The 110,048-nt window shown below is 45.8% G+C and carries 112 protein-coding genes and 3 pseudogenes; 41 read left to right on the top strand and 74 right to left on the bottom strand.

Annotated features, from left to right (window positions below):
* From DXB58_RS10880 to DXB58_RS10845, 8 genes and pseudogenes are all read right to left on the bottom strand, one after another.
* Nucleotides 1-223: pseudogene (locus tag DXB58_RS10880) on the bottom strand (hypothetical protein); the annotation flags it as partial.
* 48 nt (nucleotides 224-271) lie between these two features.
* Nucleotides 272-2,152, bottom strand: a complete 1,881-nt coding sequence (locus DXB58_RS10875) for a P-loop NTPase fold protein (RefSeq protein ID WP_117913041.1) — start codon at nucleotides 2,150-2,152, stop codon at nucleotides 272-274.
* Nucleotides 2,153-2,248: 96 nt separating this feature from the next.
* Entirely contained in the window at nucleotides 2,249-2,797 is a 549-nt protein-coding gene (locus DXB58_RS10870) for a hypothetical protein (protein WP_009041193.1), read from the bottom strand.
* Between the two features lie 73 nt (nucleotides 2,798-2,870).
* On the bottom strand, nucleotides 2,871-3,875 hold the full coding sequence (locus DXB58_RS10865; RefSeq protein ID WP_117971482.1) for a hypothetical protein: 1,005 nt from the start codon (nucleotides 3,873-3,875) through the stop codon (nucleotides 2,871-2,873).
* Complete coding sequence (locus DXB58_RS10860; protein ID WP_117971479.1) at nucleotides 3,872-4,285, bottom strand: SMI1/KNR4 family protein; 414 nt, start codon at nucleotides 4,283-4,285, stop codon at nucleotides 3,872-3,874. Before DXB58_RS10860 ends, DXB58_RS10865 begins: the two co-directional genes overlap by 4 nt.
* Before the next feature lie 90 nt (nucleotides 4,286-4,375).
* On the bottom strand, nucleotides 4,376-5,065 hold the full coding sequence (locus tag DXB58_RS10855) for a hypothetical protein (RefSeq protein WP_008620113.1): 690 nt from the start codon (nucleotides 5,063-5,065) through the stop codon (nucleotides 4,376-4,378).
* A gap of 54 nt (nucleotides 5,066-5,119) precedes the next feature.
* Nucleotides 5,120-5,746: an SMI1/KNR4 family protein gene (locus tag DXB58_RS10850; protein ID WP_233527276.1), complete on the bottom strand. Its 627-nt coding sequence runs from the start codon at nucleotides 5,744-5,746 to the stop codon at nucleotides 5,120-5,122.
* Nucleotides 5,747-5,849: 103 nt separating this feature from the next.
* Nucleotides 5,850-6,290: a hypothetical protein gene (locus tag DXB58_RS10845; protein WP_117913028.1), complete on the bottom strand. Its 441-nt coding sequence runs from the start codon at nucleotides 6,288-6,290 to the stop codon at nucleotides 5,850-5,852.
* 237 nt (nucleotides 6,291-6,527) lie between these two features.
* Here DXB58_RS10845 and DXB58_RS10840 point away from each other — a divergent pair, with 237 nt between their 5' ends.
* The 7 genes from DXB58_RS10840 (at nucleotide 6,528) to DXB58_RS10800 (ending at nucleotide 12,649) form a co-directional block, all read left to right on the top strand.
* On the top strand, nucleotides 6,528-7,502 hold the full coding sequence (locus tag DXB58_RS10840; protein WP_117971476.1) for an ArdC family protein: 975 nt from the start codon (nucleotides 6,528-6,530) through the stop codon (nucleotides 7,500-7,502).
* Between the two features lie 70 nt (nucleotides 7,503-7,572).
* Entirely contained in the window at nucleotides 7,573-8,223 is a 651-nt protein-coding gene (locus tag DXB58_RS10835; protein ID WP_117913024.1) for a hypothetical protein, read from the top strand.
* A gap of 263 nt (nucleotides 8,224-8,486) precedes the next feature.
* Nucleotides 8,487-9,035 (top strand): SLOG family protein, encoded by a 549-nt coding sequence (locus tag DXB58_RS10825; protein ID WP_032581444.1) that lies wholly within the window; start codon nucleotides 8,487-8,489, stop codon nucleotides 9,033-9,035.
* 149 nt (nucleotides 9,036-9,184) lie between these two features.
* The gene (locus DXB58_RS10820) at nucleotides 9,185-10,897 is read left to right on the top strand and encodes a ParB/RepB/Spo0J family partition protein (RefSeq protein ID WP_117913022.1); all 1,713 of its coding nucleotides are present in this window, start codon (nucleotides 9,185-9,187) and stop codon (nucleotides 10,895-10,897) included.
* A gap of 109 nt (nucleotides 10,898-11,006) precedes the next feature.
* Nucleotides 11,007-11,609 (top strand): hypothetical protein, encoded by a 603-nt coding sequence (locus tag DXB58_RS10815; protein WP_118032922.1) that lies wholly within the window; start codon nucleotides 11,007-11,009, stop codon nucleotides 11,607-11,609.
* Nucleotides 11,606-11,827, top strand: a complete 222-nt coding sequence (locus tag DXB58_RS10810; RefSeq protein WP_118032923.1) for a hypothetical protein — start codon at nucleotides 11,606-11,608, stop codon at nucleotides 11,825-11,827. The genes DXB58_RS10815 and DXB58_RS10810 overlap by 4 nt, the downstream gene beginning before the upstream one ends.
* A gap of 378 nt (nucleotides 11,828-12,205) precedes the next feature.
* Nucleotides 12,206-12,649, top strand: coding sequence for a RadC family protein (locus tag DXB58_RS10800; RefSeq protein ID WP_004326124.1), 444 nt, complete (start codon nucleotides 12,206-12,208; stop codon nucleotides 12,647-12,649).
* A gap of 158 nt (nucleotides 12,650-12,807) precedes the next feature.
* Here DXB58_RS10800 and DXB58_RS10795 read toward each other — a convergent pair whose 3' ends face one another.
* From DXB58_RS10795 to DXB58_RS10710, 18 genes are all read right to left on the bottom strand, one after another.
* Nucleotides 12,808-13,656: a hypothetical protein gene (locus tag DXB58_RS10795; protein WP_117873692.1), complete on the bottom strand. Its 849-nt coding sequence runs from the start codon at nucleotides 13,654-13,656 to the stop codon at nucleotides 12,808-12,810.
* A gap of 31 nt (nucleotides 13,657-13,687) precedes the next feature.
* A complete protein-coding gene (locus DXB58_RS10790; protein WP_117913015.1) occupies nucleotides 13,688-14,344 on the bottom strand; it encodes a hypothetical protein in 657 nt (218 codons plus the stop codon).
* A complete protein-coding gene (locus DXB58_RS10785) occupies nucleotides 14,331-14,780 on the bottom strand; it encodes a DUF3872 domain-containing protein (protein WP_117873658.1) in 450 nt (149 codons plus the stop codon). Before DXB58_RS10785 ends, DXB58_RS10790 begins: the two co-directional genes overlap by 14 nt.
* A gap of 22 nt (nucleotides 14,781-14,802) precedes the next feature.
* A complete protein-coding gene (locus DXB58_RS10780; RefSeq protein WP_117913013.1) occupies nucleotides 14,803-15,384 on the bottom strand; it encodes a conjugal transfer protein TraO in 582 nt (193 codons plus the stop codon).
* Nucleotides 15,385-15,387: 3 nt separating this feature from the next.
* Nucleotides 15,388-16,326: a conjugative transposon protein TraN gene (traN, locus tag DXB58_RS10775; protein WP_117913011.1), complete on the bottom strand. Its 939-nt coding sequence runs from the start codon at nucleotides 16,324-16,326 to the stop codon at nucleotides 15,388-15,390.
* 36 nt (nucleotides 16,327-16,362) lie between these two features.
* Nucleotides 16,363-17,754: a conjugative transposon protein TraM gene (gene traM / locus DXB58_RS10770; protein ID WP_117913009.1), complete on the bottom strand. Its 1,392-nt coding sequence runs from the start codon at nucleotides 17,752-17,754 to the stop codon at nucleotides 16,363-16,365.
* Nucleotides 17,755-17,774: 20 nt separating this feature from the next.
* Nucleotides 17,775-18,941, bottom strand: coding sequence for a hypothetical protein (locus DXB58_RS10765; protein WP_117913007.1), 1,167 nt, complete (start codon nucleotides 18,939-18,941; stop codon nucleotides 17,775-17,777).
* Nucleotides 18,916-19,200: a TraL conjugative transposon family protein gene (locus tag DXB58_RS10760; protein ID WP_117913005.1), complete on the bottom strand. Its 285-nt coding sequence runs from the start codon at nucleotides 19,198-19,200 to the stop codon at nucleotides 18,916-18,918. Before DXB58_RS10760 ends, DXB58_RS10765 begins: the two co-directional genes overlap by 26 nt.
* 5 nt (nucleotides 19,201-19,205) lie before the next feature.
* Nucleotides 19,206-19,829 (bottom strand): conjugative transposon protein TraK, encoded by a 624-nt coding sequence (gene traK / locus DXB58_RS10755; RefSeq protein WP_009017677.1) that lies wholly within the window; start codon nucleotides 19,827-19,829, stop codon nucleotides 19,206-19,208.
* A 49-nt stretch (nucleotides 19,830-19,878) separates the two neighbouring features.
* Nucleotides 19,879-20,883, bottom strand: coding sequence for a conjugative transposon protein TraJ (gene traJ / locus DXB58_RS10750; protein WP_057097673.1), 1,005 nt, complete (start codon nucleotides 20,881-20,883; stop codon nucleotides 19,879-19,881).
* Nucleotides 20,884-20,935: 52 nt separating this feature from the next.
* Nucleotides 20,936-21,565, bottom strand: coding sequence for a DUF4141 domain-containing protein (locus DXB58_RS10745; protein ID WP_004327366.1), 630 nt, complete (start codon nucleotides 21,563-21,565; stop codon nucleotides 20,936-20,938).
* A 4-nt stretch (nucleotides 21,566-21,569) separates the two neighbouring features.
* Nucleotides 21,570-21,932 carry a DUF3876 domain-containing protein gene (locus DXB58_RS10740; RefSeq protein WP_010992658.1) on the bottom strand — a complete coding sequence of 121 codons (363 nt, stop codon included), beginning with the start codon at nucleotides 21,930-21,932 and terminating at the stop codon, nucleotides 21,570-21,572.
* Between the two features lie 202 nt (nucleotides 21,933-22,134).
* Nucleotides 22,135-24,636 carry a TraG family conjugative transposon ATPase gene (locus DXB58_RS10735; RefSeq protein WP_118032924.1) on the bottom strand — a complete coding sequence of 834 codons (2,502 nt, stop codon included), beginning with the start codon at nucleotides 24,634-24,636 and terminating at the stop codon, nucleotides 22,135-22,137.
* Nucleotides 24,633-24,956 carry a DUF4133 domain-containing protein gene (locus DXB58_RS10730; protein WP_118032925.1) on the bottom strand — a complete coding sequence of 108 codons (324 nt, stop codon included), beginning with the start codon at nucleotides 24,954-24,956 and terminating at the stop codon, nucleotides 24,633-24,635. The genes DXB58_RS10735 and DXB58_RS10730 overlap by 4 nt, the downstream gene beginning before the upstream one ends.
* A gap of 11 nt (nucleotides 24,957-24,967) precedes the next feature.
* A complete protein-coding gene (locus DXB58_RS10725; RefSeq protein ID WP_004327362.1) occupies nucleotides 24,968-25,267 on the bottom strand; it encodes a DUF4134 domain-containing protein in 300 nt (99 codons plus the stop codon).
* Nucleotides 25,268-25,285: 18 nt separating this feature from the next.
* A complete protein-coding gene (locus DXB58_RS10720; RefSeq protein ID WP_118032926.1) occupies nucleotides 25,286-25,873 on the bottom strand; it encodes a DUF4122 family protein in 588 nt (195 codons plus the stop codon).
* A gap of 19 nt (nucleotides 25,874-25,892) precedes the next feature.
* Nucleotides 25,893-26,297: a DUF3408 domain-containing protein gene (locus DXB58_RS10715; RefSeq protein ID WP_118032927.1), complete on the bottom strand. Its 405-nt coding sequence runs from the start codon at nucleotides 26,295-26,297 to the stop codon at nucleotides 25,893-25,895.
* On the bottom strand, nucleotides 26,278-27,057 hold the full coding sequence (locus DXB58_RS10710) for a ParA family protein (RefSeq protein WP_009017669.1): 780 nt from the start codon (nucleotides 27,055-27,057) through the stop codon (nucleotides 26,278-26,280). The genes DXB58_RS10715 and DXB58_RS10710 overlap by 20 nt, the downstream gene beginning before the upstream one ends.
* A 12-nt stretch (nucleotides 27,058-27,069) precedes the next feature.
* Here DXB58_RS10710 and DXB58_RS10705 point away from each other — a divergent pair, with 12 nt between their 5' ends.
* A complete protein-coding gene (locus tag DXB58_RS10705; RefSeq protein ID WP_155272538.1) occupies nucleotides 27,070-27,249 on the top strand; it encodes a hypothetical protein in 180 nt (59 codons plus the stop codon).
* A gap of 104 nt (nucleotides 27,250-27,353) precedes the next feature.
* Here the strand turns inward: DXB58_RS10705 and DXB58_RS27725 are convergent, their stop codons facing one another.
* On the bottom strand, nucleotides 27,354-27,500 hold the full coding sequence (locus DXB58_RS27725) for a hypothetical protein (RefSeq protein ID WP_155144538.1): 147 nt from the start codon (nucleotides 27,498-27,500) through the stop codon (nucleotides 27,354-27,356).
* 324 nt (nucleotides 27,501-27,824) lie between these two features.
* Between DXB58_RS27725 and mobA the strand changes: the two genes are divergently transcribed.
* The 4 genes from mobA to DXB58_RS10675 all read left to right on the top strand — a co-directional run bounded on the left by mobA (nucleotide 27,825) and on the right by DXB58_RS10675 (nucleotide 32,299).
* Nucleotides 27,825-28,253, top strand: a complete 429-nt coding sequence (gene mobA / locus DXB58_RS10695) for a conjugal transfer protein MobA (protein ID WP_004327358.1) — start codon at nucleotides 27,825-27,827, stop codon at nucleotides 28,251-28,253.
* Entirely contained in the window at nucleotides 28,250-29,524 is a 1,275-nt protein-coding gene (mobB, locus tag DXB58_RS10690) for a conjugal transfer protein MobB (RefSeq protein ID WP_118032929.1), read from the top strand. Before mobA ends, mobB begins: the two co-directional genes overlap by 4 nt.
* 257 nt (nucleotides 29,525-29,781) lie before the next feature.
* Nucleotides 29,782-31,788, top strand: coding sequence for a conjugal transfer protein MobC (gene mobC / locus DXB58_RS10680; RefSeq protein WP_118032931.1), 2,007 nt, complete (start codon nucleotides 29,782-29,784; stop codon nucleotides 31,786-31,788).
* Between the two features lie 115 nt (nucleotides 31,789-31,903).
* Complete coding sequence (locus DXB58_RS10675) at nucleotides 31,904-32,299, top strand: hypothetical protein (protein ID WP_118032932.1); 396 nt, start codon at nucleotides 31,904-31,906, stop codon at nucleotides 32,297-32,299.
* A gap of 458 nt (nucleotides 32,300-32,757) precedes the next feature.
* On the opposite strand, the gene DXB58_RS10665 is transcribed toward DXB58_RS10675, so the two are convergent.
* The 17 genes from DXB58_RS10665 to DXB58_RS10585 all read right to left on the bottom strand — a co-directional run bounded on the left by DXB58_RS10665 (nucleotide 32,758) and on the right by DXB58_RS10585 (nucleotide 43,070).
* Nucleotides 32,758-33,726, bottom strand: a complete 969-nt coding sequence (locus DXB58_RS10665; RefSeq protein WP_118032933.1) for a hypothetical protein — start codon at nucleotides 33,724-33,726, stop codon at nucleotides 32,758-32,760.
* Between the two features lie 44 nt (nucleotides 33,727-33,770).
* A complete protein-coding gene (locus tag DXB58_RS10660; RefSeq protein WP_118032934.1) occupies nucleotides 33,771-34,199 on the bottom strand; it encodes a hypothetical protein in 429 nt (142 codons plus the stop codon).
* A 100-nt stretch (nucleotides 34,200-34,299) separates the two neighbouring features.
* Entirely contained in the window at nucleotides 34,300-34,524 is a 225-nt protein-coding gene (locus DXB58_RS10655; protein ID WP_029427360.1) for a hypothetical protein, read from the bottom strand.
* 57 nt (nucleotides 34,525-34,581) lie between these two features.
* On the bottom strand, nucleotides 34,582-34,884 hold the full coding sequence (locus DXB58_RS10650) for a hypothetical protein (RefSeq protein WP_118032936.1): 303 nt from the start codon (nucleotides 34,882-34,884) through the stop codon (nucleotides 34,582-34,584).
* Nucleotides 34,885-34,960: 76 nt separating this feature from the next.
* Nucleotides 34,961-35,248, bottom strand: a complete 288-nt coding sequence (locus DXB58_RS10645; RefSeq protein WP_233527273.1) for a hypothetical protein — start codon at nucleotides 35,246-35,248, stop codon at nucleotides 34,961-34,963.
* 56 nt (nucleotides 35,249-35,304) lie between these two features.
* Nucleotides 35,305-35,829 (bottom strand): hypothetical protein, encoded by a 525-nt coding sequence (locus tag DXB58_RS10640; RefSeq protein WP_118032937.1) that lies wholly within the window; start codon nucleotides 35,827-35,829, stop codon nucleotides 35,305-35,307.
* Between the two features lie 71 nt (nucleotides 35,830-35,900).
* The gene (locus DXB58_RS10635) at nucleotides 35,901-36,257 is read right to left on the bottom strand and encodes a hypothetical protein (protein ID WP_133303576.1); all 357 of its coding nucleotides are present in this window, start codon (nucleotides 36,255-36,257) and stop codon (nucleotides 35,901-35,903) included.
* Nucleotides 36,258-36,308: 51 nt separating this feature from the next.
* A complete protein-coding gene (locus DXB58_RS10630) occupies nucleotides 36,309-36,821 on the bottom strand; it encodes an ankyrin repeat domain-containing protein (RefSeq protein WP_007558978.1) in 513 nt (170 codons plus the stop codon).
* Nucleotides 36,822-36,904: 83 nt separating this feature from the next.
* Nucleotides 36,905-37,360 (bottom strand): macro domain-containing protein, encoded by a 456-nt coding sequence (locus DXB58_RS10625; RefSeq protein WP_029427323.1) that lies wholly within the window; start codon nucleotides 37,358-37,360, stop codon nucleotides 36,905-36,907.
* An 80-nt stretch (nucleotides 37,361-37,440) separates the two neighbouring features.
* Nucleotides 37,441-38,055: a hypothetical protein gene (locus DXB58_RS10620; protein WP_118033024.1), complete on the bottom strand. Its 615-nt coding sequence runs from the start codon at nucleotides 38,053-38,055 to the stop codon at nucleotides 37,441-37,443.
* 53 nt (nucleotides 38,056-38,108) lie between these two features.
* On the bottom strand, nucleotides 38,109-38,510 hold the full coding sequence (locus DXB58_RS10615; protein WP_009126119.1) for a hypothetical protein: 402 nt from the start codon (nucleotides 38,508-38,510) through the stop codon (nucleotides 38,109-38,111).
* Between the two features lie 70 nt (nucleotides 38,511-38,580).
* Nucleotides 38,581-39,219 (bottom strand): pentapeptide repeat-containing protein, encoded by a 639-nt coding sequence (locus DXB58_RS10610; RefSeq protein WP_199487941.1) that lies wholly within the window; start codon nucleotides 39,217-39,219, stop codon nucleotides 38,581-38,583.
* 44 nt (nucleotides 39,220-39,263) lie between these two features.
* Nucleotides 39,264-39,557, bottom strand: a complete 294-nt coding sequence (locus DXB58_RS10605) for a hypothetical protein (RefSeq protein WP_008620111.1) — start codon at nucleotides 39,555-39,557, stop codon at nucleotides 39,264-39,266.
* Nucleotides 39,558-39,622: 65 nt separating this feature from the next.
* Nucleotides 39,623-40,687 (bottom strand): ankyrin repeat domain-containing protein, encoded by a 1,065-nt coding sequence (locus tag DXB58_RS10600; RefSeq protein ID WP_032581399.1) that lies wholly within the window; start codon nucleotides 40,685-40,687, stop codon nucleotides 39,623-39,625.
* Between the two features lie 66 nt (nucleotides 40,688-40,753).
* On the bottom strand, nucleotides 40,754-41,248 hold the full coding sequence (locus DXB58_RS10595) for an SMI1/KNR4 family protein (RefSeq protein ID WP_118032882.1): 495 nt from the start codon (nucleotides 41,246-41,248) through the stop codon (nucleotides 40,754-40,756).
* Nucleotides 41,249-41,325: 77 nt separating this feature from the next.
* Complete coding sequence (locus DXB58_RS10590; RefSeq protein WP_117588479.1) at nucleotides 41,326-41,877, bottom strand: hypothetical protein; 552 nt, start codon at nucleotides 41,875-41,877, stop codon at nucleotides 41,326-41,328.
* Nucleotides 41,878-41,939: 62 nt separating this feature from the next.
* Nucleotides 41,940-43,070, bottom strand: coding sequence for a tyrosine-type recombinase/integrase (locus DXB58_RS10585; RefSeq protein WP_181979621.1), 1,131 nt, complete (start codon nucleotides 43,068-43,070; stop codon nucleotides 41,940-41,942).
* A 277-nt stretch (nucleotides 43,071-43,347) separates the two neighbouring features.
* On the opposite strand from DXB58_RS10585, the gene DXB58_RS10580 reads away from it, so the two are divergent.
* The 3 genes from DXB58_RS10580 to DXB58_RS10570 all read left to right on the top strand — a co-directional run bounded on the left by DXB58_RS10580 (nucleotide 43,348) and on the right by DXB58_RS10570 (nucleotide 47,510).
* A complete protein-coding gene (locus DXB58_RS10580) occupies nucleotides 43,348-44,868 on the top strand; it encodes a DUF4099 domain-containing protein (protein ID WP_118032881.1) in 1,521 nt (506 codons plus the stop codon).
* Nucleotides 44,869-44,955: 87 nt separating this feature from the next.
* Nucleotides 44,956-47,058, top strand: a complete 2,103-nt coding sequence (locus tag DXB58_RS10575; protein ID WP_118032880.1) for a type IA DNA topoisomerase — start codon at nucleotides 44,956-44,958, stop codon at nucleotides 47,056-47,058.
* Entirely contained in the window at nucleotides 47,055-47,510 is a 456-nt protein-coding gene (locus DXB58_RS10570) for a DNA-binding protein (protein ID WP_118032879.1), read from the top strand. Before DXB58_RS10575 ends, DXB58_RS10570 begins: the two co-directional genes overlap by 4 nt.
* Here the strand turns inward: DXB58_RS10570 and DXB58_RS28150 are convergent.
* Nucleotides 47,493-47,636: pseudogene (locus DXB58_RS28150) on the bottom strand (DNA methylase); the annotation flags it as partial. The gene DXB58_RS10570 and the pseudogene DXB58_RS28150 sit on opposite strands and share 18 nt — an antisense overlap.
* Nucleotides 47,615-49,288: a group II intron reverse transcriptase/maturase gene (gene ltrA / locus DXB58_RS10560; protein ID WP_118032878.1), complete on the bottom strand. Its 1,674-nt coding sequence runs from the start codon at nucleotides 49,286-49,288 to the stop codon at nucleotides 47,615-47,617. The gene ltrA and the pseudogene DXB58_RS28150, both read right to left, overlap by 22 nt.
* A 939-nt stretch (nucleotides 49,289-50,227) precedes the next feature.
* Between ltrA and DXB58_RS10550 the strand changes: the two genes are divergently transcribed.
* A complete protein-coding gene (locus DXB58_RS10550; RefSeq protein ID WP_004327332.1) occupies nucleotides 50,228-51,277 on the top strand; it encodes a type II toxin-antitoxin system RnlA family toxin in 1,050 nt (349 codons plus the stop codon).
* Nucleotides 51,278-51,281: 4 nt separating this feature from the next.
* On the top strand, nucleotides 51,282-51,668 hold the full coding sequence (locus DXB58_RS10545; protein WP_004327330.1) for a type II toxin-antitoxin system RnlB family antitoxin: 387 nt from the start codon (nucleotides 51,282-51,284) through the stop codon (nucleotides 51,666-51,668).
* A 248-nt stretch (nucleotides 51,669-51,916) separates the two neighbouring features.
* Here the strand turns inward: DXB58_RS10545 and DXB58_RS10540 are convergent, their stop codons facing one another.
* The 5 genes from DXB58_RS10540 to DXB58_RS10515 all read right to left on the bottom strand — a co-directional run bounded on the left by DXB58_RS10540 (nucleotide 51,917) and on the right by DXB58_RS10515 (nucleotide 56,709).
* Nucleotides 51,917-52,408, bottom strand: coding sequence for a dihydrofolate reductase family protein (locus DXB58_RS10540; protein ID WP_117912760.1), 492 nt, complete (start codon nucleotides 52,406-52,408; stop codon nucleotides 51,917-51,919).
* 410 nt (nucleotides 52,409-52,818) lie between these two features.
* On the bottom strand, nucleotides 52,819-53,178 hold the full coding sequence (locus tag DXB58_RS10530; protein ID WP_117912754.1) for a helix-turn-helix domain-containing protein: 360 nt from the start codon (nucleotides 53,176-53,178) through the stop codon (nucleotides 52,819-52,821).
* A complete protein-coding gene (locus DXB58_RS10525; protein WP_117912752.1) occupies nucleotides 53,153-55,252 on the bottom strand; it encodes a bifunctional DNA primase/helicase in 2,100 nt (699 codons plus the stop codon). Before DXB58_RS10525 ends, DXB58_RS10530 begins: the two co-directional genes overlap by 26 nt.
* Nucleotides 55,215-55,643 carry a helix-turn-helix domain-containing protein gene (locus tag DXB58_RS10520; RefSeq protein ID WP_028728041.1) on the bottom strand — a complete coding sequence of 143 codons (429 nt, stop codon included), beginning with the start codon at nucleotides 55,641-55,643 and terminating at the stop codon, nucleotides 55,215-55,217. Before DXB58_RS10520 ends, DXB58_RS10525 begins: the two co-directional genes overlap by 38 nt.
* A 229-nt stretch (nucleotides 55,644-55,872) precedes the next feature.
* Nucleotides 55,873-56,709, bottom strand: a complete 837-nt coding sequence (locus DXB58_RS10515) for an RteC domain-containing protein (protein WP_117912750.1) — start codon at nucleotides 56,707-56,709, stop codon at nucleotides 55,873-55,875.
* Between the two features lie 7 nt (nucleotides 56,710-56,716).
* Here DXB58_RS10515 and DXB58_RS27720 point away from each other — a divergent pair, with 7 nt between their 5' ends.
* Nucleotides 56,717-56,860, top strand: coding sequence for a hypothetical protein (locus tag DXB58_RS27720; RefSeq protein WP_158571563.1), 144 nt, complete (start codon nucleotides 56,717-56,719; stop codon nucleotides 56,858-56,860).
* Here the strand turns inward: DXB58_RS27720 and DXB58_RS28430 are convergent.
* The 3 genes from DXB58_RS28430 to DXB58_RS10495 all read right to left on the bottom strand — a co-directional run bounded on the left by DXB58_RS28430 (nucleotide 56,857) and on the right by DXB58_RS10495 (nucleotide 58,776).
* A complete protein-coding gene (locus DXB58_RS28430) occupies nucleotides 56,857-57,702 on the bottom strand; it encodes an AraC family transcriptional regulator (RefSeq protein ID WP_117543734.1) in 846 nt (281 codons plus the stop codon). The genes DXB58_RS27720 and DXB58_RS28430 overlap by 4 nt on opposite strands.
* Before the next feature lie 222 nt (nucleotides 57,703-57,924).
* Nucleotides 57,925-58,443 carry a hypothetical protein gene (locus tag DXB58_RS10500; RefSeq protein ID WP_117543738.1) on the bottom strand — a complete coding sequence of 173 codons (519 nt, stop codon included), beginning with the start codon at nucleotides 58,441-58,443 and terminating at the stop codon, nucleotides 57,925-57,927.
* A 30-nt stretch (nucleotides 58,444-58,473) separates the two neighbouring features.
* A complete protein-coding gene (locus DXB58_RS10495; protein ID WP_081356590.1) occupies nucleotides 58,474-58,776 on the bottom strand; it encodes an immunity 17 family protein in 303 nt (100 codons plus the stop codon).
* 130 nt (nucleotides 58,777-58,906) lie between these two features.
* On the opposite strand from DXB58_RS10495, the gene DXB58_RS10490 reads away from it, so the two are divergent.
* From DXB58_RS10490 to DXB58_RS10435, 11 genes are all read left to right on the top strand, one after another.
* Nucleotides 58,907-59,662 carry a WG repeat-containing protein gene (locus DXB58_RS10490; RefSeq protein WP_117912747.1) on the top strand — a complete coding sequence of 252 codons (756 nt, stop codon included), beginning with the start codon at nucleotides 58,907-58,909 and terminating at the stop codon, nucleotides 59,660-59,662.
* Between the two features lie 641 nt (nucleotides 59,663-60,303).
* A complete protein-coding gene (locus DXB58_RS10480; RefSeq protein ID WP_122136724.1) occupies nucleotides 60,304-61,155 on the top strand; it encodes an AraC family transcriptional regulator in 852 nt (283 codons plus the stop codon).
* A 172-nt stretch (nucleotides 61,156-61,327) separates the two neighbouring features.
* Nucleotides 61,328-61,630: a hypothetical protein gene (locus DXB58_RS10475; protein ID WP_122136723.1), complete on the top strand. Its 303-nt coding sequence runs from the start codon at nucleotides 61,328-61,330 to the stop codon at nucleotides 61,628-61,630.
* Between the two features lie 20 nt (nucleotides 61,631-61,650).
* The gene (locus DXB58_RS10470; RefSeq protein WP_122136722.1) at nucleotides 61,651-62,514 is read left to right on the top strand and encodes an AraC family transcriptional regulator; all 864 of its coding nucleotides are present in this window, start codon (nucleotides 61,651-61,653) and stop codon (nucleotides 62,512-62,514) included.
* 25 nt (nucleotides 62,515-62,539) lie between these two features.
* A complete protein-coding gene (locus tag DXB58_RS10465) occupies nucleotides 62,540-63,124 on the top strand; it encodes a DUF3575 domain-containing protein (protein ID WP_122136721.1) in 585 nt (194 codons plus the stop codon).
* 8 nt (nucleotides 63,125-63,132) lie between these two features.
* Nucleotides 63,133-64,146 (top strand): hypothetical protein, encoded by a 1,014-nt coding sequence (locus DXB58_RS10460; protein ID WP_122136720.1) that lies wholly within the window; start codon nucleotides 63,133-63,135, stop codon nucleotides 64,144-64,146.
* A 99-nt stretch (nucleotides 64,147-64,245) separates the two neighbouring features.
* Nucleotides 64,246-65,448, top strand: a complete 1,203-nt coding sequence (locus DXB58_RS10455) for a hypothetical protein (RefSeq protein ID WP_147338724.1) — start codon at nucleotides 64,246-64,248, stop codon at nucleotides 65,446-65,448.
* Nucleotides 65,449-65,499: 51 nt separating this feature from the next.
* Nucleotides 65,500-66,543 (top strand): FimB/Mfa2 family fimbrial subunit, encoded by a 1,044-nt coding sequence (locus DXB58_RS10450; RefSeq protein ID WP_158571562.1) that lies wholly within the window; start codon nucleotides 65,500-65,502, stop codon nucleotides 66,541-66,543.
* Between the two features lie 20 nt (nucleotides 66,544-66,563).
* Entirely contained in the window at nucleotides 66,564-67,970 is a 1,407-nt protein-coding gene (locus DXB58_RS10445; RefSeq protein WP_147338723.1) for a hypothetical protein, read from the top strand.
* A gap of 4 nt (nucleotides 67,971-67,974) precedes the next feature.
* Nucleotides 67,975-70,146 carry a fimbrial protein gene (locus DXB58_RS10440; RefSeq protein ID WP_147338722.1) on the top strand — a complete coding sequence of 724 codons (2,172 nt, stop codon included), beginning with the start codon at nucleotides 67,975-67,977 and terminating at the stop codon, nucleotides 70,144-70,146.
* A gap of 12 nt (nucleotides 70,147-70,158) precedes the next feature.
* The gene (locus tag DXB58_RS10435; protein ID WP_122136715.1) at nucleotides 70,159-72,996 is read left to right on the top strand and encodes a hypothetical protein; all 2,838 of its coding nucleotides are present in this window, start codon (nucleotides 70,159-70,161) and stop codon (nucleotides 72,994-72,996) included.
* Between the two features lie 56 nt (nucleotides 72,997-73,052).
* Here the strand turns inward: DXB58_RS10435 and DXB58_RS10430 are convergent, their stop codons facing one another.
* A complete protein-coding gene (locus DXB58_RS10430; protein ID WP_122136714.1) occupies nucleotides 73,053-73,988 on the bottom strand; it encodes an AraC family transcriptional regulator in 936 nt (311 codons plus the stop codon).
* Nucleotides 73,989-74,082: 94 nt separating this feature from the next.
* Between DXB58_RS10430 and DXB58_RS10425 the strand changes: the two genes are divergently transcribed.
* Genes DXB58_RS10425 through DXB58_RS10415 form a run of 3 tightly spaced genes read left to right on the top strand, consistent with a single transcriptional unit; the run spans nucleotide 74,083 to nucleotide 77,112 of the window.
* Nucleotides 74,083-74,439, top strand: coding sequence for a TolC family protein (locus tag DXB58_RS10425; protein ID WP_309574118.1), 357 nt, complete (start codon nucleotides 74,083-74,085; stop codon nucleotides 74,437-74,439).
* A 39-nt stretch (nucleotides 74,440-74,478) separates the two neighbouring features.
* Entirely contained in the window at nucleotides 74,479-75,528 is a 1,050-nt protein-coding gene (locus tag DXB58_RS10420) for an HlyD family secretion protein (protein WP_122136760.1), read from the top strand.
* A 3-nt stretch (nucleotides 75,529-75,531) separates the two neighbouring features.
* On the top strand, nucleotides 75,532-77,112 hold the full coding sequence (locus tag DXB58_RS10415) for a hypothetical protein (RefSeq protein WP_122136712.1): 1,581 nt from the start codon (nucleotides 75,532-75,534) through the stop codon (nucleotides 77,110-77,112).
* Here the strand turns inward: DXB58_RS10415 and DXB58_RS10410 are convergent.
* Together DXB58_RS10410 and DXB58_RS10405 are read right to left on the bottom strand one after the other, a co-directional pair.
* Nucleotides 77,109-77,852, bottom strand: a complete 744-nt coding sequence (locus DXB58_RS10410; protein ID WP_122136711.1) for a carbon-nitrogen hydrolase family protein — start codon at nucleotides 77,850-77,852, stop codon at nucleotides 77,109-77,111. The genes DXB58_RS10415 and DXB58_RS10410 overlap by 4 nt on opposite strands.
* Nucleotides 77,853-77,911: 59 nt before the next feature.
* A complete protein-coding gene (locus tag DXB58_RS10405; RefSeq protein ID WP_117936205.1) occupies nucleotides 77,912-78,484 on the bottom strand; it encodes a Crp/Fnr family transcriptional regulator in 573 nt (190 codons plus the stop codon).
* A gap of 150 nt (nucleotides 78,485-78,634) precedes the next feature.
* On the opposite strand from DXB58_RS10405, the gene DXB58_RS10400 reads away from it, so the two are divergent.
* Nucleotides 78,635-78,955: a multidrug efflux SMR transporter gene (locus tag DXB58_RS10400; RefSeq protein ID WP_008999008.1), complete on the top strand. Its 321-nt coding sequence runs from the start codon at nucleotides 78,635-78,637 to the stop codon at nucleotides 78,953-78,955.
* Between the two features lie 44 nt (nucleotides 78,956-78,999).
* Here the strand turns inward: DXB58_RS10400 and DXB58_RS10395 are convergent, their stop codons facing one another.
* From DXB58_RS10395 to DXB58_RS10385, 3 genes are read right to left on the bottom strand one after another with little or no spacing between them, the layout of a single operon-like run.
* Nucleotides 79,000-79,218 carry a hypothetical protein gene (locus DXB58_RS10395; RefSeq protein WP_122136710.1) on the bottom strand — a complete coding sequence of 73 codons (219 nt, stop codon included), beginning with the start codon at nucleotides 79,216-79,218 and terminating at the stop codon, nucleotides 79,000-79,002.
* 24 nt (nucleotides 79,219-79,242) lie between these two features.
* On the bottom strand, nucleotides 79,243-80,379 hold the full coding sequence (locus DXB58_RS10390) for a BamA/TamA family outer membrane protein (protein WP_122136709.1): 1,137 nt from the start codon (nucleotides 80,377-80,379) through the stop codon (nucleotides 79,243-79,245).
* A 36-nt stretch (nucleotides 80,380-80,415) separates the two neighbouring features.
* The gene (locus DXB58_RS10385; protein WP_122136708.1) at nucleotides 80,416-81,105 is read right to left on the bottom strand and encodes a porin family protein; all 690 of its coding nucleotides are present in this window, start codon (nucleotides 81,103-81,105) and stop codon (nucleotides 80,416-80,418) included.
* A gap of 159 nt (nucleotides 81,106-81,264) precedes the next feature.
* Between DXB58_RS10385 and DXB58_RS10380 the strand changes: the two genes are divergently transcribed.
* Nucleotides 81,265-82,128 (top strand): AraC family transcriptional regulator, encoded by an 864-nt coding sequence (locus DXB58_RS10380; RefSeq protein WP_233527271.1) that lies wholly within the window; start codon nucleotides 81,265-81,267, stop codon nucleotides 82,126-82,128.
* Between the two features lie 184 nt (nucleotides 82,129-82,312).
* Nucleotides 82,313-84,454, top strand: coding sequence for a GAF domain-containing hybrid sensor histidine kinase/response regulator (locus DXB58_RS10375; RefSeq protein ID WP_122136707.1), 2,142 nt, complete (start codon nucleotides 82,313-82,315; stop codon nucleotides 84,452-84,454).
* 390 nt (nucleotides 84,455-84,844) lie between these two features.
* Here the strand turns inward: DXB58_RS10375 and DXB58_RS10370 are convergent, their stop codons facing one another.
* Nucleotides 84,845-85,474, bottom strand: coding sequence for an HU family DNA-binding protein (locus DXB58_RS10370; protein WP_008998998.1), 630 nt, complete (start codon nucleotides 85,472-85,474; stop codon nucleotides 84,845-84,847).
* A 347-nt stretch (nucleotides 85,475-85,821) separates the two neighbouring features.
* Here DXB58_RS10370 and DXB58_RS10365 point away from each other — a divergent pair, with 347 nt between their 5' ends.
* The 3 genes from DXB58_RS10365 (at nucleotide 85,822) to DXB58_RS10355 (ending at nucleotide 89,534) form a co-directional block, all read left to right on the top strand.
* Nucleotides 85,822-87,915, top strand: coding sequence for a BT4734/BF3469 family protein (locus tag DXB58_RS10365; protein ID WP_122136706.1), 2,094 nt, complete (start codon nucleotides 85,822-85,824; stop codon nucleotides 87,913-87,915).
* 225 nt (nucleotides 87,916-88,140) lie between these two features.
* Nucleotides 88,141-88,686: a methylated-DNA--[protein]-cysteine S-methyltransferase gene (locus DXB58_RS10360; protein ID WP_122136705.1), complete on the top strand. Its 546-nt coding sequence runs from the start codon at nucleotides 88,141-88,143 to the stop codon at nucleotides 88,684-88,686.
* Nucleotides 88,683-89,534 (top strand): methylated-DNA--[protein]-cysteine S-methyltransferase, encoded by an 852-nt coding sequence (locus DXB58_RS10355; protein ID WP_122136704.1) that lies wholly within the window; start codon nucleotides 88,683-88,685, stop codon nucleotides 89,532-89,534. The genes DXB58_RS10360 and DXB58_RS10355 overlap by 4 nt, the downstream gene beginning before the upstream one ends.
* Nucleotides 89,535-89,649: 115 nt before the next feature.
* Here the strand turns inward: DXB58_RS10355 and DXB58_RS10350 are convergent, their stop codons facing one another.
* The 4 genes and pseudogenes from DXB58_RS10350 to DXB58_RS10335 all read right to left on the bottom strand — a co-directional run bounded on the left by DXB58_RS10350 (nucleotide 89,650) and on the right by DXB58_RS10335 (nucleotide 96,663).
* Entirely contained in the window at nucleotides 89,650-90,393 is a 744-nt protein-coding gene (locus DXB58_RS10350; RefSeq protein ID WP_118299598.1) for a hypothetical protein, read from the bottom strand.
* A gap of 38 nt (nucleotides 90,394-90,431) precedes the next feature.
* Nucleotides 90,432-95,330: a tetratricopeptide repeat protein gene (locus DXB58_RS10345; protein ID WP_122136703.1), complete on the bottom strand. Its 4,899-nt coding sequence runs from the start codon at nucleotides 95,328-95,330 to the stop codon at nucleotides 90,432-90,434.
* A 183-nt stretch (nucleotides 95,331-95,513) separates the two neighbouring features.
* A pseudogene (locus DXB58_RS28135) lies at nucleotides 95,514-95,690 on the bottom strand (DinB family protein); the annotation flags it as partial.
* 4 nt (nucleotides 95,691-95,694) lie between these two features.
* Nucleotides 95,695-96,663 carry a GlxA family transcriptional regulator gene (locus DXB58_RS10335; protein ID WP_122136702.1) on the bottom strand — a complete coding sequence of 323 codons (969 nt, stop codon included), beginning with the start codon at nucleotides 96,661-96,663 and terminating at the stop codon, nucleotides 95,695-95,697.
* Between the two features lie 141 nt (nucleotides 96,664-96,804).
* Between DXB58_RS10335 and DXB58_RS10330 the strand changes: the two genes are divergently transcribed.
* Nucleotides 96,805-97,383 carry a DJ-1/PfpI family protein gene (locus DXB58_RS10330; protein WP_122136701.1) on the top strand — a complete coding sequence of 193 codons (579 nt, stop codon included), beginning with the start codon at nucleotides 96,805-96,807 and terminating at the stop codon, nucleotides 97,381-97,383.
* A 127-nt stretch (nucleotides 97,384-97,510) separates the two neighbouring features.
* Here DXB58_RS10330 and DXB58_RS10325 read toward each other — a convergent pair whose 3' ends face one another.
* Both DXB58_RS10325 and DXB58_RS10320 read right to left on the bottom strand, forming a co-directional pair.
* On the bottom strand, nucleotides 97,511-99,349 hold the full coding sequence (locus tag DXB58_RS10325; protein ID WP_122136700.1) for a RagB/SusD family nutrient uptake outer membrane protein: 1,839 nt from the start codon (nucleotides 99,347-99,349) through the stop codon (nucleotides 97,511-97,513).
* A 15-nt stretch (nucleotides 99,350-99,364) separates the two neighbouring features.
* The gene (locus DXB58_RS10320) at nucleotides 99,365-102,451 is read right to left on the bottom strand and encodes a TonB-dependent receptor (RefSeq protein ID WP_122136699.1); all 3,087 of its coding nucleotides are present in this window, start codon (nucleotides 102,449-102,451) and stop codon (nucleotides 99,365-99,367) included.
* A gap of 332 nt (nucleotides 102,452-102,783) precedes the next feature.
* On the opposite strand from DXB58_RS10320, the gene DXB58_RS10315 reads away from it, so the two are divergent.
* Together DXB58_RS10315 and DXB58_RS10310 are read left to right on the top strand one after the other, a co-directional pair.
* On the top strand, nucleotides 102,784-103,173 hold the full coding sequence (locus DXB58_RS10315) for a helix-turn-helix transcriptional regulator (protein WP_004323519.1): 390 nt from the start codon (nucleotides 102,784-102,786) through the stop codon (nucleotides 103,171-103,173).
* Nucleotides 103,174-103,218: 45 nt separating this feature from the next.
* A complete protein-coding gene (locus DXB58_RS10310) occupies nucleotides 103,219-103,626 on the top strand; it encodes a helix-turn-helix domain-containing protein (RefSeq protein ID WP_004323518.1) in 408 nt (135 codons plus the stop codon).
* A gap of 379 nt (nucleotides 103,627-104,005) precedes the next feature.
* Here the strand turns inward: DXB58_RS10310 and hxsC are convergent, their stop codons facing one another.
* The 7 genes from hxsC to DXB58_RS27710 form a co-directional block, all read right to left on the bottom strand.
* Nucleotides 104,006-104,866, bottom strand: coding sequence for a His-Xaa-Ser system radical SAM maturase HxsC (hxsC, locus tag DXB58_RS10305; RefSeq protein ID WP_229070627.1), 861 nt, complete (start codon nucleotides 104,864-104,866; stop codon nucleotides 104,006-104,008).
* On the bottom strand, nucleotides 104,850-106,271 hold the full coding sequence (gene hxsB / locus DXB58_RS10300) for a His-Xaa-Ser system radical SAM maturase HxsB (protein ID WP_122136698.1): 1,422 nt from the start codon (nucleotides 106,269-106,271) through the stop codon (nucleotides 104,850-104,852). The genes hxsC and hxsB overlap by 17 nt, the downstream gene beginning before the upstream one ends.
* Entirely contained in the window at nucleotides 106,271-106,618 is a 348-nt protein-coding gene (hxsD, locus tag DXB58_RS10295; protein WP_122136697.1) for a His-Xaa-Ser system protein HxsD, read from the bottom strand. Before hxsD ends, hxsB begins: the two co-directional genes overlap by 1 nt.
* A gap of 9 nt (nucleotides 106,619-106,627) precedes the next feature.
* A complete protein-coding gene (locus DXB58_RS10290; RefSeq protein WP_117936166.1) occupies nucleotides 106,628-107,485 on the bottom strand; it encodes a peptidoglycan-binding protein in 858 nt (285 codons plus the stop codon).
* A 528-nt stretch (nucleotides 107,486-108,013) separates the two neighbouring features.
* Nucleotides 108,014-108,883: an urea transporter gene (locus tag DXB58_RS10285; RefSeq protein ID WP_122136696.1), complete on the bottom strand. Its 870-nt coding sequence runs from the start codon at nucleotides 108,881-108,883 to the stop codon at nucleotides 108,014-108,016.
* Nucleotides 108,884-109,156: 273 nt separating this feature from the next.
* Nucleotides 109,157-109,297, bottom strand: a complete 141-nt coding sequence (locus DXB58_RS27715; RefSeq protein ID WP_158571561.1) for a hypothetical protein — start codon at nucleotides 109,295-109,297, stop codon at nucleotides 109,157-109,159.
* Nucleotides 109,298-109,375: 78 nt separating this feature from the next.
* Nucleotides 109,376-110,048: hypothetical protein (locus DXB58_RS27710; RefSeq protein ID WP_158571560.1), on the bottom strand; the 673-nt coding region annotated here is incomplete at its 5' end.

Here is a 110,048-nt window from a genome sequence, read left to right as displayed (position 1 = left end):
TCCGTTGCAAGTCCTCGCTATGCTGTGGGCTTTCCCCTGCAATCCCTAACGTGGGTGAAAGGGTTTTCACTTTCTTGCGCTTGCACCTTGGCGCACGGGCTGTCCCGTCCCGGCGTCCGTTTCCGACCATTCCGGCAGGCTGCATGGCCGAAGCCGGACATCGGGGCGGAAGGACAAACGGAACACGTCCGTCCGTGCCGTCACACGGAATGAAATTCATCATCGGCATATCCCTTGTCAGACCATCGCTTTCGAGGATGAACGGGAATAGCTATTTCACTTTTGCGGTAATTTCATCTATCAGGTCTGTAATTTTCCCAATGGAATACTTTTCTATCAATCTTCTGTTTGCCGCTTCTGTCTTTAATTTCTCATTGATTAATTTTAGTTGGGGCAGATCCGATTGGCAGCATTCGTTCAAGTATTCTATTTCAGTGCCATAGGAGGTATATTTATAACGAGACTGCAAAAAATGCAGAAAGGTGTTGCGTGATTCGTTAGACAATCCCAAAATACTTTTTGAAACCTTGTCCGCATCAGCCTCTTGGAATATTGAAGTATCCCTATAAAGACGCTGTTTGACCGGGATTGCATCATTCAATGCCAGATTCAGGCGTTCGCAAGTTTCATCCGTCAGATTTTCCAGCATGGCAGACACTTTATTAGGACATTTCTCAAATCTTTGCTCGAATAGTTTTTGAAAATACGCAACCAGTACATTCAAAATTCGATCTGAACCAATATTAGAATGATTCCTTCTTGTACCCGCATGTACCTTTGAGCTACAATTCAACAAACCCTCCATGTCGTTGATACCTTCCATCAGCCTGTCTATGGAGTGCTTGCCTTGGGCAATGATGTCTTCCTCGGATACGTGAACAAGGTTGTCGCTATATAAAACCGATAGTATAGATATAATGACAAACAATTCTTTTAGATCAACGCTTTTATCCGCAAAGTAATACCGTACCGTTTCCTCGTAATGTTTCTCGTATTCTTCGTTATCCAGTCTCCAATAATCATACAGATAGTCCCAACTATTCAAACTTGCGTCTTCGGCTGCAAAGTATTGCTGCAAATAGGTTGTGTCAAAATACCCGCTTTCCAGATAGCAGACAATTTCATTGACGATAAAATCACTGAAAATATCCAACCGCTTGCCTATCTCTATAAAATGGTATTTGGAGAGGATTTTTTCACGCTCCTCATTTTTCTCTTTATCTGGGAACATATTGTACAGGCTGTTGAACAGGCTCGCAATTTCGGTATTTCCACCCTTATACTCGCAGTAAACGGCGACAAAATTTGCCAATAGTGATGTTATGATAAGTTTGTATTTGGGAGATTCATGATAATGTTCCGGCAAAGCCATGATTATCCTGTGGTAATCGTTCAGACATTGCCGAAGGACTCTTAAATTATCGAATTTAGAGGCGTGGAATATCTTGATGATAAGCTCTTTGTTCTCAGACAAGAGGTTTCTGTTGTTGGCGGATATTTCGCCAATGAAAAAATCGAGTGTCTCCTCTATATTCACTTTAATCTCGAAAGTGCGCCCGATGGTCTTTTCCTTGAAATCCTTGAATTTCAAATTAGATTTTTCGCCCTCTTTTTCGGAAATCTTGTTCTCATCGCCAATGATGATGACCTTGCATTTACAATGTTCCGAAAAGTAATTGATGTATCCCAACAAGGTTTCCAGTTTTATATCACATCTTTCAAGGTCGTCAAAAATCAGAATCTTGTTTCCTTTTATTTCTGAATTTTCTTCTTTCAACAACAAAATGGAGTCCAAGTCACAGGTTACACTTCCTTCATCCTTGCCGTCACTGTCGATGTCATATTTCAAAGCGATTTTCGAGGCGGCTTTTAATATATTCTTGGCAAGTTTCATTCCCTTGCTGTACAGCCACGGGGATATTTCCTTGTTGATTTGTTCTGTGATTTGCTGGGTAGTGGTCAAACCGTATAAAGAGACATAAATAGGCTGCCATTTTAACTTGTCCGCATCTCTGTTGCTTTTCAGTTGCTCCATCCATTGGCGGATGAAAAACGTTTTGCCGCATCCCCAAGCACCTCGCAACATGATGGCATATTGCGGATCGGGTATTTCCGCATATTCATTTAAAAAGGTGAGTATGTTTCTATTCATAACCATATTCATTAGAGGTTTCAAAGTTACGGAAAAGAGTCGTAATGTTCGGCAACCTTCCGCTTATTCAGTCGGTTTGCTGTTTGTTATAATCAATCATATCACCGAAAAATCATTAATAGGCTTATAAGAGTATTTCACCCTAAAGCCTTCATCATCCCAGTTTCGGGCGGCGATAATCGCATGTGTCAAATCCAGCCGATATGTTTTAAGGCATGATTTGATTGCGGATACAGCCCGTTCTTCCTCCACGACTATACAATAAATATTCAATTTGCCGTTATCTATTGCAAAACTTTCGACTACACCTATACCTCGCCAGCCCAAATGTTCTTTTAGATACTCTGAAACTTTGTCTTTTAACCATTTATCCCGTTTGTTCCCATCCTTGCTTTTCAATAGATATTGAACTACTATCGTACATAATTGATTTTCGGACAACTTTGTATATCCTTCACTCGCACATACATTACTAAAATCCTGTAAACGTATAGCTGCTTCTTTCTCTGTCATACTTGTTTTCGCAATAGTTCCAACATATCCAACTTTTCCAGAATGCTCAATTAGAACCTTATCGGCATTTTCATACCACATTTCCTTGTAGTATAGACCTTTTGTTTCAATTTGTTTATATAGCGTTATCATGATATGATTGGTTATAATGTTTTGCAGCGTTCCGCTTTAAATGTTTCATCTGTTTGTCAGCAATCTTGTTTTTTTACCATATACCAACTTCACAAATACCCTTGAATCTATCTAATACCATTCCGTTTTTTTTATCACTTCCCAAATTTACACTTATATGCTTGAGGTTAGGAAGATTTTCAGGAATTATATTATCCAATACATCAAAAGGCAATTGCAAGAGTAAGTTTTTTAAATTCTCGTGATATAAAGGAAAACTTTGTAACCGTTTCATATTGGCAAGAGACATACCGGTTAAAGAATGAAGGCTGCTTAAATCCGGCATTTCTTCAACATTGCTAAGTCCCTCTAAACCAATAGATCTTAGTTCTTTCAAGTCCAATAAAAAATTAAGATTCAATATTTTCGGAGAACGGTATATATCTATGCTTCTTAAATTTGGTGCCTTAATACCTAAATGTGTCCCATCCTTTAAATTAAAACAAGTTAATGTTTCCAAGTTTGGTAAGCAGGACAACATGTTCGAATCTAACCCTTTTATTTTTAATCGTTTCAGTCTGTTCAGCTTGTTCAATGTAGGATATTGATATTTCGTTATAGGATAAAAACTCATACAGAGTTCTTCCAGTTTCTCCAATGAAACAAGTTCGTCAATACAGAGTTTATTATCATATAGTGCATCAATAACTATACTCCTCAAATTTCTGAATATTGAAATTCCTTCAATTGTTTTCAGAATATTCTCGGTGTAATTATACGATTCAACTCCTATTATATTGTCACTTATACATTCAAAATAGGAGAAAGCAATCAGATTGTTGTTATTTGAACGCATTACCAATGTTACTTCTGTCGTTTCATTGATTATAGCTTCTTTTAGAAGTTTCAATTTCTCTATGTCAGGTTGTTCTTCTATCAACAATCGCAACTTATTATCTTCATTCTTTAATCCGATAATCTGTTCTTCTGTATATTGATTTAATTTTTCAATGAACATATAATTTGTATTTACAGGGTTGCTAATGTCTGGTGGATAATCATCATTAAATGAGATTGATCCGCTTGTTATCCGTCTCATTCCTTTTTTAATGATGAAATAAACGATTCAAAATCACTCGCCAATAAGGAAAGAGCTACTTCTTCCATTTCCAAGAAATAGATTTTACCTTCAGTTTTGTCAAAAACGAAATAATTGCCGAATGGATCTATAGCAAATGGTATTACAGTATTCGGGATTATATCACTCAAATCAGTTATTGTTGCCGAATACGTCAAGTCTTCAAATTCTGTGGACTTTATGGGCAGAAAGAAATCCACCACATAATCCTGACTATTTTGAGTGTATATCGTTTTATTTGGTTGACCTCCGTTATTGGCAAGAAGGAACGATTTGATTTCCTGCGGGAAAATAAATTTGTTTTTCCGCTCAACATCAGCTATATCCTTAGCTGTAATTGATTCTGATTTATTGTTAAATTCAAGTTCCATTTTATTTTTTATTTTGACGGATAATGTTTGGTGGATAACCGACCATTTCGAGAGCAATTAATCCGCTTTTATCTGCCCATTCTATTCTTCTCATTGTTCAAAATGGATATTATTCTCTGCGACATATTTCTTAATCGGCTCAACTATATCGGTAACGTAGTTTGTGCACTTAAAAAATTCTCTAAATATCCAACCTCCTTCACTTGCTTTGGCTAATGGAACCAAAGTTTCTTCAATGAACTCTTCATGGTTGCACAAGAGAGAACAGATTACTCCTAAGCTAAACTGTTTATCTGCATATATATGTTGAATATGACCCGAATTTGAGTAAAAATCTATAATTTTTGTATATTGTTTGACAAAAGGTATGATATACGGAAAAAAATCCTTTTTCAAATCGTTTAAGAATCTCTCAACGTTAGGAGTCTTGTCACTCTTATTCCCGAAAAAATAATCCATATCCATTAGATGCTGCTTAAACCAATCAATATTATTATCAAAGCAAACTATGATGTTACCACCAGCGTCTTTTTTATTTAATGGTTCTAATACAAGACTACATAAATATGGATTCTTTATTTTAGCTGATACACCCATACAAAAAGTGTTTTTACCGGCATATCCACCTTGGGTTGTTTGAAAGTAAAACTCAATACTACAATCGTTTTCCACTATGTAAGTAAAGTAGTCTTTATTCTTTTTTGCTTTGACCACATTTACAGGAAGCATCTCTTGTATTCTTGTAAACATGTATTTTAGGACTTCCGCTTTAGTTTCCATATCACTTTTTTTAGTTCATATTATTGGGCAGATAATGTCCGACAGCGTTCCGCTTTAAGCGGTAGTGCTGTGTGTTAGTGATTCATTTATGTTCTCAATTTCCATATCAAGAAAGGTTACATACCATTCTATAAATGATATTCTTTGCCCATCTTTCAATTTCGGTACAAGTCCACTATAATCAGCTCGTCCATCAAACCAAATATGTCCTTTTTCATTTCCATTCACCACCAATAGAAATGTACATCCATGTCCGAAATGACTTATTTGCAGACAGCCTGCAATATGTGCGGTACTAATATACGCATTGACAATTTCCGTTTCCGGGTATCCCTCGTTCCAATTAAAGGAGGTTATCCATTCTTCATTCCAACTATCTTGATATGGGAATTTTTCATTCAAGGAAATATTAGGTTTGTCTCTTAATTTGAAATCAACAATAGCTTTATCAAGAGGCAATAATCCATATCTCGGTCCGAAACCTCCATTTCCTATTTCAGAAATAAAAGTTCTGTAATCATCAGGAAGAGTTATACAATGTTTATGCTCAAACTCCTTAATATCTTCTTCAGATAGACAAGGATTATAAGATACCTCTTGTTCCTTTACTCCAAAAGATGCAAATTCTTTATGGCGTCTTATGAAAGCCAATTTTTCTAATATTTCCTTTTTTTGATTCATAATCACTGACATGTAATTATCTACGTTTTCCGCTATTATCTTCGCTCAATTACAAATATATATCATAAGGACGAAACTTCGGAGCGTTCGGTCTTCCTTTTTTCTATGGTATGCTCAAAAGCAGTTTTTGCGGATGGTTGTTTGGGCGTTCCCCTTCGGGTCGGGCTTTCCGCTGCAAGTCCTCGCTATGCTGTGGGCTTTCCCCTGCAATCCCTAACGTGGGTGAAAGGGCTTTCACAGTCTTGCGCTTGCACCTTGGCGCACGGGCTGTCCCGTCCCGGCGTCCGTTTCCGACCATTCCGTGAGGCTGCATGGCCGAAGCCGGACATCGGGGCGGAAAGACAAACGGAACACATCCGTCCGTGCCGCCCGAAAGAGTTCCCCGGCGTTTGTCCGGCAGCCGAAACCTGACCGTGCTCCCATATACTTCTCCCGCCCGTATCTCCTTGCCTTGGGAAACGGGCGTTCCCGGCTCTCCGGAAGGCTTCTTCTTCCCGCACCCGGCAAGTAACTTACCATTGACTGGAATAGACTGACAGGGCATTTTTTCCCTAAGCTGATTGGAAAAACATTGACGAAGGTAGGCGGAGGTGAAAGCAAATCCGCAAAAAATGCCAAATCTCCACCCTGCGGGTAGTATTTACCATTTTTTCAGATGGTTGCAATTCACCTTTTCCGCTATCAATGATGGTCAATGTTCTTCCCAATCAGCCAAGGGAAAAAAATTGGTTGGGGCGACAAGCGATGAAAACAGAGTAATAACGATTAAAATTTGTGAGTTATGGCAACAACGAACAGCACCATCGAAAAGATTGCACCGATGTTCACCGATTTGTTAATCAAGAAAATCGAGTGCTTGAAAACGGATTGGCAAAAGCCGTGGATTGCGAGCCTTGAACAAGGTTTGCCCCGCAACATCAGAGGGACGCTCTATAACGGCGGAAATGTCTTGATGTTATTGTTCTACACCGAGTTCATGAAATTCACTTTGCCCGTGTTCCTCACGTTCAACCAAGCGAAGGAAGAGGATTTAAGTGTTTGCAAGGGCGCACGCTCGTTTCCCGTCTATTATTGGTTTAAGTTCGTGGTACACAAGGAAACGAAAAAGACAATCAAGTACGAGGAATACCGCAAGCTGCCCGCAACCGAGCAGGAAAATTACAAGGTCATCCCGCAGATGAAGTATTACAATGTCTTCAACATCGACCAGACCGATTTTGCCGAAAAGCAGCCCGAACGCTACGAGCGTATGAAAAAGGGGGAGCAACCCGAAGACTATTCGGACGGGATGATTTACGAGGCGTTGGACGAGCTTGTCTATCTGCAAAATTGGTATTGCCCCATCAAGGTGCAGTATTCGGACAGTGCCTACTATTCGCCCTCTTCCGACCATATCATTTGCCCGCAGCGTGAGCAGTTCCCGCAGGGAGCGGAATATTACGGCACGCTCCTGCACGAGATGGCGCACAGCACGGGAAGCCCCCAACGGCTGAACCGCACGTTCGGCAGCTTCTTCGGGGATGCGCTCTATGCCCGTGAGGAACTTGTCGCTGAACTTACCGCAGCCCTTTGCGGTGCGTTCTTCGGCTACGCAACCGCACCGCAGGAGAACAACGCCGCCTATCTGAAACACTGGCTCACCAAGCTAAAGGAAGAACCCGCCTTTTTGGTGGAGATATTGGGGGACGTGAACAAGGCGGCGAAGATGATTGCCGACAAGGTAACCGAACCGATAAACGAACCCGCAGCAGCCTAAGCGGGACAACAAAGGAACAAGAGTATAAACCAACGGGCGGAGCAGTCCGCCCCACTAAAGACATAAGACGATGAAAACATTATCGGAAAAGGAATTTAACGGGTTAAACATAAAAGCTATGTTTACCGAGAAGGTGGAACAGGCAAAAAAAGAACTGTCTCCACTCATGCAGGAGGTAAGGAAGTACATACCCCAAGCGGAATACGGCTACCACGTGGTAAGCGGTGAATACCCCGCATTTTACGGCGTGCGCATAGAGTTCACGTACAACGGCATCCGTTTCCATGTGTACAGGATAAACAAAGAGAACAAATACAGGATAGCCACCGACATGGAGCATTTTGAGTATGTCAACCGCTACGACATCGAAAGGGCGGGCAACCAATACGAAAAGCCGTGCAATATCGGCGTGTTCACCGCCAAGAAAATAAACGATTGGATAAACTACTGCACGCAGATATACAGGCAGGTGGAGCAGGAAAATGCGGAGAACTCGAAAAAGGTAGCCGACTTCTTGAAAAGTATCGAGAACGAACCCGTAAGCTGGGAACGTAGAAACTATGCGAAAGGGACGATAACCCGCAACGGCTTGCGCTTCACTTTCTACATAGAGAAAGGACACCTCTCCTTTGAACTGTCCCTAAGTTATCGGGGAACGGCTGATTACGACACTTTCCGGCTGTTGGCTGATAACCGCTATATCCCGAAAGGAAACTATTAAACAACCACGGGCGGAGCAATCCGCCCGACAAGACCCAAGAATATGAAAACGGCATTTGTTTACAAACGGATATACCGCCTAATCCTTTGGGCTTCGGTGGTTTATTTCCTCACCACCACCGCAGGGCGGTTTTTCGCCTTGTCGCTTGTCGTGGCTCTGTTTTACTTCGTGGCACGGCTTGTTCTCGCCCTTGCGTGGCGTCTGTTTGTCGGTTTCGTGTTCGTACTGATAATCATTCTTTTAATACTCTAAAATTTACCGATATGGAAACAAGGACATGGACAGAAAACGGAACACCCGTTACCAAGGAAAAGACGGTAGCCTTTTCGGGACACCGCACCAACCGTATAGCCAAGTTCACGGCAGACCGTGAGAAACTCTTCAGGGAGGTGGCGTTCGATACATTTGTAGCCATCGAGAGTTATTGCATCAAAAAAGGCTACGACACCTTTTTGTCGGGAATGTGCGAGGGCTTCGACCTTATCGCAGCAGAGGAAGTATTGAACCTTAAAAAGGAATACCCGCATATCCGTTTGAAATGCGTTGTCCCCTTCAAGGGACAAGCCGAGCGGTACACCCAAGCCGACAAGCGGCGTTACGACACCATTTTGGCGCAAGCCGATGAAGTGGTAACCTTGCAGGACGGATATACCGAGGGCTGTTTCCTACGACGTAACGACTACCTTTTGGAAAACTCCGCTTTTCTGATGGTCTATTACGATGCGGTAGCCGTGGGCGGTACGTTCTACACCCTCAAACGGGCGGTAGAGCAAAAGAAGAAGTTCGCGAACGTGTGCTATAACCGCAGGTAGCCCGCAAGGGCGGATTTTCCGCCCGCTACTTTCTTTCGTGAGCCGGAGCGGGGAAAGAAAGATAGCAAAGAAACCGATTGCCCGAACGGGACGGTTTGTCAAAAATCAAAAAGAACAAGAATAAACAATCAACTTAAAAATAACAGATTATGAAGACAAAAGCAAATCAATCAGCAGCAGAGAGAAACATCACGATGGTAGCATTGGCAGACATTCAGCCGAGCGGTTTCAACCCACGCAAGCGTTTCGATGAAACGAGCCTTTACGAGCTTGCCGAGAGCATCAAGCAGCAGGGCGTGTTGCAGCCCATCACCGTGCGACCCGTTGACGGGACAGACCGTTACGGGATTGTTTTCGGGGAACGCCGTTACCGTGCGTCCGTCATTGCGGGCAGGGACGAAATTCCCGCAATCGTAACCGAGTTGTCGGACGAGGAAGCCGAGGAAATGGCGATTACCGAGAACTTGCAGCGCAAGGACGTGACACCCGTGGAGGAAGCCGCAGCCTATCAGCGGCTTATCGAGAGCGGACGCCACACCGTGCAGACCTTGGCGCAACTCTTCGGAAAGAACGAGAACTACATCCGCACACGGCTGAAATTCACCGCCCTTATCCCCGAAATCGCCGCCCTCTTGGATGCGGATGAAATCACCATCAGCGTGGCGGCTGAAATCTGCCGATACGGGGAGGACATTCAGCGTGAGGTGTACGAGAAACATTTGCAGGACGAGGGAACGTACAACAGTTGGCGGGGACTGAAAGCCGCCGATGTCGCAAGGCGCATCGAACAGAACTTCACCACCGACCTGCAATACTACCGCTTTGACAAGACCGAGTGCGCCACGTGCGCACACAACACCAATAACTTGCTATTGTTCCGTGATGGCGGGTGCGGGCATTGCGCCAACCGCACGTGCCTTGCCGAGATGAACGCCTCTTTCCTCATGGAGCGAGCCGTGCAAATCATGCGGAACCAGCCGGAGGTGTCGCTCTGCCGTGACCGCTACACCGCCAACGAGACGGTGGTAGAACGGCTAACCGCTTCGGGCTACGAGGTGGAGACCCTTGACAGGTACACCGCCTTTCCAAACTGCCCGAAAGAACCCAAAGCCGAAAATTTCAACGACCCCGAACGCTACGGGGAAGCCCGCACCCGCTACGAGCAGCAATGGGCGGACTACATGGAGCAGGAGGAGGAAGTCACCCGCAGGAGCGGAGCGGGGGAAATCACCGTCTATGCCAAAATCGGGCAGAAGGAGATTACATTCTGTTACGTGGAGAACATGACCGAAGCGCAGACAGCGGACGGAACGCCCGCACCCGCACCGCTCTCACCCGTGGAGAAGTTGGAGAAGCAGGACGAGCGCAACAAGGAAATCGCACTCGAACGCACGGTGGAGGACACCAAGAAGCAAATCCTCGAAGCCGACATCACGGGCGGTAAGTTCAGTGCCGATGAAGATACCATGTTGTACTTCTTCCTTCTCTCCTCGCTCCGGAAGGAACACTTCGCAGCCGTGGGGATTGCGGAAGACAAGCAGTATATCACGGACGAGGACAAGATGGGGATTATCGGCAACCTCACCGTGAGGATGAAGACTATCATCCGCAGGGACTTCCTTGTAGCCAACTTCAAGGGAGCGTGCGGGAACAACACCGTGGCGACCCTCTTGCTTGACTTCGCACGCAGGCACATGCCGGAGGAACTCGCCAACATCGAAAGGGAGTACAACGGGGTGTACGAGAAGCGTCACCAGCGCATCGAGGAAAAGAAAGCCGTCCTATTGGTGCAGGAACGGGCAAGGGAGCGCAAGGTAACGCAACCCGAGGAACAACCGCAACCCGAAGAGATTGCAGCCTAAGGACAAAGGGCAGGGCGGAGAAATCCGCCCGCTACTTTCTTTCGTGAGCCGTGGCGAAAAAGAAAGATAGCAAAGAAACCGATTTTCAAACTTTCAAATTTTCAAACTTATGCGAACCGTACAGAGAACCTATACACTATTCGGCATTGCGGAACTGGAGGACGAAGCCCGTCAGAGAGCCTATACCGACTGGCTTGCCAAGGGAAACGATTACCCGTATGCTTCCGAGAACTGCGACACGCTCGAAGCCTTCTGCAACCTTTTCCGCATTGCCTGCACCAACTACCGTTACGACAGTTGCACATACGCTTACCGTTTCTATACCAAGCACGAGGCGGACACGGAGGAACTTTCAGGCGTCCGCTTGCTGGCTTACCTCTATAACAACTTCCATGCGGAGCTGTACAAGCCCAAGGTCTATTGGACGAAAGACCGCAAGAAAAGGCGCAGGAGCCGTATCTCCGTCACTTGCGAATGCCCCTTCACGGGCGTTGTGTCGGACGAAATCATCTTGCAGCCCCTCATGGACTTCATGCGCTCGCCCGACACACGGAATTTCAAGGAACTCATGCGTGACTGTCTGGAAAACTTCTTCCGCTCGTGCCGTGACGATTGCGAGTATTGCGAGAGCGAGGAGTATTTCACGGACGAGAGCCACAGGAATAATTGGGAGTACCTTATCGACGGGACACTTTTCAAGGAAACGGCATGAAGCGGGAAATCAGACAGAACGGGAAAACCGTCCTTTACAGCGAGGACGGTCATAGCATCCCCATGATATTCAACAACCTTGTCGGGAAGAACCTCAAAGGCAGGGAGTATTCGGACTATATCGCTTTCGTAGCCATTCCCGACATGGGATTTACCTACGGGAAGATAGCGTATTATTCGGATGGGAATTTAATCGCAACGGGGGAAATCACGCCATAACATCCCCCCTCTATGTTTCATCGCCGGAAGTCCGGGACGGGTAGCGATCCGCCCGGACTTCTTTTTTTACCCGCCCGTGGGAAAGGATTGACCCGATTTTCGGACGCACTTCTTTTTCTTTCGGTGAGCCGTGGGCGGGAAAAGACAAAGAAGCAAAAAGAAACCCCTTGACCCACCGGATTTTTTAGCCAAGCTCCACACTCATTTTTTAGCAAACCTACGGGGAAAAACGGACAAGTAGCAAGGCTGAACCTGACGGTTTTGCGCGCAATCTCCACACCTTCGGGTCGTATTCCACGCAAAAGCCTTGCATGAAGTCCGCTCTTTCCCCGTGCCCCAAAGCAAAAAATAAATGTTTCACTTTTAATTTTTTGCATTATGAATACACTGTCTTTTCCTCAAATCACCGTAAGTTACAAGGACGCTGACGCATCCAAGAGAGTTAGAATCCACTCTTCCAAGGAGTCTTACGACATCCTCAAGACCTTCTACGAGGACTGTATGCAGCACCACGAGGAGTGCTGGGCGATGTACCTGAACGGCGCAGGCAGGCTGCTGGGCGTCTCGTGCGTCTCACGCAGCGGCATGAACAGCACGGTGGTGGACATACGCATCGTCCTCCAGACGGCTCTCGTCTCCCACGCCTCGGGAATCATCCTCTCGCACAACCACCCGTCCGGCTCGACCGTGGCGAGCACGCCGGACAACAACCTGACCAGCCAGTTGAAGAAAGGCTGCGAGGCAATCGGCATACAGCTTTTGGACCACATCATACTGACCGAGGACACCTACCTCAGCTACATGGACGAGGGGATGCTTTAAGCGTCCCCTTTTTTGCTCGCTATCCTTTTTGCACTTCTTTTCTTTCGTGAGCGGGGCGGGAAAAGAACAAGAAGCAAAAGAAACCGGAAAGCGGCAGGGCGGATATGAAAAAAGCATCCCGAAGGATGCTTTCCATTTCGTCTGCTGCACAGCTCACGCTACATCTTCAATCCCCGTTTCCGCTCCTGCCGGATGTCGGAGAAGGAGAACTTCCCCGTCTCCTTGTCGAACTTCACCGACTTGTCCTTCTGCACGCCGTCCGGCGTCTCCATCCGTTTCACCTCCAGCGGCTTCCCGTTGTAGAAGTCCGTCATTTGCCGGTAGCTGAACTTTTCTCCCGTCAGGCTTTCCATCAGGCTGTTCAGCGTGTAGATGCTGTCTTGGTTACGCACGCTCTCCGGCACGAACTCCGGGTGGTTCCTCACCCAGTCCGGGTACAGTGTCTTCGCCATCAGGCAGACCTCCGGCGAGCGTTCCGCCCACGGGATCATCATCAGCGACTCCCGGCTGTGGGCGGCGCACCTGACATACACATCGGGCGTGAGCAGGCTTTTCGGCACTCCGCCACGACCGACGGCGGACATCCCCGACGTTTCCACCGCCACCCGCACCCGCTCCGGCGTTTGCAGGTGCACGGGCAGGATGCTGATGCACCTGCCGTCCAGCGGCAGCAGGAAGTCCGCCATTTCGCCGTTCATCACCTCCGGGCGGATAGCCACCGCCACCCCGTAGAGTTCTTCCGGGTTGTTCTCCCGGCACTCCTTCAGCACCTCCATGCACACCTCCGGGGACGGGATATGCTGGACCAGCCCCCGGTGGAAGTCGTTCCCGAATCCCGCTTCCGTTTCCAGCGCCTTCCGGCACAGTTCCGGAGTCTTCATCTCCTCGGGCACGTTCTCCAACTGCCAGCCGTCCTCTTCAACGGCGGCACGGCAGACCTCCGCCGTGCGGTCGTGCCTGCATATCATCTCTAAAGGCACCTGATACATTCTTTCTTCTCGTTCCATGTTTTTACATTTTTTCTTGTTATAAACCCCTTTAAACATCCACCGACAACACGCACATCCATCCGCCGCTCTCCTCGTCCGGCGTCCAGCATCTCGCCCGGACATGGCAATAGCCTTCATTCTCTATCCACTCCAGCAGGCTTTCCGCTTCATCGCATTCCGTTTCCGCCAGCAGTTTTCTATCCGCCTCCGAGAGCAGCGACTTTATGTTCACGAACTCACGCACCTCCGGGTATTGCGGCAGCGTGTCCGGCACGTCGATATGCACAAAGTATTTCCGGAAATAAAACCGGATTTTCCCGCTTTTCCGTTCCACGCCCCGGGCTGGACAAGGTGGCGGCACTTCTGTTTTCATCCGCCTTCCGGCATCGTGCACACGGTATCTTTGCAGCGTCAGCGTGCAGCACGGTGTCCCGTCCCTGCGCAGGTGAAATCCCCGTTCCGTCACCCGGAACAGCTCGTGCTCCACGACCCGGCGCATGGTCCGGCAGTCGTCCTTCATGTCTTCCCAGACCTCCCCGGCGGAAACCGTCTCCAGCATGGCGAGCGTTTTCTCCGACAGCAGGTTTTCCGGACATATATTGTCCCCCGCTTGTGGAAGGACAATGTCCGTCCGCCACTTCGAGGCATGCAGGGCTTCGGAAAATTCCGGTATGTCGAGGTATAAAACCAGATCATTCCGTTCCATCCCCGTCCTCCTTGTCGTTGTCCGCATTGAAGTCGAACTCCAGCTCGACCGCCTGACCGTCCGAGTCCTCCACCCAGACGGTGAAGCCGCTCTGTTCGTCCGACAGCGGGGTGTAATAGAGCCGGAACGTCTCTTTCTCCAGCGGGTAGCGGTCATTGGGCAGCAACGCCGTGCCGTCGTCCAGTTTGAGCGTGCCTTCCCCGTCGAAGAGGAACCAGCGGATCGTGTACCGGGTGTCCTCCCAGCGTCCTTCCCGTTTCAGCTCGCACCGTATCTCCGCCGTCTCGTTCACTTTCAGCTCCTTCGGGACGGGCATCGTCTCTACCGTGAACGGGTATTTCGTCTGAATGTCCAGCCCGTCATTACAGGCTGCGACCAGCACGAGGGCGGCCACGATGTAGCAGCCCGTGAGCATTTGATAGATTATCTTTTTCATATACTTTGCAATCAATCAGTTGTTATCGAATCATAAAACGTATTCCCACGCCGACCTGCGTGTGGAACTTCCCGCAGTCGCCACCGAACAGCACCCGTTGGCGACCGTTTACCAGCAAGACAATCTTGTCCGTCACGTAGGCGGACAGCTCCAGCGTCAGCGCACCCCCGTAGATGAAATTGTCTTCATCCGTGAGCCGGGAGCCGTCCGGCAGCAGGCTCTCGCCCCAGTTCACCGTCTCGTACCCAGCAAGGGTGGACAGCCCCAGTGCGGCGAAGAACGTCTTCTTCCGGTCTGACAGGAAGTTCAGGTAATAGCCGCCCTCGCCCGTGAACTGGCTCGCCGGATAGAGGCAGTCCCGGTAGCCGTACCGCTTCTCCAAGTATTCCGCACCGACCACCCAATGGTGGGCGTTCTTCGTGTAGGTGCTCACCGCTATCCCGGCGTGGTAGCCGAAGCCGTCGCCGTTTTTCCAGCGCATGTTGTCCGACAGCCCACCCGTGAGCTGTATGCCCCTCATTCCGGGCAGGCACCGTTGGGCGTGTGCCCGGTTGAAAGTCAGGCACACCCCGAAAAGCAGGATAATGAACAGTAACCTTTTCATCGCTTACTTGATTTTCAGTTCGTTAATCTGTCTTGCCGCCACGAGGTCGGCGTTCTCCACCCGGATGGTCTGGTGCCTGCCGCCGTCCTTCTCGAACAGCTCGATGACCAGCAGCTTGTCGTCCGGTATGGTGAACTGCGGGACGGCATACACCGTGCGCACGTCGCTTTTCCCCTCCGTCACCAGCACCTCGTTGTAGCTGCGCACCGGGTCTATCACCCGTTCCTGAATGGCGGTGCGCTTCGGCACTTTCTTGTCCACGATCTTGAACCGGATAAAGTCCGTCCGGAAAGCCACGTTCGACCTGTTCCTCGTTTCCGTGTGGAAATAGAACAGCCCGTTGTGCGAGTGGACGGATTTCAGGAGGAACTGCACCCCGAAGCGTTTGCAGCCCAAGTGCCGGATCTCCCGCCTGTCCTCCTTGTAGATGCTCTGCATGATCAGCTTCACCAAGAGCGGGCTTTCGCCCGCCAGCTCACGGAAATGGATGTTCATGCGGGTATGCGAAAAGTCCGTCGTGTCCCCGTTCTCCAAAAAATCCTTCATCTCGATGTTCAGCATCTCCGGCTCATGCGCATACCGGGCATTGAACGAGTAGAAACTCCCGTCCTCGCAGATGACGGAAAAGTTCGTTTCCCCCGGAAACCCTTCGGTCGTCGCCTTCACCCGGATCACGTTCTCCGCACCGTCCGCTTTCCCGGCGATAATCCGGTCGCTTCCCAAATCCACGTACCGCACCGCCGAGGGGAAGATGATATGCACCGTCTTGGCGAACGTCACCTGCACCCCGTGGGGCGTAACCATCTGCCGGTAGGGTAGCTTCCGTGTAATCCCCTGATACAGGTCGTTGCCCGTGGTCCGCCGTATCGTATCATTCACTTGTGCGTTCGCACCCGTCACCATGCCCACAAGCAGGGCGACCCATCCAAAAATCTTTTTCATTGTCTTTACTTTTTAATGGTTTTATAATTTATTGATTTATTGTTGTTTGGCGTAGAGCATCAGCGGATCACCCGCTTTCAGGTGCACCTTTACCGTGCGGAATTTCTTGGCGAGGTACTGGCTGCCGCCCTGCATCAGCCCACGGGTGATGTCCATCGCCACCTGTTGCCCGGCGCTCCGTGCGAACGAGATGCTCGTTCCCAGCCCGCCGCCGATGTTCGCCATCGCCTCCTTTGCCGCTTCCCGCTCCAGTGAGGTTTCTATGCACAGCCCTTTCATTCCCTCGTTGTCATAGACCGCCAACTCCACCGGCAATATGTTACCTTGGTACTGGACGGACGATACCGTGATGTCGAGCCGTTCCCCCTGCACCTTGCCTGTACCGGATACCACCGTATTGCGTGGGATAATCAGGTTTCCCGCCTGCAACGGTTCGAGCAGCCGGAGCTTCACCTGTTGACCGTCCATAACCGTCTGGTCTTGGTGGATGCAGGCGGCTATCGTGTTCTTCCCGAGGGCGTACCCGCTGCCCACCGCCGTGTTGAAGCCGTAGTTCCTCGGCTGGCTGTACCGCCGCATGAACTCCGCATCGCTTAGGGGCTGTCGCAGCCCCGATACCGTCCGCTCCCGTGCCGCCTGCACCGCCACGGCGGGCTGTCCCAGACCGTTGCCGCCCTGCCCGGTGGCGGGTGCCTGCACGGTTGCGCCGTCCTGCCCGTTCTGCCCCATGTACTTGGCGGCAAGCTCGTAGCTCTTCTCCATCAGTGCCACCTGATCGTCGATTCCGCCCGCCTGCCGTTCCCTTTCTTCCAGTTTGGCGGTCAGCTCCTCCACCTGCCTTTTCAGCTCCTCCTTTTCCCCGTCCACCTTCGGCTCCTCGTAGAACGAGCCGAGTTTCCGGTTGATGTCCCGGTAGGCGGCGACGGAGGAGCGGCCGCCGCTGTTGCCCGAGTAGTCCCTGAACGGTTCCCGTTCCGGCTCGCTGTCCGGCAGTTCCATTTCCACCCTGTCCGTATCGCTCTCTTCGGAGAAGGCGAAGTCCTCCAGCGAGCGCACCTTCTCCGCCTGCCGCCTTTCCGCCTGCGCCTGCTCGTAGGCTTTCCGCTTGTCGCCGATGATCCCGTCGTTCTCCGGCAGGGGGATGTCGGCGTTGAACGCCCCCACGGTGTCCCGGTTCACGTCCCGCTCTTCCGAAGGTGCGAATATCAGCCACATCGAGCCGAGGAACAGCAAGCCCATCAGCGGATATACCATCAGCTTTTTCCGTTGCTGCAACTGTTTCGGGGTGAGCGGCTTGGCAGTCTTCTTCTCCTTTTTCCCGCCGCCCTTGTCCTCTTTCTTTCCGTTCCCCGTCTCCGGGGCTGCGGCATCCGCCGCCTTTACGTGCTGCGTTGCCGTTGCTTTTTCTTGGTTCTGTTCTTCCATCATGTCAAAAATTTATGGTTGTCCTACATTCTGATTCTCCTTCCCGGAGGCTTCCTTCTGCCTGTCTCTCCGGTTTGTCGCTTGCCGGGCGGCTCCTTTTGTTCCCGCCCGACCGACACCGTGGGGCTTGCCCGGTTGTCCGCCCGCAGGTGCGCAGCCTTCCGTTCCCGGCTTGCCGCCTTTTCGGGGAACAGCCTCGCTTCCAGACCTGCCAGTTCTTTCGCCGCACGCTCCCGGATGGCACGGTTGTGGCGTCCGATGGCGGCTTCCGGGTAGTCACGGGAGAGGTCGCCGTTGTCCTCGCTCAGGTGGTAGTCCCACCTCAGCCGGGCGATGCCGGCAAAGTCCTCCGTCAGCCCGTACTTCTCCACCGTCTCCTTCGGTACTTCCCGCTGACCGTCCCAGCCGTGGCGGGCGAGCCCGTGGAGCAGCGCCCGTTCCGCCTTCACCGCTTCCAGATAGTCGCCGGGCAGTCTGCCGCCCGTCTTCCTCTCGTAAAGGGCGGCGGCTTGCCGCATCAGCTTTCCCCGCTCGTCCGCCTCCCGCAACTCGATCTGTTCCATGACGGTGTGGTTGTCGCCCCGCATCTCCTCGTTCCATTCCCGGCTCAGTTCTTCGAGCCTGCGGTAGCCTTCCGCCAGCCCGTGGCGGATGGCCACCGAGTCGTCCGGTTTCTCGCCTTTCAAGGCAAGCCTTTTCAGTGCGTCGAGGTCGCCCTCCCTCATGCAGCAGTTCAGCAGCCGGTGCGCCGCATCCCGTTCCGCCTGCGCTTCGGGGGATAACGGCTGCGGGGCGTTGCGCCTCGTGTACTCGTACTCCAGCACCTTGTATTGCGCCGACAGACGCAGCATCGGGCTTTCCGCCGCCTCCTTCACGCTCCGGGGGATTGCCGTCCCCTCACGCATCCCGTAACGGGTCTCTTTCAGGGCGTCCATGACCGCCCGCCATTCGGGATAGCCCGTCTGGTACACGTACCGGAAGAACCTGTGTTCCAGCAGCAGCTCCGCCTGTTTCCTTGTCACCTCCGGGCAGTCCCGGTAGTCCCTGACGGACTGGAGGATTGCGCCGGCATCCGCACGCCTCTTTTTCAGCAGGCTTCCGAAATACGCCGTTACCTGCCTCATGTTCCGCTCCTCCTGCCGCTCCCGGCGGCGGAGCAGCCACTCACTCAACCTCTCCACCAGTCCCATGCCGTCCGCTTTCAAAGGGGTTGACAATACTGTCATTGGGTAGTTGCAGGCGCCTGATATGCTCTATCCCCAGTTCCTTCCCGTCGTTCCTTCCGATGCGGTAGATGGCGGAGACGGTCATATAGACCGACAGTGCGCCGAACGCCACCAGCATCACGAGGATGATTGCCACACGCATGTCGGGCGAGATACGCCCGGCGAGGCGGCGGAGCTTCCCGTCCGCCCAATCCTGCGCCTTTACGATGAACTTGCCTATCATGTCCGTCAGCGTTTGAGGGTCTGCAAATCCTTGTTCTCCGTGACCTCGAAGCCCTCGATGATGAAGCCCTGCGGGTTGTTGTCGCTCCTGACCGCATCCAGCAGGCGGCAGCGGGTCACAAGGCTGCGCTCCGTAACCGAGCTTTCCCGCAGGATGATCTGCCGGGCGAATGTCCGCACGCTGTACGGGTACTTGTCGAAGTCGCACCGCAGGCTGTCTATCTCTATCATCTGGTTGATGTTCCCCGAGATTATCCGGTTGTAATACCCCTTTTCCGAGAGGTCCTTGTAGTAGTTGAAGGCGCTCTTGTCCGCCAGCAGCAGCGAGCGTTTGATGTTGCCCTCGATAGCCGACTTGTCGGGCGAGAGCGTGAAGAACAGCTCGTGGAAGCGGCGCACGTGCTCCCGTGCCTCCACCGGGCGGTTCTGCCGCACGTCCTGCGAGAGTGCCAGCATCAGGCTCTTGCCGTTGTCCAGCACGTAGATCTTCTGCCGCTGCGCCTCGGCGAAGCTGTACGACTTCCACAGGGCGAAGCCCGTCACCACGGCGCACAGGCTGGCGAATACCAGCGTGAAGAGCCGTATCTGCCTGAAGCTCGTTTCTATATTTTTCAAACTTTTAAATTCCATGTTTCCGGTTTTTTATTCGTTATGACTCATGTTCTTGGGACATCCGCCGCTACTTGATGATTTTTCCGGCGATGTTCCCCACGGCTGCGCCCGCACCCGCTGCGGCGACGTTGCCTACCTTCGTGGCGGTCTGGTTCATCGCACGGTTGGCGTGGCTCACCCCGCCCGCCATGATGATCCAGTTGGCGACGGTCGGTATGGTGAAGTACCCGAATATCCCGATGATTAAAAAGATGATGTACACCGTGTTCGAGCTGTCCGGGATGAAGGTCGGGTCGCTCATCGCCTCGATGTCACGGGTGAGCATCAGCACTTGGATCCGTGCCAGCACCGAGCTGAACAGGTCGCTCACGGGCAGCCACATGTAGATGGAGATGTACCTCGTTATCCACTGCGTGAGCGTGCTCTGGAACCCGTCATAGACCGAGAGGGCGAACGCTATCGGACCGAGGATGGAGAGGGCGATCAGGAAGAACGTCCGTATCGTGTCGATCACCAGCGCAGCCGACTGGAACAGCAGTTCGAGCAGTTCTTGGAACCACAGCCGGATGCTCCGCTTCATGTTGTACTCCGTCCGGTCGATGTACATCACCGCCATCGTCTTCAAGTCCTTGGGCGACCAGCCCAGCTCGTCGAGCTTCTTGTCGAAGTCCTCCTTGCTCGCCAGATACGCCTTCTCCGGGTCACGCCGGAACGCCTCCCTCTCCAGCGTCTCCTTCTGTTCCCGGTATCGGTTCATGTCGAAGGTCTGTGATTCGAGCATCCCGTGGCAGCCCTTCACCACGGGCGAGAGCACCGTGTTGATCGTGCCGATGACGAAGGTGGGGAAGAAGAGGATGCACAGCCCGATGGCGAACGGGCGCAGCAGCGGGTACACGTCGATGGGCTCGGCACGGGCGAGCGCCTGCCACACCTTGGCGGCTACGTAGAACAGCGCACCCAGCCCGGCGATTCCCTTGGCTACACCCGTCAGCTTCTCGCAGAGCGGCATCATGTCCTGATACAATGCCTGCAATATCTCGTGCAGGTTCGTGAAGTCTATCGCTAACAACATAGTCCTGTATTTTTATTATATGTACGCATACATTATTATATATTTGCCCGCCTCACCAGTAACGGTCTTCCGCATCCCCGTAGAGAGCCACCACCCGGTCGGCGTCCTTTTTCTTCTTCGCCCGCAGGTAGCTCACCGAGATGTTCTTGTCCGTGTAATACTGCACGAGGTTGCGGTACTCCAGCAGCCGCTTGTAGCTCTGGTCGATGATCGCCAGCCGCTCGGCGTCCGAGAGCGACATCCCCGTCACGTTCACCACGTTCTTCAAATCTTGCAGGATGTCCGCGCTCTCGGAGAGCAGCTTGGCGTACCCGAACGAGATGGTTGACAGCTCGTCCGGCGTGTAGTTCGGGTCGCCGAGCATCTTCTGGTAGTTGCGCACGTAGATTTCCGAGATGTCCGCCACCATCTCGATGGACTTCTTCACCTTCACGCCGCCTTTCACCACGTCATGCACCGCCTTGAGCGCATCGTAATACTTCCGTCCCTGCTCGAATATCTTCGCCGTCTCCTTGAACCCGTCCAGCGTGTGCTGTGCGGTGGCGGAGGTCTCCACGATCTCCTTGGTCGTGTTGATGATGCCCTGCGCCAGATTGCCGGGATCGTGTACGACCCACTGGGCGTTGGCCGCACCTGCCGTCAGGCACGCCACGCCCACGATGATTGCCTTTATCGTTCTCATGTCCTTACTGTTTTAGGGTTCCGTCACTCTTTCTCCTGTACTCTCCGCCCGGCGACAGCCGGATGCGGTCTTTCTCCCGGTCATAGTCCATCATCACGGCGAAGCCCGTCTCGATGAACAGCACCCCTTCCGTTTCCCGGACGAGGTAGGTCTCCGCTTCACTGCCGCCCGTGTGGTTCCTGTGCATGACCGTCACACGGTACCTGCCGTCCTCTTCCCAGAGGGTGAAGGGCGGCTTTCCGCCCGTGCTGACCCATTCGCCGCACATCTTTTCCAACCGTTCCGCATTTGTCTCCTTGCAGGAAATGACAAACGCCAGCGCCGCCGTCACCGCCGACAGCAGCAGGATTAAATTCAATCGTCTCATCTTGATTCCGTTTTTTTAAGTTTTACAAAATTTTATTCTCTCCATGCCGTTTAGCCGTTTGTACATCCAGCCGTTTAGCCAGCCAGCCGTTTAACCGTTTGACCGTTTAGCCGTTTGGTCAATCATCCGACCCTTCAGCCGTTCGTCCGGTCAATCAACAACCCGTCCGGCAACCTGTCCGCCACTTCAGCGCATCGGCACATTATTTATACTTCGTCTCTGCCAGCCGCTTGATGGCAAGTTCCAAGTCGCCGCCCAGCTCTTCCGCCAGTGCGAACACCTCCGTCTTCTCGCTCTCCTCGGTGGTATAGGTCAGGTACTCGGCAGCCGACACCTCCGTGGCGTACACCGCCGACTGCACCCCGTTCAGACCGATCCACACCTCCTTGTACTTCCGTCCGGGATGGTTGGAGAGGTTGATGGAGAGTATCTGCGACTTCTCCTTGTCCGTCAGACCGAGCATCGACTGGATGCCGTCGAACTTGTTCATGTACTTCTTCTGGTCCAAAAGGATCTTGCAGTCCGAGTTGGTGATGATAGCCTCCTTCACGATGGGGGACGAGATAATATCATCGACTTCCTGCGTGACGACAATCGCCTCGCCGAAATATTTCCTGACAGTCTTGTACATATATTTCAAATACTCACTCATACTCGGCGAGGAAAGGGCTTTCCAAGCCTCCTCGCAGATCAGCATCTTCCGCACCCCTTTCAGGCGGCGCAGCTTGTTGATGAAGGCTTCCATGATGATGATCGTAACCACGGGGAACAGCTCGGCGTTGTCCTTCACGGCGTCGATCTCGAAGACGATGAACCGCTTGTGCAGCAGGTCGATGTTCTCGTTCGAGTTCAGCAGGAAGTCGTAGCGCCCGCCCTTGTAATACTGCCGCAGCGTGGTCAGGAAGTTGTCGATGTTGAAATCCTCCCGGCTCACCTTGATGTCCCTTGCAGCCAGCTCCTTCCGGTAATCGTTCAGCATGTACTCGTAGAAGGTGTCGAACGAGGGGGCGATGTCCCGGTTCTGTTGTATCCGGCGGATGTACGCCGACACCGCACTGCCCAGCTCGCCGCTCTCCGTCTTCGTGATTTTCTCGTCCTCGCCCTTCCACAGTGCCAGCAGCAGCGTCTTGATGCTGTCCTTCTTCTCCACGCTGAACTTGTAGTCGTCCGTGAAGAAGGGGTTGAAGCTGATGGGCTTCTCCTCCGTGTACGTGTAATAAATCCCGTCCTCGCCCTTGGTCTTGCGGTGGATCAGCTCGCACAGCCCTTGGTACGAGTTGCCCGTGTCGATCAGCACGATGTGGCTGTTTTGCTCGTAATACTGGCGCACGAGGTGGTTCATGAAGAACGACTTGCCGCTCCCGCTCGGACCGAGGACGAACTTGTTGCGGTTCGAGATCACCCCTTTCTTCATCGGCAGGTCGCTGATGTCCAGATGCAGCGGTCTGCCCGTCATCCTGTCCGCCATCTTGATGCCGAAGGGCGAGAGCGAGTCCTTGTAGTTCGTCTCCTCGGTGAAGAAGCACAGGGCTTGCGGGATGAACGTGTAGAAGCTCTCCTCGAAGGGGAAGTCCCCCTCGTTGCCCGGTATCGCCGCCCAAAAGAGCGTCGGCACGTCCACCGTGTTGTGCCTCGGCTTGCACTCCATCAGGGCGAGCTGGCTGCCCACCTCGTTCTTGATGCGCCTAAGCTCCTCCCGGTCGTCGCTCCACGCCATCACGTTGCAGTGGCAGCGCACCGAGGTCAGCCCTTTCGAGTGCGCCTCGTTCAGGTATTCCTCGATCCATGCCTTGTTGATCTGGTTGGAGCGGGAGTAGCGGGAGAGCGAGTGCATGTTCCGGGCGGTCTGCTCGAAGCGTTTCAGGTTCTCCCCGTGGTCGTCGATGAAGATGTACTGGTTGTAGCAGTGGTTGCAGTCCAGCAGCAAGCCCACCGGGGCGGCGAACGACAGGCGGCAGTCCGAGCGGTCGGTCGAGAGCCGCTCGTAGCGGCTGTCCGTCGCCACCTTGCCCGGCAGGTCTTCCGTGTCAGAGAGGGTGTGCAGGCAGAGGATGTCGTCGCCGATGCGCATCTCCTCCGGGTTCAACTGGATGTCCTTCAGTACCGTCGTGTCGTGCTGCGAGAGCGAGAGGTACTTCTCCACGATGCCCGCCGACCGTTCCGTGCCGGTGATCTCGTCCGTCGTGAGGCGGCGCAGCGTCACCAGCCCGCTGTCGTTCATGATCTTCTCGAACTGACCGACCGCTTCGATGAACCTCGTAACCGTCTCCCGGTCCTCGATCTCCTTGGGGACAAGCCTGCCCTTGCAGAGGGTGGAGAACGTGCTTTCCTGACGGCTCCGTGCCTTCGTCGTCTTGGTAAGGAACAGGTAGCAGAAGTGGTTCAGGAACGGGCGTTCGTTGAAGTGCCTCTCAAAGCTCCGGCTCAGGAAGCTAAGGTCGTCCCTGTCCGTTTCCGGCCGGTACTTCTCCTCGATGAAGAAGTCCTGCTTGTGCACGATGGAATACTCCGGCAGCACCTTCACCGCCTTGTGCCAAGCCGAGTGGACCGCCTCGTACTCGCTTCCCGTGGCGGAGAACAGTTCCGGCAGTTCCACCCTGAAGGCGACCGTCACGTCCGCCTCCTTGCTCACGATGCAGCCGTTCTCCACCGCCAGCAGCGGGAACTTGCTTTCGAGCGTCGCCGCTTTCATTACGTTTCTCATTCTTGCCAGTGTTTAAAGGTGAATAATCGGGGGATTTTCAGGCGGTTCACCACGTACCTCGGATGCCGCCTGCGGGCGGCTGCCTTCATCAGCCCGTGCGTGCCGTACCGGGCGTTCAGCCGGAAGGTCAGCCATACCAGCAGCGTAGCCGCAGCCACGCCGAAGCCGATGCACACCCACTGGTTCACGCCCGCCATGTACAGGATGACGAACACCACGAACACGGCGAGCAGACCGCTGCAGAAGATGAAGAGGTACTGGCTTTCCAGCCCCTTGAACTCCACGTTCCTGCCGATCCCCTTGTTGATTTCCAAGTCCATAGTCCGCTGTTTTACAGGAAGAACGAACGGAGGATGGTAGCCGCCACGATCAGGAAGATGCAGGCTCCGAACCAGCTTGCGGCGACTTTGCTCACGTCCGGATCGCCGGCGCTGAACTTCCCGTACACTTTCACCCCTCCGATCAAGCCGACCACCGCACCGATGGCGTAAATCAGTTTCGTCCCCGGCTCAAAATACGAGGTGACCATCTGCGTGGCTTCGGTGATGCCCGCCTGCCCGTTTCCCTGCGCCATTGCGCCCACGGCAGCCAGTATGCAGGCCGCCGTAAAAAAGATTCTTTTCTGTTTCATTTGTCTTTAAAATTTTAATTAAACATTATGGTTGTCCATCAGCCGGGCGACACGCTCACGTGCGCCCTCGAACTCGTCCAGCATCGCCTCCCAGATGTCCGACCCCATCACGGACGGCAGCACCTCACGGGCTTCCCGCTCCGCCTTTTCGCCCGCATCGTCCGACACCAGTACCCGGCGCACCTTTTTCAGGTCATCGAAGGAGTACCCCGTGGCGAAGTCGGGGTTGCCGTCCGGGTAATAAGCCCCTAATTCCTCTTCCTCCTCCAGTTCCCGGATCTCCTCCGGCGTGGGTTCATAGTCCGTCTCCTCCTCGTCCTCCTCCGGCTCGATGTCGGAGTAGTCCGCCCCGTCGTCCTCCGTGGCGGGTTCGTCCACGGCTCCGGCTGCCGCTTCCTCCCCGTCCTCCGCTGCGAAGGGCAGGTAGGTGCTTTCTCCCATGACCGTGTACGGCTCGCCCGGTTGCCCCGGCTCCTGATCCGGCTCGTCCGTGCCTTCGTCCGTCTCCGCTGTACCGAACATCCCGGCGATGTCCTGCCGGTAGTATTTCCACAGCACGGCGAGGTAATAGAGCAGCAGGACGGTGAGCGATAATTTCAGTATCATGCCGTTTCCTCCTTCCTTTTTAAAAGAGGTTCTCCAGTTTCCCGGCGTATGCCGCCTCGATCTCCTCCCGGTATTGCTCGAAGTGCTGCGCCAGCACGTTGTCGATGTATGCCGAGAGCGACACCTTGCCGCCCGTCAGCATCACCGAGATTTTGGCGATGCGCTCGTGGTACTCACGGCGCACATAGACCGGCTTGCCGTAGCGGGCGGGGATGTCCATGCCCTTGAGGAAGGTCGTCTCGTAGTCCGCCTGCCTTCCCTTGCGCCGTCTTGTGTCCGCCGCCTTCCCTTCCTGCGCCTTCTCCACCGGCACGGCGGTTTCAACCTTTCCGGTTCCCGGTTCTCCCGTCCCTGCCGCCTCGCCCGCCATCATCCGCATCAGCAGCTCCTCGTCGATGGGCTTCTCATTCCGCTGTTTCTTCATAGCCTTCCAGTTTGAGGATGGTTGCTATCTCACGGGTCAGTTCGGGGATGCCGCTGCCTGCCAGCATCCGCCTGTCGGGAGCCAGCAGCGTGGAGCGGAACACCGTCCGTCCCGTGCCGTCCGCCTCCTTGCGGAAGCGTTTCGTGTCGGGGATGCGGGTTTGCAGCATCGGCAGTCCCATGTCGGCGACCACCTGCCCGTACTTCTCGTACAGCCCGCTCGTTTCCCGCTTGTCGACTTGGTTCCAGAAAAGGTAAAGCCCCTTCAGGCGGCTCGTCTCCTTGCCCAGCATCATCCGTTGCAGCACGTCGAGGAAGGAGAGCGTGCTTTCCAGCACCGCCTTGTCCGCACTCACCGGGGCGAAGATGTAGTCCATCTGTGCGATCGTGCGCAGGATGCCCGCCGAGTTCACCGTGCCCGGCAGGTCGAAGAAGAGCAGGTCGTAGCAGCCTTCCGCCGCCAGCTCCCTTGCCGTGTCGGGGGCTTGTTCCACCCGGCACTTGCGCACCGGATAGGCGGCACGCCCCGGCTGCCGCATCTGTTCGTAAGCCGCCCGTTTCAGGTATTCGTTCTCCAGTACCGCCCGGCTGTCACGCTCCCGCATCTCGTACAGGCTGTACTGCGGGAAGTCGCAGTCGATCACCGCCAGCGGACACCCCAAGCGGTAGTGCAGGTAGCCCGCCACCAGCACCGTGATAGCCGTCTTGCCGCTGCCGCCTTTCTGTGTGGCGAAAGCCACGTTCAATGTCTGTCTGTCCATATCGTCATTCTGTTGGTTATTCATCCGGCTGCCCGTGCAGCCGCTTCTCTGTTCACTCAATCGGTCAGCTTTTCAGCTACTCTGCCGTTCATTCATCCGTCCGTTCATTCGTTCATTCATCCGGTCATACATTCAGCCCGGCATCCATCCAATCATCCGGCTGTTCAGCCGTTTGACCGTTTAGCCGTTTAGTCATTTAACCGTTTGGCTGTTTAGCCGATCGTCCGGCTGGTTATCCGGTTGTCCGTCCGTTTGTCCGGCAAGACCGTCAGCCGTTCGGCTGTCCGTCCGGTCGGCTATCCGGTTGTTTCCTTGTCTATCCGGACAGTCGTTTCACCGCTTCCACGGCGCAAAGGAATATCAAAATACCGGTAGTTTATCCGTTTGATTATCAGCGTGTCGTGCATTGTCTTCCCACCCGTAGGTTTGTCGCATCCGGGCATGGTGTCCGGACGGGAAAAGGGCTGTTACTTTGCATGCGGAAACCAAAATGGAGTAAGAATGGAAAAGAGCGGCAACCGCCCGAGGGAGTGCCCCGGCACTCCGCAGCAGGCAAGGGCATCCCCAATCTGTCCGGCAGGACGGATTTTATTTTCAAACGAAAATGGCAAGTTGTGTGCTGCGGCACTCGAAATGAATTTCGTGCCTCACCACCACCTTGCCCCCTCGATGTGGCATCCCCCTCCGGAGTCGGGGGCTGCTCACGGGGGAGAGCCGTAGGCATACGGCGTTTTCAGACCATGTTTCACTTAAAATTTTACAGGATGATGGACAACCAGAAGAAGTATGCGGGCAACCACGGGCGAAAGCCCAAGCCCGACAAGATGCGCCACCGCTACGTGTTCCGTCTGGACGACGGGGACAACGCCCGTTTCCTCGCGCTTTTCGACGAGTCGGGCAAGGCGACCAAGGCGGAGTTTATCGTTTCCGCACTTTTTGGCAGGGAGATTAAGGTCATTAAACTGGATAAGGGGACGCAGGATTTCTACATGCGCCTGACCACTTTCCACTCGCAGTTCCGTGCCATAGGCACGAACTACAACCAATGCGTGCGTGCGCTCAAATCCAATTTCTCGGAGAAGAAAGCCCTCGCTTTCCTCTACAAGCTGGAGCGGCACACCCTCGAACTGGTCGAGTTAAGCAAGCGGATTTCCGCACTGGTGGAGGAGTTCCAAAGCAAATACCCCGTCCGATGATAGCCAAGATCTCGCATGGCAGCAGCCTGTACGGGGTGCTTGCCTACAACCAGTTGAAGGTGGACGAGCGGCACGCCGACGTGCTTTTCACCAGCCGGATTATCGAGCCGCAGGGCGATAATCCTTACACGATAGGGCATCTTTCCCGCTCGTTCGGCGACTACCTGACCGCCAACCGCAAGACCGAGAAGCCCGTCCTGCACATCTCCCTCAATCCCGACCCGAAGGATTGCTTGAGCGAAGAGCAGTTTGTCAGCTTGGCGGAGGAGTATATGCGGCGCATGGGCTTCGGCGACCAGCCCTATATCGTCTATCGCCACAACGACATCGGGCGGGAGCACCTGCACATCGTCTCCGTCCGGGTGGACGAAACCGGACGGGCGATTTCCGACAGCTACGAGCACGGGCGTTCGATGAAGGTATGCCGGGAGCTGGAACGGCAGTTCGGTCTTGTCCCGGCTACGCCCAAGCAGTGGAAGGAGGGGCTGCCCTTGTCGCCCGTCGGTTACGGGGACGGCAACCTCAAGGGGCAGTTGGCGGGAGTCATCCGCCCGATTGCCCGGGAGTGGCGTTTCCGTACATTGGGCGAATACCGTGCCGTCCTTTCCCTTTACGGCATCACGGTGGACGAGGTGAAGGGGGAATACGGCGGGCGGGAGTATCACGGCTTGACCTATTCGGCAACCGACAGGGAGGGCAACAAGGTCGGCAAGCCCTTCAAGTCCTCCGTGTTCGGCAAGGAGGCGGGCGTCGCAGCCCTCGAAAGGCGGATGCATAACGCTGCCGCATGGGAAAAGACCCACAGGGAGGTCGCCGCCGCCACCGCCGGAAAGGTTGCAGCCGCCATGCAGACCGCAGGGCATGACCGGGCGCAGTTCGAGCGGGAACTCATGCGGCAGGGAATAGGCGTGGTATTCCGCACCAACGATGCCGGGCGCATCTATGGGGCGACCTTCATCGACCATGCCGCCAAAGCCGTCTTCAACGGCTCCCGTCTGGGCAAGGAGTTCTCCGCAGGCGTGTTCAACGACCTTTTCGCCGGGCAGGATACCACCGGACTGGCATCACAACAGCACCAGCCGGAACATTCCCACATCACCGAATGGCAGGAGCAGCACACGGGCTACCGTCCCGACCACAAGGACGGCACCACCCAGAACGTGGCGGCCGCCTTCAACCTCTTTGCCCCCGTACCCGGCGGAGCGTCCGGCGACCAGCCCGTACCGCCCCGAAAAAGGAAGAAAAAACGCAAATATGGAAGGCAACAGTAACAATGCCCAATGCCCATCCGCATGGCATACCGACCTCATTTTCGCAGCGTAAAGCGGAACGCAGCGATTTTCGGATAAGGACAAAAAGCTGTTTGAGCGTAGCGAGTTCTTTTTGTCCCCGAAAATTGCGAAGTGGAGTAGCGAGAAAATGCAGTCTTGACTTTTTCTTTTTGGTATCTTTTTCTTTTGTGTCAAGACAAAAGAAAAAGTACATATACATAATAAAACGAAGTTTTATCATTAATTTTCAACGAATTATGCAAAACGAAGACGATTTGCGTGGACTCGCCAAAGTCATGGAGTTCATGCGTGCGATAAGCATTTTATTTGTAGTGGTAAATATTTACTGGTTCTGTTACCAGTCCGTCCGGGAGTGGGGCATCGACATCGGTGTGGTCGATAGGATATTGCTCGGCTTCCAGCGTACCGCCGGGCTGTTCTCCAATATCCTCTGGACGAAGCTCTTCTCCGTGCTGTTCCTTGCCCTTAGCTGCCTCGGCACAAAGGGCGTGAAGGAGCAGAAAATCACGTGGCGCAGGATCATCCTTTGCGGCGTGTCCGGCTTGCTGCTCTTTTTCGGCAACGGGTGGCTGCTTGCCCTTCCTCTGCCGCTTCCGGCGGGCACCGTGCTGTATATCGCCACCCTTACCGCCGGGTATATCTGCCTGCTCATGGCGGGGCTGTGGATGTCCCGCCTGCTGAAGACCGACCTGCTCGAAGACGTGTTCAATGTCGAGAACGAATCCTTCATGCAGGAGACCGAGCTGAAGGAGAACGAGTATTCCGTCAACCTCCGCACCCGCTTCTGGTTCAGGGGCAGGGCGTATGACGGATGGATCAACCTTGTCAATCCCTTCCGTGCGACGATGGTCTTGGGCACGCCCGGTTCGGGCAAGTCCTATGCAATTATCAACCAGTACATAAAACAGACCATCGAGAAGGGCTATTCGCTCTTCCTGTATGATTTCAAGTACCCCGACCTCTCCGAGATAGCCTACAACCACCTGCTCGCCCACTTGGACGGCTACAAGGTCAAGCCCAAGTTCTACGTGATAAACTTCGACAATCCGAGGGAGAGCCACCGCTGTAACCCCATCCACCCCGACTTCATGACCGACATATCCGATGCCTACGAGAGTGCCTACACGATTATGTTAAATTTGAACCGCACGTGGATTTCCAAGCAGGGCGACTTCTTCGTGGAATCGCCTATCATTTTGTTAGCCAGTATTATATGGTATCTCAAAATCTACAAGAACGGCAAGTATTGCACCTTTCCCCATGCCATCGAGTTCCTGAACCGCAAGTACGCCGACATTTTCCCTATCCTGACCTCGTACCCGGAGCTGGAGAACTACCTTTCTCCCTTTATGGACGCATGGGAATCCTCGGCGGTGGAGCAGTTGCAGGGGCAGATTGCCAGTGCCAAGATACCGCTTTCCCGCATGATTTCCCCGGCTCTCTATTGGGTGATGACGGCGGACGATTTCACCCTCGACATCAACAATCCCGAAGAGCCGAAAGTGCTGGTAGTCGGTAACAATCCCGACAGGCAGGGCATCTACGGGGCGGCGTTGGGACTGTACAACTCCCGTATCGTGAAGCTCATCAACAAGAAGAAACGGCTCAAATCCGCCGTGATTATCGACGAGCTGCCCACCATCTATATGCGTGGGCTGGATAACCTGATTGCCACCGCCCGAAGCAACAAGGTAGCCGTCATGCTCGGCTTTCAGGATTTCAGCCAGTTGAAGCGTGATTACGGAGACAAAGAGTCCGCTGTAATCTGTAATACCGTCGGCAATGTATTTGCAGGTCAGGTAGTTGCCGAAACCGCCAAGACACTGTCCGAGCGTTTCGGCAAGGTCTTGCAGAAACGGCAGAACATGACCATCAACCGGAACGAGACCTCCGTCTCCATCAACACCCAGATGGACAGCCTCATTCCGGCGAGCAAGATTTCTAACCTCACGCAGGGCATGTTCGTCGGGGCGGTAGCCGACAACTTCGACGAGCGCATCGAGCAGAAGATTTTCCATGCCGAGATTGTCGTGGATAACGAGAAGGTCAGACGGGAGACCGCCCGCTACGTGAAGATACCGCAGATCATCGACTTCACCGACAAGGACGGCAACGACACCATGCAGCAGCAGATCGACGCCAACTACTACCGCATCAAGAACGAGGTCAGGCAGATTGTCGCCGACGAGATCGGGCGCATCAAGGCAGACCCGGAGCTGTCGCATCTGATTAAGGACAAGTGAGGATAAAAATACCCCGTCGGCAAGAACAAGCCGGCGAGGTCCTTTTTATCGGGTATGGTGTTTTTCGGCATGAAGTAATGGTTAAGTGGGCAAAATACATTATTTTTGTAATGATATGGATAAGGACAATCGCAAATACCGGATCTGCTTCATCGACTATATGTGGTATGTAGCCGAGATATGGCACGAAAGGGAGCATACCAACCTTAACGGGCGTATGCTGTTGTTCTTTTGCTGGCTCTTTGCCATACTCGTACCGCTTGGAATACCGTTGATGTTTCGCTATTTCAGTTGGATTGTTGCTTTTGCCGTAGTGATGATGCTCTGCTTTCTTCCCGACTTGTTCTGCCAGCTCCGCTACACAGCCGGGCAGCGTGAAGCACTCCGTGAATATTACGGAAAGATGAAACATCCCGGCAGGAAGCTCGCCAAAATAGTCCTTATCGCTATCGCTCTGACTGTGGTGAATGTCGCACTGATGTTTCACCTCGGATTTATACATTGGGCATGATAAACGGCAGGAGAATAAGCATCGGTTCTATCTCTGGGATTACTTACATATCGGCTAATTTCCATTTCACGGCAGAAGCCGAAACATCATCATCGTTCCGCTTTAAGCAGTAGTGCTGTTTGCTGCTAACATTTTATTGTGTCAATTCATTATCAGTTTTACAACAGACCAATGACATTTGCAACAATAGATATTGTCGCTATGTTGTTCTATACCTTCTATATCTATCATTGGAAGTTGTAATTTCTTTCCTTTCATCACAATCTCAAACTCATTGAAATGCCAATCTTTAAGTTCTTGTTTTTCTATTGTGAAACCACAACTCTGTAAAAGTGTTGTAAGCTCTATTATAGGATTACATATTGATTTGTATTGACACATATTATTTTTCCCTTGTTAGTAATGTCCGGTGGCTAACCGACCTTTTCAGGGGAGGGTAAGCCGCTTGTTATGTATCTTTATAAGTTGGGATGACTTACCCAATTATATTTTTTCATTAACTTTTCCATTGCTTTATTCTCTGCATTATTATTTCTGAAATAAATATATACAGATTTCAAGGTTTTCAGATGAAATAATGTTTTTTCCAACTCTTCGGTTGTTAGACATGTTAGTTCCGTTGCGACAAAACGCTGCAATTTCGGAAGATATCTGACACTGTCTATACCATAGCGCAGATTCGGGCAGCCTGCCAACTCCAACAATTCCAAGTTGCTCAGTTTTGACAAGTCTGGCAAGGTCTCAAGACTGAAAGTCCAGTGCAGATAAAGTCTTTTCAGATTAACCAATTTAGATATCCACGAAAAATCCGAGCATTTCGTCTGCCTTTTCAGATACAGATATTCCAAATTCGGAAATTTGTCAGGCAAACACTCCCCGTTTGTCAGTTTGGAGAATATGGATAACTTTTTCATATTGAAGTTAGGATTCAGACTCGATGCGTCCATTTTTTTGACCTCCAATTCTTTAAGATTTGTCAAACTGTTAATGACAGAAAGTTGTTTTTTAGTAATTTCCAAATAGTCTCCAAAATTAAGAGTATCTAAGAACTTTAACTCTTGCAGGCTCTGCAATGATATGCTTCTTTTAATCAGACCTAAAATTGAAAGACTTTGCAGTAATGGAGTATATTGAACAAAATCAATAGAATCCAATTCTGCTTTATGCGGAAAGTTGGAGACAAGTAAATGCCGTACATTACTCAAAAATTCAATAATATTGAGATTGTATATCAAATCTTCATCTTCTTGACTTATTCCTAAATCACAATCAATACATATCATACAATCATTCATTCCAAGCAATTTATTAATGGATTGCAATTGACTCACAGTATAGCCCTGTGTACCAAACAATTGTATTGATTCTCCTTGTACTATGGTTATATTTGCAATTTCCTGTGAAGTTTGTTTACGAATATATATCATATTGAATTTTATTAAGATACATAATGTGTTTCAGCTAACAAAATTTAGCTGTTAAGTTGATTGTTACCAATGTTTTGTTTTGGGAAATAATATAAGCTATCAACTTTGTGTTTCTCGAAAAATAGTTCTATATTACCAATTCTTATAGAACCATTCTTGGAAATATTATTCTTGAATTTATCTTTTACACCATCTATATGTTGTCCAAGAATGAATATATCGTCAATAAATTCAATATTGATATTTTGCTTTTCTCTATTAATGTCGTTTCTTTCAACCATAATATATTGACACATATTATTTACTTTATCAAAAGAGAACTCAATTTTATATTCGAGTGAGTAAGCTGCCATAAGATAATGATGTTTAGTTTCAAACAAATCATCAGATATGTTTTTGACAACTTCAATACTTGTCAATTCTTCAGCGATACCTTTTTCAGAAAGTAGTTCTGATGTCTTTATCTTATACATAGCTTATTTTATTTTCGTTATTTTCAATTGGTAATGTCTGGCAGCTAATTGACCTTTATGGGCGATTGAGGTGCATGTTACTGATACATTCTTTTAATTCTTATATCCTTTCTAATTCATATAAAACTTCTTTCAGTAAGTCATATTCTTTATTATTCAAATCTCCATGCGCTAATAATCCGCAAAGATTAGAATATATCTTATCATAGATTTGTGGATCAGCATCATTCTGGAAGGAATGTATTAGTTTCTTATAAAACTCATTCCTACTTTCCGATAGCTCTGTCATTTGCTCCAATTTTCTAATAAGTTCTTTCGTATTCATTCTTATAGGTAATGTCTGGCGGATAATCGACCTTGAAAAGGTCGATTTATCCGTATGTTACTGACTTTTCTCTGAATTATTAAGTTCAACAAAAAATTGTACCATTCTATTGTATAATCTATCACGTAGCTGGTCTAATCTATTGTTTTCATCAATGCAAATGATACCATTTCTCATTAAAACCAAATCTGTAAATGATCCCATTCCACCAAATAGACCTTTAATTTCTCTTAGCCAATCCTTTGGGGAAGAAACATTGGCTGCATACAATCTTTTGAGAGTGATTATCCAACCAGTTTCACCCACAAATTCTAATAACTCTATTATTTCTAAAAGGATTTTTCTTAATTCTTTTTCCATATTTCCTTTTTATTTCTTCAGTCAGTAATGTTTGTTGGATAATCGACCTTTGGAAGATTAATCCGTATGTTATCGTTTATTTCAACTTAATTAGTTTTTCATATTGAAAAGAAACATCAAGAAGTTTATCTACTAATTCATCTCCAAGCCAACAATCTATTAGATATTTGCCATAACTTGGTGTAAACGAGTAAATATCTTTATCAATCGCATTAATCATATTTTCCAATTCTTTTTGTACATTATGTAATGCACCATCAGGAAGAGAAGTCTTCCTACATTCAAAAGGTTGCGCTAATATTCTTTTTACATCATCAAGTATATTCACACAACAACTTTTTACTGTTTCTTTTCTACTTACCATATTAAACGATAATGTTTGGCAGCGTTCCGCTTATTCAGTCGGTTTGCTGTTTGTTACTAACGTTTACACATCGAATAGAGATTTATTTTATCTTTGAACATCTGTTCCGATTCTTTATATCCTTGCATTTTATAATATTCAAGTAAAATATCCGGATGCTTATTCAGTAAATAATAATCTATTAAACAATTTGCAACATCAAGATAATCATGCGTTTTACAACGCTGCTTATATTCGTCTTCCGAGATTTCAAGTTCATTTAATATATAATCTCGCTCCGACTCATCTATAACAATTTCTTCGTTTTCCCACTCTAAAAGCACGTATTTGCAAAAAGCCCTAAAACTATCCGATAAAAGATAAGTATATAAATCTTTTATTGATAATTCTTGAAAGTTACACTTACAGAGCAAAGTATTACATTCGGAGATGTAATCTTCAAGGTTATCAATTCGTGCTTCCTCCCAAGAGTCATTTTCTTTACAGAAATAAAGTTGTGGCAACTCTTGTTGAATTGTTTGCCATAGTTCTTTCAATTCTTTACTTTGAAGTAGTCTTTCAATTTCTATTCGATTTACCATATTTTTTGCAAGTTAGTAATGGGTTGGCAGATAAACAGCCTTAAATGTTTTATCTGTTTGTTATCATCAATTTAATAAAATTCAACTATACAGTCCGATAAAGTGTAACTTCGTCCATTAGACAATTCAATATTGTCATTGTTGATTTTTCCCGTCAATAAATTCAACATACTTGCTCCTTGCGTTATTTGTTTTCTCCAACCTAATATATCAGAGTGGTATTCTACTGCATAAAACTTATTGCCATCAGGTGTTGTAATACAACAACCTTCTTCTGAAACTCCTCCACCTTTAGGTAATGAAGGCTGAACAAATCTTGTTACTTTGTCGAAATTTGAAGTTACTTTTTTGAAATTTGAGGATGGCTCACCTTGAATATATAGAAATTCAATACCATACATCTTTTCATAACCCGGTATGTTATTCATATCTTTCATTATTTATCTTTTGATGATAATGTCCGGCAGCGTGCCGCTTGTTCAGTCGGTTTGCTGTTTGTTATCATTGTTAAAGAATCTTCTTACATCATAATTTGCGATAGTTCTTGCCAATGATTTAGGAGATACTCCATTGTTGTTCTCTATATCGGGATTAGCTCCATTTTTCAAAAGGTGTTCGATAAAAAAGCCATCTCCCTTGTATTGCATAACAGCTTCCCATAAAGGAGTATTACCATTTGCATTTTGCATATCTATATCTGCATTATGATTCAGGAGTAATTCAAAAATACCTTTCAACTGATATTGAACAGAAAGATATAATGCAGTGCGTCCGTCTTTCCTTTTTTCATTTATATCCAACCCTTTTTTTACAAATTCGGGTATAATTACACCTGCGGGATGTACGATACTCTTGTAATTCATTATATAGTAATGAAGTAGATTACTCCCATATTTATCTTTACTATTTATGTCATAATCTATTAGAGCTTGTATAAACCTGTTTGAGTCATCACTCAATAATTCAAGTTTCATATCTTCTATTGTTCTCATTTCTTTGATTCTAATGTAAACAACGATAATGTCCGGCGGATAATCGACCTTTCTGGGGAGATTGATCCGCTTGTTATCTGCCACTATTCACTTTGATAAGTTTCAACTACATACAAATCAACGTTAGGATAATCGTTTGAAACTTTGTTCAAAACAGCTTTTACATCATCCCATTTTAATCCTCCTAATCCAGCACCGATTGCAGGTAAGGCTATTGCCGTTACATTATCACCACTGGCTAACTCAAGCATCTGTATCAGTGCCTTTTCGATATACTCTATTTTAGCTCGTGTTCGCCACGTTGCTTGAGTGCCAAGATTATATATATGCCCGTTGCCATAATCATAATCAAATACATCTCCGGGGCAAAACTTGTTTTCTTTACACAATAGCTTATATTCAAGATACATATCTGGATATTTGTCTTTGAACTGCACGGCAATGCCTTTACCCATTGCACCGGCGCAATTACATCCGTGCGCATAACTACTTACACCCTCAATGCGGAATATGTCGCCTTTCTCAATATACCTAATCATTGTTTTTTCTTTTTTATTGTTATTTTATTCTGGCAGATAATGTCCGGCAGATAAACCACCTTAAATGTTTCATCTGTTTGTTAGCAACCTCTTTTTGTTTTATAGATTATTTCAGAATATCCATTTGGAAATGATTTGGTGATGGAGTCTAAAGCCCCATCGTCCTGATATTGGAATATGTGAACCAAGCCTCCAGCGTTTTCCCCCTCTTCATTATACTGTTTGATTTCAATATGTGTCAAGACATTTCCATCATAGATGTAACTCTCTTCACGGCTACCATAATTACCACAAAGTAGCAACCGATTCAGCTTTCCATCCTTGAAAAAGTAATGACATACATTCATCAGATGTTTGCCATTATCATAGAGAATACTTTTCACAAGATTGTCAGTATAAAATAGGAAGGTGTGATAGAATTGATTTTCAATCGAACAACCAGCCTTTACTTCAATTATTTTTGCTTGATCATTAAATCCATATATACAAAGATTTTTGCTACTTTTTATTGTATCATGACGTTTTACAGGCTTCCCTTGTTTGAAACCATTACGCTGATAAGAGAATGGGGTAAGTTCATAAAACTCACTTTTATAATATTCATTTCTTACGACCTCTTTTTCAATTTGTTGCCTTATAAGTTCAAAGTCGTTTTTATATGCTTCAAATTCAGCTTTTAACCTTTCGTTCATCATATATTTTTGTTATTTAGGTTGCTAATGGGTTGGAAAGGAACGCCGTTTAGGAGTTAGCTTTCCTTGTTATCAATTTTATATTCTTCATATTCAAGAAACGCAGTATCAACATCTCCTTCTAACAGGTAGTAGAAACAATCTTGTATTATATCAATCCATTCAATAATTTGCTTTTGCTGTTCTTGTGAGACAAAATTAGCCCCGACAATCCATCTCCTGCCTAAATGTATAATGCTATACACATCACTTATTAGGGTTTGATTGATTGTCGGCTTCATAAAATCATCCGCAAGAACTTTAAGACATTCCATTATCTCCATAAAATTACACTCATATAGTTTTCCTCGAAATGGACGAAGTAAGCCAAGAAAGCCATTTTCCCATTTCTCATTTTCTATATCATTGTTTCTACAAGAATGAAAACTTAATAAAATATATGCTTCTTCTTTTGTCATTGCGTTTCTGTTTAATTGTTGATAATGTTTGGTGGCTAACCGACCTTTTCAGGGGAGGTTGAGCCGCTTGTTATCGTCGGCTTGAAATATTATATTCAGGAATCATTTCCGGAATTTTCATTTTCTCATACTGCTCTATTTTAGGTTTATTTCCTTCAAATTTAATTCCTCGCAAATCACAACTGATAAATCTTGTTCTTGTAAAATTGCAATTATAGAATTTTGAGGCTCTAAACTCTACATTTTTAAATTCAGCACCGGTGAAATCACAATTATAAAATTTTGTCCGCCTGCCACCATATTCATATCCATATGTTGTAATACCAAATTTAGCATCAATAAAGCAACAATTCTCAAAAATGGCATCATTAGCATTAATTACCAACTTAGATTTTCGAAAATTACATTCTTTGAAAATTGATTTATCCATTAAACAACCGTCAAATTTCGTTCTGAAAAAATCAACATTGTACAAAGAACTTTCAACAACAGAACAAGAAAGAAATGAATAAGACATGTTGATTGTTTCAAATTTTGATTGTTTCAAGTATGCTTTACGCAACTGAATAACTGATGATTTGCAACTAAGTTCTATACCCGATAGATCTAAGTTTGACATTTCGATGTTGCTTTGGGTAAATTGCTCTAAAACAGGGCTAATTTGCTCCAGAAATATTGGATCAGACCATTTTTCTTTAATCTTATTCATTTCCTTCTATTTACTTGACGATAATGGGATGCAGCTAACTGCGTTTAGCAGTTTAGGTGATTGTTACCAATGTTTTCTAAAATTAATTGATGAATCCTTTCTGACAAATTCCATTGTAGTGAGACAAATTTTTGTTTCATTGGTAGATCAGAGAACGAACCAATGCCTGAAAGTGAGGCATCAATTTCATGGAGATTTTGATAAAATGATTCGCAATCTTCTTCGCCTTCTTTTATTAGTTTCAACTTATTCTCATACCAAACCGCTTGTTTATGCCAACCTGTTTGATGTAGTAATTCTATCATTTTCTCCAATTCATCAATTAATTTATTTCTCATTTTTAATTTTATATTATTGGTAATGTCCGGCGGATAATCGAGTTTTTAGAAGATTAATTCGCTTGTTATAAACTCAATTCAATCGCTTTCCATTTCTTAGACTTCAATTTTTCTAAAGAGTGTTCGCTATATCCCTTTTTAGTAGCTTTTACAGGAATAAGCGTATAAAGAGTAACCATATCCTCTTTGTTATCATATTGATTCGCTGTATCAGAGTAGTTATAATCTACGACATAGAATCCAGCCAATTTCTCCGACCAAGAGATTGCGTTGAACCCTTTCTCTGTTTTGGATATAAAATCTCCATCAGAGAATGTTCTTCCGTTACGGACTTGGTTCGTCAATTCTTTCATTACCATATAAGGGAACTGTGTCTTCTCCATTTTAGAGTATGGATTCCAGCCAAACGGAAGCACAATAACAAACTCCACATAAGGCTGGGTATATTGGAAATTTCCTACACTGAACAATAACGAATTGTTGCCTCTATTAACAACCGCAAGCCTATTGAATACACCATTTTCCATTTCATTGAATTTGTTAGGAATAACTCTGCCAATATTCCAGTCTATATGTTGGGATATGCCACCACCTACTTCAGACCATACATAATCGTGGTTGATATTGGACAACGCACCCTTTTCCTTCAGAAAAAGGCTTATTTCGTTATGTCCACTACTAATAGACCAATCAAGAGGAGAAAAAAGTAGAGTTGTAGTAAGCCTATTTATATCCGCACCTTTCTCTATAAGATAGCGAACAATCTCAAAATGCCCTTTAGCGGCTACTTCATTCAAAGCTGCTGTTGTAGAACTTTCATAAGCATTTATATCTGCACCATTTTCTATCAATAGTTTGACTATTTCTAAATGGTTTCCAGACGAAGCACCCCATAAAGGAGAAAATAATCTATCTTTAATACAATTTACATCGGCTCCATATTGAATTAAAGTCTTGCAAATTTCATAAAAACCTTTCTTTGCAGCTCGGCATAAAGGTGGATGAAGCGTATATAAATTCTCATCATTCAAATCCAGATCTGAATGTTGGTCGAGTATATTCGACACTTCCTGCACGTTGTTATCGCCAACTGCTTTTTCCAGTTTTATATAAATTTCTTTATTATTCATCTATTGAGTTTATAATGTTCGGTGGATAATCAATCTTTCAGAGAGATTTATCTGCTTGTTATAAACCTATTTGAAATTTGTCAGTATATCATTCTTTTTATTGGAAGACAACATTTCTAATAAATGATTAAAGCTATCGCAAACAAATTCTGCCGAATCTTCAAATTCAGGTTCAACTCCATAATAGATTTTACCGTAATTTTCCGGAGATAAATCTATGCACAAATATTGGTATCCATCTTTTACTGACATAAGAATAGGAATATGGCTATCCCAAAACAGGCGTATCATATCACAGGATTCCTTATCATCTGCCAACGCCTCAAGTCCCATCAGCTCAAATTCATTCCAACGGAATCCGCTATCGCTTTCTCCGTTAAAGTCCTCTATGGAATTAAACCAAACATTATCACTTTCATTCGTGATTGTCTGAAACCGTTGTAAAAACTCCTGATAGTCCGCAGGAAGTTCGGAGTACCGATTTTGTAAATCAGAGCTTAAATCTTTTCTTTCCAATCGTTCTGTAACGATGAATCCTATATTTTTCAGTGCTTCAATCATATTTTTATTTTACGAGTTTATAATGGGATGCAGCTTGCCGCCGTTAGGCGGAACAGGTGCATGTTACCGATATATTTTTATGAACATTGCCAAAATCCTGCGATTATTTCATTGGTTGTACAGTGCTTATACAAATACAAAGCACCATATCCGAAAGGATAACTGCCGATAGTAACATCTTCACTATATCCGTCTTCGTCTATTGACAAGAAAAAAGAAAAACCATATTCCTCTAATTCTTTATAATAGCTTTCTTCATCTTGAATAAGGATAGGAGTTCCACCTATTTTTACAAGTATATTTTCACTATCCTTATCTTCTGAATATTCACTAATAGAACACATCCCTAAGTTGGTATTTCGTTTTTCTGTGCAATTACCAATTTCAGAAAATTCATGTTCTATTACTTTTACTGCTATTGAAGGATATATGTTATTGTCAATAAGAGTATCATAATCTTGGTGAATGATGATAGAAAGCATGACGTTTTCCTTTTCAGGATGTACCAATATTGCATAGAATTTATAATCGCTGGGGATTTGTCCTTCTATACATTTAGGTGGATTGCCACCAATCCTGCCTTTTACATTCTTATCAAATGGAATACATTTGGCATATCGTTCATTCATATTTTCTTTGTTTTATTATTATCGGTAACATGTAATTATCAGCGGTTTTCGCTGTTATTTTCTTATTTAACTATCTCATTATCACCTTCAAGAATATCATCCAATGGAGTGCGGATGCTGCTCTTGAAAGTGTCGGCTATATGCACGTACATTTCTGTCGTTTTCAGTTGGTTGTGCCCCAACAGCTCTTTCACGATTTTCAAGTCCGTGCCTTGCTCGATCAGATGCGTGGCGAACGAGTGCCGCAACAGGTGGGGGTACACCCGCTTGGTGATTCCGGCTTCCTTCGCCGCCTCTTTCAGCTTCTTCGACACGATGCTCTCCGTAAACGGCTCACCCTTGTACCGCTCGAACAGCCATTCCTGCGGCTTGTATAGCTTGGTGTACTCGGTCAGCTTCCTGACAAGGGGCTTCGACAGCAGCGTGTAGCGGTCTTTCCTCCCTTTGCCCTGCCGTACCCGTATCAGCGAACGGCTCACGTTGATGTCGTGGGGCTTCAAGTCCAGCAGCTCGCTGATTCTCAACCCGGCGGAGTAGAGCAGCGAGAACATGCAGAACAGCCGGATGTCCGGACCGGTTGCGTCAAGGATGGATTTTATCTCCTCCTTGCTCAGCACGTCGGGCAGCGTCCGTTCCCGTTTGGCTCGCTTTACCTCGTAACATTTCCGTTCCAATCCCAGCACCTTCTCGAAATAAAACTTGATCGAGTTGATGCGCAGGTTCTGTTGGCACGACGAGATCCCCCGTGTGTCAATCAGGTGCACGATGTAGGCGTTGATTTCTTCCGGTCGGATGTAGCGGAGGTTTCTTCCCGCAAAGTATTGCTGGAACTCCTTGAAGTAAGTGGTGTACGCACGGACGGTATGCTCGCTGTATCGCAGTTGTCGCAGCGTTTCGGCATAGCCGGGCGGGATGGCGGGGCTGGTTTTCCCGTTTTTCTTGGGCAAGGTGTTTTTCAGGGCGGAGTAATTGATATACGCCGTTTCCACATGGCGGTCGAAAAAGCCGGACAGGTCGAAGCCTTCTTCCGGCAGGTAGGCTCTGTCCCCCTCGAACCGCACGCCCTTCTCTTTCGACAGCGACAGCCGGATGGCATCGTCCTCGTCGAACTCCACTTCCACGTATTTCTGCCCGTCACGGATGGCAGGTGAAAGCGTTATTCTCGGTTTGCTCTGATAGACTTTCATACGCATCGCATGGGTGGCAATGACAGACCGTGTCCCTCATTACCCATATTTTACAAATATAGAGAAAACAACGAATTATCGCCGTTTCCCGGAGGAGAAAAATGCGTGCGGGGCATGATTTTTTGGTATTTTTCACAGGAAAGGGCTGCGACAAACCTGCGAACCGGACGACAAGTGCGGACAGCCCGCCCCGGACTCGCACGTTCCCCGTGTTTCTCCCTCTATATTTACGCCCGGTTTCGTTTGAGAACCAATAGTATTCACCATTTAAAAACATTAGATTATGGACGAACGACCGGACAGCAGCCAGCAGTTGATGGACATCCTGCTCGTCATGGACGAGAAAGGCACGCTCCAAGCCGTCAGCGGAGTAAAAGACGGCGAGTTACAGACCAAGAACCCACTGGAGGACAACAACGACCTCCTGCGGGTGGATCGCCACGGCGATATGTTTTCAAATTTCTTTTCCAACCTCTGGAGCCAGTTGAAAGATCCGACCCGCTTCCATTTCTTCCGTGTGCCGGAAGAGGAGGTGCAGCGGGTAGCCGCCGATTTCCGGCAGCGGGAGAGCCGGTCGGTCAAGACAGGTGAGCCGCTCCTCGCACAGTACGAGGTGCAGCCGCCCGTGCAGGCACAGCAGCAGACCCAAGCCGGGCAGCAGCAACAGCCGGAGGATGCGCCGCAGCAGTCCGCCGGGCAGACCGAACAGAACCCGCAGTACAAGTACCGCCCGGAGGACATCGACTGGAACAGCCTCGCTGCCCTCGGCGTGCAGCGGGAACAGATTGAGGGCAACGGGATGCTCGACCAGATGCTCCGGGGCTTCCAGACCGACAAGACCGTCCGGGTGCATTTCCACTTCGAGGGCATCTCGCACAGCAACGATAGCCAGCTCTCGCTCAAACCCGGCACGGACGGCAGGCTGACCGTTTGCAGCCACGGCATCCTCGACCCGGAGAAGATGCAGAAGCAGTTCTTCGGTTACGACATCACCGACTCCGACAAGCAGGTGCTCCGGCAGACGGGCAACATGGGACACCCGGCGACCGTCACCAACCGGGCGGGCGAGCAGGTCGAAGCCCTTGTCAGCCGCAACCTCAAGACCAACGAGCTGGTCGCTTTCCCGCTCTCCAAGGTCAATATCCCGGCGGAGAAGAACGGGCATACCTTCACCCCGGACGAAATAGCCCGGCTCAAACAGGGCGAGGCGGTGGTCTGCCAGTTCCTTTCCAGAGCCAAGGAGGGGGAGCAACCCAAGATCTACCCGGCTCCCGTACAGTTCAGCGCAGCCAAGATGCAGCTCGAATTTCTCTTCGGCGACCGGGGCAAGCTGGCGATGGATGCGTACAAGACGAACCTGAAACAGACCGCCAATCAGGAGGTGCCGAAGACTTTCCGCAAGCAGGAGCTTACCGAGAAGTCCCGCTTCGAACTCGAAGCCGGGGGAACGGTCAAGGTCTCCGGTCTGGTGGACAAGAAAGGAAAAGCCTACCAAGGCTACATCACATGGAAGCCCGGCGAGAAGCCCGCCTTCATGTTCCCCAAGGACTACAAGGCGGCACTCGAAGAGGGGCGTGTCAAGCCCGCTGTGGAGAACGAGGTGCAGGTGGCGGTCAATTCCGAGGGCAAGACCGTAGAGGCGACCCGCAACCTGAAAGAAGCCCTGCAATCCGCACAGCAGCGCCCCACCGGGGAGCAGAAACAGCAGCAGGAGCGCAAGCAGGAGCAGAAAGAGGGCCGGAAACAGGCACAGAAGCAGGAACAGCCCGACAAGCCCAAGCGCAGCCGGGGTGTCCGCCGCTGATTTCCCCGCTATTCTGTAAATGAATTACCGGTTATCCCGTCCGAGCGGCGGGATAACTTTTGTCAAACCGTTAAACTTTAAAGAAATATGATTACAGCAGTTATCGCTGAAAAGCCTTCCGTAGCGAAGGATATAGCAAACGTGTTGAATGTCCGGGAGCGGCACGATGGCTACCTTTCAGGTAACGGCTACCTCGTTACCTGGGCGTTCGGCCATCTCGTCCAGCTTGCCATGCCCGAAGCATACGGCTATGCGGGCTTCCGGCGTGAGAACCTGCCCATTCTGCCGCAGGGGTTCAAGTACATCCCCCGCCAGATACGGGAGGGCAAGGAGTACAAGCCCGCCCCCGGCGTGCTCAAACAGTTGAAGGTCATCAGGGAGGTTTTCGACCGTTCCGACCGTATCGTCGTGGCGACCGACGCCGGGCGTGAGGGCGAAGCCATTCATCGGTACATCTACAATTACCTTGGCTGCCGCAAACCCTGCCTGCGCCTCTGGATCTCCTCGCTGACCGACCGTGCCATCCGGGAAGGGCTGGATAACCTCAAGCCCGGAAGCGACTACGACAACCTCTACCGTGCCGCCGAAGCCCGTGCTATCGCCGACTGGGAGATTGGATTGAATGCGACTCAAGCGCTTTCCATCGCCGCCGGGCAGGGCATCTACTCCCTCGGACGGGTGCAGACGCCCACCTTGATGATGATTTGCTCCCGTTATCTGGAGAACAGGGATTTCACCCCGCAGACCTATTTCCGGCTGAAGGTTACGGCGGAAAAGGACGGCACGCCCTTCGCCGCCATCTCTGAATTGCGTTACGAAACCCTTCCGGCGGCAAACGCCGCCCTCGCCGCTGTAACCAAAACGGGGACGGTGCAGGTTGCCGACGTGCAGCACAGAGAGGTGAGCCAAGAACCTCCCTTGCTCTATGACCTGACCGCCTTGCAGAAAGAGGCGAACGGCAGGTACGGCTTCTCGGCAGACAAGACCCTCTCCATCGCCCAGTCGCTTTACGAGAAGAAGGTGTTGAGCTACCCCCGTACCGGCTCCCGCTACCTATCGGACGATGTGTTCGACGAGATACCCGATCGTATCGCCCTGCTGGAGCGGTACCCGGCTTTCGCCGCCCATGCCGCCGCCCTGAAAGGAGCTTCGCTCAACCGCCGCAGCGTGGACGCAGGGAAAGTCACCGACCACCATGCGCTCATCATCACCGAGTGTCTGCCTGGCGAGCTGTCCGCCGACGAGCGCACGGTATACGACATGGTAGCCGCCCGCCTGCTCGAAGCCTTCTCCGCCCGTTGCCTCAAGGACGCTACCACCGTCTCTTTCACGGCAGGGAACAGCGTGTTCACCGCCAAGGGGACGGTCGTCAGGTCCGCCGGATGGCGTGCCGTGCGGAACGAGCGGGACGAGGACGACGAGGGTACAGCCGCTTTGCCACCCTTGCAGCCCGGCGAGTCTTTCCCCCTGCAATCGGCGGAGTGCGTGGAGAAACAGACCAAGCCCCGTCCCCTGCACACCGAGAGCAGCCTCCTTTCGGCGATGGAGCATTGCGGCAGGGAGTTGCGGGACGACGAGCTGCGGGACAGCCTGAAAGGGAACGGTATCGGCACGCCCGCCACCCGTGCCTCCATCATCGAGACCCTCTTTGCCCGTGACTACGTGCGCCGGGAGAAGAAGAGCCTCGTGCCGACCGACAAGGGGCTTGCCGTGTACCAGATAGTGAAGGACAAGCGCATCGCCGATGTCGAGATGACCGGGCAGTGGGAGACCGCCCTCGCCAAGATCGAGAGCGGGGAGATGAATCCCGACACCTTCCGCAAGGGCATCGAGGTCTATGCCGCCCAGATTACCGAAGAACTCCTGCAAGTGCAGGTATCGGTGGCGGACGGCGGACATATCCCGTGTCCCAAGTGCCGTTCCGGTCGCATCCTCCTTTACCCGAAAGTCGCCAAGTGCAGCAACGTCGATTGTGGGCTTACCGTCTTCCGCAACAAGGGGGAGAAGCAGCTCACCGACAGCCAGATTGCCGACCTCGTGACCAAAGGCAAAACATCCCTTATCAAAGGCTTCAGGAGCAGGGAGGGCAAGCCCTTCGATGCGTACCTCACCTTCGACAAGGACTTCCACACCGTGTACGGGTTCCCGCCCCGTACGGACAAGCCCAAAGGAAAGGAGCGCAGGCGATGAACGGCATCGGTTGGATCACCGTGGCGGAAGCCGCCCGGCTCTGCGGCACGGACGAGCTGCGCATCACCCTCTGGATGAACGGCAACCACATCGCCTACGCCCGTTTCGACGGCATCCTGATGATCGACGGCGCATCCCTTGCCGCCCTGTTCAGCCGCAACCGGGTCGCCACCATCTACGAGGACGTGGCGCAACAGCGGGGCAAGCCCGGCAGACCGGGCAGGCTCCGCCGCCTGCTCGACACCCCGCTCGACACCTTCGGCTTGTCGCAGCGCATCGTCCGGGCGTGCCGGGAGCTGGGCGTCTTCACCGTGGAGCACCTGCTCGTCCACCTCCGCCGCTTCCGCTTCTCCCGCCTGTACTGTGTCCGCAACTTCGGCAGCGGATCGGCAGCCGAGACCCTCCGGCGGCTCCGGCAGGACGGCTTGACAGACGGCGGCAGCATCGGGTAGGTCAAGGGCATTACTGCCCTCTTCCCCCCTCAGAACCGTACGTGAGGGTTTCCCCTCATACGGCTCAAGCTTTTCAAAGTCTCTGTTCGTGTGCAGAGACCGGCTCATCCTACTTCTTGTTTCCATTGTTTTTTACGGGATAATTTGAAACATTCATCATGAACCAACAGATTGCATTTCCGTCCGTCTTGTACGGTCGGCATTACATTCCATGCCTTATGCGTGTCAATCGGTTCACCACATATCGGACATTTCCGACCTTGCTTTTCCCATAGGTAAAGCAGGGATTTACGTCCTTTCAGCGTCACAAGCATCTTTGACTTCATTCTTTTATTGAAGTACAGGCGGCAGTCTGCGTCAAACGGATTCATGTCCCCCTTTATCTGCGTATATTGCAGAAAAGGAAACGAAGATGCCAGTTTCAACAAAGTAAGTTGGTCTTCTTTGCCGTTTGATTTCTTGAACTTAGCCGCAAAAGTCCAGCTATTCCCTCGGATATTGTGCCAATAGCGGTCTTTTATCCACCGTTTCCCTTTCTTGGAATGACGGCGTTTAGCCCATTGCCACAAGGCGAGAAATATCTGATGGTCGATTCTGTGAAAAGAATCACGTGTCGCCCCATGCTGATAATATGCTCCCCATCCTCGAATTTTAGCATTCAACATCCTGATTAATGATTCCTGCTTGCAACCCTTATGACCTTTTGTCACCTTACGGATATTCTCCATAAAGCGTTTTTCGGCTTTCTTGGTCGGCTTGGTCAATATTTCATTGCCGAATTTGCGGATGTTGAAACCGAGAAAATCGAAACCGTCATGGATATTGGTTATCACCGTCTTTTCTTCTGATAAGGTCAGACCTCTTTCAGACATAAAGTCGGCTACCAATGGCTTGATTTCCTTTTCAAGTGTTTCACGGTTCTCGCAGGTAATTATAAAGTCATCAGCGTAACGGACAAGATTCACCATTGGCGAATATAACTTACCTTTGATTCTAACTCGTTTATATTTCTCTGCAAGGACTTTCTGCAATCCGTCCAATGTCATATTGGCAAGCGTGGGAGAGATAATGCCACCTTGTGGCGTTCCCTCCTCTGTCGGGAACATCTGTTTGTTGAAGATATAGCCGCATTTCAACCACTTTCGGAGTATTGCCTTGTCCATAGGGATGTTGGCAAGCAGCCATTCATGGCTGATATGGTCGAAGCACCCCTTTATGTCACCCTCCAGAATCCATTCGGGAGAATAGCCTTTTCGGAGAATGTTATGGCATTGCATTACCGCGTCCATACAGCGGCGTTCCTTGCGGAAACCGTATGAACGTGAGTCGGCTGTTGTTTCCGACACTGGTTCTAATGCCATAAGGTAGAGTGCTTGCATGGCTCTGTCTTTCATTGTCGGTATTCCCAACGGTCGCAGTTTGCCATTACTCTTTTTGATGTGGACTCTTCTCAATGGCTTCGGCTGGTAGCCTCTGCGTTTGAGTTCGCTTATCGCTTGTGTTTTTGCTTCAGGTTTCTCCCATGTTTCCATGTCCACTCCGGGGGTGTTGCCACCTCCGTTAGAAGTAACTCTCTTTACGGCTAAGGCTTTTGCGTAAAAAGAGTGGGTCAGCGTCCACTGCAAGGCTTTCACCTTGTTGTATCTGCCTTCCTTCTGAGCCTTTACAATTCGTGCTTGTAGCTTTCTGACGGCCAACTCCGCTTTAGTCCAGTCTATTCTGTCCCAAAGTGTTTGCTGATTGTCAGCAGGCGCACACGATGTCTTGTTTTCGTTCATTTGCTTTCCTCCTTTTGAAAGTTCTAAAAGTTAATTGTAAAGAATCACCATTTGACAACATTCGGTTTGATTGCCTACCTAATGTCGTCACAGAAGTCTGCCCACTTTCGTGTCGGATGATGTCGCCCACATCAGCCCGTGATGTCGGTTCAATCCGTATCCGCTCCATTACAGAACGGCATTCGCTTTTTCTGTTATCTTATACCTGCACACCATTCGGCTTTCATTGCTGTCAGCTTACCTGTCATTTTTACATGACAGGAGATATACAGGCTTACCATGTTCCACATAGATAACTAACGGATAGGTTAGGTTCTGTCTCATCCTCCGGCGGTGCTTATATCCGTGTAATCCTACCATGGAGAGGATTAACCGACCGCTTCCCTTTTGGGTAGAGTGTGCCAGTATCTTACACTCTTTCGTGACATTACGAAGTTTACTAACAGTTCGCTTGCGCTAACCATACTATCCAGCCTCGCCACTCTACGGTATGATACTAACCGTACTTGACTTCCCCTCACGGTTCTGTCTTGTCTTGCGAAAGTGTACTTCGTCCCGACCGCTTAATACAACATTAAGGTGCATCGGTCGGTAGGCTACCGCTGACGGAACAGCGGGTTAAAGCTGATACCCGTAAGTATCATTCCAACAATTATCTATGCGACTTCATGTCGCACCCACGGGATTTCAAGGTCTTGTACCCGTAATCCCGGCAATATTCACTATCTTTACCAGCCGATTATATAAGAAGGCGGATTTGTCTTTCCCATAACCGACTGGCAAATACTCGAAAGGATTTCGAACCTATTCTGTTCATAATATGAAGCGTTCCATTTCCCTTTAAACAGCCTTTTTACAGCTCAAAAAGGGTTAAATGCTTGAATTTGTGGACATATATTCGAAAAATATTGTATTTTTGTACCCGAAAATAGGACGACAATGGCTAAAAAGCACTCATTATCTGTTGAAAACATAGATCAGGTTGCTATTGATTTTATAGCGACAAAACCTTCATATTCAATCAAAATAACAGATTGCCAAGAAGGTAAATTAAAAAAAATAGCAATAACTCATAATAAGGAAACTGGTATCTTAAACTGTTTTATTAATGGCGGGCAAGTTTCTTATAGTACGCAAGGAAAAGCACATTTAAAAGGAATATGTGAAGAATGTTGGAACGTTATCCTTCAAAATACTTCAATTCCTTGCCCTGATAAGAAAAGCTTTACGGCAAAAGGAATAAGTGAAGAAGATTTTGATGCTTTTATAGATGTATTATCGGAAAGTGATGAAATCGAAATAACTACGGTCAATACAGATAACAATCCTGCTATCAGGAACCAATATCATTTAAAGGGGAAATATGATGCCAAGGTATCTATTATTTTTTATAATAATGGGACTTTATTTTTACAGGGAGCTGTAACAGCTTTTTATATTGAGCTTATTACAGAAATAATGGAGACAATATCTTCTGTTCCAACCGAAGTAATGGAAGACTTCTTGGCTATTCAACCTTTAGTAGGATGTGTGATAGAAAAAGATTTGAATAAGCATTTCACGAAAACTGAAAACATTGAAGGAAGTATTCTTGAAGATTTTCTGAAAACATCTATTGCTCTTGCTAACTCCGGTGTTGTGGTTGATGATTACGGGTGTTATACATTCGGTATAATGAAGGCTTTGGATGGCTTGATTAGCAAAAGACTCTTGGAAGACGCACCGGATTTTAAAGATTATGGTACATATTTTGAGAGAGGTAAAGATGGAAACTACCATTTTTTGGAGAATGTGGGAACTTACAATGGTAATCCCTCGTTAAAAAGAGCATTGGAAAAGGCGTATGACTTTTATAACAAGAATCGGCATACAACTTTCCATATTGATCGCAGGAACTTAGAAACAAGCAGAACCTTATATTATGATGAAGCGGTGAACATAATAAAGGATGGACTTGTTATTATAAATGACTTATGTACTAATTGGTAAAGAAATGAAGACAAAAGATTATCAAATAATCTCTTTAGGAGAACGAAGTTTTTTAGTAGTAGTTCTGTCATTGGAAATGACGGATTACTATTGGACTGCTCTCCAATCAGAATTGGCAAAATATAATGTTGCCGATGCTGAAGTTTATTTTGATTTTCTATACCGTAACGGATTAAAAAATAGATTTTTCAAAACTAAGCTCATGGGAGTTAGTCTATTGAATAATTCTTTGAGAAAATGTAAAGCTACACAAGAGTGTATTAGTGCTTCTGATAAATTCTTTACTTTGCATAAGGATGTGATTGAACATAGCGTATTATCGTCTATTCAAAAAACATTCTTTAGAAAGAAATTAGACAGAACTAATATTCTTCCGACAAATGTACTTTAACATTATAAAGGAATTAATATATTAGAACAAAAGGTGCATCATTGATGCACCTTTTGTTTATACTTCAAATTTAGGCATCAGTAAGACCTAAATTCAACATATCTTTGTCATTCCAACTATTTCCGTTATCTTTGCGCCAGTAGAACCTGCCAAGCCTCTTGATAATGCTCAAATCGGCGGGTCGTTTTTTTATAACCCGTCATCCTTTCCTGAATGACCCAAGCCACTTTTCAGTGGCTTTTTGCATTTCATGGGCATACCCTTCCGTACACCGTCCGGATTTTCCCGTCCTCCAATACTTTGCTCGACCGCACGATCCACGTCCTGCCGTCGTTCAGCCCGCACTCCAGTGCCTTCTCGCCGCCGCCGACCAGCACCGGCACGGTTATCACCACGATTTCGTCCGCCAGCCCGTTATCCAAGAGCAAAGCCCCGGTTTCCGCTCCGTAAGCCGTTACCGTCCCTTCGCCGTCCGCTTTTATTCCCCGCAGTTCCGCTGCCGCATCCCCTGTAACAAACCGCACCCGTTCCTTCTCCGTCAAATCAATACAGCCGTCCGTCACGACCAAAGTTTCTTTTGCCGTGAGCGGCCAGCCCAGATGGTTCAGGTAAATGCGCAGGTAGGTTTCCTCGTCGATCAGCACGCAGCCGGAGGCATCCACCGCCGCATCAAAATACTTGTCCGATCTGACCGGACAACCGTCAATGGATTGGTACACATGCAAGGTAATCTGTTTCATATCAATGTGTTTTTAAGGATTATGTCCGCCTCGCACCCAAAAGAACAGCGTGAACTCACACTATCCCGACACGAAGGTACTGGCATACCTAAAAGACAAGACAGGCAAGCCCACGCCGTATAAGCATACAGCATGAACATTGCGCTATACATCTTGTCTTTTTTGAAAAGTGCCAGTTTTCCGTGTCAAGACGTTCAGCGAACGTACAATATGTATATCAATCCCCGCCTGTTTCCAAGCCGGGCATGAATCTTCTATGTCACGACAGAGACCGTGCCCGAGAGCACCGCCTTCTGTCTTCGTATGGCAAAGATACGGAAACTTCCCGAATAACAAAACAATAGCCCCGCCTAATCTCACGATCCGGCAGGGCTTCATCCACTAAAAGCACCGTCAGAAAAATGTCATTCTCACGGGAACAGCCCCCTTTTCCTGCGCCTTTCCTCTTTCCGGGCTTCCTTCTCCTTGCGTTTCGCAGCCCGTTCCTCCACGTCGGCGAAACGGGTGCGGATGAACTCGTGCACGTCCTTCGTGCGGTAGAACACCTTGCCGCTGATGGTGAAGTACGGCAGCACCCCGATGGCACGGTAGCGTTGCAGCGTGCGGATGCCCACCTTCAGCAGCAGGCACAGGTCTTGGTTGTCCAGCACCTCCTCGCCGTCGAGCGTGTTGTTCTTCCTCAGCACCCTTTCCAGCAATTTCTCCGTCCGGTCGAAGCGTTCCATGATGCGCTCCATCCAACCCTCAAACTCTTCCCTGTCCGTGTACATAGCAGTCGCCCTCCTTTTCGATGATTTCCTTTTCCCGCATATAGCGGATGTAGCCTTTCGCCGTCCGTTCCTTCACTTCCAGCATCTCCTGTATCAGCTCGCACAGTTCGATGTAGCCGTACTTCTCCTGCCGGGCGAACGCCTCCCGTGCCATCTCCGCCAGCTCCTTCTCCTTGCGCTTCTCTTTCTCCGCCCTCGGCTTCTCGCCCACATAGACGGGCATCCCGGCTTGCTTGTCCCATCTGAACTGCATCAGCGGAATATCCAGCGGGCTGCCGTCCCTGACCTTCAACGCCTTCACCACCGACACCTCCGGGTTCTCGTCCTTCTCGATGGAGAGGATGGCGGCGGACTTGCGTTGCAGCTCGCTGCCGAGGTGTCCCCGCAGTTTCAGTCCGTTCGGCACGAAATGCACCACGGCGGCGATGCACGTGCGGTAGATTCCCGCCAGCCGGTAGATCTCGTCAATCAGTGCCACGCTCTCCGCCTCGTCGTTGGCGCAGCGGATCAGGTCCGCCACCCCGTCGATGACGACCAGATGGATGCCCCCGTGCAGGTAGTGGTACCGGTCCATGCTCTGCACGATGGCGGTCAGCCGCTCGCTTCTCGACATCCCCGTCAGGCAGTACACGTGCAGGTACTCCGGCATCCGCTCACGCCCGGCACGGCGCAGCAGCCGCCCCGTGTTCTTGTGGAGCTGTTGCTCGCTCTGTTCCGTGTCGTAGAGCAGCACCGCACGCCCCTTGCGGTTCGGCTCCACCCGCACCCCCAAGAGATCGGCGTCCGTCTCCCGTTCCATGATCGCCCCGGCGACCAGTGCGGCGGTGTAGTTGCTCTTGCCCGTCCCTTCGCCGCCCGTGATGCAGAGGATGTTCTCTTCCGAGCCTAACGGCACGTCCCCGGCGGTAACGATGGCGACCGCCTGTTCGGGCGGGTGGTCATAGTCGATCTCGCACGATTTCAGCATCGCCAGCGTGTCCCCGTACAGCGTGTCGAGCAGTTTCAGGAACAGCCCCATCAGCTCCGCCCTCGTGTGCCCGGCTTTGAAGTAGTCCGTCACGTCCTTCTCCGCCTTCGTCCCCGGCAGCGGCAGCACCAGCCGTTTCACCCCGTACTCCGCCAGTTGCGCACGGTGCTTCTCCGAGCATTCCAGCCCCGTCTTGTCCGTGTCGTACAGCAGCACGATGTGCTTGAAGCGATAGACCAGCTTGCGCACGGTCTTCGCCGGGATGACCGAGGTCTCCGAGTTGAAGCAGATGGCGTGGAAGCCGTGCGCCGCCAGCGTCAGCACGTCCTTCTCGCCGCCCGTGAGGAAGAGCAGGTCGCCCTTCGAGGGCAGTTGCTCCAGCCCGAAGCAGTAGTTGTCGCCCGTGTGCCCGCCATAGACGAAGCGCACCTCCGACATCGGGCGATAGACCTTCACGCCCCATTTCCCCCTGTACCCGAACATCGGTTCCGCCGGGGTGGAGCTGAAGCCGAACGCCTTGCCCTCCCTCGTCTCGCCCCGGTACTCGGCGAGCGATACCGTCCCGTAGCGGCGCAGCACCTCCACGGTGATGCCCGATGCGCCCCAGTAGGCAAGCTCCCCCTCGGTGAAGGGCTTCTCCGCCGCCCGGTAGGGCTTCGGTTCGGGACGGTCGGCGGACATTGCCGCCTCTTCCGTGTCCGTTCCGGCTTCCCCGGCGTCGCCGCCCCTTGCGCCCGGCACGGGTCGCAATCTCCGGCAGCCCCCGGTTCCCACCGTCCCGTCGGTCGGGTTGTCCCCGTCCAGTCCGAGGCACAACTCCCGGTCGATGGTGTGCAGCACCTCCACGAAGTCGGCGGCGTTCCGGCAGTCCAGCCCTTTCAGCTTTGCCACGAGGAAGAAGCAGTCTCCCGAATAGTCCCCGTTGCCGAAGTCCTTCATCCGGTACGTACCGCTCCGGCGGTCGTAATACACGTTGCACGAAGCCTTGCTGTCGGCGTACAGCGGGTTCAGGAAGTTCCTGCCCACCCGCCACTTCACGGGCAGGTAGTGACGGAACACGTCCAGCCCGTTACTGGTTCTTGCCAGCACTTCTTCCTTTCTTACCATAGCTTCCGTTTTTTCGGTTATGCAGGGGATGTTCCGCTATCATCCGGTCGATCTTGGCGGCGGGCGTCTCCACCATCCACCGCTCACGCAGGCTCTCGACAGCCTGCCGGGGATAGCGTATCTGCCGCCCGATCATCGAATAGGGGACGATGTTCTTCTGGCGGTAGCGTTGCAGGGTGCGGTGGCTGATGTCCAGCGCCTCGCACACCTCCTTGTGCGTCATCCACTTCGGGTCGGCTTTCCGTCCCTTGGTCGCAGGGCTTTCCGCTTCCTCTTTCCGTTTGCGCTCCGTTTCCTCCCGGTTCCGGGATTCCTCCACGTAGGCGGTTATCTTCTCGATCTTCTCCACGAGCAGGCGGTAGGCGTTGCTCTCGATGGTCATTATTTCCATTGTCGTACTCATTTTTAGGTTTCTGCCGCAAATGTCGCCCGATTCGCCGGTTTTTCCTGCCACTATATCAGCACCTTGGCAAAGATTTTTTTTCGGGGCGCATTTTAGCCCTTGCCGCCGTTCCGGGCGGTAAAAAGGACCGAGACGGGGTAAAAAAGAGCGTCCGGAAGGCTCTTTCCAGCCCTTCGGACGCTCCCTTCCCGTGTCCTGCCGCCCCGTTGCCAACTTGCTACCGGCTATCCATGTCCCGCATCTTTTTCAGCAGCCTCTCCTTCATCTCGTCCAAGAACGCCGTCGGGTTCTGTTGCCCCCGCAGCCTGCCGAAAGCGTGGTACACGTTGCCCAGATCCACGTGGAAATGCTTCTCGAACAGCGCAGCCAGCTCGCCGATCTCGGCGTTGCCCTCGTCCACGCTTCCCGTCACGTGTATGCCATAGACGAGCAGTATGGCGGCAACCTTCGTGTTCGTCCAGCGGTGTTCCTTCTCCGGCACGGCTTCCGTCTCCGTCCCCTGCGCCGCACGCTCCATCCGGCGGCTCAGGTGTACCAGCAGCATCTCCACCGAGATCAGCCGTGCCGCCAGTATGTCATAGCCCGTGGAGAACTCCGCCTCCTCGTCCAGCACGAAGCTGCCGCTCTCGGGGCTTAGCTCGTCCTTCGCCCGCAGGAAATAGTAGCTGTCCCGGTATGTCGCCCCGCTGTGGTAATACTGGTAAAAGGGCAGGTAGCGTTCCATCATCCGCTCGGCACGCTCCATCGCCTTGCGGTAGTACGGTTCGGCGACACGCAGGCAGGCGGGGCAGCCGCTCTCTATCTGGTACACCCGGTAATAGTACAGCAGCCTGCCCGTCAGGGCGGGCTTGTAATACTTGAAGTAGAGGATCTCCTTCGCGTCCCCGGCGAACGGATGGGCGAGGGCGTACTCCTTCAGTTCCCGGTTCTTGCCTTTCAGGTACGAGACCATCTCACGGCAGACGCCTATCACCTCCTTGCCGTCCATGCCGGGGGCTGTGGTCGCCATGCGCTGATCCACCTCCTTCAGCAGCCCGTTAAAATATTCTTCCATATAAATCTTGTTTCATGTTGTTTATAAGGGCGCAAAGTTAGCGGACGGCAGGGAAACGGACGTTCTGAATCTTCACCGCCGGATTCGGATTGTCCGCCAATCGGCTCCGGACGGTCGGTTTTTCACGGCAGGGCTGGAAAAGGGAGGCTAAACGGTACGGGCGCACCGGGCGATTTCACGGATTTCGGCAGGAGTAGCCTTCAGGTGCTTCTTGCAGAAGTCCCACAGGTAGCTCGGAGTGGCGAAGCCGCACATGTCGGCAATCTCTTGAAGGGGCATGTCCGTGTCCGCCAGCAGGGAGGTCACGTGCGCCTTCCGCTGTTCCGTCAGCCAGCGGTGCGGAGTGGTGTTCAGCTCCTCCTTGAAACGCCGTCCCAGCGTATTGACCGACATGGCGCATTCCCGTGCCAGTTCCTCCACGTTCTTCACCTTGGGCAGAGCCAGTGCGATTTCTTCCCGGAACGAGCAGCCCCGCAGGTGCGGCAGGTACTTTTCCACCTCCTGCAAGTCCGCCTTGCCGAACATCGGCGGTATGCCCTTGCGGTACTCGGACGCCCGTTCACGGCGGAAGCGGAACAGCAGTCCCGCCAGACGGTTGCAGAGCACGTTCAGGTGCGGGTATTCGTCGTAGGCGTTGATGCTTGCCTGCATCCGGCAGAGGAACAGGAATCCTCCGCAGTCCCTTTCCCGGAAATACGCCTCCGCCGTTTCCAGCAGGAAGTCTGACGAGCTTCCGTGGCGGTGATAGGCGACCAGTATCAGCAGCCCGGCTTCCTCCTTCACCCGGTACGAAAGTACGGGGCGGTGTTCCCGCAGCAGCTCCACCAGCCGTACCATCCGTCCGTTCTCCCGTGCGAGCCGTTCCGCCGCAATCCATGTCACCGGACGCTCCGCATCCGTTTGCGGCAATACCTTGCGTACCTTTTCCATCCACTCCCGCCATCCCTCCCGGACGGCTTCATTCATTAGAATTAGTGTAAGATTCTGTTTCATTTTGTTTCAACACGATATTAAATAATACAAATCTTACACGAAATTACAAATTGTTTGCAATAGATGTCCTGCCGACACCCCGTATCGGTCACGATATTTCCTTGAATTACAGATTCGGATTTTGCTCCATAGGTCCGGATATTCAATCGTGAAAAACAGAAAGGCTGTGCCGGTTCCACCCGCAGAACGGCATGACAGTAAGCAGGGGGAGCCGGAAGAAAGTCATTCGCCGGTTGGTGAGTGCGTCTTTTCAACGGGATATTTGCCGTCCCGTATCTCCTGCAACCTTTCGATCAGCGGTTGCTCCTTGGAATGGTTCTTTTGTTCGGCTATAATGAAGAACGATGCAAAACTGCCGATAACATACAGCCAGAACAGGCATTGACCGAGCAATTTCCGGTATTCGCCCATTGTCTCGTACTTCGCCTGCATCGCTTTCAGCTTCGCAGGACGGTAATACAGCTTTCCGGCAATCCAGATAAAAGGGGCGAGCATCGCTGCGGCGAACAGGTAGGCAACCGGGTTGAACCTGCTCCATTCCACCTTGTCCGTCAGGGAAGAGAACCAGCCCGTCAGCATATCCCATCCCCATGCCTCGAACAAAAGATGGAGAGCCATCAGGTTAAGAAACCACAGGATTGCCATCGTCCACGTGGCATTGGAGATAACCGCCTTGTCTTTCCTTGCACGTTTGTTCTTGCTCCAGAAGTAATACATCCAGTATGCCGGTTCCTTGAACATAGATTCCTCCTTTCCTTGTTTTCCGCTTGCTTATCCCGTTACGAAGAACAGCAACAGGGCGCATCCCGCTGCGGCGGCAACGATCAGCCCCAGCCAGAAACGGTAACTCCTTTCACCCAGCGTACCCAGCCAGAAATTCCCTTCCCAACTTCCCGGACGGGAGTACGTCCACCGCCATCCGCAGACAATCCCCACGAGCCACAGCAGCAGGATTCCCGCCACGATCAGGTAGCCGTACCTCGGATGCGCCTGCAACCACTCCGGCAGACCCTCCATAAACTCGCTTATCTTATCGAACCATTCCATAGCAATAACAGAAAAAGCCAAATTCATACCTTACGGACGAACCGTTATATATCAAAGCAAAAATAGCGAAAAGTCCAATCACTCAAAAAGTTTCACCGCAAAATTCTTTTCCGTTTGGAAGAAATACGTTTTATTTGCACCTATATAGCCGCAACGTATGAAGAAAGCCTCCCCACATAAAAGAACCAGCCGGTTGAAGCTCCCCGGATTCTTCGACCACCTCTTTTATTGGACGTGGCGCAGTTGTCGGCACGGCTTCCCGGACCGTAGTTTTGCGGTCATCAGTGTGGTTCAGTTCGCCTGCCTCCTGTTTCCTGTCGCCATCGCTTTACAGTTCTTGGACACTCCGGCTGTCCGTTTTCTTTACGAGACAGACAACCGCCTTACGTTTTTCCCGCTGATACTGCCGTTCCCCGTATTGCTCTGGAGGAATATGCGCATCTATACCGAGGAGCGTTACCGCATGATGCACGACTATTACGGGGCGTTCCATGTATCGGTACGGCAACGCTATCGCCTCCGTTTCCTTGTCTGCATGGTGCTTGCAGTCCTTGCCATCCTGCTTGAAATACGGCTGTTCACCCTTTATCATGACCGCTGCACGGCCATATCCTCCGGCAACAGCCATCCCGCAAGCCTCTATGTCCCGTACCGGTATGACAACGGCAACGACCCCGTGCAGGAAGGCGTTTACCGCATCATCGATGAAAAAGGGCGTATCGGATATGCGGACAAGCATGGCAATACCCTCATAGAGCCACGCTTCGCTTTTGGCTTTCCTTTCGAGAACGGGAAGGCGAAAGTAACCGACACGGGAGAACAGAAAGAAGTTCCCGGTTCGGATGGGGAATACCGCTATTGGGAAAGCGATGATTGGTATTACATCGACCGGAAGGGGCAAAGGATTGAATAAAAGCCCCAAGACTGCCCTAAATCCGACATTCCAGCCCCCCGCCTGCCAAGCCCTTGCAGGGCAAGCACGAAGCCGCCAAGCCCTATCGGAACATCCCGTTCATCCCACCTTTCCCCCGAAACAAGCACCAAAACTCAAAACCAACTCATTTACAATAACTTAAAAGATTTTCGGTGCAAGCCGCAAAACAGCCCTGTGGCTGGTGCAAGGTGCAGCTATATATATAAATATAGCTGCACCTTGCACCACAGAAATACACGCTGAAAATCAATGCTTTACACTTCTGGTAAAACCACTGGTGCAACCTCGTTTCTTGCACCGCCTCCTGCTTTTATGCTTTTCCTGTAATCCGGTAATCCCGAAAAATAAAAAATCCCCCGAAACATTTCCCTTTTTCGGTCAAAATCCCTATATTTGCATCAGTTCCAAGAGCAGAGCGAAGCAATGCAGCGAAACCCGCACAGCTACCAAATCGCTACCGGCTACCGAACTTTCTACTCTTTAAGTCTTATCTACCAACCGATTACAAAAAAACGATTGTTTTTTCATAAAAATATGCTCCTATCTCAATCTTTTTTTCTTCCTGTTTTGTTTATTTATTAGAACTCTCCTATTTATGGGAAGTGTAATGAGAATGAAGTATGAAGCCTGAATTGTACTATTGTAAACATCGTGATTGCAAGTCTTGTCTTGAGACTGCTCGACCTGCATTCGAGAACCTTGAAACTAAAAAAGGTGAAGTTTATACCTTTGAATCAGTGGAGGTTTATACACTTGTATTTCTTATATCGGGGAAAGTATTGGTTTCGTGTAATGAATTTATTGATGTTCCGTTACATTCAGGTGAGATTAGTCTTTGGCCTATGAATTCAAAATGCTCATGGAAGACCCTTTCCGATACCTCATGCATCGTTTTCAGAGGAGGAGATGACCATGTTCCCTGTGACAGGAAATCATTGGAGAGACCTACCCATTCATGGCATGATGCTATTCCCGCTTTTCGTACTTTAATTATTAAAGCAAGATTGATGGAATTTCTGGAGTCAGTGAAGCAATACCTCGACGATGGAGTTGTTTGTCCTTATATGTATATAGCCAAGCAGAAGGAATTGTCGATGATATTCAGAGCTTATTATCCTGCGGAAGAGTTAGTGCCTTTCTTTTTTCCTACCGTACGCCGTACGCATGCGTTTGAGTCTTTTATAATGAATAACTATCTGAAAGTAAAAGGTGTGCAGGAATTTGTCGATTTATCAGGAATGAACCTAAGTACTTTTAATCGGAAATTTAAATCCCATTTTAAACAAAGTCCCTATCAATGGCTTATCCAGCAAAAGTCAAAGCATATTTATCATGATTTGTCTGCCACCAATAAAACTTTTGCTGCTATTGCCCGGGAATATGACTTTTCCGACGCATCTCATTTTAACCGTTATTGCAAGGCAATGTTTGGTGCTTCTCCATCTACTGTACGCAAAAGAAGAACGCCATAATACAAACGTGTTACAAACTACAGTTTTATTCAACATTCTGCATTTTTTATACCACAGCCATTTTTTTACAGATATTTTGGGATGCCGTAATTTTGCGACATGAATTTGAAACATCATCAGACAGTGTGGTGTAGGCCTGGTTTTTGCGTAATATAATAAATAAAAAGATGATATGTTGACCGAGAGAAAAGACCTGAAGGATGTGAAATCAAGAGTTTTTTATGGATTGATAATTCTTATAGAATTGGCTGATGTATACAACGAGAAAGGATGTTCTCTTACTGAATTGTCAGAGAAATATGGGTTTGCCCACCCCATGTTTCTTCTCGTTGTAGACAGATTGGTAGGAATTGGAGTGATAGCCCGAAGTAAGAATGATGAAGATTGGATTTATTTAGTAAAGGAGCCTAGAGATCTTTGGATATTGGAAGTATTACCTGTATTGAAAGCATCTTTGGAAGAAGGAGAATTTTAGTTTAAATATTGGATTGAATAATGAAACCTGAACTTTTTTTTTGTAAGCATAGTAGTTGTAAGAGTTGTACAGAGATAGCTCCGCGTATTTTTAGATATGTTGAAACGAAGAAGGATGAGAAGCGTATTTTCACGATGGAAGATAATTATACCCTTATTTTCATATTATCAGGGGAGGTGCGTGCCTCTTGTAATGAATTTGTAAATGTCCGTTTTCAGACTGGGGAAATAATGCTTTGTCCTATGAACTCGAGTTGTATTTGGGAAACTATTGATGATGTAAAGAGTATCATTCTCAAAGGAAAGCCGGAATTACCTCCTTGTGATGAGAAATCTTTGAGAGAACGTGCGGATTTGTGGCTCAATGCTGTTTCCACTTTTCAGCCATTGCCCATCAGATCAAGATTGACACATTTCTTGGAAACGGTCAGGATGTATTTGGATGATGGTATTACGTGTCCTTATTTACACAAATCGAAAATGTTGGAGTTGTCTATGATATTTAGAGCGTATTATTCGCCGGAGGAATTAATCAGCTTTTTCTTTCCTGCAGTACGCTATACGCATGAGTTTGAACTTTTTGTGATGAATAATTATTTGAAGATGAAAGGAGTAAAAGAATTTGTAGACTTATCGGGTATGAATCTGAGTACATTCAACCGGAAATTTAAGACTCATTTTAACCAGAGTCCTTATCAATGGCTGATAAAGCAGAAGTCAAAACATATTTATCATGAATTGTCTACTACTAACAAAAGCTTAGCCACCATAGCCCGGGATTTTCATTTTGCAGATGCATCTCATTTCAATCGCTATTGTAAGGCGATGTTTGGTGCTTCTCCCTCAAAGATTCGTGAGAATATACTCAACGGAAAACGTGCATAAATGTGTTTCATTAAAGAGTAACAATATGTATAAAAAAGGAATTTTGATCGTATGTCTGGCAGGAATCTCTTTGGGTGCTATAGCGCAGACGATAGGGGTAAAAACGAATCTGCTTTATGGAGGACTGACATTGACTCCCAACATAAGTGTGGAGATAGGAGTAGGTGAGCAGTCAACCCTTGAATTGGGAGGAGGATATAATCCATGGAATCTCAATGGCAGGACAACTGATAACAAGAAACTGGTCCATTGGCTTGGAGAAGCAGAATATCGCCACTGGATATGTCAGAAGTTTAACGGACATTTTTTAGGTGTACATCTGTTGGGAGCACAATATAATATTTCCGGGGTAAAGTTGCCTTTACTGTTTGGCCGTGAATCAGGTGAATATCGCCATCAGGGTTGGGCTGTTGGCGGAGGAATGTCCTATGGTTATCAGTTTATTCTTGGCAGATATTGGAATCTGGAATTAAATATCGGTGTGGGGTATGCCCGTTTGAAATATGACAAGTATGAATGCCGGACTTGCGGTGAGAAAGTAGGAACTGAAACAAAAGACTATCTGGGTCCTACCAAAGCAGGCATTTCTTTAATATATATCCTTAAATAGAACGAACGATGAAAAAGATATTGTTATTTCTTCTGATAAGTGTCGGAAGTGTATGGGGATTTGCGATACAAGCCAAGAAGTTGGAGGTGAAAGATTTAATGGTACGGAAAAAAGGCGAGATCGTAAACATCGCTTTCAGAATTCCGTCCCGTTCTGTGTATCTGCCATCCAAGAACGATAAATTGATAATAACACCTGTATTGTATAATGGAGAAGATGAACAGCGATTGGAACCGATTGTTTTTGAAACTTGGCGTACACGTATTCTGGAACAGCGCAACGGAATACCCCTGATGAAAAATGCCTATAAAGCTCCGAATAAAGAAGATATATACTATTCCATAGAAATACCATACAAGCCATGGATGAACCTTTCTTCTATCAGGTTGGAACAGTTGCTGTATGGATGTTGCACGGAATATCTACTAACTGAATCTCTGGATCAAACATTCGAATTGGTGGCAGCGGTAACAGTGGAAGAGCCTCCTTTACCTGAAGAGAAAATAGAAGAACCGCCTTTATATTATTATGAGCATGGATCTGCCAATGTAGAGTTTCAACAGGGACGTTTTGTCTTGTTAGAGAATTATCGTAATAACTTGGCAGAACTGGAAAAGATTAAAAACAGCATTGAAAAGGTGAGAAGTGAAAAAGGAGCAGTCATAACTGGGATATGGTTGCGAGGTACCTGTTCGCCGGAAGCTAGCTGGGAGTATAATACCATATTGGCAGCAGAACGTGTGAAAGCCGTGAAGAAGCACATTCATGCCCGGCATGGAGTTGATTTGTTCTTGATAGAAGAAAGTTCGATACCGGAAGATTGGGACCGGTTCAAACAATTAGTTGAAGCATCTGAATTTGTGGGAAAAGAGCAGGTGCTGCGTATTATTGATTCGGATAAGACTCCGGATATGAAAGACATGCAATTATCAAAAATGCCGGTATATGGCTATTTAATGCAACATATTTATCCTCGGCTGAGAAGGGTAGATTATAGAATTCAATACATAATTGGGAAATAAAGTACATAGTTTGCGATGTGTTATACTAGGGAAAGGATATGGGGAAAAACATCGATGTTATTTAAATATTTATTTTTATTACAAATTAATTCAACGAAAATGAAAAAACTTTTTTTGATGGCTTTTACAGCCATAACATTATTCTCATGCTCTAACGAGGGGGACGATTCTGTAGTAGACAATAATGTTTCCACTTTTTCTCTTGCTCTGAAGATAGAGAGAGAAACATTCACTCGTGCGATGCAGACTCCCGGAACAGGAGATCCGGCTGCCATACAATCGATGATTATTGAGGTTTTTGATGCTACTTATTTTAAGATTGCTGCGAAAGCTCTTTCTGCTCAAGAAATAGCAGGTGCAATGGATAATACTGCTGTGTTGGGAGATGCAGGACGAATTGTATTCCCGAATATCAGTTCCCGTGCAGCTTACGTGAAGTTGTGGGCTTTTCAGTCTGATGTAGCCATAGCCAACCTGCCGGTATTGGGTGGAAGTATCAATGATTATCAGATGGCTTTTGATGCTATTCCTTTTTATCCGGTGACCGGAACGATTGGATCGAGCGTTACAGATGCCAATGGCTTTATCTCTATTAATAAAAGCGTAACTCCGGCACCTGGTCCTAATTTGAGCGGAAACAAGATTTGGACGGTAGAAGCTAGTTTGGCTCCTTACTTTGCTCGTTTCGAGATGAAACCCACTTTGCCAACCGGTGGAATCACTGCTGTTACTACTCCTGACCTGAATACGAACGATGCATTCCCTGTAGGAACAACGATTGATATCACAGGTATTTATATGAATAACATACGTGACCAGAAAGGTGGAGCTATAGTAACCAATGCAGGAAACTTTATGTCATGGGGTAGCGGTAACTGGGCAACTGGTCATCCTTACGAAGTTGACGGCGACTGGAGCAATATGTATAATGCTGCCGCTTCTCATGCTACCACTACACCGTTGGATTTCTCCACACTTTCAGATTGTTATAACTTATATGCTCAGGCAGTTTCACCTCATGTTATTGTAAGAGTGATGGTCAATCTGCCGGCTGGTTCTGCAATGGCTAATGCAATGGGTGAGAATTATTATGGTTTTATCACTCTGAAAGACTTTAAAACAACATCAGGTACCCTGCTTTCTAATCTGGGCGTAGAAGCAGCCAAGATATATAAAGTGGCTTTGGATTTAGCGGTGAAACCATCGAACATTGATTCGGAACCGGAAGCAACGGCAGCTGACCTGTATGCAAAAGTAACTATTGTAGAGTGGACGGAAGTTGCACTGACACCGGAACTGTAATTTAATCCAGCAGAGAATGAAGCGATGAGTGATTGGAGACTAAAATTTAATATGAAATTCTTTCTGGCAGCAGTACTCTGCCTGTTTGCCGGATGTACAAGAGAAAATCTGGATGACTGTTTTTCGGGACTTCATTTAAAGTTTGAGTTTACTTTACATGAGTACGGAGGAAATAAGTTTGATAATCATGTACAAGTCGTTCGAGTGTATCTATTTGATTCGGATGGCATACTGCAACAGATAGAAGAAGGCAGAGGGGCTATATTAACTAATAGTTATGTGATGAGAATGAATCTGCTTCCCGGCAAATATACGGTTATAGCCTGGGCGGGGAGCCATGAGGAGTTCAGTAAGTCGTATCGTGAGGGATGTATGGATGGAACGACTATCTCCGGTGATGGAGATAATGTGGCAATTGGAAGAACAACACTAAGTGATTTTAAAATTTCTCTTCATAACAACATTGCTTATGATTATCCTGAAGACATCCTTCCCGTTACTGACGAATTTGATGATCTTTATTACGGTGCTGTAGGAACAAGAACGGCAAAAACTTCCCGTTATCAGCTTGAACAGGTGGAAGTCAAGCCGGGCTTGTTCACAGAACGTACTGTCGAACTGATCCGTAACACGAATCTTATTCACGTTTCTGTCACAGGAATTGACTATTTTCAATCTCCTCCGAATATTTGGGTTTCGGCCCGGAACGGATGTTACCATACCGACAATACAATCGATGAAAATGCGCGATTGTTACGATATCGTCCTTATTATATGAATTTAAACCAGAGTAAGATGGACGTTAGCATCAAATTGATGCGTATGGATCTGCAACAGCATTCCTCCAAGCCGGTTCATTTATTTCTGGAGGACCCTGTTTCGGGCGCTTTGTTCCCGAAACAGGCTATAGATATAATGGCTATTTTGTTGCGGGCACGAAATCCTGAAACGAATGAATATATTTATAAGAGTCAGGAAGACTTTGACCGTATCTATGAGCATCCGGTTCGGATTGAGATATCGGCAGACTTGAATATGAGAGTTTTTGTTCATAATTGGGAGGTCGTGGATTTAATTCCGGCTTTGGAATATTGATTGTAATTTCTTATTTGATTATGAGAAGATGTATACTACTGGCCTTTAACTTGCCTACGGTACTTGCTTTACTACTGATGTTCGTTGGATGTACAAACGAACAGGTGCGGGTGCTGGAGGAAAGTGCCGAACTGACTTTCAAAGTCAATACCAGAACTCTTGTAGGGGAAACCATCAATGGTGTCACCGTCCGATCCGTCAGAATGATAGTTGTCAATACCGGTATTGGCAATAGCGTAGTAATCAATAAACTGGTTGATGGACAGATTTCAGAATCAACGGATTTTATCTGTAACCTGAAGCGTGGCAGTTATAAAATTTGTGTCGTAGCCAATGAGACAGCAACGATGACAGCCGCTCTAACTGTTGCCAACAAACTGTCTGACTTGGATGTGATAAAAGTGATTACTCCGACAACAGAGACTGACCTTGTGTTGTATCAATCGATAGATGTTGAACTCCGCTCATCATCCTCTGATACTGAACAGGGAGAGGTATCGGTAGATGGTGGAGCCAATTGGTTGTCGCCTCCCATTGTAAATGTGGACTTGATAAGGGTTGCTTCCAAAATCTCTCTTGCTATCAGAAAACGGACTGTTGTTGAAGCTGATCTATTCACTATTCAGAAAGTGGAATTGATAAATCTGCCTGCTGACAGCTATTTACTTCCGGGACGTGCTTATGGAGGAATGTTACATTCGAAAACACCATTCAACGGTGCAGAGATTGCATTCTCAACCAATGGTGAGGCAAAATCTATATTCAGTGATTACATCGTTCCTGAATATAGATTAACCACACCTGCTTCTTCCGACAATGCTGCAGCATTGATTATTACTGCCAATTATACGGAGTACGGCAGAACTGCACGTGAGGTTAATTATATCGTGCCGGTTTTGGGAACCAACGCACAAGATTACAGTCTTGCCCGCAATTATCATTATAATATAACAGCTACAATAACCAAACCGGCAGAATCGACTTTCCCTTTAATAGTGGAATATGAAGTTGTAAAATGGCAGCATGCCGGTAATGGTAATTTTGAGACTGGTTCTGTCACTTTTTCGGGACAATGGGAAGCCGATACAAATAAGACTGGAAATTTGATTTCGGTGTCAAACAATACATCGGTCACCTATGAGTTTACACTCAGTTTTCCTCCCGGAGCCAAATGGACAGCCCAGCTGACTAATATTCGTGATTTTGATTTTGACCTAAACAATAATGGAATACGCGAGGGTGTTGCAACGGAAGGCGTTGCCAACAAAATAAAAATCAGACCTCGTACTGCTGTTTCAGCCAATGATGTAACAACAGAATTTTATATCACGGTTTTTAATGGAATTGAAAATATAGAACTAGACTTAACAAATGATGGTAAAACAGGAGAGGGAAATAGATTTATTATTAAACAAAATCCGAACTAATACAATGAAAAGCATATCTTTATTTTGTATCATACTGTGTATAATTCTATTGAGTTCCTGTGTGAAAGAACCGGTGTCCGATGAGCATTCTCTGGAAAAAAACGTTATAACATTTACCCTTTCCAATTCATCGGCACCCACACAGGCAACCAGAGTTACGCGCGCAGCAGATGATATGCTTGATAATGAGAAAGTGATTCATCGCATTGATATATTCTTTTTCGATGTCTCTGGCAGTCATTGTCTTTTTTATCCTGATGCGAGCCAGGTAGCGATTGCGGATAATCGGGTTACGGTCCGAGTACCCGAAAGTGTCATGACCTCCTTCTACGGGATCGGTAACTGCAAGATGTATATGTTGGCTAATTGTCAGTTGTCAAGAGAAATGTTGGCAGGAAAAACACTGGATGAGATCAAGCTGCTTTCAATGGATAACATGGATGAAAAGAAGTTCAATGCATCGACTCCTCCGAGCAACTTCTTGATGGATAGCGAAGAGATAGACGTGATATTCAATGAAAATTCTCCCAATTCTAATTTAGGAAAGATAAGTTTGAAACGTGCGGCAGCCAAGGTAATTGTTGACATCACGAGTGCCAAAATAACGGGATATACGGCTGTAAAAGCCACAGTAATGGTCGTGAATTACTTGGATAAAACCCGGTTGAGTAGTGAGTATTTGTATCCAGCCCGGAACGAAGACTATAAATCGGCAAGCAAAACACTCATTGCCAATAATGATGTGGACAATTCTTTTTCGATAGACACTCAAAATCCTATTTATACTTATGCTACTAATTGGGCAAATGCTCCGGACCGTGAGACATTTCTCCTGATTGCTATAGATTGGCGCAAACAAGAGGGAGGGGAAGTAAGGACATACTATTACCGTATCCCTTTCTCATACATTCGTGCAACGGGAGATGTAGAAGCCAATAAAGAGCAGATCAGACGTAACTATGTCTATCAGTTTGCAGTCAATGTGAGTCGTTTGGGTGGTCTTGATCCCGCCGATGCAGTAGATCTTTCCGCCAATTTTGAATTGCTGGACTGGACAACCAAAGAAGTCGAGGTTTCGATTCTCGGATTTCATTTTCTATTTGTGTACAACCCTCATGTAGAGATTCACAACCGTCATTCAAATGTCTGGGAATTCAGATCCTCCAAACAACCGGTTACAATAACGATTAACAGTGTATATAGCAATGAGTATGATTCCAACGGAGGCATTAATCAAAGAGACTACACCGCCGGTAATCCGCAATATCCAAAGGTGACGCAATGGAAAGACGCGAGCAGGACTTATTTCACTTTTGAATCAATGGTTCCTATAAACTACGTACCATTGTATATGAAAGCAACGGTCACAAATGGTACAGGACTGTCTGCCGACGTAACGCTTACAATTTACCCTAAAATATATGTAACTGCCTCATATTCTTATGGCGGGTACTCAAACCAGACAGCGAATAACCCTGACGATAAAGGGATTATTCCATCAAATGCCGCTTCAGCATTACTTGACGGGCAGACGATTTGGTTGGCAGGTTCTTATAACACCCCGACCGGAGTGAATAAGGATGCGGGAAATAATACTCCCAATGGCAGTCCGAAAGATACGCCTCCTCAAAAAAACTTTAACTTCTTTACTGTACATGTTACTTCGCTTGATATAGAAGATGAGAATGCAGGCATGAGAGTCGGTGATCCTACACAATCAATGTCTCATCTTGGTGCTACGGCGGGTATAGAGGGAAGAGAAACGATAAAACTGACCATACCTTGGGACATTACATACTTCCGTACACAACAGGATGTGGAGAGTAACAATATTGTATCACCGCAGTTTGTGATCGCTTCTCAACGGGGAATTACAGCAACTGATAAATCCTGGGAAGTAGCACAACAACGATGTGCCACTTATCGGGAGTCGCAGTATGCTGCCGGAACGTGGCGTATGCCGACACTTGCCGAGTTGAAGCTTGTGCGCAGGATGCAGCTCGATCCCAATAGTGCGATTAAGGAGTTGTTTCAATCTACAAACGCCAGTGGCTGGTGGACAGCACAATACGGGTATGCAGTGATGTTGGGACAATCAGATGATGCTCTCGCTATCCTCAATGACCCCTTAAAAAATCATTCAGTGCGTTGTATTCGCGATTTATGGAGAGATTAATAGGAAAGAAAAATGAAAAATAGCATTATCATATTTATATTTTCTGCGCTTATATTATCCGGATGTCAGCAATTCGATACCGATACATCTTTCAATGATAGTTATGCGCAACTTGTTGTCAGTTTGGATATTCCAGCACCATCAGTAGCTAAAACAAGGGCAAACATCACCGATGAGCTAACCTCTTTGTATGTATTGGTGTTTGATAAGAACGGATTATATCTCTCCAAGTATAAAGGGGAAATAGTCTCAAGTACGGCAACAACTGCAAATTATAAATTCGGAAGTATGCCTACTACCAAAGAGGGAGAACTGCTCATTCTTCACTTCGTAGCTAATTATGACTGGGCTCTATTTTCAGATGCGGCGAATGTGGGGAAAGGCGAGGCCGAAGTGATGAACAAACTTACCGTAACAGATGGCACGGTAGCTTATTGGCAACGGGTTGAGTTGCCTGGTGGAATCGTTGGAACGAAGAATACCACTATAACGCTGACAGATGACGTGAGTCTGTTGAGAAATATAGCAAAGGTTACTGTAAAGAATCTGACCAATGAGCGTGTAACTAGCAGTTATCTGACTGATGTCTCCTTTGCAATAGGCGGTTATGTGGACCGGGGAACCGTTGCACCCTACTCGGCTTCATCCCGGCGTTTTACAAAAGGTGCCATAACAGAGGCATTGGATGGTACTATTATTCCTGTTTCTGACGATGAAAGTGAATTCGTAAGTGCACAGAACGGTTCCGGAGGCAATCAGTCCGAAGCTAAATATATCTATGAACGGAAAAACTCTACAGCGCGTAATCAAACATATATGATTATAAAAGCCTATTTTCAAAATACTTCGGAACCGGCCAATGCCACACGTCCGTCCTATTATAAAATAGACTTTGTAGGCAGTCGCACGGCGACGGAACTACTGGATATTGAACGGAACTATCACTATATCATGCAGATAAACGATGTTGCAATGGAAGGATATTCAACGTTGCAGGAGGCGGTTGATAATCCGGCGTTGAATAATATCAATGCGGCTGTCCTGGTTGCTGAATATACAACTATATCCGATGGGACTCATGTGCTTCAAATAGAGAAAGCTGCCTATTTGTTTGTGAATTCAAATCAGGATTTTCAGATAAAGTACTCTTACTATGACATCAAGACTGGTGTGGTCGATAATAGCAAAGTGACAGTTACACTAGTGCAGGATGAAGCGATGAAAGTTGTGAACGGAGGAGTATTTACTAACGTGAATGGTGTGATATCGGCCCGGACAGCGGATATCCCGACCAATAATAACATTTACCAGGCTACGTTTATTATATCAGCATTGCCTCCTGGTGAGTTATCCCGCAAGATTACTGTTCGCCTGAGGAAACCGATGGACTTTCTTAAAGTATCGACTACCCCCAATGACGGTAATAGTCCGACAAACTGTGTAGTGGCCAATCAAGTGGGGCAGCCTGTTACCATAACCTTTTGTTTTCCGCCCGATATTTCTCCAGACATATTCCCTTTGCCGGTCTATGTATATTCTAAAAAACTGTCACCCGATCCCACCAAAATGGGAGTTAATCCTCTTTCGGTAGATCCATTACCCAACGGTACCTTCCGTTATGTTTATATGGCGCCGTATTTGGGTAATGATGCGAATGACAGACCTCATACGCATACCATATACCTTGTCAGCTCCACCCCCTCTTCCAATGAAGAAATGATTCTTGCTTCGGAATATTTTAATAATGTGCCGATGCAACTTCGTTCTGTCAATATTCCGCCTTTGAATAATATCAAGTTCAATCCGAATCCGGTATTGAAGCTCAAAGACCAGCCGGTAGATCTGACATTTGATATTCCTGTGGTATCGGATCAAACGTTACCATATAGAATACGCATACACACTGATTATCTGGAATATGTTTCAACGACAACCGGGGTGAAATGCGAGTGGGACGAAGAGCTCGGACTCTATGTTTACGAAACGAATACGACAGATAATCAAAAGATTTCATTTAAAGTAAAACAGATTGAGAGTAGCGAGTATGTGCGTATAGACGGTGATCGTTTTACCTCGTACACTATTAGAAGAATGACTGCTATGGGTGAGTTTAAAAATGTTCTCGTTGATGTGACGGGAAATACAAGTGGTAGCCGGATCAATTTTAATTTTTCGTTCAATGAGGCGGGTGATATTTACGCTGCCCCCGGAGCTTATGTCTATTTTACTACTCAATATCTCTTGCCAGCTTTGGGAAGCGGTATCGAGACGACCGGAAAGACCAACGAATACCGAATGCCAATATCGTCTGTGGGAACGCATACGGCAAGTTTTGTTTTGAAAGAAGATATGATTTTGGGAGGGATTGAAAATGTAAAAATGTCTTCTTCCACGTTCAATGATTATTATGCAGAGGTGAATATATTCCAGACTCATATTTTTGGAAGCAGAATAAGTGGTTATTCGAATCGTCCCGTATTATATTCTGAATATTATGCGACCCCGGTTTCATTAAGCGGACGTGATGGGATGAATACTCAACTTCATTTTTATATTCCTGGCGGAGCTGCATCTGAAAAGAATCCGCTTTGGGTTTATTTTAAATGTACCAGTAGAATAACACTGTTCAATAATACACATACCGGTATAGCAGAAGTGTCTCCGGCCGGAAGTTCATCGTCCGGAAATGAATTCTGGTTGAAAATAACGGCATCGGGAGATAAAATCGTATCTTTTGTACCTGATTCGAATAGTGAAACCGGTACAATGACATTGATGTCTGTGTCGGGGGCAGGAGCGAAAACCTCAAACAGCAGGTTCATAACAGCCACAGGCTTTGAAAATAAATAGGAGAGACTTAACCGTATGGCATTCATTCGAAAGAATGAGTATCATACGGGTCTCTTTTAAAGTCCTTTCCGATATTGCAGTGGAGTGATGCTTGTGCGTCTCTTGAAGAATTTACAAAAAGCCGAGGCATCTGAAAAATGCAATTCGTCGGTAATCTCTTCTATGGAATGGTTACTCTGATTGAGCAGGATACAGGCTTCGCAATAAAGCAGATCGTATATAAGTTCGGAAACGGTATGTCCGGTCAATCGTTTGATGACCCAGTTCAGGTGGTGGGAGGTGAGCGATAGCCGACTGGCATAGAAAGCAGTTTCGTGTTCCTCCTTATAATGTGTCTTTAATAATTTCACGAAAGACTGAAGGATCTGCTCCGAACGATTCAAGTCAACTGAAGAGGGAGTTAATGCAAAGTGGCAGTCACCGATGTGTATCCAATCGAGCAAAAAGGCGATAAAGGCATTCTGAATAGTTTCAGTTTGCAGATGATGTTCTTTTTGTCCGATTCGTTTTTGGATATGCTCGATGTTGTGGTGCAAAACTTTGCTTTCATCATCATTCAGATGCAAGACAGGATTGATATACAGTTTCAGACTGCGGTTCAATTGCTTGAAAACTTTCTCCATGGAGGGAGTCACTTCCAGGATGGACTTCCGGACCAATAAGACAGTCATGCAGAAGTTCTCTCCGACGGTGACTAACTGGAGAACATGAATAGGAGATATAACGATAAAACTATTTTTCACCAGATGATAAGGCTTATAGTTAATCATCACCTGTGCCTCTCCCTGTTCCACCAGCAAGTAGATATATGAGTTATTATTGATTGCTATATTATCATATTCGGTATATCCGTTCGTAGGGCTGGGATGCCAGACAGTGAGCGAATAAGTACGGAGCTCCTCCAGTTCCTTTTCGCCCAATAACTTCTGTATATTTAATAAGTTCTTTTTCATATCCGTATATTTCAGAGTACAAAGATAGTAAATCTTCATTTAAAACCATTTTTGGCAAATATTGAACTCTAACGATACGATGGAATGCCGCTACCTTTGTGCGCCAAATAACAAAGGATAAGTTTATGATAAGATTTCTCTGTTTTTTCATTCTTATTTCATCTTCTGTCATGAATCTGCGGGCACAGGAAAGCGGATGTACAAGGAACAGACGGAACTGATACAGGATCAACTGGATACGGAACTGTATACCGCCCGTACTAAACTGGAAGAAGCACTTGATGAACTGGCTATTCGCCGTGATTACAAGATACTGGCCTCCGAATTGTATGAAGTGGTATACGAACGCTATTCCAACGGAATGGCTATTGTAACAGAAATGATGGATGCCGGAAATGAGTTATTATCTGCCGATATTGAATATCTGAATATGCAGATTGAAACATACCGTTATTACTATATGCTTAGAAAGATAGCCGGAACACTGTGATAAACAAACGATTGATACATGAATAAACGTTCACCGATAATGGAAAAAGCACATTTAAGAAAAAAGAAAATAAACCGCTTGGTACGAGTCTTCACAGTCATCCTGCTTGTTGGAATAGGATATTATACCGCATTCCGCATGCTTCATTGGGGAAATGTGGAATTTACGGAGAATGCACAGGTTAAACAGTTGGTAGTCCCTGTGAACAATCGTATTCAGGGATATATCAGAGAAATCACGTTCAATGAGTATCAACCGGTATGCAAAGGCGATACCTTGATTATCATTGAGGATGAGCAATACAGACTGCAATTAAGCGAGGCCGAGGTGCAATACCAGCAAGCACTGACCGAACAGACAGAAATAGAGTTGGCACTCATGTCGGCTGTGAATGACATCAACGTTGCCGAATCGAATATTGAGAAAGCGAAGATTGAAAAAGAGAATTCCTTTACCACCTATTCAAGATATCAGAGACTCTTGGAAAAAGAGGCCGTCACACGCGAACTGTTCGACCATGCCCGTACCGATTACGATGTGAAAAAGACCCAATATGAGACATTACTCAAAGGACAGAAAAATGTCATATTGAAGAAGAAACAACAGGAACAGAAACTCAAACAGGTAGAGGCGCAAATCCGACTGGCGGAGTTGAAAAGAGAGACGGCATCGTTACATCTCTCTTATACGGTAGTTACCGCACCTTGTGACGGAGTGATCGGCAGGAAAAATATTCAGGTAGGCCAACTTGTTCAGAACGGGCAGACATTGGTTGATATTGTCGATAGCCGGGAGAAATGGATTACGGCAAATTTCCGGGAATCGCAGATTGCGCATATCCGCGAGGGGCAGAAAGTGGAGATTAAAGCAGATGCCTACCCCGGCGAAAGTTTTATGGGGATAGTGCAATCTCTGTCCGATGCGACAGGAGCGGCGTTTTCGCTGATTCCGCAGGATAATGCTACCGGAAATTTCGTGAAAGTGGAGCAACGGATACCTGTGCGCATCGAGTTTGATGCACAAACCTCGCAGGAATGTCTGAAACGGTTGAGAGCCGGAATGAATGTAGAATGTCTGATACGCTATTAATTCATGAAAGCAATGACCGGACATCGCATCCGTTGTTTTAGAAATTTCGTTCCCGATCCTGTCCGTTTCTGGATAATGATTGTCATCTCATTGATTTATCTGTTGTCGGGTGCTGCTCACATGGCTTCGATGAGTTATCAGGTCAATGGGTTGTCCCTGTTGCAGGAGGATACAATCATGATCGGATATATGGCTTTCATTGGGATGAATGTCAGCTTTCCGATGCTTTTCCGGCTACGCTTCAGGTTTACCACCCGTTCCATATTGCTTGTCTCTACGGTGGTCATCATCTGCTGTCATGTAGCGATATTGGAGACGGCTAATGTCTGGATACTCTGTATCATAAACTTCATAGCCGGCTTTTTCAGGATGCTGGCTGTTTTCGAAGCGATGGTCTGCATCCAACTGATTCTCACGCCTACCCGCAATTATGCGGTGTTCTATTCCGTTGTTTTTCTAACTGTACAGGGAAGTTCGCAACTCTTTTCACCGATTGTTGCTGATATCATTCACGCTTATTCCTTGCACTATCTGCATTATCTTATCATCCTATTGCTGTTTTTTACTTTCTTGGTGGTAGCTTTCCTCATCCGTCATTACCGGGAGGATAAGCGGATACCGCTATATGGTATTGATTGGAATGGGTTCGTATTATGGAGTATTATTCTGTCATTGATCCTGTTTATCATTACTTATGGGAAATATTATGAATGGCTGGCATCTTCTCAAATACGGATAGCTTTGGTCGTGCTGGTGATAGCCGGAGGACTTCAATATCTCAATATAAAGACCGTTAAACGTCCTTATATCAGTCCGGCGGCATGGCGTTATCCGAATTTGTGGAAAATCCTGTTACTGTTTGGCGTTATCTATATCCTGCAAGCTGCACCGGGATTGTTGCAGAATCCTTATATGGCAGGCATTCTTCATTTTGACCAACAGAATATAGCATATCTCAATTACTATTCGCTGGCGGGAATGTGCTTGAGTGCCGTTATCTGTTATTACTATTTCAGGAACCGGAAAGGGCTTCGCCCGTTTATTATCGGCGGATATGGTCTGTTCATTCTCTACCTGCTACTGATGTATTTCTACATCAATCCCGAATGTAATATCGAACGTTTTTATTTTCCGTCATTGATTCGTGGATTCGGGCTATTATGGCTATATATTATCCTGACTCTTTATATTTCCTACGTAGTTCCGTTCATGCATAATTTTCAGTCTTTATGCATTATCGGATTCATGCGTATGTCGCTGGGAACGCCATTGGGAATGTCCGTTATCGACAATCTGATGCTCTATTTCACACGTAAGAATACAATGCTTCTCTCATCGGAAGTAGATGCATTGAAAATACAGACTTCTGAATATTCACTGATAGGACTGCAAGAACGAATCACGAGGCAAGTCTCCATGTTGTCCATCAGAGAAATGTATGGCTATTTAATCATAGCCTCCCTTATTCTGTTGATTGTTCTGTTGTTCGAGAAGAAAGTAAAATTGCGTAAGTTCAGTTTTTCTTTCCCCAATATGTCGAGCATCCGCTATATGATTCGGAGAGGGATGAAGAATACTAATTAATGCTGCTCTTCTACCTTTATCATATCAATAGCTTCTGTCTTGGAATCGTAGAATAAGATACCCTCCGTTCTATCGTCCAACTGTGCCATTAATTCTCCTTTCGAATTCCAGACAGATGATTTTCCGGCACATTCATATCCTCCTGATTCTCCGATATAATTCGACATGAAAGTCGTCATCCCGTTGGTGGAGGCTATTCTTGAAAGTTTTTCTATATCGGCATCCACCCCATTGATGGGGTTTAGAACACTTGCCATGTAGGCTGTTGCATTCATTTGGCGTGCATAGCCTGCATGCTCGCTGTTGGATAACTCGTAGCATATAGCGGGTGCAATCCTATTCTCTTCATCGTAGGGAATGATGCAGGGAGTATGTCCGGCTGTAAATATACCTTCTTCGGAGGGGTATAAGTACTGCTTTGAATAAGTGACTCTTTCCCTGTTGGGGTGAAAGATAATCATGCTGATAAATAAATCATCATTATTTATGGTGGGAGCTCCGACACATAGAATGATATTATATTGGTTGCTAATCTCTTGCAAAGGAGTCAGGCGGCTGTCATCGGAATGTATGGCTAAACTTCTGGCCAGTTCAGGCTCATAACCCGTCAGAGACAGTTCCGGAAACATCAATAAGTCCGGTTGCTTTTCTAGGGCATTGTTTATGAACTTCAGATGTTTATCCAGATTTCTTTCAATATCCCCTTTCAGAGGCTTTATTTGTGCAATACCAATTTTCATATCTTCGTAAATGTAGTTGTTTTAAAAGGCAAACAGTGCATCTTTTTTAATCAGCTTTTTCAGAGCATCCGTTTCAGCTTTGCCCTGATCCGGCTCAAACTTACCGGAGTTATTCCCAGATAAGAAGCAAGACATTCCAACGGCATTCTCTGCAATAACTCCGGATTGTTTTGGATCAGCTTCATATACCGTTCAGACGCATTGGTGAATAATAGGGAAATAAGCCTTTCTTCCGTTTGCATGAATTCGGATTCGGCAAACTTACGTCCCCAGTTGGCGATATGAATGTCTTCCTTGAATAATTCCTGTAAGTCTTTACGCTTCAGTAAATACAACTCCGACTCCTCCATCAACTCCATCGACTCATATCCCTGCTGGTTATCCACATAACTTTTCAGCGAGACAATGGCAGAACCCTCTTTCCCGATCCAGAATGTAACTTCTTTCCCATCCACAGGAATATAAGCTCTGACAATCCCTTTCTCGATAAAAAAGATATTTGTTTCAGTTTTACCGGCCTCCAGTATATGATACCCTTTGGGATATGTCACTTTAGACAGATGCTTTGTCAATTTATCCATCGAAGCCTCCGGTATCGGGTATATCTTATTTATAATCTCGTGTATATCCATATAACATGAGTCATTTTCTGCAAAAATACAAAAAGTTAGATTAGGAAAGAGGAATTGTTCATACTCTTATGCAGTCATTTCTTATCAAATGTAAAGTGAAAGCTCCGGCCGTCTGCCTAATTTTGCAGTCTGATTTTAAAATAGAAAGATATGAATTGGATAATATTGATTATTGCCGGACTCTTTGAAGTCGGCTTCACCTTTTGTCTGGGTAAGATAAAAGGAGCAACGGGCACTGACTTTTATTTGTGGGGAACAGGATTTGTGATATCTGTAACGTTGAGCATGTACCTTCTGGCAAAAGCTACCCAAACATTGCCCATCGGTACTGCATATCCTATCTGGACCGGAATAGGAGCAGTAGGTACCGTATTGGTCGGCATTCTGTTCTTCCATGAACCGGCCACTTTAGGACGCCTGTTCTTTATGACAACTCTGATACTTTCAATCATAGGATTGAAACTGATCTGAATCTCATCATCCGAATTCAGGGCGACACTCCTCTGTCTTCCTATTCATAGTAGTTCTGCTGCATATATCTTAATGCTTTTGAGACCATCTATGACGTCGGAGGCTTTCATGTCCTGACATTCTATTCGCAGGATCTTCTCCCAATCTTCCAAATCAACGTTCCATGCGTTGATTTGGGAGTATCCTTTAAAAAGTTTCTTGATGCGCTTTATATCCTGCCCGTTAACGGCTGAAGTGCGGAAGATTAAAATTTCTGTTTCCATATATAGAATCTAATGTGTTGGATTTCAAAAAGCTTCCGCAAACTGGAATACGAATCCGGCAGTGTCTTTTCCGAAACCGTAATCGATGCGTATATTGACATGATGCTTGAATTCTACTCTCAAGCCCAAACCATAGTTTGGCAGGACGTGATTGAACTGCAATTTATTGAACGACGGAAACACCGTTCCTCCGCCTACCCATGCTACACAGCCCAGACGACTGTAAATGTGCTGCCTTAATTCCAATTGTGCAGTAATTTGGTTGCAGTCGATATACCGTCCTCCGTAATAGCCACGCATACGGTCAGACCCGCTTCCGAGTTCTTCGCGCAACGTCCAGGGAATTTCTTTATTATTAAACTGTCCGTACAAGTCCATGGCAAGCACTCCTCCCGGCCATATTCGCTGATATGCATCGAAAATGGCAGTCGTACTGAATAAAGTACGGTTGTAATTGCTGGCTACTTTCGGGTAAACCACCTCCCTTAGCATCAGGTAGACACCACGTTTGGGATTTAGTATGAAATCTCTCGTGTCATACTGAATGGAAGCTCCCACACCGGCAAAGAAATAAGAATCTTTTTGTCCATCCAGATAAGCCGGATTGCTCATTTTCGACATATCTGCATATTTAATGTTGAGAGCCGCACCAACGTGAAAGGCATGGGTGAATTTATACACATAATCCGACTCCCAGTTCACTTCCCTGCGGGTAGAGGCCGAAATCGGATTCATGGCACATCCCTCGTAAGAGATACCCCAGAAGTCGAGATTCTTGTTCAGGAACTGGAGGCGGTATGACAAGCGGGTCTTGTTGTTCTTAAAATGATTGTTTCCTTTTACGGTGATGCCATAGAAACCTTTCACGGTAACGCTTCCCGATAGAGATATGTCCGATGGCTGCATGATAGAGTCGTTACGGTCCAGACGGTAAAGTGCCGTAGCTGCACCTCCCACACCGAAACTGCCTTCGCGTGTGTAACAGGGGGCTACGATGAAACTCATATCCAGTTTCTTTTCGTGTGTGCGGTCAATATTGCCATGAATAAGACTGTTCCACCATTCTTTCAGATGAGAATTCTTTTCTTCGGTTGGTTGGGCATACGAACAGGTAGTCGTGGTCAGGATAAAAACGGTTGTGATTAAAAATCTTGTTTGCATAATTATAATGAGGTGTGATTGAATTTAAATAATAACTTATCTGCCGAAACGATAGGCAACTCCTAAACTGAAAGCTTGCGGATGAAACCGGGCTGTACCGCTGTTGGCATCCAGTAAGTTGGATACACTCACCTTGTAGCTGATATTGACTTGAAGCCCGAATGCAAACTCATAACCGGCCATTACGCCAAATCCGGTATTGGAGTCTTTTATTGCAGGCAGGTCTTCCTGTGAAGCCCGTTCGTAAAGGTCATTCCTCGTACCTCCTTTTTTGAATTTCGCACTCAAGCCGAATTCCGTGTATGGACCTACGCCCAAATGAATACGCTGTCCTTTCTCCATCTGCCAATGATACATAACATAGATGGGAACTTCCATACCCCAGTACTGAAATTGTCCATGTTCGGTGTTGCTCCATTCAAAATCGGACTCTTTGTAGTGAAACAGAAGTTCTCCCTGAATGGAGAAGTTTTTCATAATACCTAAATTGATGAAACCTCCGCTTGTGATGCCCGGTTGCAGGCTGCTCTTGCCACCCGTGATGCCCGAATGGAGAAAGTTGGAATAATTAGCTTCCAGTTTGACTCCACCGGATACGGTCAGTTTTTTGTCCGGGTTGTCCTGATGAGTATCTGTTGCGTGTCTGGTCACTTCTGTTTGTTGTGCTCTGGCAGATAATAAGCCTAAACCGATGAATAAGAGAACAGTAAAAGTAAATTTTTTCATGTCTTTTTAATTGAATGTTTTTTGATTGATAAAACTTGCGCAAAAGTAGGGGAGGTGTCGCTGTGGGAAAAGGTCTTTAAGATGGAATATTGGACGAAAACTCCTTTCTGTTTTGAATATAGGCCATAAACGCTTATTTTTGTTGTCAAAAACACAGATATGAAGAACATATTAGCATTGAACTGGCGTTCCAAACTAAAAGAAATGGAGAATGTGAGTTTCTTGGATGATGATTATTATATTTATAAGAATGCGTCTATCCATCCGCATATCGGTCCTTTTAAAATGGATATGACTATTTGCAGCATTTGTTTGCAGGGAGAATCAAGAGGACGGATTGACATGATCCCCTTTGAAATCAAATCTCCAGCCATTTCTATCGTTTTGCCGGGGCAGATATTAGAGCATGAGTATTGTTCGGGAGATTTTGAGGCAATCTATATACTGATGTCTGAAAAGTTTGATGACAGTCTGCACCTGCCGGAGCGATTCTCAACTTTCCTGTCCGTTCATAATAATCCTGTTATATCGTTGGTTCCTAGACAGCTGGATGCTTTGTTGACCTATTGCAAGATGGTGCAGAGTGTGATTCAGGCGACGAATAATCCTAATCGCATGGAGATTGTACGACACCTCACCATTGCTTTTTTCTATGGACTGGGATATTACTTCCATAAACAAACCGATGATTCCAGGGAAACCCGGAATGAAATACTGATGCGGAATTTCCTGAAACAGCTACAGACACACCATAAACAGGAAAGAAAACTGGAGTTTTATGCCGACAAACTTTGTCTGAGTGCTAAATATCTTTCACAGACCATCAAGAATAGTAGTGGAAAGACAGCCGGAGAATGGATTGACGAATATGTGATGCTCGAAGCCAAAGCCTTGTTGAAATCTACCAATATGACTATTCAGCAAATCAGTGATGAGCTGAATTTTCCGTCTCAATCTTTCTTCGGAAAGTTTTTTAAAAGACTTGCAGGGCTTTCTCCAAAGGCATATCGGGAACAAAAATAAGATGATTATCGGTTGTTCCTTCCTGAATACTATCATAAGTCTGCGAATACTAACCCTTTGGAGGAAAGTGAGTTTTAATAGGAAATATTCCGGTTTATAGAATAAATTTATATATTTGCAGAATATATGGGCGTATCTCGCCGACAACTAAACTATTATTCTATTCACTATTTATTGATTTAAAATGAAAACTACTGATTCCGAACCTCAAGGAGTCGGTATGGAACTGGAGCAGTACCGTACTCGGCTCGAGCAAATGGTCGAAGAGAAATCTAAGGACCTGATTGCCATTCAGGAAAATCTGGAAGCAACCAATCGGCGGCAAGCGTTGTTTATCAAGGTACTGCAAATTCTGCAACTGGAACCGGACATACCTACAGCCATGAATATGGCACTTGCCGAAATCGGCCGTTATACCGGCGTTGACCGTTTGGCCACATGGGAAAATCACCTCGACGGAGTTACGTATGGCTGTACCAATGAATGGTGTAACGAGGGTATTGAGCCTGCCATAGATTACCTGCGGAGTATGACCATTGAAGCGGGAAAACCCTGGTTCGATATGCTCGAAGAAAATCATATCATCTGCACGTCCGATATCTATTCACTCGATCCTTTTATAACTCAAATGCTCGAAGTGCAGGGGGTGAAAGCCATCGCTGTCTTTCCTCTGTCGCAGTTGGGCGTGCATTTCGGTTTTCTTTCGTTTAATTTTTGCTGGAAGAAACAATGGGATAAAAAGGATGTGGAACTGATGAGCCAAATTTCGCAGATTGTGTCTACCGCAACCAAACGCTGGCAGGTTGAAATATCCCTGCAACAATCGCAGCGAACCATGCAAAAGGTACTGGATAACATCAATGCTAATATTTTTGTTAGCGATTATGACTCTCTGGAGGTGCTTTTTGCAAACAAACCTTTCAGGGAAGAAGCCGGAAGCGTGCCAGAGAGGGCGACGTGCTGGAAAATGCTGAATGCGGGATTGGGTGGAGCATGTACACATTGCCCGAAACCGCAATTGCTTGATGCCAACCGTAAACTCACAGGTGTTCATTTCTGGGAAGATTATAATCCTGTAACCGAACGCTGGTACACCATCCAGAGTATGGCGATTAATTGGCTCGACGGACGGTGGGCTATCATGGAATTGGCTACGGACATCACTACCCGCAAGCAAGTGGAACTGGAATTGATTGAGGCGAAAGAGAATGCCGAAGAATCCGACAGGCTCAAATCGGCATTCCTTGCCAATATGAGTCACGAAATACGTACTCCTCTCAACGCTATCGTAGGTTTTTCGAGTCTGCTTGCCGAAACAGATGAGATAGAACTGCGTCAAGCATATATGTCGCTGGTGCAGGAGAACAACGAGCTGCTGCTCAATCTAATTTCCGACATTCTGGATATTTCCAAGATTGAGGCCGGCACGATAGAACTTACTACCGGATGGGTGGATGTACCTCAACTTTGCCGGGAAGTGATTGCTACTTTCTCGCATAAGAAACATGATGGAGCAGTAGAACTGCGTTTTGACGAAAGTTCACCGCAGATTGTGATTGACGCCGACAAGAACCGGATTATGCAGGTACTCTCTAATTTCATGACCAACGCTTTGAAATTCACCACCAAAGGATCGATCACCCTTTCCTATACGTTGAATGATGACGGCCAGGTGCGTTTCTGTGTGACAGATACGGGTAAGGGTATCCTTGCTGAACAGTGTCATGATATTTTCAATCGTTTTGTGAAACTGGACTCTTTTGTGCAGGGAGCCGGTCTCGGATTGTCGATATGCCAGAGTCTGGTGGAACGGATGGGTGGAAAGATCGGAGTAGAATCCTGTGTGGGAAAGGGCTCATGTTTCTGGTTTACACATCCATTTACGTCTGCCACCCAATCCGCCTCAACCCTTGTAACAGAGAACGATATGCTTGCGACTCTCCAAAAGAAGACTGTTTCGAGAAATTATAAACCTCTGATTCTGGTAGCCGAAGATATAGATAGTAATTACTTACTGATTGAGGCACTGCTCAAGAAAGACTATCGTCTGGTGAGGGCGCACAACGGCAGTGAGGCCATAGAGCTTTTTAATGCCGAAACTCCCGATCTCATCCTTATGGATATGAAAATGCCGGGTATAAGCGGAATAGATACGACCACCCTGTTGAGGAAAACCGGAACGCAGGTTCCCATTGTTGCGCTTACGGCATTTGCTTATGCCGACGACAAATCACTGGCTTTCGATGGGGGATGCAATGATTTCCTGACGAAACCGGTTTCGCCACCCGAACTGCGCAGGGTGGTCAGTAAGTGGACAGTGAAGTAAATAGCCAGTTCTGATATGCTGTTGAGATGAATCGGAGAGAATAGTTCAGGATATGTTTGCTTGTTAATCTATAATACAAATGCCGTATCTGCAAACTAAAAGAACTTGTATTTTATATATTGAGTTTTTAGTGAAAAATATATGAATAATGAAGAAGATGACAAATAACTTATTATTCATTATGACACTCTCTTTCAGCTCACGTCATTCTTTTCAAATAAATGTTGGTGACGTTTTTACCCTCACACCCTCACCCTTTGCCTTAATCCCTTTATTCATCGGTGTTACAGGTGTGAGGGTAAGGGTGAGAGTAGGTGAGGGTAACTTTTTACTCTCACCCTGATTCGTCCTGATTTGGGTTGACTAATCTTATTCCGTTTTTACACTAATCTATTCATTATTACCGTAATAACCGCTTTCTGGTACGTAAATTGGTTGCATCGCTCCACCCATATTTTTCAATTTACCTTCATCGCGCAGACGCCGGATATGTCGCATGGCTGTGCTTCTTGCCATTCCACAAAGATATTGGAAGTCATATCTCCGCATAAATGGGTGAGTCCGGAAGTACTTTGTCAGTTGCAGGTCAATTTCCTCGTTCGTTAGTTGGGTGAAATCCAGTCCCCCTTTGAGGCTTTTCACTTTAAGCACGCCAAATTCGTTTTTCAATGTTTGGTCGGCACGAAACTGGATAGCTTTCAGTTTCACTTTAGTTGCTTTCCGTTTGGTACCTATCGTCACAGGTTCCGTGGTGGTCAGGCAAGGATGGAAATAGCCGATGCCGTCCAGATGTACTTGGCGTCCCTCCGCCAATTCCTGTCCCATGATGTGCGAAAGAGCGTCGAGCACGGCAGAGACATCTGTTTCCGTCAGTGAGCAACGTTCCTGAATACGCCGGCGCAGTACGTCGGTCCCTGTGGAACCGTTGTATTTGATGCGCGGATGCAGGGTATTTTCATTTTCTCCCTGCTGTTTGTCTGAAGGCTTCGGGTCTTCATACCAATCGAATAATATTGCCATAGCTTTATATTTGTTTTAAATGAACTGTTCTTATTATGTATTCTCTTAAGTAGTAATACGTTAGCGCTTCATGTTTCTTTTGTTAAGCTCTAATGCTTTGCAAGGGCTCACCCATGTGAACAAAGCTGTTTACGTCTGTGGACGTTTTTGTTTACAAATGATAGCCTGTTTGTTCACATGGGTGAGCCCTTGACAACTACTAAGCAAAGATACATAAATAATGAGGAAAATGCAAATGAAATACGGGTATTTATCAGATAGAATGCTTGCTTTCCGGAAGATAAAAGCGTACCTTTACAGGAATTAAATATGTAGATGTAATTGTAGAAAAAATAGACAAAAATAGGATGAAAATTACTTTAATCAGACAAGACAACGGGAGCGGAAAAGAGACTCTTAGCATTTGTGAGGCAGGCACATTATTCGACAAAATGAAAACTGAAACCAAAGCGGGGCATATCACGGCTTTGCGGGAAATTATACCGTTACTGGAAGGTACGTATGCCCGGTACGAACATATAGATAAGTTGCCATACATTTATTCTGCTGTGGAATATACCCGGACCAAAGAGGGTGAACGGAAGATGAAGCAGTATAACGGTTTGGTACAGTTGGAAGTGAACCGGTTGGCCGGTGGGTCGGAAGCGGAATTTGTGAAACGGCAAGCGGCACTTCTGCCACAGACTTTTGCTGCTTTTTGTGGTTCCAGCGGTCGTAGTGTGAAGATATGGGTTCGTTTTGCCTTGCCGGACGATGGAGGGTTGCCATCTGAAGAGGCGGAGGCGGAACTGTTTCATGTTCATGCTTATCGGCTGGCTGTGAAATGTTATCAGCCTATGTTGCCTTTCGATATCGATTTGAAGGAACCTGTGTTGACACAGAAATGTCGTATGACGTTGGATGAGGCTCCTTATTATAATCCGGATGCAGTGCCGTTTTGTTTGGAACAGCCGCTTACGATGCCGGGAGAAGAGACTTTCCGCCAGCGGAAGCAGGAGGAGAAAAATCCGTTATTGCGATTGCAACCGGGATATGAGTCGGCACAAACGTTCACGAAGATTTATGAAGCGGCATTGAACAGGGCACTTCAGGAAATGGAGAACTGGAAACGTGGGGACGACTTGCAGTCTTTGCTGGTCCGCCTTGCCGAGCATTGTTTCAAAGCGGGTATCCCCGAAGAGGAGGCGATACGGCAGACGATGATTCATTATTATCGCGAGGAGGAAGAACAGGTGATTCGTTCGATACTCCATAATCTTTATCAGGAATGTAAGGGATTCGGCAAGAAAAGCAGCATCAGCAAAGAGCAGGAGACGGCTTTTCTGTTGGAAGAGTTTATGAAACGCCGTTATGAATTCCGTTACAATACGGTGCTGGATGATTTGGAATATCGTCAGCGTGACTCCGTTCATTTTTGCTTTAAGCCGGTGGATAAACGGGTGCGCAACAGCATTGCAATCAATGCATTGAAAGAGGGAATTAGTGCGTGGGACCGTGATGTGGATCGTTTTCTGAATTCGGAATGTGTTCCTTTGTACAATCCTGTCGAAGAATATCTTTATGAGGCAGGGCGTTGGGATGGAAAGGATCGTATTCGTGCATTGGCCGGTTTGGTTCCTTGTGATAATCCGCATTGGCAGGAATTGTTTTACCGTTGGTTCCTTAGTATGGTGGCGCATTGGAGGGGAGTTGACCGGCAGCATGGTAATAGTACTTCGCCTTTGCTGGTCGGTTCGCAAGGGTATCGCAAGTCTACATTTTGTCGCATTATCCTGCCGCCGGAACTTCGTTTCGGCTATACGGACAGTATTGATTTTAAGAGTAAGCAGGAGGCGGAACGTTATCTGGGACGCTTTTTCCTGATTAATATTGATGAGTTCGATCAGATTAATGTCAGTCAGCAGGGATTCCTGAAGCATTTGTTGCAGAAGCCTGTTGCGAATTTGCGTAAACCTTATGGTAATACGATTCGGGAAATGAGGCGTTATGCTTCTTTTATCGGAACCAGCAATCAGAAAGATTTGCTTACCGATCCCAGTGGTAGCCGCCGTTTCATTTGTATCGAGGTGACGGCTCCTATTCAAACGAACGTTACCATCAATTACAAACAGCTGTATGCTCAAGCGATGGAGGCGATTTATAAAGGGGAACGTTATTGGCTGAATGATGAAGATGAAAATATATTGAAACAGACCAACCGTGAGTTCGAACAGGCTAGTCCGTTGGAGCAGTTGTTTCATTGTTATCTTAATCCGATAGAGGAGGAAATGGAAGGCGAATGGCTGACTGCTATGCAGATTTTGAGCTATTTACAGACGAAAACACGGGATAAGTTGGCTATTAGTAAGGTGGGACAGTTTGGGCGCGCACTTCAGAAACTGAATATTCCTTGTCGTAAATCTCGTAAGGGGACGCTTTATCATTTGGTAAAGGTGGAGTAGTTTACCCTCACACTTGTAACTCCGATGAATAAAGGATTTTATAAGAATCGCAATTTTCGGGTTGTTTATCAGAGATATGTGTGGTAATTTTGTGGCACTGGAAACTAAAATGGATTTGAAAGTCAAAATATTATTGATTGCTTTTTCAGTTGTAAGTACAATAAATGTATTTTTGCAGGTGTGGAAAACAAAAGCGGTGCTATCAATCCCCGAAAATAAGTTAAGATGGAAGATAAAAGGAAAGAAATAGTTGGAAATGTCATTCGGATACAGCGTTATCATTCTCCTTGTGGTGATTTGATGCTTGGCTCGTTTGAAGATCGGCTTTGTCTTTGTGACTGGGCAGTTGAAAGTCATAGGGATATTGTGGACAGGAGGTTACGGAAAGTGCTGAAAGCCTGTTATGAAGAAAGTACATCCGAGGTTATACAGGAAGCGATTAAGCAGTTGGACGAATATTTCAATGGTGAACGGACTGTGTTTGAAGTGCCTTTGCTTTTTGTAGGTACGGATTTCCAGAAAAGTGTATGGTATAAGTTGCTGGATATTCCGTACGGTTCGACTGTATCGTATGGAGAATTGGCGAAACAGCTGGATATGCCGAAGGCTGTCCGTGCGGTTGCCGCTGCTAATGGTGCGAACGCTATTTCTATTTTTGCTCCGTGTCATCGTGTTATCGGCAGTAACCACACGCTTGTGGGGTATGGCGGTGGTCTTCCTGCTAAAAAACGGTTACTGGATTTGGAAATAAACGGCAAACCTCTGTTATGAATGAGCAAGAAACGCTTGATTATGCACGTATTGCACAGGCAATCGGGTATATAAGGGAGAATTTCAAAAGGCAACCGGGACTGGATGAGATTGCCCGGGAGGTGGCGTTGAGTACGGCACATTTCCAACGTATGTTTACGGAGTGGGCAGGGGTTAGTCCTAAGAAGTTCTTGCAATATACCAGTATTGAATATGCCAAGAAAATCTTGGATGAGACTCATGCGTCTTTGTTTGATACGGCACAGGAAACGGGACTTTCCGGTACGGGCAGATTGTATGATTTGTTTGTAAATATAGAAGGTATGACACCGGGCGAGTATAAAAACGGTGGTGAAAATCTTTCTATCAATTACAGTTTTTCCAAAAGTCCTTTTGGTGAACTATTTATTGCGTCTACCAATAAAGGTATTTGTTGTCTGGAGTTTGCAGACGATCACGATGCGGCATTTCATTCCTTGTTGAAGAAGTTTCCTAATGCAACGTTTACTCCGGCTGTGGATGAGATGCAGCAAAATGCTTTATCCATCTTCACGCAGGATTGGAGGAAGCTCAAAGATATAAAGCTGCATTTGAAAGGTACTGACTTTCAACTAAAGGTCTGGGAAACTTTACTGAAAATCCCTGCTGGCGGATTGACTACTTATGGAGATATAGCCGCAGGTATTAATAACCCGAAGGCTTGCCGGGCTGTAGGAACGGCTGTCGGTGAGAATCCCGTAGCTTTCCTTATTCCATGTCATCGTGTCATTCGTTCTTCCGGTGAGTTGGGTAATTACCACTGGGGAGAGATTCGAAAGACTGCAATTATTGGTTGGGAGGCTGCGAAAAATGGATATTTGAATAAATAATAAGTACTGGCGGTAAGAAAAGCCGGAAACGGGATATCGGGTTCTTCTTTCATTTATAAATCCCGGCTCAAGGATGAAACCGCAAGGCCAGGATTTATTTGTAGTCGAATGACTATCATTCCTCTTCTTCATTTATTCCTTCATAGCACCTGATATCCGCTTCAATCATGAAATTATAAATCAGTCGGGTTTTAAACATCATTCTCTCCTGCGACAATTCTAAATCAGCAAGCGTTGCTTCGATTCTATTGCAGAATTCATTTATTCTTTCTTCTTCCAGCATCGGATACATTTCGTAAACTCGCCGGACGAAAGGTACCATCGAAGCCTGCACCTGATAAAGTAGTATTTGGGATTCATATTGGAAATCCACTTCGTCCATCTGTTTATGCAAGTGCTCGTTTTCGTAGGCTATTTGTTGGAATTCTTCGAAACAAGGTAAAAGCTGCTCTGAGTGATGAAGCAGTAATTTTATGGTTGCAATGGCTGCAAAACCTTTTTCCAGTTCATTCCCATATTGAAAATGGTTATACAGGGAACAAAATGATGCTTCCAGACAGAGCCGTTCAAATTCGGTGTCTTTTACCCACGGAAGATAAGTGAGCATAGGCAGGCATTCACCTAGCGTAAGCTGGTCTTTACAGTCAAGTATTTTGATAAGATTACCTGGTCGGGTAAGGAATTGATACATAGTGTGCATGGCCAGGTATTTTTCCGCAAGTCGGTCCTCGTCCAATTCACGGGATGCTTCCAATTCGGACAACAGAAAATCGATATTCTCCTCCTTGTTATCTGGTTGTTGCTCTTCGGCACGTGCTATGTCTTCGTCAAGCATATTTAAAATTTCCTGAATATTCATATTACATTATTATTTTTATACCTGTTTATTATTCTTTCTTAGTTTTGGGCTTGTCTTATTGCTACAATGCGGGCATTATAGGGCTCTTGCATACTGTCGGGCAATTCCTCCAACAGTCCGTGAAGTTGGTCGATCAATTTTTCTGCCTGTTCGATGTTGCCTGTTTGAAACATATAATCAATCAATTCAATGCCGATGGATATCCTGTACAAAAGGTCGTTGCTCTCATCTTTCAGTAGTTTCATGGCAGAATGTACCAGCTGTGTGGCATCCATTTCGCTACCGGACAAATAGAGTGCGAGAGCTTTGTGGATAGTCATAGGCGAGATTCCTGTATCGGTTTTGTCAGCCTCGTAACGATTGAAGGCGTCCAGGGCTTCCTTGATATGCCCTGTGTCAAGAAGTATCTTACCGAGAACTTTGTCGATTTCGGGCAATGTGGAAATTGACGGATCTTGCTCTATGGCATTTTCCAGCATCTGAAGAGCCTCTTGCGGGTGGCTTAATGCATTGTAACACTTGGCTAGTGGTACGATGAGATTGGGTTCGTAAGTCAGGTTGGTTTCATAGAGCGGTAGGGCTTTATGATATTGCATGGTGTCGCAGTAGGCATTTGCTATCGTTATCTCTATTTGGCTTTTTATTTCGTCGGAAGGAGGCTGTGATCCAGCTTTCTGTAACAAGTTGAGTCCCGCCGTGATTACCCTGTGCGGATTATCCAAAACGGCATCCATTGTTATTCTTCGTAAACTAATCAGGTAATAGCCATCTACGGTTATTCCACTGTTTGCAGCTATTTCTTCAAGAAAAGAGATGTACAGTTGGTGTGCTGTATTGTACATGCCTAAGCCGATTGTGTAATCCATCAGAACAATTACTGCACTTTCGAGATCGATTCGGTAGTTTTGGTCATCAAACGATTCGTCTTCTTGTTTTAGATGTTCAATCGACGTACCGATTCCATTGCTTGCACTTTGGTGTGACTGTTTGTATTCTTCGTTATCGCTGGAGAGGACATAAACAAATTCGAAGCATCGGAGGATGACTTGCCAGTATACAGTATCTTGTTTGGTTATGGCCTGCGCTATGTTGTTCAGACATGCTATCGTTTTCTTGTTGTAGAAGCCATACAAACTTAGCAAGCATCGTATTTCATGCCAGTAGCTCATTTCTGCCTGCTCGAAATTACCTCGATTCCAATTGAATTCGGCCATGTCTTTGAATACCCGTTCGGCCACAGCGTCATTATCGTTTTGGATAGCGATGTCGGCTGCCATACGATAGTATTCTTCTGCTTGGTCTTCTTCCTTTTTCATTTCCATTGAATAAGCCAGATAGCGATAAATCAGGCTTCGGGCTACTGACATTTTTTCAACCCCCTTTTGGTTGCAATGATGAAGGGCACGATTGAACATGTCGACAGCTCTTTCAAAATAACCCGTCTGAAAGGCGTCTCTCCCTTGTCGGAAGGTATCGGTTAATGCCGGATCATCTATACCGATGTAGGTTGCAAATTCTTCGATTTCGGCATTTGCATTGGCTGTTTGCTTTTCATTGGGTTTGTCATTGGCCGAATCTTCTGTATTTTCATTTGCCTGTTTCAGTTGGTCAACTGTGTCCTTGTACTGCCTGGCCATCTGATCGTCGGGACCGAACAGGGCGGAGCGTATCTCCCAGGCTTTTTCAATGTGTTCGATTGCCTTGTCTATGTGTCCTAGTCTGAAACATATTGCACCGTAATTATTGTTCGCATAGGCAGCTGCTTCATCCTGACTTTTATCGCATTCTTCCAGCAAAGCAAGTGATTTTTCGAGTGCAACTGCGGCGTCTTCGAAACGATTGAAAGTGTTGTATGCTGCGGCCAGATAGGAGTATGAGGCAGCCTCTTTTTCCAGGTTATCCATATTATGCCAGGTTTCGGCTCCTTTCAGATAATAATGTTCTGAAAGCTTTTCATCATTTAGGACGAGATAGACTTTACCCAGATTGTCATACATGGTAGCAGCCAGTTTTGAGTCTGTTTGTTTTAATGTTTCGAGTAGACTGATGCACTCCAATGTTGTGTTGAGAGACAGATCAGGTTGGTTGGCCCGAAGATATATGGAGGCCTGGCTGTTCAGTAGCTCGGCCAGCGTCATGTCACGGTCTCCAATCTTTTGGTAAATATCTATCGCATGTCTCATATATTCGGTCGCTTTGGGATAGTTTCCACTATACATCTCAATTTCTGCAAGCGAGTGATATTCTTCTTGGGTATGCGTATTTTCATCTCCTAATATGTGCTGATATATCGTAAGGGCTTTTTCGGCATACTCTCTGGCTTGGTCAAAATCTTGTTCCATGCGGCATTCGAGTGCATAATTATGATAGGCGATGGCTACATCAATGTCATTCTCACCTTTGAGACTGACATATATGTCCTGACTTTTCAGACGATATTCCTTAGCAAGTTCTTCTTCACCAAGCAACCTGTATATACCGGCGAGATTATCGTATGCTACGGCAATATCATCATGCATGTTCGGCAGGATGGATTTGCGCATCTTAAGGACTTTTTCAAGGATCAGCTTCGCTTTCTCCAATGCGTTCTTATCAACCGGATCTTGTGATTCGCCGATACTGTGGTATACATCAGCGATGTTACACAGGTAAGATGTTATTTTCAGGTCGTCTTCTCCGTAAGCATGGACTGCAAGTGATAATCCTTCCCTATATTCCTTTAACGCCTGGATGTATTCTTTTTTGCGAATACAGATCATACCAGCCAGATTGTGGAACGAGCAGCGTTCTTCACTGGTATCGCCGTCGGCCATCTGGTCGCACATACGGATTAGGAATTCTACCAGTTCGTAGGCTGCATCCAAATCATTCAGATAAGAAATACAGATGTTGGTCAGCCGGATAACGTCTTTGCGGAACATCTGCCAATAAGCCCATTGTAGCATAACTACCATTTCAGCCTTTTCAGCCATACTTCCCATAATCTGTTCAATATAGGCTTGTGAAATTTTATATTTTGAAGCATCGGCTTGTTTTAGTGTACGCCAGTAAAGTATGAATTCATGAATGTTGTTGGTGCTAAACTGTCGGCTCATATAGCCGAGTGTTGAAATGCATTCGTGGAGCTCGTCCCATTTTTCGGCGTGATAAAGTTGATAAGGGAGTTCCTCCATCTTGCGGAAGTTATTGTTTTCTTCGCGATTGAAATAGTCTATAATGTTCTGTCTTAATTGTACTTTTCTTTCGCTGTTAAGGTATTTCTGTTCAATAGCCTGTCGTATCATGTCGTGTGCAAAAACCACTCGTCCGTCCCTAATCATTAGGTGGGCCGTGTTTGCACAATAGAATTGAGACCAGTAGAGCGACGGGATGTTGCTAATTGTAATCAGTTCTGTTTCAGATAATCCATCTTTGGATAATGCTATCAGTGACAGCAAGTCTGATGTTAGCGAGGGGTAAAGTGGGGTGTTGTATATTTGCTCTTTGCGCTGTAATAGTCTGTCAAAAAACGAGTTGATGTCTGGCAGGTTAGTCATTTGGCTGATGAAGCTGGTCAGGCTGTCGAAATTTCCGAAACATCTGATTTCCTCAAGTAATGACATCAGTACCATGGTGTTGTCTGTTATGTCACTGCCTTTGAGTATCATGGTCAGTTGTTGTTCGGACAGCCGCTTGCGATAACGATCGAAAAAGTCTACAATCAGTTCCTTGCGTTGGTCGAGCAGTAAGGGGTAGACTGTTATTACAGGGTATTTCCGTTTTTTGAATACCTGCATGGTTTTATCTTCCTCGATAGTTGAAAAGATTATTTTTACATTGTCCGGGAAGTCAGGCAACCAGTTTAATAGTTTTGTTCTATGATTCCGGTCCGAAAGTTGATTGGCGCCGTCCAAAACGATTAGTAAAGGTTTTTGTCCGGCAATTAGTTGGGCCCTCAAGGCTAGTTTCTGGTAATCTATATTATCTGTATCGGTAGCATTGTGTTCGATTTGTCGGTCGTTTTCCTCCATCTGCTCAAGCCCGTATAGAGAGTCTATCTGGGTGGTTATATGCTTCGCAATATCCGTCGTGTCCAAACTCTGCGATGAGTTGGCGCTAAAGTGTGCTACCACATTCCACCGATCATCTTCGATGATATTTTTAAGCCAATAAGCCAAAAGGACACTCTTACCCATACCGCTTTCTCCGGTAATCACCAGATGCTGGTTGGTTGTATCGTTTAGAAACTTGTCCAGATAGGAGATATAAGCTTTATTGGGTATATAATTATCCGATTTGTCATCCAGAAAGGCTTGTAGTTTCTGTCTTTCGTGTACGGCGGGATCCTCGACTTTATCTTTGGGGAAAAGGTGGTCGAGCAATGCTCTGAATTCCGATTCCACCTGTTCACCCAATTGTTCGGGGGAACAGTAATCGTAGGTGTTATATCTTTTGTTATTTCTTACTGTTTCTTTTAACTGCGCCTGTCTTGGATCGGTTTCCATCGTCTTTTCATCCGCTTCCCGTATATAGAACGAAGCATAGACCGGTTCGAGCGACCGAAGTACGCCATATTGAATTTCAATTTCCGTAATACTCATCCCACGATCGAGGTCAGCGGCAAGCCATTCATATCTGTCAGGCATGGCCTGGTGTTCAATGAGTGTTTCTTTCGATGGACACCAACCGTATCTTTCTCCTAATAATCCGATGAAAAACGGGTGTGAGTTCCGTATCTCGTCCAAACATATTTCCACCACTTTGCTTGATTTTGCTTCTTCTTCGGTGATTCCCCATCGCAGATCGACTTCAGTCAGTGTGACATTGCGTTCGTAGGCAATCTGTCGCAGTCTTGGAAAAACTTTGGTAACCAGCATATCTCTTTCACTCTGCATATCTTGAAAGGTGGATGAAATAAATATCCTTATGCTTCTTGATTTCTGAAATTTGTTTCTCATAGTATATATATTAATCTAATTTCTGAAAATTGTGGAATGGAATCGGGAGCTTATAAGAATCTCATTTACTGCATTTTTATATTCTGTCCTGTCATCGAATTCTGAGATTTTAAATCTTGTTGCCCCTTAATACAAACATAGGGAAAAACTTTGATTTGTCATAGCAATTTTGTAAAAATGTCAAATCTTGCACTTTTCGAAATTGCACCAATAATGATCTAATTTTGCTACATCTACAGAATGAATAACTTGAATGATATGTAAATTATAAAACTTCCACAACTGGATTCAGTTAGTCCAATCTGCATTTTGATAATCTTGCAGAGCTATCCACTGGTCATTATCCTGACGATAATCGGGGGGGCTATCTCCTATAATCGGATGGTGTTACTTTTAGATGCTTTATAAATAATCTGCGCATATTGTCTATATTCATCAGACCACATTCAAGGGAAATTGTTTCTAAGGTATGTTGAGTTTCTGTGAGCAAACGACAGGCGGCTTCCAGCCTTAGTTTCTCGACATATTTAGCTGGTGTTATTCCTGTTTCTCTGGTAAACACGCGTGCAAAATTTCTTGGACTCATTAGTGCTTGTTCGGCTAAATCTTCTACTGTTATTTTTTCTTTTAAATGTTCTAACAGCCAATCTTTAATATTCTGGATTGGCTTGTGATCGCTATCCTGATGTTTTAGAGTAACGCTAAATTGTGCTTGATTACCCGGTCGCTTCAGGTAGACGACGAGTTCTCTGGCTACTTCTAAAGCCAAAGTTCGTCCGAAATCTTCTTCTATTAATGCCAAGGCTAAATCTATTCCCGAGGAAACCCCGGCTGATGTGTACACATGTCCGTCTTTAATAAAGATAGACTCGCTGTCAACATCTAAAGATGGATAGTCATTAGCCAGCTTGTGGCATAATTTCCAATGGGTAGTGACTTTTCTGTTGTCAAGGATGGATGCTTCCGCCAAAATGAAAGCCCCTGTGCAGATAGAACAGATTCTCCGTACTTGCATGGATTGTTGCTTTATCCATGATAATGTCTTGGGGCCAACCATGTCTTCAAGACTTTCGGGAATACCGGGAATGAACAGTGTGTCTATGGGGTAATTCAACGACTTGATAGAACCTTCGCATTGCAGGCAAAGCCCCGATGATGTTTTGACTATCCTGTTTCTATCTAATGATAATGTATGCAGCACATACGTAGTGTCTTTATGATAAGATTTCAGGCATTGTATGGCGAGTGAAAAGGCCTCATAGGGACCTGTAATATCGAGCAATGTTGCATTGGGTATTACAAGAAATGCGATGTGCTTATATCTTTTCTCCATATATGGTCTTTTCAATTTTTACTGTGAACAAAGATAATATAAATATGGCAGTTTTTGACGGAATAATGTCATTTCAGGCTATGATGAATATGTCTACCTTTGCAGCATTCATAAATTGTTTAATATATAACCCGATTGATTATGAAATTATTGGTATTCCTTGCTAAAGGGTTTGAAACGATTGAGTTCAGTGCTTTTATTGATGTTATGGGATGGGCAAAGACGGACTTTGATTGTAAAATCGATGTTGTTACCTGTGGCTTGAATAGAAAAGTGATTAGTTCTTTCAATGTTCCCGTTTTGGTGGATAAAGTCATAGATGAAGTATCTGCGGATGACTATGATGCGCTTGCGATACCCGGCGGATTTGAGGAATTTGGGTTTTATGAGGAAGCATATAATGAGCAACTTTTGGAGTTAATACGGTTGTTTGATTCACTAAAGAAATGGATTGCAACAGTTTGTGTCGGTGCTCTACCTGTTGGGAAAAGCGGGGTCTTGAATGGCCGGAGGGCAACAACTTACCACCTTAGGGGTGCACATAAGCAGAAAGTTCTTGAGGGTTTTGGAGCAACCATCGTGAATACTCCCATTGTGGTAGATGATAATATCATAACTTCTTATTGTCCTCAAACATCGTATGGAGTTGCATTGCTGTTATTGGAGAAGTTAACCTCTCATGAAGAGATGGTTTTAGTGAAAGATGCTATGGGATTTTAAGGAATTGTTGTTAGGCGTTTTTTATTATACAGAAAATTATATCTTTGTATTTCAAACAACTGGAATTATGATAATATACAGGTGCCAGGATTGGCTCCATAGCACCTGTACATATTGAAATATCTATTTAATATCCCGGATTCTGGTACTCACTGCCATTGGTGATCGTGGCTGTAAAAGTAGTTGAAATGGGACGTAACGCATAATTCGGATGGAAGAACCGGGCCAGATCCGGATGGGTATTCTCCAGATACTCTGAGTTCTTAAACATTCCTGTCCGTTTCAAGTCATAGAAGCGGCAATATTCTCCGCAAAGTTCACGGCCTCTTTCGTCTAAGATATCCTGCACTGTAATACTTCCTGTGAGCGGATTTGCTCCGGCACGTTCACGAACCTTGTTGATATAACCGGCTGCATTCGCACCACCATTCAGGTAAATATCTGCTTCTGCCGCAATCAAATAAACTTCTGCCATACGCATGATAAATGTTGCATTCAGATTACCGTTTCTCTGTTTGGAAGCATTGGCTACATAATAATTACTGCTGTTATGTTTATTCAGTGACGGATAATAGTAGCGGAACTGATTCTCGTTCGTGCCATCATTCTTGTAATTGCCTGTGACGTTTGTATAAGCATAATTCATGTTCACATTATTATTGTCATCACTATATACATGATGATAATCAATCAGCAAATAATCAGAAATATGTTCTTTTTGCTTCTCTGTAGCGTAATCCATGTCTTGCGGCATGATGAATTTAATGGCTAAGTCACCTTTATTCAGAGCTTTGCCGATGACGGCTTCTTCCTTATCATACATGTGCACGGCACTTTCGTCCCAAGTGTAATTCTTGTTCGCGTTCCACTCTGTGGTGAACGATTCATGAAATCTGGGGTCTAATGTTCCGTCTTTCTGCACATACAAACTCAATAAATGCTGCGTAGGCATAAAGATACCGGTAATTGAGCCTTCCCAGGTAAGCCGTGTCTCCTGATTGTCTTCACGTGCACCGAATTTATTGATATTGCATAAGAAGTATTCGTCGTTGCGGTTCAACTTGTAGTTTCCATTGCTTGATCCGTGACCGTCTGCTCCTGCATACCAGCGATGTTTCCAGAGAGCTTCCTTGTTTTCCCAGTTATTGCTCTCTTTAAACACTTCGCTATACGATGGATACATATATGTGTTGTATTTCCCACCGCCAGTTTCGCAATCGGTAATCAATTTCTTGGCTGCATCCAGAGCTTCCTGCAAATATTCGGTGCTTCCATATTCGTACGTCTGCAAGCAGGCTTTAGCCAGAAAACCGAGAGCAGCTTTCTTTGTCGGAGTGGTAGTCGTTGCATGCGTACCTGTTGGCAACCATTCGGATGCAAATCTCAAATCGGGGATAATAACCTCCTGATAGATAGTCATCGGATCGGTGCGGGTGGGGGAGTAGGTCAGTGTTTCCGTTACTACGGGTTCTGTGAGCATTGTCACTGCTCCGAATTGTTCCACTGCATTGAAATAATACACAGCTCTAAGAAAACGGGCTTCCGCAATCTTTGCATTCCGTTCCTCTTCCGTGGTGTAAGGAGGCTTGTCTCCTAATGCGATAGCTTCGTTACAGGCTCCCACACCATCGTACGTCCCGTTCCACCAATTATTGGTGTAAGTCGTATTGGGCGATGTTCCTGCGAAAAACCAGAACCACTGCGTGTAACTGGTCGATTCATTGGCTTTATACGTCCAAAGATCGGTGTCACCTTCAGTCAGTGACATCCAGTCGGCAGCACCATAATAAAACCTTTCCATGGCAAAATAGCATTGGTTAATCAGGGTTTCATACCCATCGATGGAAGTAGCCAAAGCCTCTTTGGTAAATGCACCCGGGTTGTACTCGTCTAAAGTGCAGGAGTGTAGAGACAGGGCCGAGAGCAGCACACTGCAAAATATGAATTTTATATATATACTTTTCATGATTATAATCTTTAGTTAGAATGTCAAATTAACGCCAAAAACAAATTGCCGGTAGGTAGGGAATGCGTCCGAACCGTTGGTTTCGGGATCGGTATCTTTCAACTGCTTGTCTTTTACGAAGATGAACGGATTGTAGGCTGTGGCATAGATGCGGCATTTCTCCATCAAAACCTTGCGCGAAATGTTTACGGGCAGTGTATATCCCAGTGTGATATTCTTAATCTTGATAAAGGAACCGTCGCGTACCCTTAATGAAGGATATACGGTTTTTTGCTCATCTGCTGTTCCGGGACGGGGGAAATAGGCTCCCTGATTGTCCTCTGTCCAGTAGTCTACGCCTGCCAGCTGATTCTTGGTAACGCTCCGTTCGGCGGTATAATAGCCGAGCAGGTCACTGTTGATCGTTTGTCCGTAACGCGCCATGGCAAAGATGGATAAATCAAAATTCTTGTAGGTGAAGGAATTGTTGAATCCGATGATCCAGTCCGGGTTGGAATGTCCCAGAATTTGCCGGTCTTCCGTGCTGTATTTATGTACGCCTCCGTCACCTTTCTGGTCTAAGGTCTCTATTTTGATGAAGCCGGGTTTTACGCCGTAGGCATCCAATGTCTCCTGCGGAGTATCGGTTCCCCAGATTCCGGCATACTTATATCCGTAAATGGCTTTAATCGGTTCACCGACAAACAGGTTTTCAGCAATCAGGTCACCGTCAGGTAGTTCGTCTATTTGTTCCTTGTTCCAGGTGACGGATAAAGTCGTGTTCCAGGTGAAATCCTTGTGCCGTATGTTGTGCGAAGTGATCGTTGCTTCCACACCTTGATTGCTGGTCTGGGCGATGTTCTGCCAGATGGCCAGAGGCGATCCCCATCCGGTCAGACCGCTGGTAATGGGCAATGTACGTTTGAATAATAATCCTTTGGTTGTCGTCTTGAACCATTCTACCGAGCCGTCGATGCGACCGTTCAGGATACCGAAATCCAACCCTATATTCCAGTTGTATGATTTTTCCCATCCGAGGTCGGAACTACCGTAAGTACCAGAGTACTGTGTGAAAGGAACGATCTTCCCGTTAATGGAAATTCCCGAAGCGGTATATACGTATGCTTGTGTTGTGGTACTGTATGCGGTGGTTCCTCCCGAGTTACCCGTGATACCGTAGCTCACTCTCAACTTCAGGTTGTCCAGCCAGCTGCGTGTCTTTTCCATAAATGCCTCGTCCGATATTCTCCACGCCAGTGCGCCTGCGGGGAAGGCATCCCATTTATGTCCGGTAGAAAATTGTGAAACACCATCCCAACGGGTAGAGAAATTAAACAGGTATTTGCCCTTGTACGAATAGTTCAGACGGAAGGCAAAAGACATTTTCTGTGTCTGTGCGAAGTCGGATTCCACATGTTGGGAAGTACCCGATGTTAGTCGCCAGAAAGACCATTGATCTACCATCTGACCGCTGGCGGCAGCCATGCTACTTTCCGACTGGTTCTTATTCCAGGAAGTAATCAGTGAACCTCCCAGATTATGGTCTTTGGCGATGGTTGTGTTGTAAGCGAGAATATTCTCCCAAGTGTAATTCCAGGCATTGTTGTTGGTGATGGAAGCATGCGGTGAACCTGCATAAGACGGACGGTTGGCATTACACTTCTCTCCCCAGTATTGCCCGTGGCGTGAGTGATTCAAAGTACCATTGACACGACTGGTAAAAGTCAGGTCTTTGACGGGAGTTAGTTCGACATAGCCACTCATGTTCAGGTAGGTGGAACGGGTGTTGTCTACATACTGATTCTCTATGAAATCACTCATCGGGGAATATTGGCCCGTGATGTATTCGTGATTGATCTCCTCTTCTTCGGTATAAGCATCACCCAGCGGGATGGCGGAGAGAGATTTGGTGAATGTGTTTTTCACGCCGGAGTTCAAGTCACGGTAGACTAAATTGGAAGTAAAGCCCACCTTTGCCCACGAAAATATCTGCTGATCCAGATTGAGGCGTAACGAATATCTGTTCAGATTCTCGTTACTAAGTAAACCTTCCTCCCGGTTGTAGGAAGTCGAAGCAAATAATTTTGTCTTTTCAGTGCCGCTACTGACCGAAAGACTGTATTTCTGTGTGGTAGCCGTGTTGCCCGAAACTTCATCTATCCAGTCTATCCATTTGCCGTCGTTGTATGCATCTATAAAATCCTGTTTTCCCAGTAGGGCGGACATATCGGTGGGATAGTCACCGTTTTTATATTTATAGGCTTCCCGTTGATAGGTGATCCATTCATCCCGTGTCATCCCATGTCTGTAGTTGGGTGAACCGCTGAATCCGTAATAAGCATCGAAATTTACGGTAGCTTTTCCCTCTTTTCCTCTTTTGGTGGTGATGATGACAACGCCGTTTGCTCCTGCGGAACCATAAATAGCGGTGGAAGAAGCATCTTTCAATACATCTACACTCTCGATGTCTGACGGGCTGACTTGGCTATAGCTGCCGGGGATTCCATCGATAATAAACAACGGTTCGTTGCTGCCATAGATGGATCGTGAACCACGTAACAGGATAGTGACATCACCTCCTACCTGTCCCGAAGTTTTGGTGATATCCATTCCGGGTATCTTACCTTGAAGGGCTTCCATCACATTATTGGTAGGAGCGGCCAGCACTTCCGCGCTCTTGACGGAGGTTACTGCACCCGTCAAATCCCGTTTTTTGACCGATCCGTATCCTACCACCACTACTTCATCAATCAGTCTGGCGTCTTCCGTCAGTATGATTTCCACCTTGTTCTTGTTGCGTGTATTGACTTCCTGTTCCGTGTATCCCATATAAGATACCTTTAATATTGCATTGGGTGCTACGCGCAGTGTGAACAGTCCGTCTACATTCGTAATCGTCCCGTTACTGGTACCTTTTTCAACGATATTCGCTCCGATAATAGTCTCTCCTTGAGAGTTTTTCACTATACCAGAGATCGTTCTGCTCTGTTGGCAATAAGCCCGTGTTGATCCAAGTATCAATAATGAATCTATTAATAGGAATAATAGGTAAAAATTCATTTTATAAACAGTCTTTAGGGGATTATTCCACCCTATGTTTGTTTTATCAGAAAATGATTTCATGCTTTTTGTTTAATTGTATGTTTACTAATTTGTTTTTGGATAGCTAAATTTTCGGACAATTTAAAGCTATGTCTCGATTGTAACGACTTTACTTACCCCATAGGCTATTAGATTTTATTGGTTAAATGATGATTGTTCAGAATGTCAATGTCAATTGAATATCATTCTGATACTGTTTTGAATGTGGCGCCACGATTCCTGTCAGTAAAAAACTGACAGGACAAAATTATGCATATAGAACTGGGGATTGAAAAAAATAAAGTTGACTTTGATTTGATTTGGGTTGATTTTTACTATCTTTGTCTCAATGTACTACTTAAAAAAATAATGATATGGATATCGAAGTAAAAGATAAAGCGAACCGGAGACATGTAGGGCATAATCTGCAAAAGATCCGTGTTTACTTTGGTATGAAGCAAGAAGCTCTAGCGGCTGATCTTGGTGTAAACCAGCAGGTCATCTCAAAGATTGAAAAACAGGAAGAAATAGAAGAAGGTCTTTTAAATCAAATTGCTTCTGTGTTGGGAATATCTGCAGAAGTGATTAAAGACTTTGATGTGGAGAAGGCTATCTATAATATTAATAATATCAGAGACAACACCTTTGAACAAGGTTCTACATCAATCGCACAACAATTCAATCCAGTGGATAAAATAGTGGAATTGTATGAACGTTTACTCCAAAGTGAAAGGGAGAAAGTGGAGTTACTGAAAAATAAGTGATTATAAATTAGTAGATTGAGATAAGTTAAAAATAAATTTATTATTATGGAAACAGAATCTTATACAAACAATTCGCATTTGGGACGGAAAATAGAACGAATACGGCGTCTTCGTGGTATGACGCAGACTGATTTGGGTGAACTATTGGGAGTGACTAAACAGGCTATTTCCAAAATGGAGCAATCGGAAAAAATAGATGACGATAAATTAAAACAAGTAGCTGACGCGTTAGGTGTCACGGAAGATGGCTTAAAGAAATTCACGGAAGAAACAGTCCTATATAGCACAAACAATTTTTATGAAAACTGCCATGTGAGTGCATCTAATATAGGTCCTATCACTCATGTGGAAAATCTCAATCACTTTTCAATGGAGCAAGCTGTGAAATTGTTTGAGGAATTGTTGAAAATAGAAAGAGAAAAATATAGTAAGGGAAAAGAGGATAGTAAGTGAAAAGGTAATCTTTTTTAGAAAGAATGTAGAAAAAAAGATATTTGGTTATTCATTCGGATATAACTAAGATTTCATTGAAACTTTATAAATAGTGTTTTTTACTATAAATATTGAGGTATCCAAACTCTTTTTAGTTCAAGGAGTTTGGATGCGCTATTTTTAAGTTTACTGCACTACAGCATTTTTCACAGCATAAAAGCAGCTATTTCGTGTGGTAAGATGGTACTTTTATCTTCATACCTGAAACTTTGATGAATAGGGAGATTAACGCAAGGGTGAGAGTATGAGGGTAAAACTGATAAAAACTTTTATTTTTGTATTGATACGTTGAATCAAATATTCTAGTTCTATATGTAAGTATAGCTCGTTTTTTGTTTTATTATATGGGTTTTATACTGGGACTTTGTATTTTGGATGTTGAGAATAGACCGCAGCATTCATGCTTTTTAGAACATTTAGAACAAGCATCTATATAGCAGACTTTCCAATCAGAAATCGATTTTTTTGCGAATTTGTATAATGATGGTTTTAGTAAACAAATAGGAATGTTGAAAATAGAAACATCTAGTTTCCATTCTGCTAAATTTACAACTGCCTTTTCAAGCTCTTTTTGATAATCAATCGGGTCGATCCAAACTTTATTGTGATTTTTGATCGAATAACCAGTGTCTTCTAATCCCATGAATGATATGTATGCAACAAATGGTAGATTCTTCCATATAAATTCAGATAATTGGGGTAGTCTTTGGTAATTCATTTTGTTAATGACTATACGCAATTCTATGTCTGCCCCTATACTTGCGAGATTATATAATCCTTTCATTGTTTCTGTATAAGAACCCTTTACTTGTGTTATGGTATCGTGGTCTATTGAAAAGTCAGAGTGTAATGGAATGCCAAATAAAAGATTGGAAATTTCTTTAAATTTCATGGTATAGCGAATGTCTGAAAAGGCTCTCCCATTAGTAAGTATATGTATTAGACTTTCTGGATAACGAAGTTTTATATATTCAACTAAGTGTATTAATTTTTCTTGCAACAGCGTTGGTTCTCCACCAGTGATCCCTATATTAGTTAATCCGTTGGGAGCATTGTCTATTAGTTTGATGTTTTTGTTCCAAAAGGAATCGATGTCATCCCTGTTTAATGGTGGTTGTGCACACATTAAACATCTGTTATTACATTGTGAGGTAACGAACAGTGAATTATCATTGGAATTTATATCAAAATTCATTTTCATTTCTATTGATCCATTGTTTGAATATTGGCATAACCCTATCATATTCATTCTGAATTAAGTAGAATATATAGGTGATAATTGCTTTGTGTTTTTTGCACAAAGAAGAAGTAGGACGAAAACCATACATGTCATTTTGAGCAGAGTAGTTTCGTACAGGGTCAGCTCCACAGTAAGATTGAAAAGCGCAATCGGCACATCCTGCAATAAATTCAGTTCCCCAAATTAGGGCTATTTGTTGAGCCTTTCTTCCATAAAAAATACTTTCATATTTATCTGTAACGTGTCCTAACTTGAATGTGTTGTCATTATATTCTGCTAACATCCTTGATTCATCAGATGCATATACATAACCATCGTAATTATAAACAATAACACTGTTGATGATTCCGGAGGGAGATTGTAAATCAACAAAACCTGTTGTAAAAGGAGTAAGTATTTTACGTAATAATATGGAGGTGAATTCTTCAACAAAGAATCGGCCTTGAATATTTATGTCAATAATATAGTTCAATGCAGATTTATAGAATTCTATGAAATTATCGAAATATGTTTCCCAATTTGTGTTGTTAAGAGCTAATCCATAAGGATTTAAGGGGCGAAGAAATATATTATTAAAACCATTCGACAAATAATTGTCAATAATCTCTTTGGGATGATTTATTGACAACTCTGATGTGGTCATTAGTGCTGATATTCTGTTTGTTCCTAAATAATTCCTAGCTTTGTTAATTCCTTCTATTACACGGTTATAGCTATCAGCTTTTCCTCGGTTATGATTATGAATGAAAGCTGGACCATCTAGGGAAGTTGAGATAAGTATATTATATTCTTTGCAAAGTGATAGTATTTCATCTGTTAGGTTGATGGAGTTTGTGCATAAAACATATGTTATTTGTTTCTTAAATTCTTGATTTAATGCAACAGTTCTTTTTACTGCTTTCTGTAGTAGTTGGAAAGGTAGGGATGGTTCTCCACCTTGAAATTCCATTGTGATGGAGTGCGATGGGCTTTGAAACATCAAATCTATGGCTTTGAAAAGATGTTCTTCTTTCATGTCATAGATAGCTTCACAGCTTTCCTTGCTTGAAGCCTGACAATAAATACAATTTTGATTACATCTTAAAGTTAAGACAAAAATGTGTAGTGATGTAAATGAATCGAGAAAGGCCTTTTTAGTTCTTAGTCGTGTTGCTATATTGTCTATTAGCTCTGGGATAGGACTTTCAGAGATAAAGAAGTTAGCAACTAAATCCTTGTAAAGATCCTCTTGATTGCTAAGTTGGCGTTTGATGATTCGTTCTGTAGTGCCTGTTGGCACGAAAATAAAATCACCCAATTCATTGACGAGTAATTCTTGTTCCTTGATTCTTTCGAAGCGAAATGGTAATAAATAGTAGTGATTCATTATTCCGATGCTAAATTAAAATCCTCAAAATCATCGTTGTTAGCAAAAGCCTTTACATATAAGATGTTACGAATATCTTTAGTTTCATTAGTAATCAAATCTCTGTTTTTATAATCAATTAAATCTTGATTAAATTTATGGGTTACATATTCAAATGTGTATATCTTGTTTGCGCTTGGTTTAAGTCCCAAAGTTATTTCAAATAAATTATCTTTGTTTTTATTCCAATAAATAATAAATGATTCTGCATACCAATATAATGCTTTGGTCAATACACGCTCATTGAATATAGCGGCATTGATTGTAAAACAAAATGTGTTTTCTGACCTTAATTCAGCTTTAATCATAATTGAATATTACTTTTTTAGAAAATATACTGTTTGGGTTTCTACAATGCCATCAGCATCTATTCCTATTGATTTTTGGAATTTAATAACGGCTTTTTCTGTTTCTTCATCAAAAAGGGAAGTTCCCTTGAGTAGTTTTCCAGATAAATATCCTTTGTCGATTAGGATGTTTTTAAGTTGGGTTACATCGTACCCTTGCATTTGTTTTTTAAGTATGCGGTCTCCTAAATTATATTTTTGAACGTCCGTATTTACTGTTTTACGATTTATTTGTTCTATTTGTTTGTTAATAGCTTCAATTGTTTTCTTTCCAACAATACCGTCTACCACTTGATTATGATCCTTTTGAAATTTCTTAATAGCATTTTCTAGTCTAATAGAATATTTGACATCTCCAGAATAATTCTTTTCTATGTCTGACTCTATTATATATCTTATCTTGACTAATTTATTAGCTAATTCTGCAACATCTTTACCTGAAACACCACTAATAATATTTCTTTCTCCTAATGAGTAAGTAGTCTTTGTGCTAGTCGTTGTATTAGTGTTATAGGTTGAAGTGCTGGAGCTTGTAGTAGTTGAAGAACCACTATAGCTTCCATAGCTACTAGATCTGTGTGAAGAATGAGATCTATGTGAAGAGTGCGAGCGATGGCTTCTATGTCCTGCTATTAAAAATGAGTTGTCGTTATGGATTTTAAGTATATATTTCTGTGAGAGATCATTCTTTTTTCCTTGTTCAATGTTGTTGTCATCACTTATTCTTGAAAGGTCATAAGATATAGCATTGGCTTCGTTAGATGAAATAAGTGAAGCTACAGATGTTAAAAAAATGCCTTTTAGGAGATCTTTAAATTTTGTTTTCATAGCTATTGTAATTTATGGTTACTTTTAATTGCAAATATATATTATATAGATGATAATAAAAAATTATTGAGTGTATATTTTGAAAGAATAATTTTGATATAGGGTATATTTAATCAATATATTTATTTATGTTGAAAAAATATATAACTTTATTTATTGAAGTTGTTGTGGTGACTTGCTTTTATTTGAAGTTTAATAGATATATCTAAATCTAAACATTAAGTATGAATGTATGATGGTTCATTTATTATGCGGGAAATTGTTTATATCACTTTATATGAGTAAGAAGGTTAATTCACTTTGCTGTAATTCACTTTGTTATTTTCTATAACAATATAATTAAATTCAGCTAAAAAAGTGATATGATAGTTTCTTACATTACACTCATTGGACTAATGTACGCTTGTCTTTCGGCTTAAATGTGGTAATATTTTATACTCATTTAAATAATATAGGAGGCTCCTGCCAAGTATAATACTCCGAGATTATTTGATATTTTCACTAGTAACAAATAGTACAAATAGTCTTTTATTTATTCTGTGTCCTCATTACTTTCTGTATCATTATTATAATCCATACAGATATAACAAAAGGAGCGGTTAAGGTAATGATACCCAATCCCATTCCTAGGATCTGTAATGCAGTGGACAATAAGACTGAGCATCCTGCCCATACTCCACTTTTCCATGTCGTTCCTCCTAAAGCTATGGCACATAATACACCATTATAGCCCATTAATCCGGTATTTAAGTTTGTAGCATCTACTTCCAGCAAAATAGCTAGAGGAATAGGAAGAAGTGCTCCTAAGATAGTATAGAGAGTTGCCTTTCGAGAACTGATCAAAATGCCTATAAGAAAAAATAATCCGGCTAGAACTGTATTTCCCTGAAACATGACTTGCCCTATGCTTAAACAGAAGGCTTGGAAATAATTAATATTCTGTGTGGTATCAATAACCGTATCGGAAACTGGTAGTAAATCTGATATAAGCCAGCTACAAACTCCCAACATTCCCCATACAGCAAGAATGAAAGGAGCAGTAAAGCCAGGGAGCAAACGTTGTCGACTGAAAAAATTGGCAATCCATGTGGAAAGGGCTGAAGCGATAGTCAGCATGATTAAACTTCCTACTGATAATTGCAGAAATACGCCAACCGCTATACCTACTAAAGTTCCATTAAATCCGTATAATCCATTTTTAATATCATTGTGTTTATATCCTGAAAAATAGGCTGTCAGTGTACTTATTATATTACCGCAGACTGCTAGTATTCCCATTTGCCATGAGTTTAGGAATATTCCAATTAGCATTAATAATCCGGATAACGCATTATTCTGAAACATCACTTGTCCTATTCCACGTCCTAGAATGAGTAATAAATTGTGTATAAAGACCATTGCATAAAATATTAACTGATAAAATGATGACAAAGGTACAACCTCCTATTGAAACTAACAAGATCAATAGATATGTAATAGAAGATTGTGGTGTTATAAATTACTAGCAAAGTTTTGTGAGAGTAGGCTTGAATGTCTTTTTTTAAGAAAAATCCCCCGATAATCATAGATTATCAAGGGATTTTCTTGGTGATTCGCCTGGGATTCTCCTTGCAGAGTTACCACGCTGATATTTAAAACTTTATATTTTTAACTTCAAGCATATCCCATGAATTATCCCACTAATTTGCTACGTGCTTTTGCGGCAGTTTGCTCATGGAGAATACTGAGTGCAAAAATAGTGATTTTAATTGGTTTTACCAAACTCATTAAGGCTTCTTTGTTTAGCATTTCTGCTATAAGAATAATTTCCATTTCTCAATCGATCTCATTTTAGTACTGGGTTATTCTTAAGTTATATTGTTTCTTGATACTTTTGGTTCATGACAACAATTAGAACAGGACATAAAGCATAGCCAAAATAAATGAAATTATAAAAATAATTTTCAAGTATTTGGGTAAATTTCCATATTCTTCTTGCATTGTATCATTTATTGACTCTTCTCTATTTACTTTTATATTGGGTCTTTCTTTTATAAATTCATTACTCACATACTGAAAAATACTTGATATGGCATAAATACATAAAATAAAGAAATCCAATAGAAAGTATGCGATAACTATTCTAATTGAATATACAAATAGTAATTTGAGAAATAAAAGGATTGATTCAAATGTAACAAGTTTATATGACACAAATGTATATTGAGAAACATCAATTTCTTTCCCAAACATTAATGTAAATACCAGTAATATAATAACTGATGTCGATATTAAAATCGCATATGATGTAATCGCATTAAATTGATAAAAGAAATTCCACATATGAAATTTGTGAATCTTTTCATCATCACCCTCCCCTTTGAAATTGAAATTATTAAACTTATCAAAGATAATAATGATCAAACTCAAAAACAGAGCCGTCATTATTGAAAGAGAGCTTAACACATAATTAATCATTTCATTACTCAGCCCTTTAGGCTTTGTGTAGACAAAAAGAATAGAAATAAGAAGTGCTATCGGTTCTTCGTCAAATTTGGTGGTACTTCTTCTATTGTGAATAAAT

This window comes from Bacteroides sp. OM05-10AA (assembly GCF_003439055.1).
In the GTDB taxonomy this organism is placed as follows: Bacteria; Bacteroidota; Bacteroidia; order Bacteroidales; family Bacteroidaceae; genus Bacteroides; species Bacteroides intestinigallinarum.
This window is presented reverse-complemented; position numbering and strand designations above follow the sequence as displayed.

Bases quoted from the DNA above. Each gene is read 5' to 3' on its own strand.
- DXB58_RS10875 (WP_117913041.1), bottom strand. From the start codon at position 2,152: ATGAATAGAAACATACTCACCTTTTTAAATGAATATGCGGAAATACCC.
- DXB58_RS10870 (WP_009041193.1), bottom strand. From the start codon at position 2,797: ATGATAACGCTATATAAACAAATTGAAACAAAAGGTCTATACTACAAG.
- DXB58_RS10865 (WP_117971482.1), bottom strand. From the start codon at position 3,875: ATGAGACGGATAACAAGCGGATCAATCTCATTTAATGATGATTATCCA.
- DXB58_RS10860 (WP_117971479.1), bottom strand. From the start codon at position 4,285: ATGGAACTTGAATTTAACAATAAATCAGAATCAATTACAGCTAAGGAT.
- DXB58_RS10855 (WP_008620113.1), bottom strand. From the start codon at position 5,065: ATGGAAACTAAAGCGGAAGTCCTAAAATACATGTTTACAAGAATACAA.
- DXB58_RS10850 (WP_233527276.1), bottom strand. From the start codon at position 5,746: ATGAATCAAAAAAAGGAAATATTAGAAAAATTGGCTTTCATAAGACGC.
- DXB58_RS10845 (WP_117913028.1), bottom strand. From the start codon at position 6,290: ATGCCCTGTCAGTCTATTCCAGTCAATGGTAAGTTACTTGCCGGGTGC.
- DXB58_RS10840 (WP_117971476.1), top strand. From the start codon at position 6,528: ATGGCAACAACGAACAGCACCATCGAAAAGATTGCACCGATGTTCACC.
- DXB58_RS10835 (WP_117913024.1), top strand. From the start codon at position 7,573: ATGAAAACATTATCGGAAAAGGAATTTAACGGGTTAAACATAAAAGCT.
- DXB58_RS10825 (WP_032581444.1), top strand. From the start codon at position 8,487: ATGGAAACAAGGACATGGACAGAAAACGGAACACCCGTTACCAAGGAA.
- DXB58_RS10820 (WP_117913022.1), top strand. From the start codon at position 9,185: ATGAAGACAAAAGCAAATCAATCAGCAGCAGAGAGAAACATCACGATG.
- DXB58_RS10815 (WP_118032922.1), top strand. From the start codon at position 11,007: ATGCGAACCGTACAGAGAACCTATACACTATTCGGCATTGCGGAACTG.
- DXB58_RS10810 (WP_118032923.1), top strand. From the start codon at position 11,606: ATGAAGCGGGAAATCAGACAGAACGGGAAAACCGTCCTTTACAGCGAG.
- DXB58_RS10800 (WP_004326124.1), top strand. From the start codon at position 12,206: ATGAATACACTGTCTTTTCCTCAAATCACCGTAAGTTACAAGGACGCT.
- DXB58_RS10795 (WP_117873692.1), bottom strand. From the start codon at position 13,656: ATGGAACGAGAAGAAAGAATGTATCAGGTGCCTTTAGAGATGATATGC.
- DXB58_RS10790 (WP_117913015.1), bottom strand. From the start codon at position 14,344: ATGGAACGGAATGATCTGGTTTTATACCTCGACATACCGGAATTTTCC.
- DXB58_RS10785 (WP_117873658.1), bottom strand. From the start codon at position 14,780: ATGAAAAAGATAATCTATCAAATGCTCACGGGCTGCTACATCGTGGCC.
- DXB58_RS10780 (WP_117913013.1), bottom strand. From the start codon at position 15,384: ATGAAAAGGTTACTGTTCATTATCCTGCTTTTCGGGGTGTGCCTGACT.
- traN (WP_117913011.1), bottom strand. From the start codon at position 16,326: ATGAAAAAGATTTTTGGATGGGTCGCCCTGCTTGTGGGCATGGTGACG.
- traM (WP_117913009.1), bottom strand. From the start codon at position 17,754: ATGATGGAAGAACAGAACCAAGAAAAAGCAACGGCAACGCAGCACGTA.
- DXB58_RS10765 (WP_117913007.1), bottom strand. From the start codon at position 18,941: ATGGGACTGGTGGAGAGGTTGAGTGAGTGGCTGCTCCGCCGCCGGGAG.
- DXB58_RS10760 (WP_117913005.1), bottom strand. From the start codon at position 19,200: ATGATAGGCAAGTTCATCGTAAAGGCGCAGGATTGGGCGGACGGGAAG.
- traK (WP_009017677.1), bottom strand. From the start codon at position 19,829: ATGGAATTTAAAAGTTTGAAAAATATAGAAACGAGCTTCAGGCAGATA.
- traJ (WP_057097673.1), bottom strand. From the start codon at position 20,883: ATGTTGTTAGCGATAGACTTCACGAACCTGCACGAGATATTGCAGGCA.
- DXB58_RS10745 (WP_004327366.1), bottom strand. From the start codon at position 21,565: ATGAGAACGATAAAGGCAATCATCGTGGGCGTGGCGTGCCTGACGGCA.
- DXB58_RS10740 (WP_010992658.1), bottom strand. From the start codon at position 21,932: ATGAGACGATTGAATTTAATCCTGCTGCTGTCGGCGGTGACGGCGGCG.
- DXB58_RS10735 (WP_118032924.1), bottom strand. From the start codon at position 24,636: ATGAGAAACGTAATGAAAGCGGCGACGCTCGAAAGCAAGTTCCCGCTG.
- DXB58_RS10730 (WP_118032925.1), bottom strand. From the start codon at position 24,956: ATGGACTTGGAAATCAACAAGGGGATCGGCAGGAACGTGGAGTTCAAG.
- DXB58_RS10725 (WP_004327362.1), bottom strand. From the start codon at position 25,267: ATGAAACAGAAAAGAATCTTTTTTACGGCGGCCTGCATACTGGCTGCC.
- DXB58_RS10720 (WP_118032926.1), bottom strand. From the start codon at position 25,873: ATGATACTGAAATTATCGCTCACCGTCCTGCTGCTCTATTACCTCGCC.
- DXB58_RS10715 (WP_118032927.1), bottom strand. From the start codon at position 26,297: ATGAAGAAACAGCGGAATGAGAAGCCCATCGACGAGGAGCTGCTGATG.
- DXB58_RS10710 (WP_009017669.1), bottom strand. From the start codon at position 27,057: ATGGACAGACAGACATTGAACGTGGCTTTCGCCACACAGAAAGGCGGC.
- DXB58_RS27725 (WP_155144538.1), bottom strand. From the start codon at position 27,500: ATGCCCGGATGCGACAAACCTACGGGTGGGAAGACAATGCACGACACG.
- mobA (WP_004327358.1), top strand. From the start codon at position 27,825: ATGGACAACCAGAAGAAGTATGCGGGCAACCACGGGCGAAAGCCCAAG.
- mobB (WP_118032929.1), top strand. From the start codon at position 28,250: ATGATAGCCAAGATCTCGCATGGCAGCAGCCTGTACGGGGTGCTTGCC.
- mobC (WP_118032931.1), top strand. From the start codon at position 29,782: ATGCAAAACGAAGACGATTTGCGTGGACTCGCCAAAGTCATGGAGTTC.
- DXB58_RS10675 (WP_118032932.1), top strand. From the start codon at position 31,904: ATGGATAAGGACAATCGCAAATACCGGATCTGCTTCATCGACTATATG.
- DXB58_RS10665 (WP_118032933.1), bottom strand. From the start codon at position 33,726: ATGATATATATTCGTAAACAAACTTCACAGGAAATTGCAAATATAACC.
- DXB58_RS10660 (WP_118032934.1), bottom strand. From the start codon at position 34,199: ATGTATAAGATAAAGACATCAGAACTACTTTCTGAAAAAGGTATCGCT.
- DXB58_RS10655 (WP_029427360.1), bottom strand. From the start codon at position 34,524: ATGAATACGAAAGAACTTATTAGAAAATTGGAGCAAATGACAGAGCTA.
- DXB58_RS10650 (WP_118032936.1), bottom strand. From the start codon at position 34,884: ATGGAAAAAGAATTAAGAAAAATCCTTTTAGAAATAATAGAGTTATTA.
- DXB58_RS10645 (WP_233527273.1), bottom strand. From the start codon at position 35,248: ATGGTAAGTAGAAAAGAAACAGTAAAAAGTTGTTGTGTGAATATACTT.
- DXB58_RS10640 (WP_118032937.1), bottom strand. From the start codon at position 35,829: ATGGTAAATCGAATAGAAATTGAAAGACTACTTCAAAGTAAAGAATTG.
- DXB58_RS10635 (WP_133303576.1), bottom strand. From the start codon at position 36,257: ATGAATAACATACCGGGTTATGAAAAGATGTATGGTATTGAATTTCTA.
- DXB58_RS10630 (WP_007558978.1), bottom strand. From the start codon at position 36,821: ATGAGAACAATAGAAGATATGAAACTTGAATTATTGAGTGATGACTCA.
- DXB58_RS10625 (WP_029427323.1), bottom strand. From the start codon at position 37,360: ATGATTAGGTATATTGAGAAAGGCGACATATTCCGCATTGAGGGTGTA.
- DXB58_RS10620 (WP_118033024.1), bottom strand. From the start codon at position 38,055: ATGATGAACGAAAGGTTAAAAGCTGAATTTGAAGCATATAAAAACGAC.
- DXB58_RS10615 (WP_009126119.1), bottom strand. From the start codon at position 38,510: ATGACAAAAGAAGAAGCATATATTTTATTAAGTTTTCATTCTTGTAGA.
- DXB58_RS10610 (WP_199487941.1), bottom strand. From the start codon at position 39,219: ATGAATAAGATTAAAGAAAAATGGTCTGATCCAATATTTCTGGAGCAA.
- DXB58_RS10605 (WP_008620111.1), bottom strand. From the start codon at position 39,557: ATGAGAAATAAATTAATTGATGAATTGGAGAAAATGATAGAATTACTA.
- DXB58_RS10600 (WP_032581399.1), bottom strand. From the start codon at position 40,687: ATGAATAATAAAGAAATTTATATAAAACTGGAAAAAGCAGTTGGCGAT.
- DXB58_RS10595 (WP_118032882.1), bottom strand. From the start codon at position 41,248: ATGATTGAAGCACTGAAAAATATAGGATTCATCGTTACAGAACGATTG.
- DXB58_RS10590 (WP_117588479.1), bottom strand. From the start codon at position 41,877: ATGAATGAACGATATGCCAAATGTATTCCATTTGATAAGAATGTAAAA.
- DXB58_RS10585 (WP_181979621.1), bottom strand. From the start codon at position 43,070: ATGCGTATGAAAGTCTATCAGAGCAAACCGAGAATAACGCTTTCACCT.
- DXB58_RS10580 (WP_118032881.1), top strand. From the start codon at position 43,348: ATGGACGAACGACCGGACAGCAGCCAGCAGTTGATGGACATCCTGCTC.
- DXB58_RS10575 (WP_118032880.1), top strand. From the start codon at position 44,956: ATGATTACAGCAGTTATCGCTGAAAAGCCTTCCGTAGCGAAGGATATA.
- DXB58_RS10570 (WP_118032879.1), top strand. From the start codon at position 47,055: ATGAACGGCATCGGTTGGATCACCGTGGCGGAAGCCGCCCGGCTCTGC.
- ltrA (WP_118032878.1), bottom strand. From the start codon at position 49,288: ATGAACGAAAACAAGACATCGTGTGCGCCTGCTGACAATCAGCAAACA.
- DXB58_RS10550 (WP_004327332.1), top strand. From the start codon at position 50,228: ATGGCTAAAAAGCACTCATTATCTGTTGAAAACATAGATCAGGTTGCT.
- DXB58_RS10545 (WP_004327330.1), top strand. From the start codon at position 51,282: ATGAAGACAAAAGATTATCAAATAATCTCTTTAGGAGAACGAAGTTTT.
- DXB58_RS10540 (WP_117912760.1), bottom strand. From the start codon at position 52,408: ATGAAACAGATTACCTTGCATGTGTACCAATCCATTGACGGTTGTCCG.
- DXB58_RS10530 (WP_117912754.1), bottom strand. From the start codon at position 53,178: ATGTACACGGACAGGGAAGAGTTTGAGGGTTGGATGGAGCGCATCATG.
- DXB58_RS10525 (WP_117912752.1), bottom strand. From the start codon at position 55,252: ATGGTAAGAAAGGAAGAAGTGCTGGCAAGAACCAGTAACGGGCTGGAC.
- DXB58_RS10520 (WP_028728041.1), bottom strand. From the start codon at position 55,643: ATGGAAATAATGACCATCGAGAGCAACGCCTACCGCCTGCTCGTGGAG.
- DXB58_RS10515 (WP_117912750.1), bottom strand. From the start codon at position 56,709: ATGGAAGAATATTTTAACGGGCTGCTGAAGGAGGTGGATCAGCGCATG.
- DXB58_RS28430 (WP_117543734.1), bottom strand. From the start codon at position 57,702: ATGAAACAGAATCTTACACTAATTCTAATGAATGAAGCCGTCCGGGAG.
- DXB58_RS10500 (WP_117543738.1), bottom strand. From the start codon at position 58,443: ATGTTCAAGGAACCGGCATACTGGATGTATTACTTCTGGAGCAAGAAC.
- DXB58_RS10495 (WP_081356590.1), bottom strand. From the start codon at position 58,776: ATGAATTTGGCTTTTTCTGTTATTGCTATGGAATGGTTCGATAAGATA.
- DXB58_RS10490 (WP_117912747.1), top strand. From the start codon at position 58,907: ATGAAGAAAGCCTCCCCACATAAAAGAACCAGCCGGTTGAAGCTCCCC.
- DXB58_RS10480 (WP_122136724.1), top strand. From the start codon at position 60,304: ATGAAGCCTGAATTGTACTATTGTAAACATCGTGATTGCAAGTCTTGT.
- DXB58_RS10475 (WP_122136723.1), top strand. From the start codon at position 61,328: ATGTTGACCGAGAGAAAAGACCTGAAGGATGTGAAATCAAGAGTTTTT.
- DXB58_RS10470 (WP_122136722.1), top strand. From the start codon at position 61,651: ATGAAACCTGAACTTTTTTTTTGTAAGCATAGTAGTTGTAAGAGTTGT.
- DXB58_RS10465 (WP_122136721.1), top strand. From the start codon at position 62,540: ATGTATAAAAAAGGAATTTTGATCGTATGTCTGGCAGGAATCTCTTTG.
- DXB58_RS10460 (WP_122136720.1), top strand. From the start codon at position 63,133: ATGAAAAAGATATTGTTATTTCTTCTGATAAGTGTCGGAAGTGTATGG.
- DXB58_RS10455 (WP_147338724.1), top strand. From the start codon at position 64,246: ATGAAAAAACTTTTTTTGATGGCTTTTACAGCCATAACATTATTCTCA.
- DXB58_RS10450 (WP_158571562.1), top strand. From the start codon at position 65,500: ATGAAATTCTTTCTGGCAGCAGTACTCTGCCTGTTTGCCGGATGTACA.
- DXB58_RS10445 (WP_147338723.1), top strand. From the start codon at position 66,564: ATGAGAAGATGTATACTACTGGCCTTTAACTTGCCTACGGTACTTGCT.
- DXB58_RS10440 (WP_147338722.1), top strand. From the start codon at position 67,975: ATGAAAAGCATATCTTTATTTTGTATCATACTGTGTATAATTCTATTG.
- DXB58_RS10435 (WP_122136715.1), top strand. From the start codon at position 70,159: ATGAAAAATAGCATTATCATATTTATATTTTCTGCGCTTATATTATCC.
- DXB58_RS10430 (WP_122136714.1), bottom strand. From the start codon at position 73,988: ATGAAGATTTACTATCTTTGTACTCTGAAATATACGGATATGAAAAAG.
- DXB58_RS10420 (WP_122136760.1), top strand. From the start codon at position 74,479: ATGGAAAAAGCACATTTAAGAAAAAAGAAAATAAACCGCTTGGTACGA.
- DXB58_RS10415 (WP_122136712.1), top strand. From the start codon at position 75,532: ATGAAAGCAATGACCGGACATCGCATCCGTTGTTTTAGAAATTTCGTT.
- DXB58_RS10410 (WP_122136711.1), bottom strand. From the start codon at position 77,852: ATGAAAATTGGTATTGCACAAATAAAGCCTCTGAAAGGGGATATTGAA.
- DXB58_RS10405 (WP_117936205.1), bottom strand. From the start codon at position 78,484: ATGGATATACACGAGATTATAAATAAGATATACCCGATACCGGAGGCT.
- DXB58_RS10400 (WP_008999008.1), top strand. From the start codon at position 78,635: ATGAATTGGATAATATTGATTATTGCCGGACTCTTTGAAGTCGGCTTC.
- DXB58_RS10395 (WP_122136710.1), bottom strand. From the start codon at position 79,218: ATGGAAACAGAAATTTTAATCTTCCGCACTTCAGCCGTTAACGGGCAG.
- DXB58_RS10390 (WP_122136709.1), bottom strand. From the start codon at position 80,379: ATGCAAACAAGATTTTTAATCACAACCGTTTTTATCCTGACCACGACT.
- DXB58_RS10385 (WP_122136708.1), bottom strand. From the start codon at position 81,105: ATGAAAAAATTTACTTTTACTGTTCTCTTATTCATCGGTTTAGGCTTA.
- DXB58_RS10380 (WP_233527271.1), top strand. From the start codon at position 81,265: ATGAAGAACATATTAGCATTGAACTGGCGTTCCAAACTAAAAGAAATG.
- DXB58_RS10375 (WP_122136707.1), top strand. From the start codon at position 82,313: ATGAAAACTACTGATTCCGAACCTCAAGGAGTCGGTATGGAACTGGAG.
- DXB58_RS10370 (WP_008998998.1), bottom strand. From the start codon at position 85,474: ATGGCAATATTATTCGATTGGTATGAAGACCCGAAGCCTTCAGACAAA.
- DXB58_RS10365 (WP_122136706.1), top strand. From the start codon at position 85,822: ATGAAAATTACTTTAATCAGACAAGACAACGGGAGCGGAAAAGAGACT.
- DXB58_RS10360 (WP_122136705.1), top strand. From the start codon at position 88,141: ATGGAAGATAAAAGGAAAGAAATAGTTGGAAATGTCATTCGGATACAG.
- DXB58_RS10355 (WP_122136704.1), top strand. From the start codon at position 88,683: ATGAATGAGCAAGAAACGCTTGATTATGCACGTATTGCACAGGCAATC.
- DXB58_RS10350 (WP_118299598.1), bottom strand. From the start codon at position 90,393: ATGAATATTCAGGAAATTTTAAATATGCTTGACGAAGACATAGCACGT.
- DXB58_RS10345 (WP_122136703.1), bottom strand. From the start codon at position 95,330: ATGAGAAACAAATTTCAGAAATCAAGAAGCATAAGGATATTTATTTCA.
- DXB58_RS10335 (WP_122136702.1), bottom strand. From the start codon at position 96,663: ATGGAGAAAAGATATAAGCACATCGCATTTCTTGTAATACCCAATGCA.
- DXB58_RS10330 (WP_122136701.1), top strand. From the start codon at position 96,805: ATGAAATTATTGGTATTCCTTGCTAAAGGGTTTGAAACGATTGAGTTC.
- DXB58_RS10325 (WP_122136700.1), bottom strand. From the start codon at position 99,349: ATGAAAAGTATATATATAAAATTCATATTTTGCAGTGTGCTGCTCTCG.
- DXB58_RS10320 (WP_122136699.1), bottom strand. From the start codon at position 102,451: ATGAAATCATTTTCTGATAAAACAAACATAGGGTGGAATAATCCCCTA.
- DXB58_RS10315 (WP_004323519.1), top strand. From the start codon at position 102,784: ATGGATATCGAAGTAAAAGATAAAGCGAACCGGAGACATGTAGGGCAT.
- DXB58_RS10310 (WP_004323518.1), top strand. From the start codon at position 103,219: ATGGAAACAGAATCTTATACAAACAATTCGCATTTGGGACGGAAAATA.
- hxsC (WP_229070627.1), bottom strand. From the start codon at position 104,866: ATGAAAATGAATTTTGATATAAATTCCAATGATAATTCACTGTTCGTT.
- hxsB (WP_122136698.1), bottom strand. From the start codon at position 106,271: ATGAATCACTACTATTTATTACCATTTCGCTTCGAAAGAATCAAGGAA.
- hxsD (WP_122136697.1), bottom strand. From the start codon at position 106,618: ATGATTAAAGCTGAATTAAGGTCAGAAAACACATTTTGTTTTACAATC.
- DXB58_RS10290 (WP_117936166.1), bottom strand. From the start codon at position 107,485: ATGAAAACAAAATTTAAAGATCTCCTAAAAGGCATTTTTTTAACATCT.
- DXB58_RS10285 (WP_122136696.1), bottom strand. From the start codon at position 108,883: ATGGTCTTTATACACAATTTATTACTCATTCTAGGACGTGGAATAGGA.
- DXB58_RS27715 (WP_158571561.1), bottom strand. From the start codon at position 109,297: ATGGAAATTATTCTTATAGCAGAAATGCTAAACAAAGAAGCCTTAATG.